At 58.8% G+C, this 110,017-nt stretch carries 125 protein-coding genes (1 of these 125 cut by a window edge); 52 read left to right on the top strand and 73 right to left on the bottom strand.

The genetic code is table 11. The features are described 5' to 3' along the window. The 3 genes from V8J84_RS02815 to V8J84_RS02805 all read right to left on the bottom strand — a co-directional run. On the bottom strand, positions 1-83 hold the beginning of the coding sequence (locus V8J84_RS02815; protein WP_339928082.1) for a C40 family peptidase. The gene continues 742 nt to the left of window position 1, outside the view; 83 of the gene's 825 nt are visible here — the first part of the coding sequence; it begins with the start codon at positions 81-83; the stop codon falls past the left edge of the window. After that, a complete protein-coding gene (locus tag V8J84_RS02810) occupies positions 80-1,462 on the bottom strand; it encodes a leucyl aminopeptidase family protein (protein ID WP_339928081.1) in 1,383 nt (460 codons plus the stop codon). The genes V8J84_RS02815 and V8J84_RS02810 overlap by 4 nt, the downstream gene beginning before the upstream one ends. A gap of 65 nt (positions 1,463-1,527) precedes the next feature. Then, a complete protein-coding gene (locus tag V8J84_RS02805; RefSeq protein ID WP_339928080.1) occupies positions 1,528-1,872 on the bottom strand; it encodes a hypothetical protein in 345 nt (114 codons plus the stop codon). 196 nt (positions 1,873-2,068) lie between these two features. Here V8J84_RS02805 and V8J84_RS02800 point away from each other — a divergent pair, with 196 nt between their 5' ends. Continuing rightward, positions 2,069-2,716 (top strand): carbonic anhydrase, encoded by a 648-nt coding sequence (locus V8J84_RS02800; protein WP_339928079.1) that lies wholly within the window; start codon positions 2,069-2,071, stop codon positions 2,714-2,716. On the opposite strand, the gene V8J84_RS02795 is transcribed toward V8J84_RS02800, so the two are convergent. After that, complete coding sequence (locus V8J84_RS02795; protein WP_339928078.1) at positions 2,713-3,744, bottom strand: NADP-dependent oxidoreductase; 1,032 nt, start codon at positions 3,742-3,744, stop codon at positions 2,713-2,715. The two genes, V8J84_RS02800 and V8J84_RS02795, sit on opposite strands and share 4 nt — an antisense overlap. A gap of 148 nt (positions 3,745-3,892) precedes the next feature. Here V8J84_RS02795 and V8J84_RS02790 point away from each other — a divergent pair, with 148 nt between their 5' ends. The 3 genes from V8J84_RS02790 to V8J84_RS02780 are packed head-to-tail and all read left to right on the top strand — an operon-like array spanning position 3,893 to position 5,692. Beyond that, a complete protein-coding gene (locus V8J84_RS02790) occupies positions 3,893-4,870 on the top strand; it encodes a sodium-dependent bicarbonate transport family permease (RefSeq protein ID WP_339928077.1) in 978 nt (325 codons plus the stop codon). A gap of 4 nt (positions 4,871-4,874) precedes the next feature. Further along, positions 4,875-5,183: a P-II family nitrogen regulator gene (locus V8J84_RS02785; protein ID WP_339928076.1), complete on the top strand. Its 309-nt coding sequence runs from the start codon at positions 4,875-4,877 to the stop codon at positions 5,181-5,183. Between the two features lie 35 nt (positions 5,184-5,218). Then, a complete protein-coding gene (locus V8J84_RS02780; RefSeq protein ID WP_339928075.1) occupies positions 5,219-5,692 on the top strand; it encodes a hypothetical protein in 474 nt (157 codons plus the stop codon). On the opposite strand, the gene V8J84_RS02775 is transcribed toward V8J84_RS02780, so the two are convergent. The 3 genes from V8J84_RS02775 to V8J84_RS02765 all read right to left on the bottom strand — a co-directional run bounded on the left by V8J84_RS02775 (position 5,693) and on the right by V8J84_RS02765 (position 7,643). Beyond that, positions 5,693-5,839 carry a hypothetical protein gene (locus V8J84_RS02775; RefSeq protein WP_339928074.1) on the bottom strand — a complete coding sequence of 49 codons (147 nt, stop codon included), beginning with the start codon at positions 5,837-5,839 and terminating at the stop codon, positions 5,693-5,695. It lies immediately after the preceding gene. A gap of 133 nt (positions 5,840-5,972) precedes the next feature. Beyond that, the gene (locus tag V8J84_RS02770) at positions 5,973-6,995 is read right to left on the bottom strand and encodes an aspartate-semialdehyde dehydrogenase (RefSeq protein ID WP_339928073.1); all 1,023 of its coding nucleotides are present in this window, start codon (positions 6,993-6,995) and stop codon (positions 5,973-5,975) included. A 108-nt stretch (positions 6,996-7,103) separates the two neighbouring features. Then, entirely contained in the window at positions 7,104-7,643 is a 540-nt protein-coding gene (locus V8J84_RS02765; RefSeq protein WP_339928072.1) for a CBS domain-containing protein, read from the bottom strand. A gap of 116 nt (positions 7,644-7,759) precedes the next feature. On the opposite strand from V8J84_RS02765, the gene V8J84_RS02760 reads away from it, so the two are divergent. Then, positions 7,760-8,959, top strand: coding sequence for a Coenzyme F420 hydrogenase/dehydrogenase, beta subunit C-terminal domain (locus V8J84_RS02760; RefSeq protein WP_339928071.1), 1,200 nt, complete (start codon positions 7,760-7,762; stop codon positions 8,957-8,959). Here V8J84_RS02760 and V8J84_RS02755 read toward each other — a convergent pair. After that, complete coding sequence (locus V8J84_RS02755) at positions 8,956-9,414, bottom strand: Lrp/AsnC family transcriptional regulator (protein WP_339928070.1); 459 nt, start codon at positions 9,412-9,414, stop codon at positions 8,956-8,958. The two genes, V8J84_RS02760 and V8J84_RS02755, sit on opposite strands and share 4 nt — an antisense overlap. A 139-nt stretch (positions 9,415-9,553) precedes the next feature. Here V8J84_RS02755 and ald point away from each other — a divergent pair, with 139 nt between their 5' ends. After that, positions 9,554-10,672: an alanine dehydrogenase gene (gene ald / locus V8J84_RS02750; protein ID WP_339928069.1), complete on the top strand. Its 1,119-nt coding sequence runs from the start codon at positions 9,554-9,556 to the stop codon at positions 10,670-10,672. A gap of 60 nt (positions 10,673-10,732) precedes the next feature. Here ald and mscL read toward each other — a convergent pair whose 3' ends face one another. Beyond that, a complete protein-coding gene (mscL, locus tag V8J84_RS02745) occupies positions 10,733-11,164 on the bottom strand; it encodes a large conductance mechanosensitive channel protein MscL (RefSeq protein WP_339928068.1) in 432 nt (143 codons plus the stop codon). 161 nt (positions 11,165-11,325) lie between these two features. Here mscL and V8J84_RS02740 point away from each other — a divergent pair, with 161 nt between their 5' ends. Further along, complete coding sequence (locus V8J84_RS02740; protein ID WP_339928067.1) at positions 11,326-12,024, top strand: glutathione S-transferase family protein; 699 nt, start codon at positions 11,326-11,328, stop codon at positions 12,022-12,024. A 7-nt stretch (positions 12,025-12,031) separates the two neighbouring features. Here V8J84_RS02740 and V8J84_RS02735 read toward each other — a convergent pair whose 3' ends face one another. The 7 genes from V8J84_RS02735 to V8J84_RS02705 form a co-directional block, all read right to left on the bottom strand. Next, complete coding sequence (locus V8J84_RS02735; protein ID WP_339929064.1) at positions 12,032-12,475, bottom strand: YtoQ family protein; 444 nt, start codon at positions 12,473-12,475, stop codon at positions 12,032-12,034. A 46-nt stretch (positions 12,476-12,521) separates the two neighbouring features. Next, complete coding sequence (gene pheT / locus V8J84_RS02730) at positions 12,522-14,915, bottom strand: phenylalanine--tRNA ligase subunit beta (protein ID WP_339928066.1); 2,394 nt, start codon at positions 14,913-14,915, stop codon at positions 12,522-12,524. 63 nt (positions 14,916-14,978) lie between these two features. Further along, entirely contained in the window at positions 14,979-15,794 is an 816-nt protein-coding gene (locus tag V8J84_RS02725) for an alpha/beta hydrolase family esterase (RefSeq protein WP_339928065.1), read from the bottom strand. Positions 15,795-15,845: 51 nt separating this feature from the next. After that, entirely contained in the window at positions 15,846-16,274 is a 429-nt protein-coding gene (locus V8J84_RS02720) for an ASCH domain-containing protein (RefSeq protein WP_339928064.1), read from the bottom strand. Positions 16,275-16,342: 68 nt separating this feature from the next. After that, positions 16,343-17,416 carry a phenylalanine--tRNA ligase subunit alpha gene (gene pheS / locus V8J84_RS02715; protein ID WP_339928063.1) on the bottom strand — a complete coding sequence of 358 codons (1,074 nt, stop codon included), beginning with the start codon at positions 17,414-17,416 and terminating at the stop codon, positions 16,343-16,345. A gap of 120 nt (positions 17,417-17,536) precedes the next feature. Further along, a complete protein-coding gene (locus tag V8J84_RS02710) occupies positions 17,537-18,448 on the bottom strand; it encodes a mechanosensitive ion channel family protein (protein WP_339928062.1) in 912 nt (303 codons plus the stop codon). 67 nt (positions 18,449-18,515) lie between these two features. Further along, positions 18,516-19,646 carry an aromatic ring-hydroxylating oxygenase subunit alpha gene (locus V8J84_RS02705; RefSeq protein ID WP_339928061.1) on the bottom strand — a complete coding sequence of 377 codons (1,131 nt, stop codon included), beginning with the start codon at positions 19,644-19,646 and terminating at the stop codon, positions 18,516-18,518. A gap of 170 nt (positions 19,647-19,816) precedes the next feature. Here V8J84_RS02705 and V8J84_RS02700 point away from each other — a divergent pair, with 170 nt between their 5' ends. Next, complete coding sequence (locus V8J84_RS02700) at positions 19,817-20,620, top strand: hypothetical protein (protein ID WP_339928060.1); 804 nt, start codon at positions 19,817-19,819, stop codon at positions 20,618-20,620. A gap of 77 nt (positions 20,621-20,697) precedes the next feature. Here the strand turns inward: V8J84_RS02700 and rplT are convergent, their stop codons facing one another. The 4 genes from rplT to pyk form a co-directional block, all read right to left on the bottom strand. Then, positions 20,698-21,063 carry a 50S ribosomal protein L20 gene (gene rplT, locus V8J84_RS02695; RefSeq protein WP_339928059.1) on the bottom strand — a complete coding sequence of 122 codons (366 nt, stop codon included), beginning with the start codon at positions 21,061-21,063 and terminating at the stop codon, positions 20,698-20,700. A 12-nt stretch (positions 21,064-21,075) separates the two neighbouring features. Continuing rightward, positions 21,076-21,276 (bottom strand): 50S ribosomal protein L35, encoded by a 201-nt coding sequence (rpmI, locus tag V8J84_RS02690; protein ID WP_339928058.1) that lies wholly within the window; start codon positions 21,274-21,276, stop codon positions 21,076-21,078. Between the two features lie 114 nt (positions 21,277-21,390). After that, complete coding sequence (locus tag V8J84_RS02685) at positions 21,391-21,612, bottom strand: hypothetical protein (RefSeq protein ID WP_339928057.1); 222 nt, start codon at positions 21,610-21,612, stop codon at positions 21,391-21,393. A gap of 38 nt (positions 21,613-21,650) precedes the next feature. Then, on the bottom strand, positions 21,651-23,099 hold the full coding sequence (pyk, locus tag V8J84_RS02680) for a pyruvate kinase (RefSeq protein WP_339928056.1): 1,449 nt from the start codon (positions 23,097-23,099) through the stop codon (positions 21,651-21,653). 126 nt (positions 23,100-23,225) lie between these two features. On the opposite strand from pyk, the gene V8J84_RS02675 reads away from it, so the two are divergent. The 3 genes from V8J84_RS02675 to V8J84_RS02665 all read left to right on the top strand — a co-directional run bounded on the left by V8J84_RS02675 (position 23,226) and on the right by V8J84_RS02665 (position 26,056). Next, a complete protein-coding gene (locus tag V8J84_RS02675) occupies positions 23,226-23,963 on the top strand; it encodes an N-formylglutamate amidohydrolase (RefSeq protein WP_339928055.1) in 738 nt (245 codons plus the stop codon). A gap of 27 nt (positions 23,964-23,990) precedes the next feature. Continuing rightward, a complete protein-coding gene (locus V8J84_RS02670) occupies positions 23,991-24,299 on the top strand; it encodes a DUF1244 domain-containing protein (protein ID WP_339928054.1) in 309 nt (102 codons plus the stop codon). A gap of 179 nt (positions 24,300-24,478) precedes the next feature. Beyond that, positions 24,479-26,056 carry a calcium-binding protein gene (locus V8J84_RS02665; protein ID WP_339928053.1) on the top strand — a complete coding sequence of 526 codons (1,578 nt, stop codon included), beginning with the start codon at positions 24,479-24,481 and terminating at the stop codon, positions 26,054-26,056. Between the two features lie 68 nt (positions 26,057-26,124). Here V8J84_RS02665 and V8J84_RS02660 read toward each other — a convergent pair whose 3' ends face one another. From V8J84_RS02660 to V8J84_RS02640, 5 genes are all read right to left on the bottom strand, one after another. Then, positions 26,125-26,985: a D-amino-acid transaminase gene (locus V8J84_RS02660; RefSeq protein WP_339929062.1), complete on the bottom strand. Its 861-nt coding sequence runs from the start codon at positions 26,983-26,985 to the stop codon at positions 26,125-26,127. A 5-nt stretch (positions 26,986-26,990) separates the two neighbouring features. Continuing rightward, complete coding sequence (gene dgcA, locus V8J84_RS02655; protein WP_339928052.1) at positions 26,991-27,956, bottom strand: N-acetyl-D-Glu racemase DgcA; 966 nt, start codon at positions 27,954-27,956, stop codon at positions 26,991-26,993. A 59-nt stretch (positions 27,957-28,015) separates the two neighbouring features. Beyond that, a complete protein-coding gene (dgcN, locus tag V8J84_RS02650) occupies positions 28,016-29,017 on the bottom strand; it encodes an N-acetyltransferase DgcN (protein WP_339928051.1) in 1,002 nt (333 codons plus the stop codon). Positions 29,018-29,257: 240 nt separating this feature from the next. After that, entirely contained in the window at positions 29,258-30,577 is a 1,320-nt protein-coding gene (locus V8J84_RS02645) for an ammonium transporter (protein ID WP_339928050.1), read from the bottom strand. A gap of 22 nt (positions 30,578-30,599) precedes the next feature. Beyond that, positions 30,600-30,938, bottom strand: a complete 339-nt coding sequence (locus V8J84_RS02640; protein ID WP_339928049.1) for a P-II family nitrogen regulator — start codon at positions 30,936-30,938, stop codon at positions 30,600-30,602. 270 nt (positions 30,939-31,208) lie between these two features. Between V8J84_RS02640 and V8J84_RS02635 the strand changes: the two genes are divergently transcribed. Both V8J84_RS02635 and V8J84_RS02630 read left to right on the top strand, forming a co-directional pair. Next, positions 31,209-33,329 (top strand): transglycosylase domain-containing protein, encoded by a 2,121-nt coding sequence (locus V8J84_RS02635; RefSeq protein WP_339928048.1) that lies wholly within the window; start codon positions 31,209-31,211, stop codon positions 33,327-33,329. Between the two features lie 110 nt (positions 33,330-33,439). Next, positions 33,440-33,994 carry a chemotaxis protein CheB gene (locus tag V8J84_RS02630; protein WP_339928047.1) on the top strand — a complete coding sequence of 185 codons (555 nt, stop codon included), beginning with the start codon at positions 33,440-33,442 and terminating at the stop codon, positions 33,992-33,994. Positions 33,995-34,010: 16 nt separating this feature from the next. On the opposite strand, the gene V8J84_RS02625 is transcribed toward V8J84_RS02630, so the two are convergent. The 3 genes from V8J84_RS02625 to V8J84_RS02615 are packed head-to-tail and all read right to left on the bottom strand — an operon-like array spanning position 34,011 to position 35,690. Further along, the gene (locus V8J84_RS02625; protein WP_339928046.1) at positions 34,011-34,367 is read right to left on the bottom strand and encodes a hypothetical protein; all 357 of its coding nucleotides are present in this window, start codon (positions 34,365-34,367) and stop codon (positions 34,011-34,013) included. A gap of 3 nt (positions 34,368-34,370) precedes the next feature. Continuing rightward, entirely contained in the window at positions 34,371-34,955 is a 585-nt protein-coding gene (locus tag V8J84_RS02620) for an MlaC/ttg2D family ABC transporter substrate-binding protein (RefSeq protein ID WP_339928045.1), read from the bottom strand. Then, complete coding sequence (locus tag V8J84_RS02615; protein ID WP_339928044.1) at positions 34,956-35,690, bottom strand: MlaA family lipoprotein; 735 nt, start codon at positions 35,688-35,690, stop codon at positions 34,956-34,958. Between the two features lie 170 nt (positions 35,691-35,860). Here V8J84_RS02615 and V8J84_RS02610 point away from each other — a divergent pair, with 170 nt between their 5' ends. Genes V8J84_RS02610 through V8J84_RS02580 form a run of 7 tightly spaced genes read left to right on the top strand, consistent with a single transcriptional unit; the run spans position 35,861 to position 42,515 of the window. Then, the gene (locus tag V8J84_RS02610) at positions 35,861-37,600 is read left to right on the top strand and encodes a type I secretion system permease/ATPase (RefSeq protein WP_339928043.1); all 1,740 of its coding nucleotides are present in this window, start codon (positions 35,861-35,863) and stop codon (positions 37,598-37,600) included. Continuing rightward, the gene (locus V8J84_RS02605) at positions 37,597-38,904 is read left to right on the top strand and encodes an HlyD family type I secretion periplasmic adaptor subunit (protein ID WP_339928042.1); all 1,308 of its coding nucleotides are present in this window, start codon (positions 37,597-37,599) and stop codon (positions 38,902-38,904) included. Before V8J84_RS02610 ends, V8J84_RS02605 begins: the two co-directional genes overlap by 4 nt. 41 nt (positions 38,905-38,945) lie before the next feature. Then, positions 38,946-39,410, top strand: a complete 465-nt coding sequence (locus V8J84_RS02600) for a RidA family protein (RefSeq protein ID WP_339928041.1) — start codon at positions 38,946-38,948, stop codon at positions 39,408-39,410. After that, on the top strand, positions 39,407-40,165 hold the full coding sequence (locus V8J84_RS02595; RefSeq protein WP_339928040.1) for a glycerophosphodiester phosphodiesterase family protein: 759 nt from the start codon (positions 39,407-39,409) through the stop codon (positions 40,163-40,165). The genes V8J84_RS02600 and V8J84_RS02595 overlap by 4 nt, the downstream gene beginning before the upstream one ends. A 31-nt stretch (positions 40,166-40,196) precedes the next feature. Next, positions 40,197-41,378 (top strand): GNAT family N-acetyltransferase, encoded by a 1,182-nt coding sequence (locus V8J84_RS02590; RefSeq protein WP_339928039.1) that lies wholly within the window; start codon positions 40,197-40,199, stop codon positions 41,376-41,378. Beyond that, positions 41,375-41,674, top strand: coding sequence for a 4a-hydroxytetrahydrobiopterin dehydratase (locus tag V8J84_RS02585; protein WP_339928038.1), 300 nt, complete (start codon positions 41,375-41,377; stop codon positions 41,672-41,674). Before V8J84_RS02590 ends, V8J84_RS02585 begins: the two co-directional genes overlap by 4 nt. A gap of 1 nt (position 41,675) precedes the next feature. Then, the gene (locus V8J84_RS02580; protein WP_339928037.1) at positions 41,676-42,515 is read left to right on the top strand and encodes a mechanosensitive ion channel family protein; all 840 of its coding nucleotides are present in this window, start codon (positions 41,676-41,678) and stop codon (positions 42,513-42,515) included. A gap of 76 nt (positions 42,516-42,591) precedes the next feature. On the opposite strand, the gene V8J84_RS02575 is transcribed toward V8J84_RS02580, so the two are convergent. After that, a complete protein-coding gene (locus V8J84_RS02575) occupies positions 42,592-43,080 on the bottom strand; it encodes a peroxiredoxin (protein WP_339928036.1) in 489 nt (162 codons plus the stop codon). 92 nt (positions 43,081-43,172) lie between these two features. On the opposite strand from V8J84_RS02575, the gene V8J84_RS02570 reads away from it, so the two are divergent. From V8J84_RS02570 to V8J84_RS02555, 4 genes are read left to right on the top strand one after another with little or no spacing between them, the layout of a single operon-like run. Then, positions 43,173-44,387, top strand: a complete 1,215-nt coding sequence (locus V8J84_RS02570; protein WP_339928035.1) for an NAD(P)/FAD-dependent oxidoreductase — start codon at positions 43,173-43,175, stop codon at positions 44,385-44,387. Beyond that, positions 44,384-44,941, top strand: coding sequence for a 16S rRNA (guanine(966)-N(2))-methyltransferase RsmD (gene rsmD, locus V8J84_RS02565; RefSeq protein WP_339928034.1), 558 nt, complete (start codon positions 44,384-44,386; stop codon positions 44,939-44,941). The genes V8J84_RS02570 and rsmD overlap by 4 nt, the downstream gene beginning before the upstream one ends. After that, positions 44,914-45,606 (top strand): HAD family hydrolase, encoded by a 693-nt coding sequence (locus tag V8J84_RS02560; RefSeq protein ID WP_339928033.1) that lies wholly within the window; start codon positions 44,914-44,916, stop codon positions 45,604-45,606. The genes rsmD and V8J84_RS02560 overlap by 28 nt, the downstream gene beginning before the upstream one ends. Before the next feature lie 9 nt (positions 45,607-45,615). Beyond that, a complete protein-coding gene (locus tag V8J84_RS02555) occupies positions 45,616-46,002 on the top strand; it encodes a hypothetical protein (RefSeq protein ID WP_339928032.1) in 387 nt (128 codons plus the stop codon). On the opposite strand, the gene map is transcribed toward V8J84_RS02555, so the two are convergent. Together map and sfsA are read right to left on the bottom strand one after the other, a co-directional pair. Beyond that, positions 45,993-46,805 carry a type I methionyl aminopeptidase gene (gene map, locus V8J84_RS02550; RefSeq protein ID WP_339928031.1) on the bottom strand — a complete coding sequence of 271 codons (813 nt, stop codon included), beginning with the start codon at positions 46,803-46,805 and terminating at the stop codon, positions 45,993-45,995. The two genes, V8J84_RS02555 and map, sit on opposite strands and share 10 nt — an antisense overlap. A gap of 63 nt (positions 46,806-46,868) precedes the next feature. Next, complete coding sequence (sfsA, locus tag V8J84_RS02545) at positions 46,869-47,570, bottom strand: DNA/RNA nuclease SfsA (RefSeq protein ID WP_339928030.1); 702 nt, start codon at positions 47,568-47,570, stop codon at positions 46,869-46,871. Between the two features lie 42 nt (positions 47,571-47,612). Here sfsA and V8J84_RS02540 point away from each other — a divergent pair, with 42 nt between their 5' ends. From V8J84_RS02540 to V8J84_RS02525, 4 genes are read left to right on the top strand one after another with little or no spacing between them, the layout of a single operon-like run. Then, complete coding sequence (locus V8J84_RS02540; protein WP_339928029.1) at positions 47,613-48,341, top strand: competence/damage-inducible protein A; 729 nt, start codon at positions 47,613-47,615, stop codon at positions 48,339-48,341. Next, positions 48,338-49,066, top strand: a complete 729-nt coding sequence (locus V8J84_RS02535) for a GNAT family N-acetyltransferase (protein WP_339928028.1) — start codon at positions 48,338-48,340, stop codon at positions 49,064-49,066. Before V8J84_RS02540 ends, V8J84_RS02535 begins: the two co-directional genes overlap by 4 nt. Then, on the top strand, positions 49,059-49,634 hold the full coding sequence (locus tag V8J84_RS02530) for a peroxidase-related enzyme (RefSeq protein WP_339928027.1): 576 nt from the start codon (positions 49,059-49,061) through the stop codon (positions 49,632-49,634). Before V8J84_RS02535 ends, V8J84_RS02530 begins: the two co-directional genes overlap by 8 nt. Continuing rightward, on the top strand, positions 49,631-50,578 hold the full coding sequence (locus tag V8J84_RS02525) for an OmpA family protein (protein ID WP_339928026.1): 948 nt from the start codon (positions 49,631-49,633) through the stop codon (positions 50,576-50,578). Before V8J84_RS02530 ends, V8J84_RS02525 begins: the two co-directional genes overlap by 4 nt. 9 nt (positions 50,579-50,587) lie before the next feature. Here V8J84_RS02525 and V8J84_RS02520 read toward each other — a convergent pair whose 3' ends face one another. From V8J84_RS02520 to V8J84_RS02500, 5 genes are all read right to left on the bottom strand, one after another. After that, positions 50,588-51,319, bottom strand: a complete 732-nt coding sequence (locus V8J84_RS02520; protein WP_339928025.1) for a GGDEF domain-containing protein — start codon at positions 51,317-51,319, stop codon at positions 50,588-50,590. A gap of 148 nt (positions 51,320-51,467) precedes the next feature. Next, complete coding sequence (locus tag V8J84_RS02515; RefSeq protein WP_339928024.1) at positions 51,468-52,373, bottom strand: LysR family transcriptional regulator; 906 nt, start codon at positions 52,371-52,373, stop codon at positions 51,468-51,470. Positions 52,374-52,518: 145 nt separating this feature from the next. Then, entirely contained in the window at positions 52,519-52,860 is a 342-nt protein-coding gene (locus V8J84_RS02510) for a hypothetical protein (RefSeq protein WP_339928023.1), read from the bottom strand. Positions 52,861-52,890: 30 nt separating this feature from the next. Continuing rightward, positions 52,891-53,223 (bottom strand): hypothetical protein, encoded by a 333-nt coding sequence (locus V8J84_RS02505; RefSeq protein WP_339928022.1) that lies wholly within the window; start codon positions 53,221-53,223, stop codon positions 52,891-52,893. 54 nt (positions 53,224-53,277) lie between these two features. Beyond that, a complete protein-coding gene (locus V8J84_RS02500) occupies positions 53,278-55,302 on the bottom strand; it encodes an NADPH-dependent 2,4-dienoyl-CoA reductase (protein WP_339928021.1) in 2,025 nt (674 codons plus the stop codon). A 220-nt stretch (positions 55,303-55,522) separates the two neighbouring features. Between V8J84_RS02500 and V8J84_RS02495 the strand changes: the two genes are divergently transcribed. After that, positions 55,523-56,419 carry a sulfotransferase domain-containing protein gene (locus tag V8J84_RS02495; RefSeq protein WP_339928020.1) on the top strand — a complete coding sequence of 299 codons (897 nt, stop codon included), beginning with the start codon at positions 55,523-55,525 and terminating at the stop codon, positions 56,417-56,419. On the opposite strand, the gene V8J84_RS02490 is transcribed toward V8J84_RS02495, so the two are convergent. The 4 genes from V8J84_RS02490 to ilvD form a co-directional block, all read right to left on the bottom strand. Further along, positions 56,416-56,805: a hypothetical protein gene (locus V8J84_RS02490; protein ID WP_339928019.1), complete on the bottom strand. Its 390-nt coding sequence runs from the start codon at positions 56,803-56,805 to the stop codon at positions 56,416-56,418. The two genes, V8J84_RS02495 and V8J84_RS02490, sit on opposite strands and share 4 nt — an antisense overlap. Further along, positions 56,802-57,575 (bottom strand): DUF6478 family protein, encoded by a 774-nt coding sequence (locus V8J84_RS02485; protein WP_339928018.1) that lies wholly within the window; start codon positions 57,573-57,575, stop codon positions 56,802-56,804. The genes V8J84_RS02490 and V8J84_RS02485 overlap by 4 nt, the downstream gene beginning before the upstream one ends. 83 nt (positions 57,576-57,658) lie before the next feature. Then, the gene (locus V8J84_RS02480) at positions 57,659-58,303 is read right to left on the bottom strand and encodes a dihydroxy-acid dehydratase (RefSeq protein ID WP_339928017.1); all 645 of its coding nucleotides are present in this window, start codon (positions 58,301-58,303) and stop codon (positions 57,659-57,661) included. A gap of 7 nt (positions 58,304-58,310) precedes the next feature. Further along, positions 58,311-60,068: a dihydroxy-acid dehydratase gene (gene ilvD, locus V8J84_RS02475; protein ID WP_339928016.1), complete on the bottom strand. Its 1,758-nt coding sequence runs from the start codon at positions 60,066-60,068 to the stop codon at positions 58,311-58,313. 172 nt (positions 60,069-60,240) lie between these two features. Between ilvD and V8J84_RS02470 the strand changes: the two genes are divergently transcribed. The 7 genes from V8J84_RS02470 (at position 60,241) to V8J84_RS02440 (ending at position 66,169) form a co-directional block, all read left to right on the top strand. After that, positions 60,241-60,465 (top strand): hypothetical protein, encoded by a 225-nt coding sequence (locus V8J84_RS02470; RefSeq protein ID WP_339928015.1) that lies wholly within the window; start codon positions 60,241-60,243, stop codon positions 60,463-60,465. Positions 60,466-60,627: 162 nt separating this feature from the next. Then, positions 60,628-61,608 (top strand): acetyl-CoA carboxylase, carboxyltransferase subunit beta, encoded by a 981-nt coding sequence (accD, locus tag V8J84_RS02465; RefSeq protein WP_339928014.1) that lies wholly within the window; start codon positions 60,628-60,630, stop codon positions 61,606-61,608. Between the two features lie 52 nt (positions 61,609-61,660). After that, complete coding sequence (locus V8J84_RS02460) at positions 61,661-62,941, top strand: bifunctional folylpolyglutamate synthase/dihydrofolate synthase (protein ID WP_339928013.1); 1,281 nt, start codon at positions 61,661-61,663, stop codon at positions 62,939-62,941. Between the two features lie 131 nt (positions 62,942-63,072). Next, entirely contained in the window at positions 63,073-63,696 is a 624-nt protein-coding gene (locus tag V8J84_RS02455; protein ID WP_339928012.1) for a rhodanese-like domain-containing protein, read from the top strand. Next, positions 63,693-64,613 (top strand): LysM peptidoglycan-binding domain-containing protein, encoded by a 921-nt coding sequence (locus V8J84_RS02450; RefSeq protein WP_339928011.1) that lies wholly within the window; start codon positions 63,693-63,695, stop codon positions 64,611-64,613. Before V8J84_RS02455 ends, V8J84_RS02450 begins: the two co-directional genes overlap by 4 nt. Then, entirely contained in the window at positions 64,610-65,161 is a 552-nt protein-coding gene (locus V8J84_RS02445; RefSeq protein ID WP_339928010.1) for a hypothetical protein, read from the top strand. Before V8J84_RS02450 ends, V8J84_RS02445 begins: the two co-directional genes overlap by 4 nt. Before the next feature lie 282 nt (positions 65,162-65,443). Continuing rightward, a complete protein-coding gene (locus V8J84_RS02440) occupies positions 65,444-66,169 on the top strand; it encodes a LysM peptidoglycan-binding domain-containing protein (RefSeq protein WP_339928009.1) in 726 nt (241 codons plus the stop codon). Here the strand turns inward: V8J84_RS02440 and zapE are convergent. Then, positions 66,166-67,230, bottom strand: a complete 1,065-nt coding sequence (zapE, locus tag V8J84_RS02435; RefSeq protein ID WP_339928008.1) for a cell division protein ZapE — start codon at positions 67,228-67,230, stop codon at positions 66,166-66,168. The two genes, V8J84_RS02440 and zapE, sit on opposite strands and share 4 nt — an antisense overlap. 76 nt (positions 67,231-67,306) lie before the next feature. On the opposite strand from zapE, the gene V8J84_RS02430 reads away from it, so the two are divergent. From V8J84_RS02430 to V8J84_RS02420, 3 genes are all read left to right on the top strand, one after another. Beyond that, positions 67,307-67,816: a GNAT family N-acetyltransferase gene (locus tag V8J84_RS02430; protein ID WP_339928007.1), complete on the top strand. Its 510-nt coding sequence runs from the start codon at positions 67,307-67,309 to the stop codon at positions 67,814-67,816. 11 nt (positions 67,817-67,827) lie between these two features. Further along, positions 67,828-69,069 (top strand): MFS transporter, encoded by a 1,242-nt coding sequence (locus tag V8J84_RS02425; RefSeq protein WP_339928006.1) that lies wholly within the window; start codon positions 67,828-67,830, stop codon positions 69,067-69,069. 132 nt (positions 69,070-69,201) lie between these two features. Then, entirely contained in the window at positions 69,202-70,305 is a 1,104-nt protein-coding gene (locus tag V8J84_RS02420) for a GGDEF domain-containing protein (RefSeq protein WP_339928005.1), read from the top strand. 12 nt (positions 70,306-70,317) lie between these two features. Here V8J84_RS02420 and V8J84_RS02415 read toward each other — a convergent pair whose 3' ends face one another. Genes V8J84_RS02415 through greA form a run of 10 tightly spaced genes read right to left on the bottom strand, consistent with a single transcriptional unit; the run spans position 70,318 to position 78,284 of the window. Then, positions 70,318-71,235, bottom strand: coding sequence for an alpha/beta fold hydrolase (locus V8J84_RS02415; protein WP_339928004.1), 918 nt, complete (start codon positions 71,233-71,235; stop codon positions 70,318-70,320). Further along, positions 71,235-72,035: a phytanoyl-CoA dioxygenase family protein gene (locus tag V8J84_RS02410; protein ID WP_339928003.1), complete on the bottom strand. Its 801-nt coding sequence runs from the start codon at positions 72,033-72,035 to the stop codon at positions 71,235-71,237. Before V8J84_RS02410 ends, V8J84_RS02415 begins: the two co-directional genes overlap by 1 nt. Beyond that, positions 72,020-72,931 (bottom strand): ornithine cyclodeaminase family protein, encoded by a 912-nt coding sequence (locus tag V8J84_RS02405; protein WP_339928002.1) that lies wholly within the window; start codon positions 72,929-72,931, stop codon positions 72,020-72,022. The genes V8J84_RS02410 and V8J84_RS02405 overlap by 16 nt, the downstream gene beginning before the upstream one ends. Further along, positions 72,928-73,551, bottom strand: coding sequence for an HAD family hydrolase (locus tag V8J84_RS02400; RefSeq protein ID WP_339928001.1), 624 nt, complete (start codon positions 73,549-73,551; stop codon positions 72,928-72,930). The genes V8J84_RS02405 and V8J84_RS02400 overlap by 4 nt, the downstream gene beginning before the upstream one ends. A gap of 56 nt (positions 73,552-73,607) precedes the next feature. Further along, complete coding sequence (locus V8J84_RS02395; protein ID WP_339928000.1) at positions 73,608-74,552, bottom strand: DMT family transporter; 945 nt, start codon at positions 74,550-74,552, stop codon at positions 73,608-73,610. Positions 74,553-74,566: 14 nt separating this feature from the next. Continuing rightward, entirely contained in the window at positions 74,567-75,010 is a 444-nt protein-coding gene (locus V8J84_RS02390) for a YaiI/YqxD family protein (protein ID WP_339927999.1), read from the bottom strand. Continuing rightward, positions 75,007-75,834, bottom strand: coding sequence for an S-formylglutathione hydrolase (fghA, locus tag V8J84_RS02385; RefSeq protein ID WP_339927998.1), 828 nt, complete (start codon positions 75,832-75,834; stop codon positions 75,007-75,009). The genes V8J84_RS02390 and fghA overlap by 4 nt, the downstream gene beginning before the upstream one ends. 43 nt (positions 75,835-75,877) lie before the next feature. Continuing rightward, positions 75,878-76,807, bottom strand: coding sequence for an AEC family transporter (locus V8J84_RS02380; RefSeq protein ID WP_339927997.1), 930 nt, complete (start codon positions 76,805-76,807; stop codon positions 75,878-75,880). 5 nt (positions 76,808-76,812) lie between these two features. Further along, the gene (locus V8J84_RS02375; RefSeq protein WP_339927996.1) at positions 76,813-77,796 is read right to left on the bottom strand and encodes a hypothetical protein; all 984 of its coding nucleotides are present in this window, start codon (positions 77,794-77,796) and stop codon (positions 76,813-76,815) included. A gap of 17 nt (positions 77,797-77,813) precedes the next feature. After that, positions 77,814-78,284, bottom strand: coding sequence for a transcription elongation factor GreA (gene greA, locus V8J84_RS02370; protein WP_339927995.1), 471 nt, complete (start codon positions 78,282-78,284; stop codon positions 77,814-77,816). 215 nt (positions 78,285-78,499) lie between these two features. Here greA and V8J84_RS02365 point away from each other — a divergent pair, with 215 nt between their 5' ends. The 3 genes from V8J84_RS02365 (at position 78,500) to V8J84_RS02355 (ending at position 82,844) form a co-directional block, all read left to right on the top strand. Next, positions 78,500-80,149 carry an electron transfer flavoprotein-ubiquinone oxidoreductase gene (locus V8J84_RS02365; protein ID WP_339927994.1) on the top strand — a complete coding sequence of 550 codons (1,650 nt, stop codon included), beginning with the start codon at positions 78,500-78,502 and terminating at the stop codon, positions 80,147-80,149. Between the two features lie 155 nt (positions 80,150-80,304). Continuing rightward, the gene (locus tag V8J84_RS02360; protein WP_339927993.1) at positions 80,305-81,993 is read left to right on the top strand and encodes a tetratricopeptide repeat protein; all 1,689 of its coding nucleotides are present in this window, start codon (positions 80,305-80,307) and stop codon (positions 81,991-81,993) included. Next, the gene (locus V8J84_RS02355; RefSeq protein ID WP_339927992.1) at positions 81,993-82,844 is read left to right on the top strand and encodes a 4-(cytidine 5'-diphospho)-2-C-methyl-D-erythritol kinase; all 852 of its coding nucleotides are present in this window, start codon (positions 81,993-81,995) and stop codon (positions 82,842-82,844) included. The genes V8J84_RS02360 and V8J84_RS02355 overlap by 1 nt, the downstream gene beginning before the upstream one ends. Here the strand turns inward: V8J84_RS02355 and V8J84_RS02350 are convergent. Further along, entirely contained in the window at positions 82,837-83,835 is a 999-nt protein-coding gene (locus V8J84_RS02350) for a polyprenyl synthetase family protein (RefSeq protein ID WP_339927991.1), read from the bottom strand. The two genes, V8J84_RS02355 and V8J84_RS02350, sit on opposite strands and share 8 nt — an antisense overlap. A gap of 56 nt (positions 83,836-83,891) precedes the next feature. Between V8J84_RS02350 and V8J84_RS02345 the strand changes: the two genes are divergently transcribed. The 3 genes from V8J84_RS02345 to V8J84_RS02335 all read left to right on the top strand — a co-directional run bounded on the left by V8J84_RS02345 (position 83,892) and on the right by V8J84_RS02335 (position 85,130). Continuing rightward, entirely contained in the window at positions 83,892-84,107 is a 216-nt protein-coding gene (locus V8J84_RS02345) for a putative signal transducing protein (protein WP_339929060.1), read from the top strand. Then, the gene (locus tag V8J84_RS02340) at positions 84,097-84,840 is read left to right on the top strand and encodes a tRNA1(Val) (adenine(37)-N6)-methyltransferase (protein ID WP_339927990.1); all 744 of its coding nucleotides are present in this window, start codon (positions 84,097-84,099) and stop codon (positions 84,838-84,840) included. Before V8J84_RS02345 ends, V8J84_RS02340 begins: the two co-directional genes overlap by 11 nt. 122 nt (positions 84,841-84,962) lie before the next feature. Continuing rightward, positions 84,963-85,130 (top strand): YdcH family protein, encoded by a 168-nt coding sequence (locus tag V8J84_RS02335; RefSeq protein WP_339927989.1) that lies wholly within the window; start codon positions 84,963-84,965, stop codon positions 85,128-85,130. A 40-nt stretch (positions 85,131-85,170) separates the two neighbouring features. Here the strand turns inward: V8J84_RS02335 and V8J84_RS02330 are convergent, their stop codons facing one another. The 4 genes from V8J84_RS02330 to V8J84_RS02315 form a co-directional block, all read right to left on the bottom strand. Then, positions 85,171-86,121, bottom strand: coding sequence for a transcriptional regulator GcvA (locus V8J84_RS02330; RefSeq protein WP_339927988.1), 951 nt, complete (start codon positions 86,119-86,121; stop codon positions 85,171-85,173). A gap of 312 nt (positions 86,122-86,433) precedes the next feature. Further along, a complete protein-coding gene (phbB, locus tag V8J84_RS02325) occupies positions 86,434-87,159 on the bottom strand; it encodes an acetoacetyl-CoA reductase (RefSeq protein ID WP_339927987.1) in 726 nt (241 codons plus the stop codon). A gap of 89 nt (positions 87,160-87,248) precedes the next feature. Continuing rightward, on the bottom strand, positions 87,249-88,424 hold the full coding sequence (locus tag V8J84_RS02320) for an acetyl-CoA C-acetyltransferase (RefSeq protein WP_339927986.1): 1,176 nt from the start codon (positions 88,422-88,424) through the stop codon (positions 87,249-87,251). A 179-nt stretch (positions 88,425-88,603) separates the two neighbouring features. After that, complete coding sequence (locus V8J84_RS02315; protein ID WP_339927985.1) at positions 88,604-89,410, bottom strand: EAL domain-containing protein; 807 nt, start codon at positions 89,408-89,410, stop codon at positions 88,604-88,606. Positions 89,411-89,491: 81 nt separating this feature from the next. On the opposite strand from V8J84_RS02315, the gene V8J84_RS02310 reads away from it, so the two are divergent. Then, on the top strand, positions 89,492-90,046 hold the full coding sequence (locus V8J84_RS02310; protein ID WP_339927984.1) for a DNA-3-methyladenine glycosylase I: 555 nt from the start codon (positions 89,492-89,494) through the stop codon (positions 90,044-90,046). A gap of 1 nt (position 90,047) precedes the next feature. Here V8J84_RS02310 and V8J84_RS02305 read toward each other — a convergent pair whose 3' ends face one another. The 11 genes from V8J84_RS02305 to V8J84_RS02255 all read right to left on the bottom strand — a co-directional run bounded on the left by V8J84_RS02305 (position 90,048) and on the right by V8J84_RS02255 (position 100,436). Then, on the bottom strand, positions 90,048-90,491 hold the full coding sequence (locus V8J84_RS02305; RefSeq protein WP_339927983.1) for a molybdenum cofactor biosynthesis protein MoaE: 444 nt from the start codon (positions 90,489-90,491) through the stop codon (positions 90,048-90,050). A gap of 1 nt (position 90,492) precedes the next feature. After that, positions 90,493-90,738: a molybdopterin converting factor subunit 1 gene (gene moaD, locus V8J84_RS02300; protein WP_339929058.1), complete on the bottom strand. Its 246-nt coding sequence runs from the start codon at positions 90,736-90,738 to the stop codon at positions 90,493-90,495. Then, complete coding sequence (pgsA, locus tag V8J84_RS02295) at positions 90,738-91,403, bottom strand: CDP-diacylglycerol--glycerol-3-phosphate 3-phosphatidyltransferase (RefSeq protein WP_339927982.1); 666 nt, start codon at positions 91,401-91,403, stop codon at positions 90,738-90,740. Before pgsA ends, moaD begins: the two co-directional genes overlap by 1 nt. Before the next feature lie 50 nt (positions 91,404-91,453). Next, entirely contained in the window at positions 91,454-92,650 is a 1,197-nt protein-coding gene (locus tag V8J84_RS02290; RefSeq protein ID WP_339927981.1) for a hypothetical protein, read from the bottom strand. A gap of 153 nt (positions 92,651-92,803) precedes the next feature. Beyond that, entirely contained in the window at positions 92,804-94,672 is a 1,869-nt protein-coding gene (uvrC, locus tag V8J84_RS02285) for an excinuclease ABC subunit UvrC (protein WP_339927980.1), read from the bottom strand. Between the two features lie 307 nt (positions 94,673-94,979). Further along, positions 94,980-95,759, bottom strand: a complete 780-nt coding sequence (locus V8J84_RS02280; protein ID WP_339927979.1) for an SDR family oxidoreductase — start codon at positions 95,757-95,759, stop codon at positions 94,980-94,982. Beyond that, positions 95,759-96,724, bottom strand: a complete 966-nt coding sequence (locus V8J84_RS02275) for a calcium/sodium antiporter (RefSeq protein WP_339927978.1) — start codon at positions 96,722-96,724, stop codon at positions 95,759-95,761. The genes V8J84_RS02280 and V8J84_RS02275 overlap by 1 nt, the downstream gene beginning before the upstream one ends. Positions 96,725-96,894: 170 nt before the next feature. Next, on the bottom strand, positions 96,895-97,689 hold the full coding sequence (locus V8J84_RS02270; protein ID WP_339927977.1) for a S49 family peptidase: 795 nt from the start codon (positions 97,687-97,689) through the stop codon (positions 96,895-96,897). Between the two features lie 42 nt (positions 97,690-97,731). Then, positions 97,732-98,493, bottom strand: coding sequence for an ABC transporter permease (locus tag V8J84_RS02265; RefSeq protein ID WP_339927976.1), 762 nt, complete (start codon positions 98,491-98,493; stop codon positions 97,732-97,734). Further along, complete coding sequence (locus V8J84_RS02260) at positions 98,490-99,410, bottom strand: ABC transporter ATP-binding protein (RefSeq protein WP_339927975.1); 921 nt, start codon at positions 99,408-99,410, stop codon at positions 98,490-98,492. Before V8J84_RS02260 ends, V8J84_RS02265 begins: the two co-directional genes overlap by 4 nt. 57 nt (positions 99,411-99,467) lie before the next feature. Beyond that, on the bottom strand, positions 99,468-100,436 hold the full coding sequence (locus tag V8J84_RS02255; protein WP_339927974.1) for a type I glyceraldehyde-3-phosphate dehydrogenase: 969 nt from the start codon (positions 100,434-100,436) through the stop codon (positions 99,468-99,470). A gap of 139 nt (positions 100,437-100,575) precedes the next feature. Here V8J84_RS02255 and V8J84_RS02250 point away from each other — a divergent pair, with 139 nt between their 5' ends. After that, positions 100,576-101,811, top strand: a complete 1,236-nt coding sequence (locus tag V8J84_RS02250) for a putative DNA modification/repair radical SAM protein (RefSeq protein ID WP_339927973.1) — start codon at positions 100,576-100,578, stop codon at positions 101,809-101,811. Further along, a complete protein-coding gene (locus V8J84_RS02245) occupies positions 101,808-103,274 on the top strand; it encodes a UdgX family uracil-DNA binding protein (RefSeq protein ID WP_339927972.1) in 1,467 nt (488 codons plus the stop codon). The genes V8J84_RS02250 and V8J84_RS02245 overlap by 4 nt, the downstream gene beginning before the upstream one ends. A gap of 73 nt (positions 103,275-103,347) precedes the next feature. Here V8J84_RS02245 and V8J84_RS02240 read toward each other — a convergent pair whose 3' ends face one another. Further along, a complete protein-coding gene (locus V8J84_RS02240) occupies positions 103,348-103,545 on the bottom strand; it encodes a hypothetical protein (RefSeq protein WP_339927971.1) in 198 nt (65 codons plus the stop codon). 108 nt (positions 103,546-103,653) lie between these two features. Here V8J84_RS02240 and V8J84_RS02235 point away from each other — a divergent pair, with 108 nt between their 5' ends. Further along, positions 103,654-104,709: an AI-2E family transporter gene (locus V8J84_RS02235; RefSeq protein WP_339927970.1), complete on the top strand. Its 1,056-nt coding sequence runs from the start codon at positions 103,654-103,656 to the stop codon at positions 104,707-104,709. On the opposite strand, the gene V8J84_RS02230 is transcribed toward V8J84_RS02235, so the two are convergent. Continuing rightward, complete coding sequence (locus V8J84_RS02230) at positions 104,706-106,409, bottom strand: sensor histidine kinase (RefSeq protein ID WP_339927969.1); 1,704 nt, start codon at positions 106,407-106,409, stop codon at positions 104,706-104,708. The two genes, V8J84_RS02235 and V8J84_RS02230, sit on opposite strands and share 4 nt — an antisense overlap. After that, on the bottom strand, positions 106,409-106,963 hold the full coding sequence (locus tag V8J84_RS02225; RefSeq protein WP_339927968.1) for an RNA polymerase sigma factor: 555 nt from the start codon (positions 106,961-106,963) through the stop codon (positions 106,409-106,411). The genes V8J84_RS02230 and V8J84_RS02225 overlap by 1 nt, the downstream gene beginning before the upstream one ends. Positions 106,964-107,229: 266 nt before the next feature. Between V8J84_RS02225 and V8J84_RS02220 the strand changes: the two genes are divergently transcribed. Continuing rightward, complete coding sequence (locus V8J84_RS02220; protein WP_339927967.1) at positions 107,230-108,039, top strand: response regulator; 810 nt, start codon at positions 107,230-107,232, stop codon at positions 108,037-108,039. Positions 108,040-108,112: 73 nt separating this feature from the next. On the opposite strand, the gene V8J84_RS02215 is transcribed toward V8J84_RS02220, so the two are convergent. Continuing rightward, positions 108,113-108,607 carry a Dps family protein gene (locus V8J84_RS02215; protein WP_339927966.1) on the bottom strand — a complete coding sequence of 165 codons (495 nt, stop codon included), beginning with the start codon at positions 108,605-108,607 and terminating at the stop codon, positions 108,113-108,115. Positions 108,608-108,625: 18 nt separating this feature from the next. Further along, entirely contained in the window at positions 108,626-108,787 is a 162-nt protein-coding gene (locus tag V8J84_RS02210; RefSeq protein ID WP_339927965.1) for a DUF1328 domain-containing protein, read from the bottom strand. A 167-nt stretch (positions 108,788-108,954) separates the two neighbouring features. On the opposite strand from V8J84_RS02210, the gene V8J84_RS02205 reads away from it, so the two are divergent. Both V8J84_RS02205 and V8J84_RS02200 read left to right on the top strand, forming a co-directional pair. Continuing rightward, positions 108,955-109,290: a DUF883 family protein gene (locus tag V8J84_RS02205; protein WP_339927964.1), complete on the top strand. Its 336-nt coding sequence runs from the start codon at positions 108,955-108,957 to the stop codon at positions 109,288-109,290. 2 nt (positions 109,291-109,292) lie between these two features. Further along, positions 109,293-109,670 carry a hypothetical protein gene (locus tag V8J84_RS02200; protein WP_339927963.1) on the top strand — a complete coding sequence of 126 codons (378 nt, stop codon included), beginning with the start codon at positions 109,293-109,295 and terminating at the stop codon, positions 109,668-109,670. On the opposite strand, the gene V8J84_RS02195 is transcribed toward V8J84_RS02200, so the two are convergent. Further along, complete coding sequence (locus tag V8J84_RS02195) at positions 109,621-109,863, bottom strand: hypothetical protein (RefSeq protein WP_339927962.1); 243 nt, start codon at positions 109,861-109,863, stop codon at positions 109,621-109,623. The genes V8J84_RS02200 and V8J84_RS02195 overlap by 50 nt on opposite strands. Positions 109,864-110,017: the final 154 nt, after the last annotated feature.

Below are 110,017 nucleotides of genomic sequence, written 5' to 3'. Positions count from 1 at the left end.
ACAAAGGCGTCAGCCGCCACATGCCCTTGCAGATGCAAAGCCGCGACGCGCCCGTTTGCGGGGGTCAGGCGCCTGTCGCTCATAGGTCAAGCAGGTCCGGCAAGGCCGCAAGCACCGCACGTGCGCCCATGCCGACACCCCCCTTGGGTCGTGCAGGCTTGGCACTGGGTTGCCAGCCGTAAATGTCAAAATGCATGTAGGGTGCTTTATCGACAAACCGCCGCAAGAACAGCGCGGCGGTAATGCTTCCGGCCATGCCACCGGATGGCGCGTTATCCAGATCAGCGACATCAGGTTCGATCATGCCTTCGTAAGGATCGTGAAACGGCATCCGCCAGACCGGATCAGCAACGTCAGCGGCGGCAGTCGTCAGGGCTGCGGCGTGGCTGTCATAGTCAGTATAAAACGGGGCAAGGTCCGGTCCAACGGCGACACGCGCGGCTCCTGTCAGCGTTGCCATCGAAATGATCAGGGCCGGTTCTCCCTCATCAGCAAGGGCAAGCGCATCAGCCAGAACCAGCCGCCCTTCGGCGTCGGTATTGTTGATCTCGACCGTCAGCCCCTTGCGGCTGGTCAGCACGTCTTGCGGGCGGAAAGCGTTGCCATCGATGCTGTTTTCAACCGCAGGCACCAGAATACGAAGCCGCAGCGGCACGTTCAGCCCCATAATCATATGTGCAAGGCCAAGCACCGTTGCCGCGCCGCCCATATCCTTTTTCATCAGCCCCATGGAGCCACCGGGTTTGATATTCAGGCCGCCAGTATCAAAGCACACGCCTTTGCCCACCAGCGTCAACAACGGGCCGCTATCGCCCCACGTCATATCAATCAGGCGCGGCGCACGCTGCGATGCCCGACCAACGGTGTGGATCATCGGGTAGTTCAGATCGAGAAGATCGTCACCGGAGATGACCGAGATTGCCGCGCCATGCTGCTGCGCCAGATCGCGTGCGGCGTCTTCCAGTTCTTGCGGGCCCATGTCGGATGCAGGGGTGTTGATCAGGTTGCGTGTCAGCGCCTCACCATCGGCAATTGTTTCCAGCCGTCGGGCGTCGATCCCGTCAGGGGCGACAAGCAGCGCCTTTTGCGCGCTTGCCGCCTTGTAGCGATCAAACCGGTAGCTTGCCAAAAGCCAGCCCAGCGCAGCCTCTTCCAGTTCCTCGGCGTCCAAACCACCGGCAATCCGGTAGGTCCCGGCAGGCAGCTTTGCCGCAGCCATCGCAAGGTGAAAACGCCCGCGTTTGCGCGCGTCAGCGGTGCCATATCCTGCCAATGCAATGGCGATGCCACCTGCGTCATCGGGCACCGTCACAACCTGACCCAGACCGGCCTGAAACCCTTGCGCCCTGATCCAGCTTTGCGCCTTGTCATCCAGATCACCCAAATCAGCCTCAAGCGTGTCGGGCGTCACGACGTGCAGCGCGATGGTGGTGTCGGTCTGTTCTGCAAATTTCAGCGCCATCAGATTGGTTCCTTTCAACGGAGTTGCGACGCAGACTAGCGCCACAATCGCCCGTCGCAAGGCACCTAGCCGCCGATGTACTGTCGAAAGCTCCAAACTTCGCTGACGGCTGCATCAAATGCCCGTTCAAGACGTGCCAGCGTTGCCCCCAACGCCACCCCGCTTTGCAAGTTCGCTGCGTTCGCCACGTGATCCGCGGCCGTCATGATAGATGTCAGACCGATCTGTCCGGCAATGGCCGCGATCCGGTGCGCAGTCTTCGGCACGCTGCCGAACTGGCCGGACGCGCGACTGTCCTGCAATTTGTCCAGCCGCTGGGCGATATCCTCAAGCGCGCGGCAGACGATCGCCTCGGCCTCGGGTTCTGACATGTCGTCAAACAGCGTAATCAGCGGTGCAGGGTCCAGCATAAATGTGTCCTGACAACGCAGAACAGCGATGGACGCGGAGGGCGGAGGCGCAAAGGCCGTTTGGGGGCTATGATAAGTCATGCCCAAACACTACCCAACGATGGTATCCAGATCGTTGATGCGACGGGCATAAATGTCTCGAAATCGCGGCAAATCCAGCCTATTGGAACTTAAGACAAAATAATGAGAAATGCCCATGGAACGCGCACGCCCCCTGCCGGAATACCTGATCAAGAGATTTCACGGTTGGAAAGCAACGACATACGCCGAAAATCAGGGCTGGTATCGCCGTCTTGCCGAGGACGGTCAGCGCCCCCGCGCGATGGTCATTTCCTGCTGTGACAGTCGCGTACACGTCACCGCAATTTTTGGGGCCGATCAGGGCGAATTCTTTATTCACCGCAATATCGCCAATCTTGTCCCGCCGTTTAACCCCGATGGCGAATACCACGGCACGTCTGCTGCCGTGGAATATGCCGTGAACGCATTGAAGGTGTCGCACCTGATTGTGCTGGGCCATTCCGGCTGTGGCGGCGTTGAGGGGTGCTATAACATGTGCTCAGGCAACGCGCCGGAGCTGGAAGAGAAATCAAGTTTTGTGGGTCGCTGGATGGACATCCTGCGCCCCGGCTTCAATCGCCTGCCAAATGGCGAGGACGCCGTGCGCAAAACCGCGCTTGAAAAAGAGGCCGTTCTGGTCAGCCTTGAAAACCTGATGACCTTCCCCTTCGTGGCCAAGGCCGTGGACGAGGACCGCTTGTCGCTGCACGGGGTCTGGAACCAGATCGCGGACGGCAGCATCGAGGCCTATGACCCCGAGACCGCCAGCTTTGTGGTTGTCTAGTCCAGCTTGACCACCACCTTGCCGAACGACTTGCCCAGCAGAACATCGTTCAGAGCACTTGGCGCGTTTTCCAAACCGTCGACCATCTGCTCGGTGTAGGTGATCTTGCCCTCTGCAAGCCATCCGTCCATGTCGCTGCGGAACGCCTTGTAATCTTGCGGGCCGAAATTGTCGAAAATGATAAAGCCCTGCATTTTAACTTTCATCCGCAGGATCGCGCCCATGATGGCTGGCCCCATGTCAGGTGCGTCGGGCAGACCCGCCAGATTGTACCACGCCGCGACACCGCACACAGGGATGCGTGCGAAGGCATTCAAAAGCGGCAGAACGGCATAAAGCACTTTGCCGCCCACATTTTCCCAGTAAATATCGATGCCATCGGGACAGGCCGCTTTCAGCTGTTTGGCGAAGTCATCCGCATTATGATCAAGGCAAGCATCAAAACCCAGATTGTCGACCACGTGTTTGCATTTGTCGGCACCTCCAGCGACGCCGATCACGCGACATCCCTTGATCTTGGCGATCTGCCCCACCGTGGCCCCAACCGGGCCGGATGCAGCGGCGACGACCAAGGTTTCCCCCGCTTTGGGCTCACCGATATTCATCAGGCCCGCATGGGCCGTAAAGCCGGGCATGCCGAGAACACCAAGCGCCCATGACGGACGTTCGGCGTCCGGCCCAAGATTTAGCACCTGCGTGCCGTCAGACACCGCATAGTCCTGCCAACCGCTTCCGGCGACAACCAGATCACCCGCCGAGAAGCCGTCGCAGTCGCTTTGCATCACTTCCGCAACCACCTGACCGGTCATCACTTCACCAATCTTGACCGGCTCTGCATAAGATTTCGCATCGTTCATCCGCCCGCGCATATAAGGGTCCAGCGACAAAAAGCGTGACCGCAACAGCATTTCACCGGATTTCGGCTCGGGGATCGCATTGGTTTCCATGCGCAACGTGTTTTTGTCAGGCAATCCGTTCGGCCTTTCCGCCAGAACAATGCGTCGGTTGCTGTCGGATGATTGTGCCATGGGAATGCCTTTTGCTTTTCATGTGGGGATGCCAATACCTACTGCGGCCACTCACGATGCGAAAGGGCAGCGCGGCAGACAATGGCATCGGACTTGCGTTACGGGCAGGTGCCGTTAAGTAAGGCGCCACCTTGTGAGTGGGAAAACGATGTCTGAAATCATTGCCCTTGCCGGATCCAATCTGGTTTCCCCGATTATCCTGAGCTTTGCGCTTGGCCTCGCAGCAGCCTTGGCGCGCTCCGATCTGACAATCCCCGAGGCAGTCGCCAAGGGCATGTCGATCTATCTACTGTTTGCCATCGGCTTTAAGGGCGGGGCCAGTGTGGCGGCTCACGGCGTTGATGGCACCCTGCTGGCCGCTGTGGCCGCGGGAATCGTGCTTTCGTTTGGCCTGCCGTTTCTGGCCTTTGCCCTGCTGCGGATCATGACGCGGCTTGATCACGTCGATGCGGCGGCCGTGGCCGCGCACTACGGATCAATTTCGATTGTGACGTTCGTGGCCGGCACATCCGTGCTGGAAGGGCGCGGCATTGATGCCGAAGGCTATATGGTCGCCGTGGCTGCCGCGATGGAAGCACCCGCGATCCTGTCAGCCCTTTGGCTGGTGGCCCGCAGCGGGACAGGTGGCAAAATGGCACCCGGACTGATGCGCGAGATCATGCTGAACGGCTCCATCGTGCTGTTGGTCGGGTCCTTTGCGATTGGCGCAATCACTGGCGAAAAAGGGTTGGCCGAAATTTCGTCCTTCATCGTCAATCCGTTCAAGGGCGTGCTGTGCCTGTTCCTGCTGGACATGGGTCTGATTGCCGGACGCGGGTTGCGTCAAGCCCGTGGCATCGTCAGCTTGCCGATGGTGGCCTTTGCTATTGTCATGCCGCTGGCGGGTAGCGTTGCGGGGCTTTTGCTGGGGATGCTGATCGGGCTGAGTACAGGCGGCATTGTTCTGATGATGATCCTTGCTGCATCAGCTTCTTACATCGCTGTTCCCGCCGCCATGCGTGTGGCCTTGCCGCAAGCCAATCCGGCTGTTTATCTAACGCTATCGCTTGGCGTCACATTCCCTTTCAATCTGACGCTGGGCATTCCGATCTATCTCGCGCTGGCGCAATTCATGACAGGAGCCTGACCCGATGCAGACCCACACCGCAAAGCGCGTTGAGATTGTCATCGAAGCCCCGTTGGAAAGCAGGCTGACCTCTGCCCTGACCGAAGCCGGCGTAACAGGGTTTACGATCCTGCCAGTGTTGGGCGGATCAGGCCGGTCCGGTCATTGGAGCCGTGAAGGACAGTTGGGGCGCGCAGGCATGGTGAACGTAATCTGTATCATCGCGCCAGAACGGCTGGACAGCTTGCTAGAGGCTGCCTTTGCAGTCGTGGAGCCGCATATTGGCGTGGTGTCCATCACCGACTGTCAGGTGCTTCGGGCCGAACGGTTTTAAGAGGACATTAACCGGTTTCTGCGTTTGATGGGGTCATGGAAAGTGATCGCGTTGAAATCAGACTTGGTAAGCCTTTGCGCGACATGGCTGTGCAAATGGCGGCAGAGCGTGATGTCAGTGTCGGCCAGATCATGCGCGATGCGCTATCACGTGAAATTGCACGCCGCCGCACCGCGAGGCCGCCTGTCAGGACGGATGAGCGGCTCGTCGCGCCCTTACGTGCCCGCCTCGCTGATGATCTCGCACACAGCACTGATTGGGGCGATTTGCAGGACCGACTGCAGCTTCGCGGATACCGATTGCATGCCGCAGGTGGCGGACTTGCGTTGCATGAACATCCATCTGGGCGGCGCATTTGCAAAGCGTCCGAGCTTGGCTTCAGCTATAGCCGCTTAATGCGCCGTTTCGCAGCACCCTTTCCCGGACATGCCCACACGTGGCTGGCGGAGCGGATGCTGACACCTGAAACAAACGATGACGACGACATCGATGTGATCGAACGCTTCTGATTATCCGGCGCGACAATAGCCCAGCTCGCGGGCAAAAAGGGCCGATACTTCAGCACGTGTCAGACGTTCATCTTTTGGTGGACGTGGTGCCTCGGTCTGAAATGGCGGTTTGCGTGTAAAGCGAAACAATTCTATCGCATGGGTCATGGCAACTATCTTTCTTCTGTGCGCCCCCACACACATCAAGCCACGCGATTGCCGCAAAAGAGTTTCATTCACGCCATAAAAAACGGCGCAGACCCGAAGGCCGCGCCGCTTTCAACTCAAAATTTTTGGCCGATCAGCCCTTTTTCAAGCACTCGCGCCCCAACAGCTCTGCAATCTGAACCGCGTTCAGGGCCGCGCCTTTGCGTAGGTTGTCCGACACACACCACAGGTTCAGCCCGTTTTCGACAGTGCTGTCCTGTCGGATGCGGCTGATGAAGGTCGCATAGTCGCCAACACATTCAATCGGCGTGACGTAGCCACCGTCTTCGCGCTTATCGATCACCATGATGCCCGGTGCCTCGCGCAGAATGTCGCGGGCCTCGTCTTCATCAAGGAAATCTTCAAATTCGATGTTCACAGCCTCGGAGTGACCGACGAAAACAGGCACGCGCACGCATGTCGCTGTGACTTTGATGTTCTTGTCGACGATCTTTTTCGTCTCCACGACCATCTTCCACTCTTCTTTGGTGGTGCCGTCTTCCATGAACTTGTCGATGTGCGGGATCACGTTGAACGCGATCTGCTTGGTGAATACGTCCTGAGCTGTGTTGTCGGTCGGGTTGTAGATCGACTTGGTCTCGTCCCACAGCGCATCAATCGCAGCTTTGCCACCACCCGATACGGATTGGTAAGTCGACACAACAACGCGCTTGATCTTCGCACGATCGTGCAGCGGCTTGAGCGCCACAACCATTTGCGCGGTCGAACAGTTCGGGTTCGCGATGATCATCTTGTTCTTGTAATCATGCACCGCCTCGGGGTTCACTTCTGGCACGATCAACGGGATTTCGCTGTCGTAGCGGTAGAGTGACGAGTTATCGATGACCACACAGCCTGCCTTGGCAGCGATGGGCGCATACTTTTTCGTGGCCTCGGACCCGACAGCAAACAGCGCCATGTCCCAGCCGGTGAAATCAAAGGTATCAAGGTCCGTGCATTTCAGGGTTTTGTCGCCAAACGATACTTCCGTGCCGATGGATTTCCGGCTGGCAAGTGCTGCGATTTCATCCACGGGGAACTGACGCTCCGCGAGGATATTCAGCATTTCGTGGCCCACATTGCCTGTGGCCCCAACGATGGCGATTCTATATCCCATAGGTCCTATCCTTGTTAACGTGCCGCCCCTTTACCGTGCAGGCGCAGCAAAAGAAAGAGGGGCCGCATTTGGCCCCTCAATCGTGATATTCATGTGTGCCGCACGGCCCTAGCGGGAGCCCAGCACGACAATCATCAAAAGCGAATACAGTGCGATCCCGCCACCGATGATCCAGTAGTGGAAGTTGTTGGAGATCGACGCCTTTGCCATCGCCCCCATCTGACCGATCAGGTCGGGCCACGTGTAGCTGACAAAATCGCCTTGCGTGAACACGGCCTTGATCCGGTTATCGCCATCCACCACCGGTAGGCGGCGGAAACGCTCGTTCGACATCATGCGCAGCCAAGACAGCATGTCGTCAGTTTCGCGCGCCATACGCGGTTCGCGTGTCATGATGTCTTCCAGTTTGGTCGTGGTGGCATCCAGTCCCTTGCCGACCAGCTTGTTCATAATGTCACGCTCGGTCACAACGCCGATGACCTTTTGATCAACATCAACCACGATCACACAGCCATAATTTTTATCCGACATTGCGGCGACCGCATCCGCCACGGTTGTTTCGGGCGGGCGTGTCAGCGGCTTGGGCTTACTAGCGTATTCCGGGCGGTCCATGAGGCGGCCACCGGGGCGATCGGACTGGTTTTGCATGTTTTTCACTCCTACGTGTGTTGTCTACGATGGTAGTGCGGCATCTGACCGCGTCAAAAAACGAAACACCTGTCAATCGGGCTGGACACGTTGCTGTCGCGGAATAGTCTGCGCTCATGTCACCCAGCACTCCCGTCTTTGCCGAACCCGCCCCGCGCACGTTGTGTACCGATTGTGGCGTGTCACGCATGCGCGACCCAAGCGCGTGCGGGTCCGCCTGTCAGTTTATCAAACCTGACTACATAAGTGCCGAAACCCAAGTGCATGGCCGAGCGGCTGGTGGGGGCGATGAAACATTTTTCGGCGTCACGGACAAAATGTACAAAGCGGCCCTGAAACCCGCCCTTGAAGGCGCACAATGGACCGGCCTGACAACACGGCTGGCAGAATGCCTGCTTGAAACGGGCGCGGTCGATGCCGTGCTGACAATGGTGCCTGACCCCAATGATCGCTGGAAACCAATGCCTGCCATCATCACAGATGCCGCAGATATGGCGCAGGCACGCGGGATGCGGATGGGATACGCTCCGCTTCTTGCCTTGCTTGAACCGGCCAAGGCGGCTGGCCACAAACGCATCGCCGTCATCGGTATCCCCTGCCAGATTTATGCCCTGCGCGCGCTTGAAGCGTCGCTTGGGTTTGAGCGGATCTACGTGATCGGCACGCCCTGTTCCGACAATACAACCACCGAGAACTTCCACGGATTTCTGGGGCGTCTGACTGACGACCCGGAAACGGTGACCTATTTGGAGTTCCGCGCCGATTATCATGTTGAGTTACGGTTTCAGGATGGCAGCAAGCGGCTGATCCCGTTCTTGCAACTGCCTCTATCGGACCTGCCCCGCGATTTCTTTCCGCTGACCTGCCAGACCTGCGTTGATTACACCAATCGCCTGTCGGATATCACTGTGGGCTACATGGCCGGCGAAGGCGAACAGTGGCTGATCGTGCGCAATGCACGCGGGGCGGAAATGCTGGCCGCCTTGGGGGATGAGGTGGCGTTGGCCCCTGTCGGCAGCAAGGGTAAGCGTGCATCTTCGGTCAAAGGGTTCATCGCCAATACCGAACGATCCGCCGGTGGCTTGCCACTGCGCCGCATGCCCGACTGGCTTCGTCCAATTATGGGTTTCCTGATGCCGCGCATCGGGCCGAAGGGGCTGGAATTCGCGAAGGCCCGGCTTGAGATGAAGGCCGCCGAAACGATCCTGCACCTGCGTCGCGAAGAACCCGCAAAAATGAAAAACATGGTGCCCGATCATGTCTGGGACATTGCCGCACCTTACGATCTGACACCCGCACCGGACGAAAAACGCTAGACCGGAAGCGCCGTCGTTTGGCGCACCGTGCGCAGCGCGAATGATGATTGCATCTGCGCGACACCCGGAAGCGTGGCCAGATGCCTGCGGTGGATACGTGCAAAGTCCTCCGTGTCGCCAGCCACGACCTTGAGAAGATAGTCCGCTGTTCCGGCCATCAGATGACACTCCAGAACATCGGGCACCCGTGCGACGGCCTTTTCAAAGGCATCCAGCACTTCGTCCGCTTGCCCCGAGAGCGTGATCTCGACAAAGACAGTCGTCGGGCGACCCACTTTGCGCGGGTTCAGCAAGGCAACGTAATCGCGGATGTATCCATCCTTTTCCAGCCGCTGCACGCGCCGGTGGCAGGCCGATGCGGACAGGTGCACCTTGTCCGAGAGATCGGCGTTGGACATGCGGCCTTGCTTTTGGAGCACCTCAAGGATTCGGCGGTCGATGCTATCAATGTCCATCTGGTGCAGGTTCCTTCGAATAAATGCGCGCTAGGCGCACGATCATGCGAATGATTACGCTAACGGGGCCGGAAGTGACACCACCAATTGCGCGGCCAACAGCGGACTATTCCTTGCAAGACGCACAGGAGGACCCCCAATGCACATCGGCTGCCCGAAAGAGATCAAACCACAGGAATTTCGCGTTGGCATGACGCCCAATGCCGCCCGCGAGGCGATAGCGCACGGTCACAGCGTCACGATCGAAACCCAAGCGGGTATCGGCGCGGGCTTTCCGGATGAGAACTACATCGCCGCGGGCGCGCAGATCGCGGGCGCGGCTTCGGACATCTTTGCGAACGCCGACATGATCGTGAAGGTCAAGGAACCGCAGTCTGTTGAGCGCAAGATGCTGCGTGAGGGTCAGATCCTTTTCACCTATCTCCACCTTGCCCCCGATCCCGACCAGACCCATGACCTGATCGCATCAGGCGCGACCTGCATCGCCTATGAAACTGTGACCGATGATCGCGGCGGTCTGCCACTACTGGCCCCCATGTCGGAAGTCGCAGGTCGCCTTGCCCCGCAAGTTGGCGCATGGACATTGCAAAAGGCAAACGGCGGGCGGGGCGTCCTCATGGGCGGCGTGCCGGGGGTTGGCCCCGCGCGCGTTGTCGTGATCGGCGGTGGCGTTGTCGGTACGCATGCCGCCAAAATCGCGGCAGGCATGGGCGCGGATGTGACCGTGCTGGACCGGTCCCTGCCCCGCCTGCGCTACCTTGATGACGTTTTCGGCGGGCAGTTCAAAACATCTTATGCAAGCGCAGGTAACACGGCCGAACTTGCCGCTGCCGCTGATCTGATCATTGGCGCCGTGCTGATCCCCGGTGCCGCAGCACCGAAGCTGATCAGCCGTGCGCAATTGTCCGACCTGAAACCGGGTGCGGCTCTAGTTGATGTGGCGATTGATCAAGGCGGATGCTTCGAGACGTCTAAAGCCACCACACACGAAAACCCGATCTACGACGTGGACGGGATCATGCATTACTGCGTGGCCAACATGCCTGGCGCTGTTGCACGGACATCGACCATTGCACTCGGAAACGCCACGATGCCGTTCATGTTGTCGCTTGCCGATAAGGGCTGGAAACAGGCGTGCGAGGATGATCCACACCTGCTGAACGGGCTGAATGTCCATGCAGGTCAGCTGACCTACTACGCCGTGGGCAAGGCACTTGGCATTGATGTGCTGTCGCCGCAAAAGGCATTGCGCGCCTAATCCCGCACGAAAAAGGCCCGCCGATCAAAGCGGGCCTTTCCCAATTCAGAACAGTCAGTCTTAGGCTTTCTTCAGCTCGACCAGAATCTGCTGGAGAAGTTCTTCCTGTGTTGGGCCGGAAGGCTCTTCTGCCTTTTCCTCTTCCTTCTTCTCGGAAGCCTCTTTCACACGGTTCACCATCTTGACCAGCAGGAAGACAACAAACGCGATGATCAGGAAGTTGATGACCGCCATCACAAAGCGGCCAATTGCGAAGACCGCAACGCCAGCTTCGGTGGCAGCTTCGATTGATGCATATTCGGATGCGTCACCACCGATGACATAGAACCAGCCAGAGAAGTCCATGCCGCCCGTAAACAGCGCAATAATCGGGTTGATCAGGTCACCGACCAGCGAAGTCACGATAGCCGTGAAAGCCGCGCCGATGATGATACCAACGGCCATGTCCATGACATTGCCCTTGGCGATGAAATCCTTGAATTCTTGAATCACGTGTGTCCCCTTTATTATGTGACATGCGCCCCAAATCTGGTGCCGGGTGCGCGTATGCGCAGAGCCTTACCGCTTTTGCAGCACAGAACCATGGCTTTTATTCACCAAAGTTCCCCCTACGTTAATATTGTTGCACATAATCGCCAAAACAGGAGCCATTTATGGCCGATCTTTCCCAATTTCCGATCACATCCCGCTGGCCCGCCAAGGACCCGTCCGTCATTCAGCTTTATGCCTTTCCGACGCCAAACGGGGTCAAAGCCTCAATCGCGCTTGAGGAAATGGGTCTGGATTACGAGCCGCACTTGGTGACGTTGTCCGATGACGATGTGAAAAGCGATGCGTTTCTGTCGCTGAACCCGAACAATAAAATCCCTGCTATCATCGATCCCAACGGTCCTGACGGCCCTGTCGGCATCTGGGAAAGCGGCGCAATCCTGCTCTATCTGGCCGAAAAATCCGGCAAGTTCGGCGGCGCGAATGGGACCGATAAGGCGCATATCACGCAGTGGCTGATGTGGCAGATGGGTGGCCTTGGACCGATGCTGGGCCAGCTTGGTTTCTTCACCAAGTTCGCTGGTAAAGACATCGAAGACCCCCGCCCGCGCCAGCGATATCTTGATGAAGCCAAGCGCCTCTTGAGCGTGCTGGACGGCGCGCTTGAAGGTCGCGACTGGATCGTAAACGACTATTCCATCGCCGATATGGCGATTGCGCCATGGCTGAACGCGCTCAATTTCTACGGCGTCAAAGACGACGTGGGCTTTGACGATCTCAAGAACGTCCCGGCCTACCTTGACCGTTTCTACGCACGCCCTGCCGTGGACAAGGCCAAGAACATTCCTGCGCGCCCGGAATAAATACCGCTTATGCAGGCAGCGTGCCGTCCCGTACATAGCGCAAAATCTCGACAACCTGCTGCGGCGTTTCCACAACGGCAAGCGCCGCGGCATCAACCTCTTTCAGCGGATGCTGGTGCTCGGCCCCGTGCATCACGATCAGTGACTTGCCAAGTGCAGCCGCGAAGCCTGCATCAAAGGCGGCGTTCCACTGTTTGTACTTCTCGCCAAAGCGCACAACGACAATATCCGCATCCGTGATCGCCTTGCGCGTGCGGATAGCGTTCAGCTTGGCGCCCTTGTGGTCATGCCAGAACTTGCTGTCCTCGGCCCCCATGATCGCCACGCCGCAATCATCCGACGCGTCATGATCCGTCACAGGCGCGGAGAACGTCACATCAAGCCCCGCCGCATCCTCGACAATCTGGTCGCGCCAATCGGTATGAATCTCACCTGACAGATAGACTTTCATCGCGGAACGCTCCTCATCACTTTGCGCAAAATACTCAAATCCCAAATCAGCCACGTAGCACGCCGCCGGTCGCTTTGCTGACCTTCTCAACGATCTTGGCGGCGACGGCCTCAATCTCTTTGTCTTTGAGCGTGGCATCCTTGGGCTGCAGGCGTACCGTCACGGCAAGCGATTTCTTACCCTCGCCCAGACTGCCGCCAATGAACTCGTCAAACACGCGCACATCCGCAATCAGCGCCTTGTCGGCACCGGCGGCGGCATTGACCAGCGTCAGCGCCTCCACATCAGCATCCACGACAAAGGCAAAGTCACGCTCCACCGCTTGCAGGTCGGTCGCTTGCAGCGCGGGGCGGGTCGCGGTTTTGTTCTTGGGCAGCGGCACTTCAGCAGGGAAGATCGTGAAGGCCACGACTGGCCCCTTTACATCCATCTCGCGCAGGATCTTGGGGTGGATTTCACCAAACACGCCAAGCGTCTTTTTCGGCCCCAGACAGATACGCCCATGCCGCCCCGGATGCCACCAATCGGCCCCGCCGCGCATGATCTGCACTTTTGCAGGGGCACCGATGGCTGCAAGCACAGCTTCGGCATCAGCCTTGGCGTCGAACACATCCACAGGACGGCTTTCACCCAGAATATCCTTCGGCCCTGTCCGCCCGACCAGAATACCCGCAACCTGCATGTGCTGCTCACCCGGCTCACCGCCTTGGAACGCATCGCCCGCTTCAAATAGCGCCATATCCGCAAAGCCGCGCGCCTGATTGCGAGACGCGGCTCGCAAGAGCCCGGCGAGCAGATCGGGACGCATATGCGACATATCCTGCGAAATCGGATTCTCCAGCATCGTCGCGTCATCGCCGCCGCCAAACAATGTTGCGGCCTCTGCATCAATGAAACTGTAGGTCACACACTCGTTATAGCCCAGCGCCGCCGCTGTCCGTTTGGCGGCACGGGTGCGCAACTGCATCGGCGTCAACACGGGTTTCGGCACACCAGGCACACGCGGCAGCGGCTTGCCCTCCAGCTTGGTCAGCGACGCAATCCGCGCCACCTCTTCCACCAGATCAGCCTCGCCTTGCACATCAGGCCGCCACGACGGCACATGCGCCATATCTCCCTCAAGCCGGAAGCCAAGCGCCGTCAGCGTCTCGCGCTGCGTCTCGGCCGGAATTTCCATACCGACAAGCGACACCACGCGATCCGTGTCCAGCTTGTAGGCGCGATCCATGTCCGGCACGGCCCCTTCCACGATCATCTCGGACGCTTCACCGCCTGCGTGATCCACGATCATCCGCACCGCATGCTCCAGCCCTTCAGGCGTAAACGCAGGGTCCACCCCACGCTCGAAACGGTAGCGAGCGTCGGAATTGATCTTCAACGCGCGGCCCGCGTAGGCGATCTGCACAGGGTCCCAATAGGCACTTTCGACAAACACATTCACCGTATCGGCGGTGCAGCTCGTCTCAAGCCCGCCCATGATACCGGCGATACTCTCTGGTCCGTTATCATCGGAAATGACCATTTGACCCGCTTGCAAAGCGTAGGATTTATCGTCCAGCGCGGTAATCGTTTCACCACCTTCGACACGATGAACGCGCAGGTTACCCGCCACTTTATCCGCGTCAAACACGTGCAGCGGGCGGTTCAGATCGTAGGTGAACCAGTTCGTCACATCGACTAGGAACGAGATCGGACGCAGGCCAATCGCGCGCAACTGCGCCTGTAGCCAGTCAGGGCTTGGCCCGTTTTTCACACCTTTGATCAAACGACCCGTGAACAGCGGGCAGCCATCCAGCGTGTCATCCGCAATCGTGACGGACATATCTGCAGCAAAGCTGGCAGGCACCGGATCAACATCGCAGAGCTTCAACGTCCCCAGCCCGCGTGCGGCCAGATCACGTGCCACACCGCGCACGCCCAGCGCATCGGGGCGGTTGGGGGTGATTGCGATCTCGATCACAGTATCCACCTTGGACGGATCGTTTTCAGCCAACCAATCGGTGAACGACTGACCCACTTCGCCCGATGGCAATTCGATGATGCCGTCGTGTTCCTCGGACAGCTCCATCTCGCGCTCGGAGCACATCATGCCATAGCTTTCGATGCCACGGATTTTGCCCACGCCGATGGTGGTGTCGATACCGGGCACGTAGGTGCCGGGGGACGCGATGACCACGGTGATGCCCGCACGCGCGTTCGGCGCGCCGCAGATGATCTGCGTGGGGCCGTTGGCCGTGTTCACCTGACAGACCTTCAGCTTATCCGCGTCAGGGTGCTTTTCCGCGCTTTCGACGTAGCCGATGGTAAAGGCGGCCAGCTTTTCGGTCGGGTTTTCGATCCCTTCCACCTCAAGGCCAAGATCGGTGAGCGCATCCGCGATCTCGTCAACGCTGGCGTCGGTCTCAAGGTGCTTTTTCAGCCAGGAAAGCGTGAATTTCATGGGTCAGGTCCGTCCGTGCAATCAGTTGCGCACGTCCTACCCCATCCGCAAGCGAGGGGAAAGCTATGGATAACTGTTGGGCAGCCCCAGCAACTCGTCCAACTGCCGCGCGATCCAACCGCGCGGTATCAAGTGACCGCCGGGGTGCAGATCAAGCGTGACACCGCGCGCGCCGCAGTCCCAGTGATACCGCGTGAAGACGCGCACGTCTGTCGCCTGCCACTCGGTCAGCGGGTCCGGTTCTGCGCAGTCAAACATTTCGCGCCACAGCCGCACAGGCTCGGTCACATCGCCATCCGGTCCCATCGGGAAATCCAGCACGTTGTCGCGCAGGCCGTAAACGCTGCGCACCTGCGTCGGGGCCTGATCGCAGGACAGACTGTTGTAAGCGGCGCTGATGCTCAGCATCGCCGCCACGCTATCCCCGCTGTCGCATGCATAGCGCCACGCCATGAGCGCCCCGTAGGAATAACCACTGATGTAAATCCGGATTTCATCAATCGGGTAACGGTCAGCAAGGTCGGCCATGACCGCGTTGGCAAATTCCACGTCATAGCTGCCGTTCTGCCGGAAATTCCACGTTTTGTTCAGCCCCGTCGGTGCTACCAAAAGCACCCCGCGCCTGCGCGTCGCGCCAGAAATTCGTCCGTGATAAACCGGCACCGCACCCGTCCGCGCCCAGCCGTGAAAGTGGAGCAGCACAGGCAGCGGGCTCACCCCATCCCAGCCGTCAGGTTCTTTCACATGATATTCACGCCCATCCAACTGGCACGGATCATCGCGGCCGTGGCACGGCGCATCGGGCAAGACCGAATTGGGGTTTGTCTGGGCAAAGGCGGGACTGGCGATAAGGGCCAGGAGGCATAAGAGGCGTTTCATGCGGCCAAGTTATCCGCTCTGGCGATGGTGTCACATGACATTTGCGTGCGGCTAGAGTTCACGCCCCGCCAAATCCTCAACCAACTCAAAGTGTTCAAAAATCAGCAGCATTTCGGGGTCGTATTCACCGTTGCGTTTGAAGAATGCCTTGTGATCCTTGCGCCAACCGACCAGCGCGTCATTCTCGCCCTCGGCCAGCGCCATCTCTTCGGTGACGTCGCAAAAGCGAACGGTTTCGACCTTTGTGGTGCGGATCACAAGCGCGGGCGTCCCGTCCCAGTTCGCCGCGATGTCGCAGCGGCCCACGACAGGCATCGCTTCGGGCTCGTCGTCAAAGTCCGACGCCGCGCCACAAGTCGCTGTCTTTTTGCCCTGCCGAACGAGTGCGATGAGCCGCTGGCAAAGTTCGGCGGAGTCACCAAACCTGAACGTCCCCGCGCCGGGGTATGTCTCTTGCAGGTCCTCGATGTCGTTGGTCATTTGGGTCTCCTTAAAGGGCCAGCTATCCAGACCTCGGAAAGGTCAAAACGATGGGTGCGAACCAGCAATTAGGCAGACAACCCACCAGCCAACTCAGGCACATTCAGGCTGCGGAAGCCGTAGTGCCGCAGCCAGCGCAGGTCGCTGTCGAAGAAGGCGCGCAGGTCGGGGATGCCGTATTTCAGCATGGCGATGCGGTCGATGCCGACGCCGAAGGCGAAGCCTTGGTATTTCGCGGAATCCACGCCAGCGGCAGCGAGGACTTTGGGGTGGACCATGCCGGAGCCAAGAATTTCCAGCCAATCGTCGCCTTCGCCTACTTTCAACGTGCCGCCTTCCCATGAGCAACGGATGTCGACCTCGGCAGAGGGTTCCGTGAACGGGAAGTGGGAGGCGCGGAAGCGGAGTTCTACGTTGTCGACTTCAAAGAACGCCTTCACAAATTCCTCAAGGCACCATTTCAGGTTCGCCATGGAGATGTCGGTGTCGATGGCCAAGCCTTCGACTTGGTGGAACATCGGCGTATGTGTTTGGTCGTAATCTGCACGATAAACGCGGCCCGGGCAGATGATGCGGATCGGCGCGCCGTTGGCTTCGAGTGACCGGATTTGCACCGGCGACGTGTGGGTGCGCAAGACGTGCGGCGGGCGGTTATCGCCCTCGGCGCGGTGGGTGTAGAACGTATCCATCTCGGCCCGCGCGGGGTGGTGACCGGGGATGTTCAGCGCGTCGAAGTTATACCAGTCGCTTTCGATCTGCGGGCCCTCGGCAACGGCAAAGCCCATGTCGGCAAAGATCGCTGTCACCTCGTCCGTCACCTGTGAAATCGGGTGGATCGTACCGGCGGGCCGCGAGCGGGACGGCAACGTCACGTCGAGCCATTCGCTCCGCAACCGTTCATCAAGCGCAGCGTCAGCCAGCGCGGCTTTCTTGGCCATCAGCGCAGAGTTAATCTCGCCCTTAAGCGCGTTCAGCGCAGGACCAGCGGTCTGGCGTTCCTCTGCCGACATCTTGCCCAACTCGCGCATTTGCAAGCTGATCTCACCCTTTTTGCCCAAGGCCTGAACGCGCAGGTCTTCCAGCGTGTTTTCATCGCCCGCATCGGCAATCAGGGTCAGGTATTTCGCTTTGAGATCGGTCATCGGATGCACCCTTTGCATGTGTCCCAGCGGAGTTATCGCGAGGATGCAAAGGTTGCAAGTTTTGCGCAAACCGGGCGTGTGTTTTGCGTGCACCGGACGTGCACAGCGCGTGCACCGGAATTAGCTGTCGTCGCCCGTTGGATTGCCCGACTTTTCATCGCGGCTTTGCTCGCTTTCGATCTGGCGCATCGGGAGAGCCTCTTTGAAGGTGAGCGTCCGATACGGGAACGGGATTTCGATACCGGCATCATCCAGCGCGCGCTTCACGGCGGCCACCACCTGATCGCGCGATTTTCGCACCTCAACTGGCTTGGAGCCGGTCCACCATGTCACCTCGAAATTGATGGAAGACGATGCAAATTCCTGCGCAAAAATCTGGATCGGTTTGCCGTCCTGAATGACGGTGTCGCATCCTGCAACCGCCTTGCTGATGACGTCGCGCGATGCGTCCACATCCTCGTCATAGGCCACGCCACAGATCACCGTCACGCGGCGTTTGTCCTGATCGGTGCGAATGACCACGGGGTTTTTGAACAGGATCGAATTGGGCGTGATCACCAGTTGGCCGTCGGTCTGTCGAATATGGCTTTCGCGGATCGCGATATGGGTCACCTCGCCCTCGATCCCTTCGCACTCGATGTGGTCACCGATCCGCATCTCGCGGCGGAACAGGATGATGATGCCCGCCAGAAAGTTCTCAAACACATCCTTGAACGCAAAACCAATCGCGACAGAGCCGATACCAAGGCCCGCCAGCATGCTGGACGGTGTCAGGCCGGGGAACACGATGATCGCGGCGATCATCAGGCCCAGCACCCAGACAAGGATCGACAGCAAAAGTTGGAACAGTTCTTTGAGGCTTTGGCGCATATTGCTGCGGCCCAATGCGCCGGACAGCAGATAGGACAGGCCCTTTTTGATCAGCCACGTCATGAAGATGACGATAATCGCCACGACAAGCTGCGGCACCATCTCAATGGCGGCGCGCCCGATCTCATCAAGTTGTTCCAGCAGAATTTTAACCGGTTCCATGATGCGGGCCCCTTATGCGTTATCGAGGCAAACGCGTCAGACCCGCATATGGTTCATTGCGATCCGTCTATCCGGTGCGACCCTTCTGGATTTGGTCGTTCAGATAGGTCGCAAATTCATAGATCGGCCGCTCCAGATGCGACAGATGCCCGGGCTTTGCCAGTGATGACGTCAGGCCGCGATAGACGCCTTCGGTACAGGAGCGATCCTCGTCGTTCACACGGTCCAGCAGGTCTTTGAGGTCTGCAAAATGCTGCTGCGCGTCGGCGTCGTTCACGTAGTCCGGCGACAGGCCACCGCCGTAAATGATATCCACGCGGTCCGGTCCATCGGGAGTGAGGCACAGATACCAGAAATAACCCGGCGTCAGCGTAATCAGCAGCGCCGGATAGATTGTCAGCAGAACGGTTTGCCGCCGCAGATCACCCTTGAGCGTTGTATTCGACGGATGCGCGTTGGTCAGCGGCGCGTCAGGGTCTTTCAGGATCGCATGGTAGTTATAGGCGGGTCCACCGGGCGGGCAGTCCATTTCCTCAAGGTTCACAAACCCGCCGATGGTGTCTGCGTGGCAAACCGGCAGGTGGTAGCTTTCCATGAAGTTTTCGGCCAGCACCTTCCAATTTGTGTTCCAGTTCAGACGTTCCTGAAAGGTCTGCGTGTAGTTCTGCATTTCATAAGGCGCGACCAGCTTCGTCACATCGGCCAGATGGGCATGCAGATCGGGGGCACCGGGGTTCAGCGTAACCATAACCCACCCTTCCCAGACCTCGCAGCGGATTTGTGGCAGGCAATAGCCATCGCGCGAAAAGCCTTCGTTGCGGGTCATTGCGGGCGCGCCGCGCAGCTGGCCATCAAGGTTGTAGGTCCACGCGTGATAGGGGCAGACGATGGATTTGGTATTGCCCTGCCCATTCAAGAGCGGCGACATGCGGTGCAGACAGACGTTGGATTGCGCGCGCAGGGTGCCGTCCCCGTCGCGGATCACCATGATCGGGCGGCCAGCAATGTCGGCAGTGACATAGTCGCCCTTGTTCTGGAATTGCCCGATCCGGCCCACGCAGACCCATTCGCGGGCAAAGACGTGCTCCAGCTCCTCGCCCAGAAAATCATCGCTCATGTAAACGCTGCGCGGCATCGCGTGCGCCTGCTCGAACGGAGCGGCGACAGTTTCGGCAAGTTCGTCGACAGCGTCTTTCATTGGGCTTTTCCTGATATCGTCGGCAGCCATAGCCGACCCCTTTGTTGCCATTGAGATAGGTAAGAACCTGTCGAAAGCCAAGTGACTGACCACTTTGGTTCGATTGACAGGGTGAGTATCGCAGACGCAAGCTTGCCCGATATTGTTTTATTTATTCAGGAGACGGCATGATGAGACATGGATTTGTGTATCTTGGCCTACTGGCAGCGGTCAGCGCGTGCAGCAGTAGTGGTGGCGGAACAGAGATCAGGCGCAGCGTGACCGCCGACACCGGCCAGACGGGGCCTGCCCCGGTCACGGTGACCGAAGAGACTGGAACAGACCGGCTTTTAGTGCAAACGGACGGCGTCTTGTTCGAATTTAGCGAAGTGGCTGCATACAACAACGGCACGTTTGTCGCCGCGCGTAATCCGACAGCGCGCGAAATGGCTGTTTTTGAAAGCGAGAGCGACGCATCTTCTGTGGTCTTGTTCCGGCCCAATCCTGCGCCCGGAAATGCACCATCCATCACGTATAGCAGACTGGGCATGACCGATATTCCCGCGGCGGGCAGCGCCACGCTTACCGGCGACTATCAGGCGTTTTTTCAAAGCGGCACTCTTGCCCCACTGTCGTATCTGGCGAGCGGTGATGCCGCGATGGTCGTGAATTTTACTGATGAAAGCGTTGCAGGTTCCATCACGAACCGCCAACTGCGCGACCTAAGTGACAATAGTGTTTTACCGACGGGCGGTTTGGCCGATCTTACCCTTGATATGGCGACACTTGACGACGCTGGTGGGTTTTCGGGAACTACGACTGGCGGCGCGCTGACACTTCCCGGCTTTCCCGATCCTGCATTCGAGGTGCTAGGCACCTATTCAGGACTGCTTGCCGGTGAAACAGCAGACGAGGCTGTGGCAGGTGTGACGCTGACGCATAATTTCGGTTTTGGCGGCATGACCGAATACGGGGCCATCGCCGCGGGTCACTAGCGGCTCTCTAGCCATCACAAACGAAAACGGGCCGCGCTGTTCTTAGCACGGCCCGTTCAATCTGTCAGAAACGCGGCTTAGGCAGCCAGCGCGTCTTTTGCTTTGCCAACGATTGTCGCAAACGCATCAGGTTCGTTCACGGCCAGATCGGCCAGAACCTTACGGTCAACTTCGATGCCAGCCAGCGTCAGGCCGTTGATGAACTTGGAATAGTTCAGTGTTTCGTCAACCGAACGCACACCTGCGTTGATCCGCTGGATCCACAGGGCGCGGAAGTTGCGCTTGCGGTTGTGACGGTCACGGGTTGCATACTGGTTCGCTTTGTCGACGGCCTGCTTTGCGACCTTGAAGGTCTTGGAGCGGCGATCGTAGTAACCTTTGGCCGCGTCAAGAACCTTCTTGTGACGGCGATGTGCAACGGTTCCACCTTTGGTACGGGACATATCAGATTCTCCTTAGCGCGCGTATGGCATCATTGGCTTGATGATCTGCTCATCAGCCTTGGTGAGAACTGTCGTGCCGCGGGCGTCACGGATGAATTTCTTGGAACGCTTGATCATGCCGTGGCGTTTGCCGGCCTGACCTGCTTTGATCCGGCCAGAGGCCGTGATCTTGAACCGCTTTTTGCAGCTCGATTTCGTCTTCATCTTCGGCATTTCCGTCTCCTTCAAAAGTCGGTCGAAAAGCGCGACTCGGCATGCCATATCGGCCGGACGCGCGGTTAGAGAGCGCCGTATAGGCGCGTATCCTCAAACTGGCAAGCTGATTCCCTAAAGATATTGCCCAACAACACGCACAAAGACATCCGGCAGCGTGTCGAAGTTGTAGGCACCGGGGCGCTGGTTGATCGCATAGCCGATCATCACAGCACCGATCAGAACGATCACGGCGGGCACACGCGGGGTGCGCCCGTCCAGAAATGCACTAATCACAGCCGGAATGGCAAAAACTGCAATAATCGCGCCAAGCACGAACATCGTGTCCGTATCCATACCGCTAATCCCTCAAACAATTATTATTGCCTGAGACGCTACTCTGGATCGGCTGCGTAAATCAATCTTTCCGCGCAAGGGGCCACACGCAGGATGTTTGTTGATCCTGGCGTGTTGAAAGGCACACCTGCTGTCACGACGATCATATCGTCTTCGGTGGCCAGCTCCTCTTTCAAGGCGGCGCGCACGGCGGCGATCACGGCGGTCTTGAACCGGTCCACGGCACCCGTCACCACGCAGTTCATTCCCCACGACAGGCACAAACGCCGCGCGGTCGATTTGTGGCTGGTCAGCGCGATGATCGGCACACGCGGGCGTTCGCGCGACACCAACAGGGCTGTTGTGCCCGATTGAGAGAAACAGCAGATCGCTTTGACGTCGGTGGTTTCCGCAATCTCGCGGGCTGCGGCAACAATGCCGTCGGCCACAGTTGTGCGGTTGGCCTTGCGCGACGCTTCGATGATCTCGGTATAGGTCGGATCGGCCTCAACCTCGGCTGCGACGTTGTTCATCGTGGTCACGGCCTCAACCGGATAGGATCCGGCGGCAGATTCAGCGGACAGCATGATCGCGTCGGCACCTTCGTAAATCGCGGTGGCGACGTCGGACACTTCCGCGCGGGTCGGCATGGGCGATTCAATCATCGACTCCAGCATCTGTGTCGCCACGATCACCGGCTTGGCTGCGGCGCGACACTTGCGCACCAGCTGCTTCTGGATCGGTGGCACGTTCTGCACGGGCAGCTCAACACCCAGATCACCACGGGCGACCATGATGCCGTCGGATACCTTCAGGATTTCGTCAAACGACGTCACGGCTGTCGGCTTCTCGATTTTGGACAGTAGGGCAGCACGGCCTTTGGCCAGTGCGCGCGCCTCTTCCACGTCGGCGGGGCGCTGCACAAACGACAGGGCCAGCCAGTCGACGCCGAGATCACACACAAAATCGAGGTCTTTGCGGTCTTTATCGGACAGCGCGGCCAGCGGCAGCACCACGTCAGGCACGTTCACGCCTTTGCGGTTGGAAATTGTGCCACCCACGATGACTTCGCAATCAGCGTAAGTCGCACCACAGTCCTTCACCCGCAGTTTGATCTTGCCGTCGTTGACCAGCAGGTGCGCGCCAGGCTCGAGTGCGTCGAAAATCTCTTTGTGAGGCAGTTGCACGCGGGTCGCATCGCCAGCTGCATCATCCAGATCAAGACGGAAGCTGGCACCGGGGACCAGTTCTTCACCGTCGTCATTAGCAAACACGCCAACGCGCAGCTTTGGCCCCTGCAAGTCGGCCAGAATACCGATGGGTGTATCCAGATCTTTTTCGACCTTGCGGATAATCTCGTGGCGGACCTTGATCTCGGCATGATCGCCGTGGCTCATGTTCAGGCGGAAAACGTCTGCGCCCGCTTCGACGAGGCTGCGGATCATATCATAATCGTTTGAAGCCGGGCCAAGCGTGGCAACGATTTTTACATTACGGTGACGTCTCATGGGACAAGTCCTTCCAAGAGAAAACTGGGGCGCGTTAGCGGTAACAAAATGGGTTGCGCCCTTATTGCGCAATTCCAATCCGGTCACAACTGGCCTAGTGACACTCTGCAAAAGAATGATGACGCCATGACCACAGACCCGTTTCACATCCATAACAAAGCCAGTCGCGGCCGTTGGCTTGTGACCTGCGATCACGCCAGCAACCGCGTGCCGGACTGGATTGGCGGCGGTGATCTGGGTTTGCCTGCCGAAGACATGGCGCGGCACATTGCTTACGATATAGGGGCCGCCGGTGTGACGCGCCATATGGCCGATCTACTGGACGCACCCGCGATCCTGTCGGATTTTTCCCGCCTCGTGATTGATCCCAACCGCGGCGAGGATGATCCAACCCTGATGATGCGCCTTTATGACGGCACCATCATCCCCGCTAATCGCCACGCCACCGACGATCATATCACGGAGCGTCTGGACCGGTTGCACCGCCCCTACCACGATGCCTACGCCGATATGGCGGCCGCGCGTGATGACACGGTGATTTGCGCGATCCACAGCTTTACCCCGCAGTTGCGCGGTCGTAGCCCGCGTCCGTGGGAGGTGGGTATCCTTTATGCACACGACGACCGCCTTGCCCGTCCGTTTCTTGACGCCTGTCATGCACAAGGCTGGTGCGTGGGCGACAATGAGCCTTATGTCGGTCACCTGCCCGGCGATGCGATTGACCGCCACGGCTTGCAACAGGGGCGGCCCAATATCCTGATCGAAGTGCGCAACGATTTGATCGCTGATGAGGCAGGTCAGGCCTTGTGGGCGCAGCGACTGACCCCACTTCTAGAGCAAGTGCTGGCCGACACAGGCCTTTGACACCATAATCCGACAACGGAGACACCGATGCCCGATATTGATGCCCAGACCCAGATCGAACTGGAAGCCGCTGCATTTCGCACGCTGCAAGACCACCTGATGAACAAGCGCCCCGATGCGCAGAATATCGACATGATGAACCTTGCCGGGTTCTGCCGGAATTGCCTGTCACGCTGGTATCAGGAAGCTGCGAACGCACGCGGCATCGACATGACCAAGGATGAAGCCCGCGAAGCGTTCTACGGGATGCCGTTTTCGGACTGGAAAGCCAAGCACCAGACCGAGGCAAGCGCCGACGCGCAAGCTGCGTTCAAGGAAACGCACCCCGACCATTGATCGCGATATGGAAACAATACCTATGTCATTGATCACCATAGCCTTTCCTGCGCAACGACCCCTGCCGCAATCTTGACTTTTGTGTGGCACGCGCGTCTTATTTTACAGGCGCGCCAGGGCCAGACGGCTGCCATTTTATCAAGGCCCCACGGCGTGATTTGCTTTGAGGGGATTTGAAAATGGAATTTGTGCTGCCTGTACTGCTGCTTGTCGGACTGGGATTTCTGCTGTTCGACGACTCCTCAGACACTGACGACAGCGATAGCAACGAAGGAACCGCCGGAGACGGCGGCGGCGGTGAGACGCCAAACGAACCCGTTGCCGAGTTGGGCGAATTTTTTGACCTGACCGAAGGTCCCGGGGCAGTGGTCGGCACTGATGGCGACGATGAGATTGGCGGATCATTCGGTGACGATATCCTCGTCGCAGGTGATGGCGACGATACGATTTGGGCGAATGGCGGCAACGATACCGTAGCCGGTGAGGCTGGCGATGATATCATCAATCTCGGCGCTGGTGACGACACCTCGACGAACGATCAGGATTTCCGCAATCTTGCGGTGAAACCATCGGGATCACCCGCGGCGGGCAATGATCTGATCCGTGGCGGTGACGGCAATGACCGGATTATCGACATTCTGGGCGCCAACACGCTCTTTGGCGATGATGGTGACGATATTTTGTCCACCCGCGATGCCGAGTTTGATCAGGGCAGCGGTGACACCATTTTCGGCGGTGATGGCGATGATACCATTCGCGCAAACGATGGCGATGAACTGACCGGCGGTGATGGTATCGATCTGTTTGATATTGAAGTCAGCGGCAGCGCTGGCCCTGCGATGATTACAGACTTTGAAGACGGCGAAACGCTTTTGATCCGCATGCCGAACGAAGGTCCGGTGGACATGGCACGGATCAGCACAGGTTTGGCCGACAATGGCGAAGACACGAACGTGCTGCTGGACGACCAGATTGTTGCGGTGCTCAAGGGTTTGACAGAGGTCCCCGACGGCGCATTTGACCGGATGGCAAGCGGAACAGCCGGTGCTGCTGGCGGGACTGGCGGCGGCACCTTCTCCGACCCGTTGTTTGGCACAGACGAGGCCGACACACTGACCGCCAGCGACGGGCAAGACGCCATTTTCGCGGGTGACGGTGATGACCGGATCTCGGTCGCGCCAGCCCCTGACTTCACCTATAGCGCTGACGATCAGGACGTGCGCGTGCAGGCGGGCGATGGCGATGACATTATCGTCTCAGGCGGCGGTGATGACGTACTGCTGGGCAGCCTTGGTGCTGACATCATCTTTGGCAACGGCGGTGAAGACAGCCTTAGCGGCGGCTTTGGCAGGGACCTGCTTGTGACGGTTGACCTGAACGACGACAGCCCCGACACGAGCGATGGCGGGCGCGGAAATGACGTGTTGGCGGGCGATGATGGTGACGTGCTGACCGGCGGGGGTGAGCGCGACGGGTTTTCCAACACCTTTGTTGACGTCAGCAGCGATCCGGTGATCGTGACGGATTTTGACCCCGAGAATGAACAGCTTGAAATCGTGATCCCGCCAATCCAGCCACCTGCGGCTGATGCGCCTGTGCTGGCACCGGCCCTGCCCGTGATTTCGGTCACAGATGGCGCAGACGGACGTGGCGCTGAAATCACCTACGGCGAAACGGTTGTGTTTGTTCTGCAAGGCGTCGCGGCGGCAGACGTGAATGTGGGCGACATCCGCGTCACAGTGAATAACACGCTGTAATTTGCGCAGCTCTTACACAACAAAGGCCGCGCACAGTGCGCGGCCTTTTGCGTTTCGAGGGCTGTGGATCAGATCGCAGCTTTGCGCATTTCATCCAGATAAATCTCGCGCAGGCGGGCGACCACCGGACCCGGTGCGCCTTCGCCCACGGCCACGTCGTCAATCTCGACCACTGGCATCACAAAGGTCGAGGCCGAGGTGACAAACGCCTCGTCCGCGTCCTGCGCTTCGGCGATGGTAAAGCTGCGCTCTTCCACTTTCATCTGCGCCTCTTTGGCGAACCGCAGCACAGCGGCGCGCGTGATGCCGTGCAGGATTTCGTTGCCCAGGTGGCGGGTAATGATGGTGTTGCCTTTGACGATATAGGCATTATTGGATGACCCTTCGGTCACAGCACCATCCTCGACCATCCACGCGTCATCTTTGCCCTGCGCCTTGGCCGCCATCTTGGCCATCGACGGGTAGAGCAGTTGCACAGTTTTGATGTCGCGCCGCGCCCAGCGCTGATCTTCAATCGAGATCACTTTCATGCCCTTTTTCGCCATCGGGCTGTTGGCCAGACCCGGCTTGTTCTGAGTGAACAGGACGATGGTAGGCTCTGTCGTGTCTGGGTCGGGAAAAACAAAATCGCGGTCATCGGGGGCGCCGCGTGTGATCTGAAGATAGATCATGCCCTCGTCGATCTCGTTCTTGCGGACCAGTTCGCGATGCACCTCAAGCAGGTCGTCCATCGCAATCGGGCTGCGCATATCCAACTCGTCCATAGAGCGTTGCAGGCGTTTCGCGTGACCATCGAAATCAATCAGCTTACCGTCCAGCACCGATGTCACCTCATAGATGCCATCAGCCATCAGAAAGCCGCGATCAAAGATCGACACCTTGGCTTCGTTCTCGGGAAGGTAGTCGCCGTTGAGATAAACAGTCCGCATCAGGTTCAGCCCCATAGGTTGGCAGCGGGCGCGTGCACGCCGCTTGCGTCAAATTGCAAAGGTTCGTCACGGTCTTCGGCCAGAAGCAGCGGTCCGTCAAGGTCGGTAAACGCCACACCCTGCGCAAGGATGGTCGCGGGGGCCATCGCGAGCGACGATCCCACCATGCAACCGACCATGACGTCGTAGCCTTCTTTAATGGCCTGCGCCTTCAGCGCGAGCGCCTCTGTCAGGCCGCCTGTCTTGTCCAGCTTGATGTTCACCATGTCGTACTTGCCCTTTAGTTTGGGCAGCGACGTGCGGTCATGGCAGGATTCGTCGGCGCAGACCGGTAAAGGCCGCGCAATTTCGGCCAGCATATCGTCATCGCCTGCGGGCAAAGGTTGCTCCACCATCGCCACGCCGAGCCGCAGCAGGTGCGGCGCCAGATCGGCGTAAATCTCAGCGGTCCAACCTTCATTTGCATCGACGATAATGGTGGCATCAGGCGCGCCTCGGCGCACGGCTTCAAGCCGCGCCATGTCGTCGGCCGTGCCCAGCTTGATCTTCAGCAGCGGGCGGTGCGCATTCTCAGCGGCCTGCGCCTGCATCTTTTCGGGTGTATCAAGCGATAAGGTATAAGCCGTGATCTCCGGCTTCGGCACAGGCAAACCCAACAGATCCCAAACGCGTTTACCCGCATGCTTGGCTTCCAGATCCCAGAGGGCACAGTCCACCGCATTGCGCGCAGCACCCGCTGGCAGCAAGCCTTGCAGGCTGTCCCGCGTCAGATCATCCGGCAACCCAGCGATCTGGTCTGTCACGCTGTCCAGCGTCTCGTCGTAGCGGGCATAGGGCACGCATTCGCCCCAACCGGCGGCACCGTCATCGCTCAGCTTAACGGTCAGCACCTTCGCCTCGGTCCGCGACCCGCGACTGATCGTGAATACCTGCGCAAGTGCAAATACGTCCCGCGTTACATTAATGCGCATCGCCTGTCCTTCATTTGGCCGAAACAACTCCCGCCGGAGGCATCTGATTTTCTAGAAAATCAGATCTGCTCCAAGGCGTCCACCAGAACACCGGCCCCATAGCGGAAAGGATCGGTTGTCGGCAGACCCATGCGGTCTTCGACCTCGGCCAGATAGGCGCGCGCATCATCATCCGTCATATGCTGCGTGTTCACCGAAACGCCAGCTATCTGACATGCTGGGTTCGCAACCTGCGCGATGGGCAGGACCATGTCGCGCAGCGCCTCAAGCGATGGCAGCTTGTAATCTGGCAGACCGCGCATGTGTGTCCGTGTCGGCTCGTGCGCGAGGATTAGCGCGTCGGGCTGGCCGCCGTGGATCAGCGCCATCGTCACACCGGAATAGCTGACGTGGAACAGGCTGCCCTGCCCTTCGATATGGTCCCAGTGATCGGGGTCATTGTCGGGCGTCAGATATTCGACAGCACCTGCCATGAAGTCCGCAATGACAGCGTCCAGCGGCACACCGCCGCCCGTGATCAGGATACCTGTCTGGCCTGTGGGGCGGAAGGTCGTTTTCATGCCACGCTTTTGCATCTCGGCATCCATGCAAAGGCCCGTATACATCTTGCCAACCGAACAGTCGGTGCCAACAGCCAGACACCGCTTGCCTGTCCGCTTTACACCGTTGGCAATCGGATAAGCCACTGACGGAATACGCACGTCAAACAGCGTCTGGCCGTTTACACGGGCAGCTGACATCAGCTCGTTTTCGTCGCGCAGCAGGTTATGCAGGCCAGAGGCAATGTCGTAGCCCATCTGCAACGCTTGGACGAGCACCTCTTTCCACGCCTCGGAGATCACGCCGCCACGGTTGGCCACGCCAATGACCAGCGTTTTGGCACCTGCCGCGATGCCCTCTTCCAGCGTCATGTCCGGCAGATCAACCGTTGTGCCGCAGCCTTCCATACGGAACTGTCCAACGGCATTTTCGGGGCGCCAGTCCTTGATGCCCTGCGCCACTTTTGCAGCCAGTTTGTCGGGCGCGTCACCAAGGAACAGCAGGTAAGGTGTCTGGATCATGGCGCGGGTCCTTTCGGGATCAGATGCGAGGGAATCAATTGTCACCGCTGTTATGACGCAGGATTTGTGCAAACTGCTCTCAAAATGCGTCGCCAAATGCCCTCATTTGCGCAGAATCTTCGAATATGGAAGCGATTGACCAGCTGACCATCTGCGGAACGGATCAATCGCGCACGATCCTTGCACAAAAAAGGCCCGGACATTGCTGCCCGGGCCTTCTCTTGGGAGGGAGGGAAGAAATTATCCCTTCGAGAACTCCGGATAGGCTTCCATGCCAAGTTCGGAGGTATCAAGACCGTTGATCTCGGCCTCTTCGCTGACGCGGATACCCACGACACCTTTGAGAATGACCCAGAGCACGAGGCTACCGACGAAGGTGAACACACCGTAAGCCGCGATGCCTGTCAGCTGGTTCATCAGCGTGGCGTCACCGTTGTAGAAGATGACCGCGATGGTGCCCCAGATACCGGCAAACAGGTGCACGGGGATCGCACCGACAACATCGTCGATCTTCATCTTGTCAAGGAACGGCACGGCCAGCACGACGATCACACCACCAATGGCACCGATCCACAGCGACCCGAAGAGTGTCGGCGCAAGAGGTTCAGCCGTGATGGAGACCAAACCGGCAAGCGCACCGTTCAGAACCATCGTCAGGTCGACCTTCTTGTACATGATCTGCGTCAGGATCAGGGCAGCAACGGCACCCGAAGCGGCAGCCATGTTGGTGTTGGCAAAGATGCGACCCACGTCTGTGATGTCGCCCACTGTACCCGCAGCCAGCTGCGAACCACCGTTAAAGCCGAACCAACCCAGCCACAGGATGAACGTACCCAGTGTTGCAAGCGCAAGGTTCGAACCGGGCATCGGGTTGACGCGACCGTTCTTATACTTGCCCAGACGCGGCCCGAGAATGATCGCACCAGCCAAAGCAGCCCAGCCACCGACAGAGTGCACAACAGTCGAACCGGCGAAGTCAGAGAAGCCCATCTCGGACAACCAGCCGCCGCCCCACTGCCAGGACCCGGAGATCGGATACATCACGCCAGTCAGCACGACGACAAAGGCAAGGAATGGCCACAGCTTGATCCGCTCGGCCAGTGCACCCGATACGATAGATGCGGTGGCAGCGACAAACATCAGCTGAAAGAAGAAGTCGGAGGCAACAGAAGCGTAATCAAGCGATGCGTCAGCAGCGGCAAGGCCCACGGGCTCAAGCTCTGTCACGCTAAAGAACGGACCCAACCAGCCTGCAATCGACCAGTCGGCCGGATACATCAGGTTAAAGCCGATCAGCCAGTAGGCGATGGACGCCAGCGAGAACAGCGCGATGTTCTTGGTAAGCTGCATCGCCACGTTCTTGCCGCGTACCAGACCCGCTTCCAGCATGGCGAAACCGGCAGCCATGAAGAACACCAGAAAGCCCGCCATCAGGAACAGCAGCGTTGTCATGATGTAAGGGCCAACCTCGTCGAACGACGGGGCAGCGTCTTGGGCAAAGGCCAGTGTTGGCAACAATGCCAGCCCTGCGCCGAGTGTATATTTATTCATCAGTTTCATGTCTTAACTTCCCCTTGGCGCTTTACAGTGCGTCGTCGTTCATTTCGCCGGTGCGAACGCGCAATGCGCTTTCCACATCCAGCACGAAAATTTTGCCGTCACCGATCTTGTCGGTCTTGGCGGTGGTGGCGATGGTGCTGACAACCTGCTCGGCCATCGTGGCGGGCACGACGATCTCCAGCTTGACCTTCGGCACGAAATTCACGGCGTACTCTGCGCCGCGATAGATTTCTGTGTGACCGGACTGCGAACCAAAGCCCTTGATCTCGGATACCATCATGCCGCGCACCCCGATGGTGGTGAGAGCTTCGCGCACCTCTTCAAGCTTGAATGGTTTGATTGTTGCGATAATGAGTTTCACTGATTTCCCCTTGCACGTCATGCAGGCCGTCCAGTGAGCGGGCGACCGTTCTGGGCTACAAGAGGGGGCATGCTGCACTTGCGAACAAGGATTCGGCGGCAACTACCCGCGCAAAAAACTTATCGTATTGCACAATTTTTGCACAAATTCACATCTTTGCCTAAATTTTAGACGTTTCAATTACCGCGCATCGCCTGCGCATCCCTCTCGTTTTCTGGGACAGGGATGGATAAGGTATCGCAAAACAAAACGATCGAGCGGGTCATCAGCATGAGTGGAAACGGCAAAAAACGCGCGCCATTGGTCGCCGAACGGCGTCACAGCGGCGGCAAGCCTGCAACCAAACGCAAAGCGCCCGCACGTCGCAAAGCGCGCCCCCAGAAAAGACGCGGGCCGCTTGGATGGATTGCCGCAGTGATCGGCGGCATACTGAAGTTTATCTGGCGGCTGACGTGGCGGTTGGGTGCTGTGGTCGCGATCTTGCTGGCTATCGGCGTCTATTACTTTGCTTCGCAGCTTCCTCCGGCATCAGAGCTTGTGGACGGGCGCGCCCGTGGATCGGTCACGCTGACAGACCGGTCCGGTGACATCTTTGCATGGCGCGGCGATCAGTTTGGCGGGATGATTACGGTCGATAGCGTTTCACCGCATATGGTGAACGCTGTTGTGGCCTCCGAGGACAAACGGTTCTATCGCCATTTCGGCATCTCACCGCGCGGCATTGCATCGGCCATCCGGATCAACCTGCGTGCTGGCCGTGGACCACTGTCCGGCAACGGCGGTTCGACAATCACACAGCAGGTCGCCAAGCTCTTGTGTCTTGGGGAGCCGTTCGACCCGCAGGAATGGGACTCTGAAGCTGCGTATGAGGCCGACTGCCGCCGCACGACGCTGTGGCGCAAGGCCAAAGAGGCTGTGTTCGCGCTGGCCTTGGAAACTGCCTACACCAAGGACGAAATCCTCACGATCTATCTGAACCGTGCCTATCTGGGCGCGGGCGCACGCGGGTTCGAGGCTGCGTCTGAACGGTATTTTGGCGTGTCCGCCCGCGAGGTGGTACCAGCACAGGCGGCGATGTTGTCCAGCCTGCTCCCCGCCCCGTCATCCCGCGCACCCACACGCGATCTGCAACGGGCGCAAGAGCGGGCAAATGTCGTGATCGGCTTGATGGAGGTGCAAGGCTTGTTGTCGGCCTCTGCCGCGCAAGAGGCTCGCGAAAATCCTGCGACCCTGTCACCGAATGCGCGGCAAGAGGTCGGCGGCTACTTTGCCGATTGGGTCATGGCATCGGGACCGGAGTTCTTTACCCGCGACACGACCGAAGATGTTGTCATCCGCACCACGCTTGACCCCGCCATCCAGCTTGCCGCCGAAGATGCGCTTGCATGGGTGTTTGAAAACAAGGTTCGCGCAGGGTCAGAGGCCGAGGCCGCCATCGTTGTCATGTCGGCAGACGGTGCCGTGCGGGCGATGGTCGGGGGACGCGACAACACCGTCGTGCAGGGCTTTAACCGCGCAACAATGGCCGTGCGCCAAACGGGATCGGCTTTCAAACCGTTCATCTTTGCAGCCGCGCTCGAATTGGACTTTTCGCCTCTTGATCTGGTGAATGATGTGGAAACCTGCTGGAACACGCCCGGATCGGGGCAGTGGTGCCCGCAGAACTATGACCGCCAATACAAAGGCACGATTGATCTGGTGCAGGCGCTGGCCGAAAGCCGCAACGTGCCAGCCGTGGTGCTGTCAGAGGATGTGGGCCGCGAGGTCGTGCGCACCGTTGCCACAGGCTTTGGCATCGAAAGCGATCTGGCCGCTGGTCCCGCGCTGGCCTTGGGCGTGTCGGAAAGCACCTTGCTTGAGATGACAGGCGCATATGCCGGTATCCTGAACGGCGGATCGTCGGTGACGCCCTACGGCCTGGTTGAACTGCGTCTGCAGGGCGATAATGAGCCGCTGATGACCCAAGGCGGCGGTATCGGCGAACGTGTGATCCGCGAGCGTGCCGCACGGCAGCTAACCTATATGATGCACCAAGTCGTTCAAAGCGGCACTGGCGTGCGCGCGCAGATCGACGGCTGGCAGATCGCTGGAAAATCCGGCACCACGCAGGCCGCCCGCGATGCATGGTTCATCGGTTTTACCGGCGATTACGTGACCGGCGTCTGGATGGGGTATGATGACAACAGCCCGCTGACAGGTGTGACAGGTGGCGGGTTGCCCGCGGATATCTGGCGTGAAACGATGACGCGCGTCCTTGCAGGCCGTGCGCCCACACCTTTGCCAATGCAGACGCCAACAGGCGGCGGCACGACGGTCAGCGGTCCCACAAACCTTGAGGCCCCCAATCAGGAAATCCTCAATGTACTTGAGGGGATCCTAAGCGGGGGGTAGTGCAGCCGCCCAAAACGGCATTGCTAGCAGGGCCGAAGTCACTTTGAAGATGGACACCGCTGCGTTAGATTATCGCGGAAAATACGAACAGTGATATGCGAGGCATCATCGTGAGCAAAGTTGTCGTTATCGGTTGCTCTTCTGGCGGGTTGGCGCCTTTGGTCGATCTGTTGTCTGAGCTTCCCGCGACCTATCCGCACCCGATTATCGTTGCATCCCACAGCGGGCCAGAGTCCCACCTGCTGCCAGCGCTCAAACTGAAGTCCAAAATCCAGATCGCTATCAAAAAGGCCGAGGATGGTGAGGAACTCGTCGGGCAAACTGTCTATGTCCTGCCGGGGGCCACGCATGGTCTGGTCACGGGAAACACCCTGCGGCTGTCAGAGCTTGTGCGCGAAAGCGGCTTCAGGCCATCCATTGATGCGTTATTTATGACCGCCGCTGCAGAGTATCAGGAAAATACCATCGGCGTTGTTCTGTCCGGCACGATGAGCGACGGGATGCGAGGTGCGCAGGTGATCTATGACATGGGCGGCGTCACGATTGTGCAGGACCCCGACGAGGCCAAGCAGGCCTCTATGCCGCAAAGCGTGATCAAGGCCGACCATCCGCAAGAAGTGCTTGAGGCCAGCGCGCTGGGGCAATGGCTGGTCAAGGCGCAATAACGGCTGTCAAAAGGTGCTAGTTCTCGCCTTCTTCGCAACGGTCATACGCAAACACATAGCCGTCCCACATCATGATGATGCCATCATCTTCGGCAGCATTCATTAACAGGGCGCGTTCGGTCCAGATCTGATCCTCGCCCGAGCACTGCATCGTATAGAGCGTCGCATCCATATCGACGACATTCACCGGACGGGTCATGCGGCATTCCACCTCGACCCCGTAAAAGATGCCATCTTCGATACGCAATGCGCCACCTTCGGCCCCCACATTCGCACATTCAGCGTTGGCCGTTTGTTTAAACACACCATCGTAAGGTGTCGCGGCGGCAATGGTTGGCAGCAGCGCCAAGGCGAAAGCGATTGTATTGCGCATGGATTATCCTCCGAGTTGGGCGATCAGGGCATCCAGATCGCGGCCCTGACGGTCCAGCATCGCGCCAATCTCGGCGCGTTCTGTCAAAAGCATGTTCACGCCTTCGATGATGAAGTTGAAAAACTTGTGGCTGCCCGACCGGTCGGACACATGGAAATCCATCCGCAGTGGCGCGCGGCCCCGCAGCAGCACGGTGGTTTCCACCTCGATCCAGCTTTTCACCGGCTGCGCGCCCTGCACCGTGATCTCTCCGCCGATAAACTCGCGGAACCGGCGGCCATATTTCGTGGCGATGTAGTTGCGGAAGACAGCGGTCCAGCGTTGTAGCTGTGCAGGGGTCGCGGTGCGGGCATCTGCACCCAGACAATAGCGGGCAATGGTGGGCACGTCCGAGTAGCGGTCAAAGATCGTCGCGAAATCCGCAATCATCGCGTTCTCGGATTTGCCCGATGCAATCACGGCATTCACTTCGGCCACCAGCCCTGTGACAAGCTGTTGTGACGCATCAACAGACAGCGCCCGTGCGGGCAAAGGCATGACAAGTGCAGCGGTGGTGGCCAGAAACATCTGGCGGCGGGTCAGGAACATTTACTGGTCTCCGAAAAGATCGTCATAAGGGTCAACATCTTCTGCCGCCTCGACACCCAGTTCAAAGCGGCGATTCTGCAGATAGATCAGACGTGTTTGCGCATAACTGTCGGCGCTATCATATAACACGCTGTCAATCGTGTCGCCAAACTGGTCCCGTTTCAGTGCACGACCCGCAAACCGCGCAATGGTGCCATAGTCCTGCTGCACGGGCGCACCAAACTGATCCAGTGGATCAATGATGCTGTCCACGATGCGGCCTGCCAGATCACGCTCTGTTGACGGGCCAAGAACGGGCAGTTCCAGATAAGCGCCTTCCTGCACGCCCCAGATGGCAAGTGTCTGGGCAAAATCGGTTTCGACCTCTGGCAGCCCAATCGCATCGGCGGGATCAAAAATACCAAAGACGCCAACGGTCGTATTCAGCACAAAACGGAATGTATTGGTTGCCGCACTGGCCACATTGCCTTGCAGCAATCCGTTCAGCACCATGCCCGGCCCACCTGCGTTATCCGCAAAATTGATGACCGCACCGCTGATGTCAGGGTGCAGCAAAGGTGCGGCATCATCATCGCCACCTGCAAATACGGCATTATCCAGCGCCTTGTTAAAGGCATGGACCTGCCGGTTTGTCGCCTCGTATGGGTCGTTCACAGCGTTCCCCGCAGGGGCCGTGCTGCACGCACCAAGGATCGCCAGAACAATCAGGGTCGACAAATACTTGGTCAGGGTCATGTTATTCAATTCGGTTCACGTGAAAACTGTAATGGGAAAACCTGTTGCAATGTGACATTTGCCATAGAAAAGGCTGGTGAGACAGGTATTCTCTGCCAATTACATGCGTTCTGGCCCATTTCACAGGCCAAGAACAGGCAGAGCACAAGTATTAGGGCGGAAAAACGCGCATGGCGGACGAATTCGAAGCAAAAGGCAGGGCGGAACTGCGCGAGGCGCGGCGCGAAAGCCGGAGCTTATACTGGATGGTCGCCATCTTCAGCTTTTTCGTGAACATGCTGATGCTGACCGGCCCGCTTTATATGCTGAACGTCTATGACCGCGTGCTGGGCTCGCGCAGCCTTGAGACACTGATCGCGCTGTCGGTGCTGGTCGGCTTTCTTTACGGCATGATGGGTATTCTGGACTATGTTCGCGGGCGGGTCATGGGCCGCGTCGGCGCACGGTTTCAGGCCAGCATGGACCGCAGAGTATTTTCCGCCGTTCTGAAAGCCACGGCAATGAACCGCGCCTTGAAAGAGGCCGCAACCGGATTGCGCGATCTTGAGGCGGTGCAACGGCTGATCACTTCACCTGCGCTGATGGCGGTGTTTGACCTGCCGTGGACACCGCTGTTCTTCCTTGGCATCTTTATCTTCCACCCGCTGATGGGTCTGCTTGGTCTTGTGGGCGGTGCCCTGCTGATCGCGATTGCGATTTTTAACCAGCTTTCCACCCGCAAGCCTTTGGCCGAAGCAAACGCCGCGACATTCCAGTCAGAGGCGCTTGGCACCCAGATTCGCAACGAATCCGAGATGGTCCAATCTTTGGGCATGCGCGATGCCGCTTTCGGGCGGTGGCAGATTGCGCGTGGCAAATCGCTTGATGCGACCATCGGTGCTGCTGACAGCTCTGGCACATATAACGCGCTGACCAAATCCTTCCGCCTGTTCCTGCAATCGGCGATGCTGGGTCTGGGTGCTTATCTGGTGTTGCAGGGCGAACTGACACCCGGCGCGATGATCGCCGGTTCGATCCTGCTGGGCCGCGCCTTGGCCCCGATTGAATTGCTGGTGGGTCAGTGGGCCGTGGTGCAGCGTGGTCGTGAAGGCTGGCGCAACGTGGCCATTCTGCTGGGCAATGTGCCGCCCGATGATATGCGCACCAACCTGCCCGCCCCCAAGGCACGCCTTGTCGCAGATCAGGTGACTGTGGTGCCGCCGGGCGAACAGGCAGCAGCCCTGCGTATGATTTCGTTCGCCGTGGCCCCCGGTCAGGCGATTGGCGTGATCGGCACGTCGGGCGCGGGCAAATCCACGCTGGCACGCGCGCTTACGGGTGTCTGGCGTCCGGCTGGCGGGAAGATCAGGCTCGATGGTGCGGCGCTGGACCAGTATGATCCGGACGTGCTGGGCAAATACGTGGGATACCTGCCGCAACGCGTGTCCCTGTTTGATGGCACGATCAAGGAAAACATCGCCCGCATGTCGATGGACCCCAACGACGCCGAGGTCGTGAAGGCTGCGCAAAAGGCTGATGCCCACGATATGATCCTCAAGCTGCCGGATGGCTATGACACGCGCGTGTCGGCCAATGGTGGCAGGCTGTCCGGCGGACAGATCCAGCGGATCGGTCTTGCGCGCGCGCTTTATGGCAATCCTGTCGTGCTGGTACTGGACGAACCCAATTCCAACCTCGATAACGATGGATCTGTCGCGCTCAATAACGCGATCAAAGGGGCCAAAGCGGACGGTCAGTGTATCTTTATCATGGCCCACCGCCCTGCCGCGATTGAACAATGTGATCTGCTACTAGTGATCGAAAACGGCGCACGCCGCGCCTTTGGTCCCAAGGACGAAGTGTTGCGCGACCTGGTCAAGAACGCCGACCAGATTAAAAAAGGTGTTGGCGCCGGTGGAGGTGTATCATGAATTCCGAAGACCCGAAAAAACGCTGGTCTACGCGACCACAGATGATTGTCGGCCTGCTGGCCTTGCTGGTGCTGGTCGGCGGCTTTGGTTCATGGGCCGTTCTGGCGCAGATCAACGGCGCGGTCATTGCGTCCGGCCAGATTGAGGTCGACCGCAACAGGCAGGTGATCCAGCATCCCGACGGTGGTGTGGTCGCCGAGATTATCGCCGAAGAAGGCGTGCTGGTGGCTGAAGGTGATCTGCTGATCAAGCTGGACCCCGACGTGCTGCAATCCGAACTGTCGATTGTCGAAGGTCAACTGTTCGAGATTATGGCCCGCCGTGGACGGCTTGAGGCCGAGCGGGACGACACCACCGAGATCACCTTCCCTGCCACGCTGTTGGAAGAGGCTGAAAACGGCGCGCAAACGCTGATCGACGGCCAAACCCGTCTGTTTGTTGCCCGCAAAGATTCAATGGCGCGCGCGCAAGAGCAACTGACTCAGCGCCGTGCGCAGATTCAAAGCCAGATATCGGGCATTGATGCGCAGCAGGCCGCTTTGCAAACACAGGTCGCCCTGATCACCGAAGAACTTGCCGATCAGCAAACGCTGCTGGACCGTGGTCTGGCGCAGGCCAGCCGCGTGCTTGCATTGCAACGCGAGGCCGCCAACCTGCAAGGCCGCATCGGTGAACTGACCGCCGCCGCGGCACAGGCCGCCGAGCAGATCACCGAGATCGAGATCGAAATGCTGGGGCTGGAAACAAATCGCCGCGAGGAGGCGATCACCCGCCTGCGCGACATCCAGTATAACGAACTGGAACTGTCCGAACGCCGCCGCACGCTGACCACACAGCTTGACCGGCTTGATATTCGCGCCCCTGTGTCGGGCGTGGTTTACGGCTTGCAAGTGTTTGCGCCACGCTCGGTGATCCGTCCTGCTGATCCGGTGATGTTCCTGATCCCGCAGGACCGCCCGCTTGTCATTGCCGCACAGGTGCAACTGACCGATGTGGACCAGATTCATCTGGGGCAAGAGGCGACGCTCCGCTTTTCCGCGTTTGACCAGCGCCGCACGCCCGAATTGATGGGCTCTGTCACGCTGGTCTCGGCTGACGCGTTTCAGGACGAAGGAACGCTGCAATCGTTCTACCGCGTCGAACTGCGCCTAAATGAGGGCGAGATAGAAAAACTGCCCGTTGATATGACCCTGATCCCCGGCATGCCGGTTGAGGCGTTTGTGCGCACGGCAGACCGCAGCCCGATGGACTATCTGATCAAACCACTTAGTGATTATTTCGTAAAAGCATTCCGCGAATCCTAAATCCCGATCATGTCGCCAAGCGACTTTACAGGAGACGACTGATGACATCAGCGATCGACACCAAGCTGGAAGAGCTTGGCATCACACTCCCCGAGGCGGCAGCCGCCGCTGGCAACTACGTGCCGTATGTTGTTGTGGGTGACATGGTCTATATCTCTGGCCAGCTGCCAACGGGGCCGGACGGTCTTATCAAGGGAAAGCTGGGCGACGATACTGACGTTGATGCGGGCGCGGAAGCAGCCAAGTATTGCGCCATAGCCCTGCTAAGCCAGTTGAAAGCCGCTTGCGACGGTGATCTTTCGCGGGTCGCGCGTGTGGTCAAGCTGGGAGGTTTCGTAAACTCCACACCCGACTTTGGTGACCAGCCGAAGGTGATCAACGGCGCGTCTGACCTGATGGTCGCCGTGTTTGGTGATGCGGGTCGCCATGCCCGCGCGGCTGTCAGCGCCGCCAGCCTGCCATTTGGTGTGGCCGTTGAAATCGAAGGCACGTTCCAGATTAAATGAAACTTGATCCTGCTTTCACCGACAAACCTATCACCCATCGCGGACTGCATGATCGCGATGATGGCCGCCCTGAAAACAGCATGGCGGCGTTTGAAGCCGCGATCGAGCATGGCTACGGGATCGAGATGGACCTGCAACTGTCAGCGGACAGTCAGGCCATGGTGTTCCACGACTACGATCTTGGCCGTTTGACCGATCAGAAAGGCCCCGTTGCCCAACTGACGTCGGACGAGCTTGAGATGATCACGCTGACGGGCGGGGATAGCGATGCGCATATCCCGAAACTTGAAGACGTACTGGCCTTGGTTGCGGGTCAGGTGCCACTTTTGATCGAATTGAAAGATCAGGACGGCGGCATGGGGCCGAACATCGGCAGGCTGGAACAGGCGACCATCGCAGCACTGGAAAGCTATGACGGGCCTGTGGCCTTGATGTCGTTCAACCCGCATGTCGTGGCCAAACTGCAAGAGATTGCGCCAAATATCCCTCGCGGGTTGATCACGGCGGCGTTCAATCCCGATGGCTGGGCTTATCTGCCCGAAAAGACACGCAGCCGTCTGCGCGACATTCCCGATTACGACGCGACTGGCGCCTGCTTTATCAGCCACGACAAAAGCGATCTGGACCGTCCCCGCGTGCACGAGTTGAAAGCACAAGGCGCTACGATCCTGTGCTGGACGATCAAAAGCGCCGAACAGGAACGCAAGGCCCGCAAAGTGGTCGATAACGTGACTTTCGAAGGCTATCTTGCTTGACCTGATGCAAGTCACAGCCAGTTAACATCCCATGACGGATACCATTGAAATCAACGTGCATCCCGACCTGTCAGGGATCGCGCAAACCGATTGGGATGCTTGCGCCTGCCCCGAGGGGGCGGACGGACGACCCATCGATCCGTTCACAACCTACCGGTTTTTGCGCGCGCTTGAGACGTCGGGGTCTGTCGGACCCGGGACCGGCTGGCAGCCACGGTATCTGACCGCGCATCAAGACGGGCAAATGATTGCCGTCGCCCCGCTTTATGCCAAGGGGCATTCTCAGGGCGAATATATCTTTGATCACAACTGGGCGCACGCCTATGAAAACGCGGGCGGGCGCTATTACCCAAAGCTGCAAATGGCCGTGCCGTTTACCCCCGCCACTGGCCGCCGTTTTCTGACACGCGCCGGCTTTGAGATGGCTGGCATGTCCGCCATCATGCAGGGCGCGGTGCAAATCGCCGCCGACAACGATCTGTCATCGCTGCACGTTACGTTCTGCACCGAGGCCGAGGCGATTGCCGGTGCTGAAATGGGGCTACTGTCGCGGATCGGGCAGCAGTTTCACTGGGTGAACGACGCCTATGAGGATTTTGGCGGTTTTCTGGCGCAGCTTGCCAGCCGCAAACGCAAGAACATTCGCCGCGAACGCGCGCAGGCGCAAAACTTTGGCGGCGAGATCGTCAGCCTGACAGGGGACGCGATCCAACCCGAACATTGGGATGCCTTCTGGCGGTTCTATCAGGATACGGGCAACCGCAAATGGGGCACGCCCTATCTGACCCGCGCCTTTTTTGATGCCGCACAGGAATGCCTGCGCGACGATATGCTGCTGGTGCTGGCCATGCGTGACGGTCACGCGGTGGCTGGTGCGCTCAATATGATCGGGCGCGATACGCTTTATGGTCGCTATTGGGGCTGCACCGAACACCATCCCTGCCTGCATTTCGAACTGTGCTATTATCAGGCCATCGACTTTGCCATCGCAAACGGCATGAGCCGCGTCGAGGCAGGCGCGCAGGGTGAACACAAACTTGCCCGCGGCTATCTGCCTGTTGCCACACATTCGTTGCACTGGTTCCGCGACCAAGGCTTCAAGGATGCCGTGGCCCGCTATCTTGAGGCCGAACGCGAGGCGGTGGACGAAGAAATAGAAATTCTGACGACCTACGGCCCCTTCCGAAACGAACCCCGAGAGGAACAGCAATGACCGGCAAACTGACAGACGACGTGCGCGCAATCGACCTTCCACCGCTGCTGGAAAGCGGCTGGCAAGCGACGCCCGACCGCGACGCGATCACCAAGACATTCAACTTTGGGAACTTTGTCGAAGCCTTCGGGTTCATGACCAAGGCAGCGATCTGGGCCGAGAAATACAACCACCATCCCGAATGGTCCAATGTCTACAAGACGGTCAACGTGACCTTGACCACACATGACGTAGATGGCCTAAGCCCGCTGGACATCAAACTTGCAAATAAGCTCGATGAATTGGGCAAAGGATAATATGGAAGACCTACTGAATACCGAAATTTTGAATGGCCAGACGCTTGGCGATTTTCTGACACTTGATTTTCTGGCCGGGATTCTTGGGTCGGTGCTGTCCGCCATCCTGATCCTGATCGTGGGTTATATGATTGCCGGATGGGTGCGCCGCCGGATCGTGGGCCTTAGCGACCGGTATGAACATCTCGATAACACGCTGTTCAATTTTCTGGGCAATATCGCCAAATACATCATTGTCGGCTTTGCCGTCTTGTTTGTTCTCAATACCTTTGGCGTGCAGACAACGTCTGTGGTGGCGATTATCGGTGCCGCAGGTTTGGCCATCGGTCTGGCGTTGCAAGGCACGCTGTCGAACGTCGCTGCCGGTGTGATGCTGATCTTCTTTCGTCCGATCAAACAGGGCGATTTCGTTGAGGTGAACGGCCAGATGGGCACGGTGAAAGACATTTCGCTGAACTTCACCGAACTGGCCAGCCTGAGCAACGTGCAGATCATCATCCCCAACTCTGAAGTGTGGGGCAACACGATCACCAACTATTCCATCTACAACACCCGCCGCGCGGAGTGGACGTTTGGTGTGGGCTACGGCGTTGATCTTTATCAGGCCGAAAGGATCATCCGTGACACGATCACATCGGACGAACGCGCCCATGTTGAGCCGGAGCCGTTTGTTCAGGTGAATAACCTTGGCGGCAGCTCTGTCGATTTTCTGGTGCGGGTCTGGTGTGACAGCGATGTGTTTTTCCAATTTCAGGCCGACATGAAACGCAAGGTGAAAGAGGCGCTTGATGATGGCGGGATCAACATCCCGTTCCCCACGCGGACCATCATTCAGGAATAAACCGACTGCATTTCGCAAACAAAAAACGGCGGATCATCACGATCCGCCGTTTTTCGTCTTGTCGCGTTGGAAAAGACTACATCGCATCCAGCAGGGTTTCACCCGCGGAAATCTCGCACTCACCGGGGCTGCCTTCTTCGTTCAGCACAGTCACCGTTCCATTGTCCACCAGCATGGAATACCGCTTGGACCGCCCGATCAAACCGGCTGGCGGTGCAGTGAAGTCCATACCGATTGCCTTTGTAAACGCGCCATCCGCATCGCCCAACAGCGTGATACCAGCCTTGTCAGCGCCCGTGGCCTTGCCCCAAGCATCCATCACAAACGGGTCGTTGACGGAGACACAGATAATCTCGTCCACGCCGTTGGCCTCAAAATCATCCTTAGTGCGGATAAAGCTGGGCAGATGCGCCGTGGTGCAAACGCCGGTATAGGCGCCTGGCAGGCCAAAGATCACGACCTTGCGGTCTTTCAGTTTGTCGGCCAGCGATACCGCCTCTGGCCCGTTTTCGCCCAGTTGCAGTAATGATGCGTCGGGCAGCGTCGCGCCTTTTGAAATAGTCATGTGTGTTGTGTCCCCGTGTTGGATTGCGTCTGTCGTTGTGTCGCATATAGGGTCGCGATGCGAAATGGACCAGCAAACAGGACAAATTCACCATGCAGCATGTGGTCGTGATCGGTGCAGGACAGGCGGGCGCGTCGCTTGTCGCCAAGCTGCGCAGCGAAGGGTTTGACGGTGCAATCACGCTGATCGGCGGTGAGAGCGTGCCACCTTATCAACGCCCGCCCCTTTCCAAGGCGTATCTGTTGGGCGACATGGCAGAGGACCGGCTTTATCTGCGCCCTGCCGCGTTTTACGCCGACCAGAACATTGCGCTGCGACTAGGCACCCGTGTTAAGGCTGTTGATACAGTCACGCGCACCGTGACTTTGGATACGGATGAGGCGATCACCTACGACGCACTTGCCCTGACCACAGGTTCACAACCCAACCGCCTGCCTACCAGCATTGGCGGGGACCTTGCGAATGTCTTTACCGTCCGCGATTTGCAGGATGCGGATGCGATGGCCCCGCATTTCGCTGCGGGCAAACGCGCGTTGATTATTGGTGGCGGCTACATCGGGCTTGAGGCGGCGGCTGTCGCGGCAAAGCGCGGCGTGCAGGTGACGCTTGTTGAAATGGCAGATCGTATTTTGCAGCGCGTCGCGGCCCCTGAAACCTCCGACTATTTCCGCGCGCTGCATTCCGCACACGGCGTCGATATCCGCGAAGGCGTTGGGCTGAAGGCGCTGACGGGTGATGGGTCTGTGACAGGCGCGGAACTGACGGATGGCACTACGCTTGATCTGGATTTTGCGATTGTTGGCGTGGGGATCACGCCGGATATGGCGCTGGCAGAAAGCGCAGGTGTTACGTTGGACAACGGGATTGCAACTGACGCCCACGGGCGCACCTCCGACCCGCATATCTGGGCAGCAGGCGATTGCGCATCGCTGGTGTTCAAAGGCCAGCGGATCAGGCTGGAAAGCGTTGGCAACGCGATTGATCAGGCCGAGGTGGTGGCGCAGAACATCATGGGCAAGGATTTGGATTACGTGCCAAAGCCATGGTTCTGGTCGGACCAATACGACTGCAAATTGCAGATCGCGGGGCTGAACATGGGCTATGACAGCGTGATTGTCCGCAAAGGCGACGCGGACGGCGTGCAATCGCATTGGTATTACGCAGGCGACGAACTGCTGGCCGTGGACGCGATGAACGACCCGCGCAACTACATGATCGGCAAGCGCCTGATCGAGGCGGGGCGTTCACCCGACAAAGCGGCGATTGCGGACCCCGCCACCGACATGAAAGCGCTGCTCAAGGCATGAGGATTATCGCAGGCACCCATCGCGGCACAGCGCTTGCGGCTGTGGGCAAAGGCGATGCCGCGGCCCACCTGCGCCCCACGTCGGACCGCGTGCGCGAAAGCCTGTTCAACGTGCTGGGCGGCGGGCGCTATGGCGATCCGGTGAGAGACGCCCGCGTGCTGGATCTTTGCGCAGGCACAGGCGCGCTGGGGCTTGAGGCGCTGTCACGTGGGGCATCGCATGTGACGTTCGTGGATAGCGGGCGCGCGGCCTTGGGATTGATCCGCGCCAACATCAAAAAGTTGCGCCGCGAAAGTGACTGCACCGTCATCAACACCGATGTCACCCGCCTGCCGGAAGCGCCTGCGCCTTGCGGCCTGATCTTTCTTGATCCGCCCTACTGCAAGGGCATCGGGACAAAGGCGCTCGCAGCGGCCAGCGTCGCGGGCTGGATTGCGCCGGATGCCCTGATCGTCTGGGAAGAAAGCACCGCACAAGTCGCCCCGCCCGGATTTCAAGCACACGACCAACGCCGCTATGGCGATACGTGGATCACATTGATGAGCGCCGTATGACCCCCTGCCCGATCCCTGCCCCGCCCAAGCTGGTGATTTTCGATTGCGACGGTGTTCTGGTCGATAGTGAACCTGTCACCGACGGAGTAATTGCCCGCAATCTGGCCCGCCACGGCATGACCATTTCCGAAGAGCGGGTTCACGCGCTGTTTGTCGGCGGCACGATGCAAGGGGTGATGGACACCGTCCGCGCACAAGGCACGCCGCTGCCGAATACGTGGCTGGACGAAATCTACAGCGAGATGTTTGCAGCGCTTGCGAAAGGCGTGCCGGTCTATGACGGCGTTATGGCTTTGCTTGACGGGTTGGACCGTGCGGACATTCCCTTCGCCATCGCGTCAAACGGGCCGATGCGAAAAATGGAAACGACGCTGAAACCGTCGGGCCTTTGGGATCGCTTTGCCGGACGCATCTATTCGGGTCACGACTACACGCCCAAACCGTCGCCCGACATGCTTCACCATGCCTGTCAGGTGGCGGGTGTGGCGGTGCTGGACGCCGTGTTCATCGACGACAGCCCCACAGGATGTAAAGCAGCGCAAAACGCCGGCATGGGCTGTTTGGGCTTCAGGCCGGAAGGTGAGACAGACGTTCTGGCGGCCACCGGGGCCGCACCCGTCCGGTCGATGGACGCGGTCATGGATTTGCTGGCAATCGCGCGCTAGGCTGCCGCCATGTCAGACTGGCCCGATCATTTCTGTGCCGCTTGCGGTGCGCCGCAGAAGCCGTTCCCGCGTTATGCGTGGTTTCTTTGCCGTGATTGCACCCGCAGTGCCGTGGCGTGGGACGGGCGCAAGCTGGAGTTTTTCAACACCCACCCCAGCGGTGGATTTGGTTGGGCGTTTGAGGGCGACGATGTGTATTACGATCAGCACTATGGTGCGATTGCACTGGTCGCAAAGCGCCCCGCCCTGATCACAGAGGCCCGCTTTGGCGGGATCGTCGGGCAACCGTTACCAGACCTCATCCCGTTGGGTGCGCAATTCGATAAATACGTGGACCTGCGGCGCAGGCTTCAGTCGAAAGAGCCGCTGAAACCGGTGCCGCGCCGTCAGACCTGATAGGTCGGATGGAACATGCCGCCTGGCGACAGCGTAAAGATGTCCGCGCCATCGGGTCCGATCCCGATGGAGTGTTCAAACTGCGCTGACAGGGATTTGTCGCGTGTGACGGCAGTCCAATCATCAGCCAGCACTTTGGTTTCGGGGCGGCCAAGATTGATCATCGGCTCAATGGTAAAGAACATGCCCTCTTCCAGCATGGCCCCACTGCCCGCGCGCCCGTAGTGCAGGACATTCGGGGCCGCGTGAAACACACGCCCCAGCCCGTGACCGCAGAAGTCGCGCACAACCGACATACGGTTGCTTTCGGCATAGGTCTGGATCGCGTGGCCGATGTCACCGAAGGTATTGCCGGGCTTTGCCGCCTCGATCCCCTTCATCAGCGCGTCATGCGTGACCTGCATTAGACGCTCTGCCTTGCGGTTTGGCTTGCCCGCGACATACATGCGCGACGTATCACCGAACCAGCCATCCACGATGACCGTAACGTCGATGTTCAGGATGTCACCGTCTTTCAGCACCTTGTCACCGGGGATGCCGTGGCAGACCACGTGGTTCACCGAAATGCAGCTGGCGTGCTGATAGCCTTTGTAGCCAATGGTGGCAGACGTCGCGCCTGCGGCGTTGACCGCATCCGTGATCTTCTGGTCGATCACGCCTGTCGTTTGGCCGGGAAATACATCCACCGCGATTTCGTCGAGGATTTGCGCGGCCAATTGGCCGGCCTTACGCATGCCGTCAAAATCGGCGGGCTCATAAATGCGGATGCCATCTTTAGTCAGGCGACCTTGGTTGGTGCTCACGGCGCTGGTCCTTTTTCGTAACTTATTCGCCACATAGGCGATCTTGTCGCGCAAAACCAGTGCTCAGCCCTCCGCAAAGGGCAGAGGGTTTCGCGGGCGCACGCCCTGCGGACTGATCGCACAATCCATAACCATGACTTCCACACCTGCTGCGCGGGCATCCGCAAAAGCCCGCGCATATGTAGGATCAATATCAGAGGCCAAAGTCATCGCGGTGCAATCGGTGCGCTGGACAAGGTAAAGCATCACGGCGCGGTGCCCGGCGCGGACCATTTCGCTTAGCTCTGCCAGATGTTTGGCACCCCGCGCCGTCACGCTGTCGGGAAATTCAGCAAGGCCGTATTGGCGGGAGAGCGTGACGCTTTTCACCTCCAGATATGTATCCGGCCCCTGCCCCGAGAGCAGGAAATCAATGCGGGAGTTTTCGCCGTATTTCACCTCTGGCCGGACCAGATCATAGTCAAGCGCCGCGACCTCATGCGCCATCAGTGCAGCCTTCAGCGCGCGGTTCGGCACCGCAGTATCCACCCCCGTGAAATGCCCATTCTCATGATCCACCAACCGCCAGCCGTATTTCAGCTTTTTCTTGGGATCGTCGTTAGGTTCCAGCCAGATTTTTGTTCCTTCATCCGCCAGCCCCATCATCGATCCGGGGTTCGCGCAATGGGCTGTCACCTCCCGCCCGTCGTCCAGCCGCACATCGGCCAGAAACCGTTTGTAGCGACGGATCAGGCGGGCGGGGATAAGGGGCGTGGCAAAGTCCATGGGCCGCTCTATAACAACCCTAACCCCAGCGGAGTAGCCCATATGTCAGACGCCAAAAACCCCACCGCCGCGATGCTTGTGATCGGTGACGAAATCCTGTCGGGGCGCACACGTGACGGCAATACGCATTACCTTGCGGGGCAGTTGACCGAAGCGGGTATTGATCTGGAAGAGGTGCGCGTGGTGTCGGACAAACACGACGCGATCGTGGGCGCGGTCAAAGCGCTCTCTGCCGCCTATGACTACGTTTTCACCAGCGGCGGCATCGGCCCCACGCATGATGATATTACCGCCGATTGCATCGCTGCGGCCTTTGATGACCACATCGATATCCGCGATGATGCCCGTGCGCTGTTGCAGGCGCACTACGACAAATCGGGGCAGGAATTGAACGCCGCCCGCCTGCGCATGGCCCGCATCCCCGACCGCGCCAGCCTGATCGACAATCCGGTTAGCACGGCACCGGGGTTCAAGCTGGAAAATGTGCATGTGATGGCGGGTGTGCCATCGGTGTTTCAGGCCATGGTCGCATCTGTGTTGCCAACGTTGACGGGCGGTGCGCCTTTGCTGTCCCGCTCGCTGAAAGTCGTGCGCGGCGAAGGCGACATCGCTGGGCCGTTGGCCGACTTTGCCCAAGGTCACGCGGACTTGTCGGTGGGCAGCTATCCGTTCCAGAAAGACGGCGTTTACGGCGCGAATATCGTGGTGCGCGGCACCAATGCGGCGCGGTTGGATGATGCAATGAAAACGCTTGCCGCGATATTTGCATGATCTTACCGCCCGCCTCTGTCGTCTTTGACGTCATCGCGGCCACATGGCCTGCCGCGCAGACAACGCAGGTCGGCCCGTGGACAATCCGTGAAGGGCGCGGCGGCGGTAGCCGTGTCAGTGCTGCATCAACAACGCGCGCCGTAGCCGAGACGGACCTGAAAGGGGCCGAAGAGGCGATGGTCAAACTCGGCCAACCCAAACTCTTCTCTGTCCGCAGCGATCAGACCGATCTCGATAAGTTGCTCGCCGCCCAAGGCTACATCACGCGCGATGCCTCGGTCCTTTACGCAGCACCCACCGCGCAAATCGCCACCGAGCGCCCACCCCCCGTCACCAGTTTTGAGGTCTGGCCACCACTGCAAGTGCAGCGCGATGTCTGGGCCGAAGGCGGTATCGGTGAAGACCGCATCGCAGTGATGGAGCGCGCGCCGCATCCCAAAACTACGCTTTTGGGGCGCGTCAATGACCGCCCCGCTGGCACAGCATTTGTTGGTATCGCGCACGGTTGTGCGATGATCCACGCGCTTGAGGTGGCGACCCATGCCCGCCGTCATGGCCACGCGCGGCACCTGACCCGCGCTGCTGCATTCTGGGCGGCAAAACATGGCGCGGATTACCTCACGCTGGTCACCACGCAAGCGAATGTCGCGGCCAACGCGCTCTATACTTCACTTGGGATGCAGGTTGTGGGACAGTATCACTACCGCATCAAAGAGGATGACTGACGTGACCGACCGCCCCACCGCCCTTGATCTGCCAATGGTCGATCCGCTCCCTGCCGATACGCAAAAATACTTCGATATCTGTCAGGATAGACTGGGCATGGTGCCCAATGTCCTGCAAGCCTATGCGTTCGACATCGATAAATTGAACGCCTTCACGGCGATGTATAACGACATCATGCTGGGGCCATCAGGGCTGTCCAAACTGGAGCGCGAGATGATCGCGGTCGTCGTGTCCTCCATCAACAAATGTTTTTACTGCCTTACCGCCCACGGGGCCGCCGTTCGCGCGCTGTCGGGTGATCCGATGCTGGGCGAGATGCTGGTGATGAACTGGCGCGTGGCCGATCTGGATACACGTCAGACCGCGATGCTGACCTTCGCCGAAAACATCACAATCGCCAGCGCGAAAACGACCGAAGCCGACCGCGATGCGCTGCGGCAGGTCGGGTTCAGCGACCGCGACATCTGGGATATTGCGTCGCTTGTCGGGTTCTACAACATGACCAACCGCGTGGCGTCGGCGACGGATATGCGCCCCAACGACGGTTACCATAGTCAGGCCAGATGATCCGACACGGGGCTGTCTTGCTGGCGTATTTGTATGCCGGATCTGCCGCCGCGCAGGATATCCGCCTGCCCGGGAATGCCGTGGAACAGGCGAGTGAAATCGCGTCTCCCGATAGTCACGTGATCGCAACCGGACCGTGGGATCAGCGCCTGCCACACATGATGATCGAAGGCACCGTGTCGCAGACCGTTTGGCGTATTCCCGGTGCGGGGCTTACGACGCTTCAAGTCATCCGCCCGCTTGAGGCGCAGATCAAGGACGCGGGATACGAGGTGGTTTACGCCTGCGATACGGCGGCGTGTGGTGGTTTTGATTTCCGGTTTGCGATCCCTGTTCTACCGCCGCCTGCCATGCAGGTCGATCTGGGTGATTTTCGGTATCTTTCTGCCCAACGGATCACGGATGACGGTCTTTTTGGATTAAGCGTGCTGGTCAGCGGTACGGCGCAAGCGGCTTTTGTGCAGATCACGCAGGTCAACCCTGAACAGGCCGCAGCACCGCGTATCGCGAGCGAAGGGCAAAGCATGCGCCCCGTGTCGGAACCTGTTGCGACAGGCACGCCGCCGGAAAGCCTGACCGCATCGCTTGACCAGATCGGGCGGGCGGTGCTGGATGACCTGACCTTTGCAACGGGCGCCGCGCAGCTGACCGATGCACCCTCGCGCAGTCTCAGAGAGCTTGCTGATTATCTGCTGGCCCAACCTGATCTGACGGTAGCACTGGTCGGTCATACAGATGCGTCTGGATCGCTTGATGCCAATATCGCCCTGTCCAAGCGGCGGGCGGGTGCTGTGCTGGACCGGCTTGCCACGCAATACAATGTCCCGCGTCGCCAGCTTGAGGCCGAGGGCATGGGTTATCTGTCGCCGGTCGCCAATAACCGCAGCGAAGCGGGCCGCGAGGCGAACCGCAGGGTCGAGGTGATCATCACGTCGACCCAATAGGAAGCGCGACTAGGCCGCCATTTCATCTTCATCCCACGCCATCATGCGCGCGCGTCCGGCTTGTTTGGCCGCATACAGCGCCTCGTCCGCGCGGATCAGCAGTCGGTCGAGCGACACATCTGGTGACACAGCGGCTGCACCAACCGATAGTGTAATGCTCAGATAAGGATGCTCCGCCCCGCCGCTAAACGGGATGGGCCGCACCATGCGTTCCCCGATCGCCCGCCCCTGTGCAAGCGTGACCCCAGCAATCAAGACGGCAAATTCTTCACCCCCGATACGGCCAGCCACATCATCGGGTCGCAGGTTCCATTTCAGATGGCGGGCAATCGCCTCAAGACACATATCACCCACAGCATGACCGTAGGTATCATTCACATCCTTAAAGTGGTCCGCATCCAGCAACAGCAGCACGCCGCGCTGTTGTGCGGACAATCTGCGGCTGGCCAGTTCCAGAAATGTGCGACGGTTGTTCAGCCCGGTCAAACCGTCCTTGCGCGACCGCAGCGACAGGTCGCGCAAGATGCCCAGCTGGTGATCCGTGATAACAAAAAACCCGATCACAAACGGACCACCCGCGAACAGCGCGTGTAAGACAATCATTCCGAACGGCCAGCCAGTTTGGATCAGGACCCAGTGGAAAAGGATGTTCATCAGGACAATCAGGATCAGCGTCACGCACATACCGGTCAGAATGTGGCGGCGTGTCTGCGGAGTCACGAAATTCAGATAGCGACGCATCACAGCCTTCCCTGCAGAGTTGCCCTATCCTTCGCGAAACTTCCTAAAAAATGATTGAGACAACAAAAAAGCGCAGCCAACGAGGGCTGCGCAAGTCAGGTGCCAGCCTTCAGGAAACGGCACCTTCGGGGGAAATTGTGGTAGCGTCTTACCAGACGTCGGGGCCCTTTTCGGCCAGCTCGTTCACCAAATAGTCGATGAAGGCGCGGACCTTGGGCTGGGTAAAGCGACCCGGCGGATAGACCGCATAGATGCCTTGGGTTTCAACCGGCAGATCGGGGATTGCCTCTTCCACAAGGCCGGCTTTCATGGCGTCAGCGTACAAAAAGCTGGGTAGATAAGCGATGCCAAGGCCACCGATGCAGGCATTCAGCAGGGATTGACCGTCGTTCACCGTAAGCCAACCAGCGGTGCGCACCTGACGCTTTTCACCTGATGGCGCTGTCAGCTTCCAAACGGCGGAGTTGGCTTGGTTGGAATAATGCAGCAGTTTGTGTTCATTCAGATCGTCGATCTTTTCAGGGCGACCGTATTGTTCGAAATAGCCGGGGCTGGCGATCATGCGCTTGGTTGTTTCAGTCAGCTTGCGGGCCCGCAGGGTGCTGTCTTCCAGCTCACCAATGCGGACGGCCATGTCAAAGCCTTCTGAGATCAGTTCAACGTAACGGTTGTTCAGCACCATGTTGACGGTAATGTCGGGGAATTCGCCCAGAAAATCGCCAAGGATCGGGGAGAGGTGGTTCACGCCAAAATCGGTGGCAACCGAGATCCGCAACAGGCCGGAGGGGGCCGATTGCATGGATGTGACCAGCGCGTCAGCCTCGCCTGCATCGTTCAGAACGCGGCGGGCGCGGTCATAATAGGCAAGACCAATTTCGGTCGGACTGACACGGCGGGTTGTGCGGTTCAACAGACGGGCGCCCAGTCGCGCCTCAAGCGATGACACGTGCTTGGAGACAGCGGATTTGGAGATCCCCATCTTCTTGGCCGCGTCGGTAAAACCGCCTTGATCCACCACGGTGGCAAAGGCTTCCATTTCAGTCAGGCGATCCATTCGCGTTCCTCAACAATACTGCTCTCGTTGGGGCACTGTCTGGCGGTCAAATCGGACACGAATGGGGCAAGCGCCTGACAATTGCAGGGTAATGCAGCGGGTTGTTGAAGGCACGGAAACAGCGGGCACCATGTCAATGGCGTTATTATAGAGGAAACTCGCCCGATTGCGCCGTAGTAGTTAACGCTTCATTAACGCCAGCTTGGCCGCCATGCGCTTCCATCCAAGCCGAGACCGCACAGGCCGACTTGGCATAGATCTCGAAATCGGGCGGCTCTATCGCTTGTGACCAGTCTCGCCATGTAACGGGCAGGTTATCATAGCTGTTTGCGCAGACGGCGTCACCGCCCGGTGGCGGCAGAAAACGGGAATCCTGACTGATGATTACCGCTAACCCTTCGTTGAACCACGTCAGCACTCCTCCGGTGCTGGTTGCATACAGTCCAGCGATCTGCGTCACCGCGATATGGCTGAATTCGTGGGTCAAGATCGTTTCGTTCGCCCCGTCAGGACTGACTTAGATGAACTGCGCCCCGTAGCCGGCCGCCAACCGGCCGGTGTTGTCAACCTCTGTGTGACATGGCTCTGTCAGACAAACGATCACATCGGGCAATACCAAGTCGGACAGATCAAAGCGATCTTCCACCAACATTTTGGCCGCCGCCAGATCAGATCGCAGCTGCGCGATCTGCGCGGGCGTGGCGGCGGGATCGACGTAGAGCCGGTCTGCCACCTTCCCTAGACCATAGCACGATGGGCAAAGACCGGCCTTGATCGTTGGCGGCAAGATCGCAGCACATCCGGCAAGAGCGCCAAGCAAGGCCAGTGCCAGCACATATCGTTTACGCATCGGGAGCCTCCCTTTCGATAGAAATGGGGAGGCCCGTAGCTTTTTGCAATCCGCTTAAAGCGTCGCGGCCAGCCGTGTGCCTTGATCAATCGCGCGCTTGGCGTCCAGTTCGGCAGCCACATCCGCACCACCGATCACATGAGGGGTGCGCCCCTTTGCAATCAGGTCGTCGGCCAGTGACCGTTCGGGCACCTGACCCGCGCAGAGGATCACGTTGTCCACGGCGATCAGCGTTGGATTTTCGCGCGCCTCGCCAAATGACACGTGCAGACCGTCAGCGTCGATCCGTTCGTAGTTCACGCCGCCTTTCATCTGCACATTCTTCATCTGAAGGCCCGCGCGATGTATCCAGCCTGTTGTTTTGCCCAAACCCTTGCCCAGTTTTTGCGCCTTGCGCTGGAGCAGCGTGACCTCGCGCACAGGCGCGTCGGGCTGCGGGCCTTCGGGGGCGAGACCAGAGCGATGCTCCTCAGGGTCAGCGACGCCCCATTCCTCAAGCCAAGCCTGCAAGTCCTCGGTCGGGCTATCGTCCGTCACAAGGAATTCGGCCACGTCAAAACCGATGCCGCCAGCGCCGATAATCGCGACCTTCTTGCCGACCTCGGCCTTACCGCGCAGCACGTCTATATAAGAGAGAACATTGTCACCGTCCTGACCAGGGATCGCCGGATCGCGAGGGGACACACCGGTTGCGATGATGACCTCATCAAAGCTCGCGAGATTTTCTGCATCCGCGACCTCGCCCAGACGCAGCGTGATGCCAGCATCAGCAACGGCGGTGACGTAGTAATCCACCAGCCCCCAAAATTCTTCTTTGCCCGGCACCTGCTTGGCCATGTTCAACTGCCCGCCCAGCGCATCGGCCTTGTCAAAGATCGTGACGGTATGACCGCGCTCAGCGGCGGTGAGTGCGGCGGACAGGCCAGCAGGCCCTGCGCCGACAACGGCAATTGTTTTTGCCGTAGCAGCCTTCTCAACGACCAGCTCTGTCTCGTAGCACGCACGCGGGTTCACCAGACAGGACGACAGCTTGCCGCCAAAGGTGTGATCCAGACAGGCTTGGTTACAAGCGATACAGGGCGCGATCCGGTCGGCCTTGCCTGCCATTGCCTTGGCCACGAATTCGGGATCGGCAAGGAACGGGCGCGCCATGCTGACCATGTCGGCGCAGCCATCGACCAGCACATCCTCGCCCACCTGCGGGGTGTTGATGCGGTTGGAGGTGATGACGGGAATGCCCACCTCGCCCATCAGTTTCTTGGTCACCCACGTAAAGGCGCGGCGTGGGACGGAGGTGGCAATCGTCGGGATGCGCGCCTCGTGCCAGCCGATGCCTGTGTTCAGGATTGTGGCGCCTGCCGCTTCAATTGCTTTGGCAAGCTGCACGACTTCAGCCCAAGTGGACCCGTTTGGCACAAGGTCGATCATGGACAGGCGGTAGATCACGATGAAATCGGTGCCGACAGCCTCGCGGACGCGGCGGACTACTTCGACGGGCAGACGCATGCGGTTCTCATACGACCCGCCCCAGTCGTCCTCGCGCTTGTTCGTGTGGGTGACAAGGAACTGGTTGAGGAAATACCCCTCGGACCCCATCACCTCGACCCCGTCATAGCCTGCTTCTTTCGCACGCACCGCAGCGGTGACCATATCGGCGATCTGCTTTTCGATCCCTTCCGCGTCTAGTTCCTTGGGCCGGAACGGCGAGATCGGGGATTTCACGGCAGAAGCCGAGACACATTCAGGCGAATAGGCATAGCGACCCGCGTGCAAAATCTGCATCGCGATCTTGCCGCCAGCGTCATGCACGCGGTCAGTGACGATCTTGTGGTTGGCAATATCCTGATCGTTAAACAGGCCAGCCGCCCCCGGAAACACGCCGCCCTCTTTATTGGGCGCCATGCCACCCGTCACCATCAACGCGACACCGCCGCGTGCGCGGGTGGCGTAAAACTCGGCCACGCGGTTCCAGTCTTTCGTTTCCTCAAGCCCCGTGTGCATCGACCCCATCAGCACGCGGTTCTTCAGCGTAGTAAAGCCCAGATCAAGCGGGGCAAGCAGGTGCGGGTAAGTGGACATGGGGCAGGTCTCCGACAATACGTTTGCGCCAGACTGCCGCAAGTTGACGCGCACGTCACCATGAACGCGGCGTCAGGCTTTGGCACCATCGCTGGCTGTTATCAGGATAGGACCATCAACGCGCCGCTTTGTCACGAAGAGCATCCCCGCCCGCAACTTTACCGTTGCTTTCACACCCAGAGCCGCCTTTGCTTGCCCCAACTCTCAGGGGAGCATCACCATGACCGCTCGCAATCTTTACCTTGGACCGCTGACTGATAGCCGCCGTTGGGACAGGATCGCCATCCGCCCCGACGATGTGATCGTGGTGACGCCGCCCAAATGCGGGACCACTTGGATGCAAACCATTGTCGCGCTTTTGCTATCGGGTGATCCGCAGGTCGACACGGAACTGTCCATCAAAATGCCGTGGATCGATATCCGCCTGCGCGAGATTGACGATGTGGCCGCGCGGGTCGAGGCCATGACCCACAGACGCAGCATGAAAAGTCACACACCGATGGACGGGCTGCCCATTGACGATAGTGCGCATTATTTCTGCGTGTTCCGTCACCCGCTGGATGCGCATTTTTCCTTTCGCAAACATCTTCGTAATTTACCGCTAAGATGGTTCGATCACTGGTTTCCCGAGGATGACCCTGACGGTGTGACCGTCCGCCGGTTTCTGGATGGCGGTGCAGAGGGGTTTGATACCGATGCGATGCCGCTTGCTCATATCATCCGGCACTATCAAGCCGCCAGCGCCTTGGCCGACAGGTCAAACGTGACGCTTTTCCACTACGCCGATATGACCCGCGATTTGCGTGGCACTTTCGTAAAGGTCGCCAAGCTGATGGGTATTAAGCATTCACCGGATACTATGGACAGCCTCGTCCAAGCCGCGACGTTTGATAATATGCGCGCCCACGCAGACCGCTTTGCGCCAGCGGGTGGTAAGGGCTTTATGAAATCCGACACGGCGTTTTTCGACAGTGGCACCAGCGGCAAATGGGTCGGGCAGCTTACCGATGCCGAAATCGCGGCGTATGATCAGCAGATGGACGCGGCACTGTCACCGGATGACCGTGCATGGCTGGAATATGGCGCGTCGGGGTCAGACGCGGGTAGCGCGGCCTAGTCTTGCGCCGCGTCAGCGCTGTGCCGCCGGAACGCCCGCTTGAGCATATCAAGCTCTGCGCGCAGCAGGCTTACCTCGGCACGGATATCCTCGGCCAACCCGTCACCCGCCAGTAACGCAAAGCTGGCCAGCGTCTCGCCACTATCCTCGTGCAGGATCACGAAGGTCTGCACCCCATCGGCGACCAGTTCCGTTGGCACCGGCACCTGCACGACCCATGTGCCGTCTGTATCGCTGGGCGTCAGCGCAATGCCCGGCACGATGGTATCCTGATGGCGCACGGTCAGCACAGGCTCCGTCTTGCCACCGCCTGACAGCACACCTTCCCAGACCCCTGCGTGAAGGCGCGTTTTCGTCAGCGTCAATGCGGGTGTGGATTTTGTCATAGCTCGGCCCTTGGGTAGCGGCAGAAGGTCAAATCGCGCAGCGTGATCTGGTTCATCGCCGGTCCTTCAAAAATCAGGTCCAGCCACATGCGTTCGACACGCTGTTCGTTGATATCGGCATAGGCCAGATCAAACTCGACCATCAGATCTTCGCGATCGGTGGGGATTTCGACGGTCATCTGTTCGGTATTGGGGCCGTGTTTGATGTTCAGTCGCGCAAAAATCTCGATCCGCGATTCGACTGCCAGCAGCGCATTAAGCCGGATCACATGCCGCCGCGACACGCCAGCCGCAGCATCCAGCGGCAGATCAAGCACCAGCGACAGAAAACCGCCATCAAACCCCAGCACATCCATACGCAGGGCAAACGGGGCCAAGTCTTCTTCGCGCGTGTTGCGCAGTTGGCGCAGGGTAATTTCGCTGTTTTTACAGTCGTGGAAGATCGTGACTTCCTGCCCGAACTTCGCCTTCGTCTCGACCGCCGTGATGCCCGGTTCGGCCAAGGGGCCGCGCCATGTATTGGGTCGCCAGCTCCAATGGGTGCCGGGCGGGCGCGGGAATGCGTTGGACCCGACACGCGGCAAGGCAAGCCTGCTGTCGGCCACGTGGATCACCTCGTTCAGGCGCCCCCGCAACTGGCGTGCATTCTGGCGCTGTGTGCGCAGTGTCTCAAGCTCGGCCATGGGCGCAGATTTCGCCGCCGCGGTCCAACGGGACAGCGCGCGACTGTGAAACAGCCTGTCCAACAGTTTGGAGCTTTGCTTGGCCAAGACGTGCCTTTGGGTTGTATTACACCGGATCGAACAGTTTCGACCGTCACCTAACTGCCAAACTGTTCACAAAAAGGAAACAACTAACCCGCATCATCCGCGACGACGACCACCGCCGATGCGTCATTTGCAGCACGGATCGCGCCCAGCGCCTGCCCCAGCAAAGCATTGCCTGCGCCATCAAACAGCGGCGCACCGGCAAGGCCGCGCACGGTGACGGTCACAAGCCGCCCGTTCACATCCACAAACCCGCGCCACTGGGTTGGCTGGAAACCGGCGATGGTGTCAGGGGCAGTATCGGCAAAGGTCACGCTGACCCGCCCGTCGCGGCTGGTCGCACTTTTCACGTCAACTGTCGCGGCATCACCTGCACGGCTTAGCACCGCCTGTCCCGCATCCGTCTCCAGAAAGGCAGCAAAGGTCGCCTCGTTGCCTGCGACTGCTGCGGTATCAGCAGCGCCCGCTTGCACCGTAATCACGGCGTTGACGCTGGGTCTCTCGGGGCCACCCGCGATCAGATCACACCCTGCCATCACAGCAAATCCCGCGCGGGCATTGCTGGCGGCGGGCGATACGCAATACCCGTCTGGTCCGGTGACAATCACGTCACCACCCAAAAGCTGGAGGACCGGCAAGGGGGCCGATGTGAAGCCCGGAAAGCTAAACCCGCTTCCCGCACAGCCCGACAGCGCCATCGAGGACAGCGCCGCCAGAAATGTCAGCCGCATCCGCAACCTAGAGGTCCATGTAGACGTGGCGTTCTTCTTTAGCGCCGGGATGGGTCACGGCCCCTAGTCGGGTTGACCCGACAAGCTGGGCGTATTTCCACAACGCGCCCGATGCGTAAATCGTGGGCTTCATGCCGGTCCAAGCGTCCTTGCGCGCGGCCATGTCCTCGTCATCGATATCAACGCTGATGGTGCCATTGACCGCATCCAGCGTGATGATGTCGCCATTCTTGATCATCGCGATCGGTCCGCCGTGTGCGGCCTCTGGCCCGACGTGGCCCACGCAGAAGCCGCGCGTCGCCCCCGAGAAGCGGCCATCTGTGATCAGTGCCACCTTCTTGCCCATGCCCTGACCGGACAGCGCGGCAGTGGTCGCCAGCATCTCGCGCATCCCCGGACCGCCTGCGGGGCCTTCGTTGCGGATGACGATGACTTCGCCTTCTTCGTATTCACGGGCCTTCACGGCCGCAAATGCGTCTTCCTCACATTCAAAGACGCGAGCGGGGCCTTGGAAATACTGTTCTTGCGTGGCCATACCCGCGACCTTCACAATCGCGCCTTCTGGGGCAAGATTACCCTTAAGGCCCACAACACCGCCGGTTTTCGTCAGCGGGCTGTCGATGTGATAGATCACCTTGTCGTCGGGCTGCCCTTTGATGCGATCCATCTCTTCGCCAACGGTACGACCGGATGCGGTGATACATTCGTCATGGATCAGACCTGCCTTGTGCAGTTCCTTCATCACAACAGGCACGCCGCCTGCCTCGTAAAGGTCTTTGGCCACATACTGACCACCGGGTTTCAGATCGACGAAGTAAGGCGTGTCTTTGAAAATCTCGCAAACATCGGACAGGTCAAAGTCGATGCCAGCCTCATGCGCGATGGCAGGCAGGTGCAGACCGGCGTTGGTCGAGCCGCCGGTGCAGGCCACGATGCGGGCCGCGTTCTCAAGCGACTTGCGGGTGACAATATCGCGCGCACGGATGTTCTTGGCGATGAGGTTCATCACCGCCTCGCCGGAGGCCACGCCATACTGGTCACGGCTTTCATAAGGCGCAGGCGCACCGGATGAGTTGAAGAGCGCAAGGCCAATCGCCTCGGACACACAAGCCATGGTGTTGGCGGTAAACTGACCACCGCAAGCACCGGCAGAGGGGCAAGCCACCCGCTCAAGAATTTCAAGCGCACCGTCGGACAAATCACCCGCCTGATGGCGGCCGACGGCCTCGAACATATCCTGCACTGTCAGGTCACGGCTGGCAAAGTCCGCTGGCACGTCAGCGCCCGTTGGCACCTTACCCGGCAGGATCGAACCGCCATACATAAAGACAGAGGGCGTGTTCAGCCGCACCATCGCCATCATCATACCCGGCAGGGATTTGTCGCACCCTGCCAGACCCACAATCGCGTCATAGCAGTGGCCGCGCATCGTCAGCTCCACGGTGTCGGCAATCGCCTCGCGCGATGCCAAAGAAGACCGCATGCCTTCGTGGCCCATCGCAATACCGTCGGTCACGGTGATGGTCGTAAATTCACGTGGTGTGCCAAGACCCTTTTTCACGCCCAGCTTTACCGACTGCGCCTGACGGTTGAGGGCGATGTTACAAGGTGCCGCCTCGTTCCAGCAGGTGGCCACACCAACCCATGGCTGGGCAATCGCCTCTTCGTCCAATCCCATGGCATAGAAATATGACCGGTGTGGCGCGCGCGCGGGCCCCTCGGTCACATGGCGGCTTGGCAGGTTGGATTTGTCAACTTTGGTCATGGGGTCAGTCCTCCCGAAATAGGTTGAACATGGTCTAATTAAGCTGGTCTGGCGTGACAAGCGATTTGGTCAATCAGGCAACAGCGCGGAACTTCGCGCTGACCACGGCGTTCATCTGGTGACGCTGGGCGCGCGATATGCCGCTGGCTGACTTAATTGAAGGACCAGGACCATGACAAATACCGACCCGAACCAGCCGACCAATACGACGCGTGAAACAACCGTTGTCCACACCAATGGCGGTGGTGGCGGCGCAAGCTGGCTTTTGATCGGGATCCTGCTGGTGATCGTTATTGGCGGTATCTACGCCTTTAGCACTGGTATGATCGGTGGCGGCGAAGGGGCGACGATTGATGTCGACGTCTCACTGCCTGCCGCAGAGGGCGCGAGCGAATAAATCCGCACCGCCCTAAGCTGCCAGAAAGATACGCACCCGCCCGTCCCCGACGCGGCGGGTGTTTTTATGCCGACAAGAAGCTGGGCCGCCCACAACACGACGGAATTGCAATCCTGTCGCGCGGGGCATATCTCTGATCCAACGCCAAACAAGGGTGCGCGCATGAACTGGATCACCAACTACGTCCGTCCGACGATCAATTCGCTTTTCTCGCGCCGTGAGACGCCAGAGAACCTGTGGAGCAAATGTGACGATTGCGGCACGATGCTGTTCCACCGCGAACTGAGCGAAAACCAGAATGTCTGCACCAACTGCGGCCACCACATGCCGATTGGTGCGCGTGAACGCCTAACCGCCCTGTTCGACAACGGCGTCTTCAAGGAAGTGACGGTGCCCGATCCCGTCACCGACCCGCTGCATTTCCGTGACCAGAAGAAATACACCGACCGCATCCGCGACGCCCGCAAGAAAACGGGCGAAAAGGATGCGATGCTGGTGGCCGAGGGTGAAATTGGCCGCACCCCGATGGTCGTGGCCGTGCAGGACTTTTCGTTCATGGGCGGGTCCATGTCGATGTATGTGGGCAATGCCATCATCGCCGCTGCCGAACGCGCGATTGAGCTCAAGCGTCCGTTGATCCTGTTTTCTGCCGCCGGTGGCGCACGGATGCAGGAGGGTATTCTGGGCCTGATGCAAATGCCGCGCACAACGATTGCGGTGCAGATGCTGAAAGAAGCGGGTCTGCCCTACATCGTGGTCCTCACGCACCCGACCACAGGCGGCGTGACTGCATCCTATGCGATGTTGGGCGACGTGCAGATCGCCGAACCCAATGCGCTGATCGGCTTTGCCGGGGCGCGGGTGATTGAACAGACCATCGGTGAAAAGCTGCCCGAGGGCTTCCAGCGGGCGGAATACCTGCTGGATCACGGCATGCTGGACCGCGTGACTGCGCGCACCGATTTGCGGGATGAACTGGTGCTGATCGTGCGTATGCTGATGGGGCTGGAGGCACCGGTGATGGGTGATCTGCCATCGCCTGAAACCACACCTGACGCACCAGAGGTGCCGGAAGAGGCCATCGTCGACGCCGCGAATTCTGATGCAGCAGCCTCAGACGGCGGAACCGCCGCCAAATCGTAGGCTACCATCCGCATAACAAGACCCCGACGGCCCGATAGAAAGGTTGCATCCGATGTCGCAGCAATCGTCTGATGTAATCCTTGAGCGCATGATGGCGCTGCATCCCAAGATCATTGATCTGACGCTCGACAGGGTCTGGCGCTTGCTGGCGGCACTGGACAACCCGCAGGACAAACTGCCGCCTGTGATCCATATCGCTGGCACCAATGGCAAAGGGTCGACCCAAGCGATGATCCGCGCGGGGCTAGAGGCATCAGGTGCCACGGTGCACGCCTATACATCACCCCATCTGGCGCGTTTTCACGAACGCATCCGTTTGGCCGGTGACCTGATCAGCGAAGATCATCTGACGGACGTGCTGGACCGCTGCTATAGCGCCAACGGATCAGAGCCGATCACCTATTTCGAGATCACAACTGTCGCCGCGATCCTTGCTTTTGCCGAAACACCCGCCGATTTCACCTTGCTTGAAGTCGGGCTAGGCGGGCGGCTTGATGCGACGAATGTGATAGCGAAGCCTGCCCTGACGGTCATCACGCCCGTTGATCTGGATCACCAAAGTTTTCTGGGCGAAACGCTGACGGCCATCGCTGGCGAAAAGGCCGGAATTATCAAACGCGGGGTGCCGTGTATTGTCGGCCCGCAGCACGACGAAAGCATGGACGTCATCGAGCGGGTCGCCGCCCGCAACGCCGCGCCTTTGCTGGCCCACGGACAGCACTGGCATGTCACCACCGAGAGGGACCGGCTGGTCTATCAGGATGAAACCGGCCTGCTGGACCTGCCCTTGCCCGCCCTGCCCGGCCCACACCAGATCAGCAATGCAGGGGCCGCGATCACAGCACTGCGCGCGTTGGGGCGTGACGAGGCCGCGTGCGAGGCTGCCCTGACCAAAACCTACTGGCCCGCGCGGATGGAACATTTGACCGTTGGCAAACTGGTCGATCTGGCAAAACCGGCAGAGCTATGGCTGGATGGCGGGCACAACCCTGCGGCTGGCGCGGCCCTTGCCGCAACGCTGCGACAGCAGTCACCGCGCCCGACACACCTGATCTGCGGTATGCTGAATACCAAAGACGTCACAGGCTACATGCGCCCCTTGGCCGACGTGGCAGAGAGCCTGACCGCCGTGTCGATCCCTGGCGAGGCGGCAACGCTGACGGCTGAACAGACAGCAGAGGCGGCTCAATCCGCAGGCTTGCCGGTAACCATAGCGCCGGATGTGACGACAGCCATTAAAACGCTGACAGCAGAACACCCGCATGCCCGCATCTTAATCTGCGGGTCGCTTTATCTGGCAGGACACGTAATCCGCGAGAACACAGCCAACTAATCCCGCAGACCGATTCGTTTTTGCTTTGACGAGCGAATCACCCTTCGTCTATATCTAGCGATGAATACAAAAAGCACAGGGCCTGCCAGCCTATCTGTCAAGATATTGTACTTGTGAAGTGGGGGATCGGCATGAAGTCGCGCGCAATAACCGCAGCGGCGATGATCGGGGCATATCTGGCGACTGCATCAGTCGCGCAAGATACCAGCCAGCTATACACCGCATCGTTCAACTATAACGGCGAGCAGCTTGTGATCTCGCAGACGCCGCAGATCAACGGCGATGCCGTCGCGGCCCTGTACCGGTTGCCGGAAAACTGTGGCGCAATCTGTGTTGTGCCCCATACCGCAGCCGAGGGGGTCGAAACGGTCAGCGAACGTGATGTTCTGGCCTTCATGACCGAGCAGGTTGCATCCGGCGACGGGCTGTTGATCGACAGCCGCCTGCCCGCTGATCGCGCTGTGGCGTTTCTGCCCGCGTCGATCAATGTGCCACATTCCCTGATCACGCCAGACAATCCGCTGCTGAACGACATTCTGGTGGCGATGGGCACACGCAGTCTGAGCGGATCGCTGAACTTTACGGATGCGTTGCCGATTATGGTGTTCGACGACGGGCCAACAACAACCGACGCGCCCGCGTTCATCGCGGCCATGCTCGAGGCCGGTTATCCGGCTGCGAAAATCAAATACTACCGTGGCGGCATGCAAGTCTGGACCGCCATGGGTCTGAAAACAGAAGGAACACAATCATGAATGCCGCAGGACCGATTACCGAGACACGTAAAGGCGCGGCACTTCCCTGGATTATTGCTGTCGGGGCCATGACCTTTGCCGTTGGCATGACTGGGGCGATGTTCGTGATGCAAAACAGACAGGCATCCCAGACCGAAATGATGGCCGCGATGATGATGCAGATGCAGCAGCAACAGCAGGACGCCACCGTCACGCGCAACGCCTCCGCCGCTCTTCTGACTGTGCCCACCGCCCCCGCGGCAGCGCCCGCACCTGCGCCGGTTCCGGTGGCAGCGCCGGTTGTCGCCACGGCTGCAATTCCAAGCGCGTCGGCCGCCATTGCCAATCGCGCTGATCCCGCAGTTGCGCTAACTGACACGCGCACGCAGGAAGAAAAGGTGGCCGAGGCTGTTGCCGCCGCCAATGCCAACAAGGTGCGGATGCTGACCGAAGGCATCGTGGCAGGGCTTTATGATGTGACAAACGAACAGGACGCCAGCGGATCAGGCACACGTATCGCGCTAGCCTCGCGCAATGCGCCATCTGCCGTTGTCGCGCTTGAAGAGCTACTGACCGAAGCGATCGCCAGCGGTGAGATCGAGCTGCCGGATTCTGTGGCCAACGCGGACGGCGTTGTTGATACGCAGACCATGCTTTTCGATCTGGTCCAACGGTCGCTTGAAGGCGGATCGGACGCAGAGATCGCCGCCGCCGCAGAATTGCGCCGCCGTGCATTTGAAGCATCCACCGCCCAGTCCGAAGTTGTCGGCGGAGAGCGGTATTATACCGTCGAAAGCGGTGACAGCCTCGCCTACATCGCGCTGCAATTTTACGGCAGCACCAATGCATATGGCCGCATCTACGAGGCCAACCGCGAGATTATTCCGGCGCCTGACAAAATCCAGATCGGTCAGCGTCTTTTGATCCCCAACGTATGATCTGCACCCGCGCAGGTTTGCCCGCGATCTTGTTGGGCATCTGCGTAACGGGCGCGCCGGTCGCTGCCGCCGACCTGAACCTGTGCTGGACGGGCGCTGGCGGTTATACGATGACGGGCCGCATGACTGTTCCCGATGCGGCCATGCGCCAATCCGTTGTGACACAGGATGATGTCACCCGCTTCAAGATCGCGGGGTATCTAAACGGGCGGTTGGTCGGCACTTGGAACCTGCAAGACGCGGGACCCGACACCACATGGTTCCTGCGCTTTGACCCGTCCACATTCACGTTCTTGACCGGAGGCGACTTTGGCAGCCGGGATAGTCAGGGATGGAACGCAGACGGTGCCGTGCGTAACTGCGGCAACCCCGGTTTCGGGTTCAACTCCGGTAACTACGCGCAAGATGTTTGCGTCAACGGCAACTATATCACCGAAAGCTCGATCGCGCCGGAAACACCGCTTATGGCGACCACCGATCCGGTCACGCCGGACTGCCGTAGCGTGGCCCCGCTGAGTAAATCGCAAAACGGGCCTCAAAGCGATTGACGGCGAATCCCTTTGCACCCTAGATTCGGTGCAACGGATCAGGGCAGACAGCCGCCCGGATCCAACGCTCTTGGCAGGGCGAGGGGGCAGGCCTTGGGCCTGTCTTCTTGTATCAGGGCCACAGGTGTCGCAGTTGCAGGGAATGAGGTTTTGCTTTCTGAGGCAAATGACACTAAATCTTGACACGCATACTGCTGACAGGTGTGGCGCTAGGCCAATTACCTATATTTTGTGGCAGCATGGCGCGGCTTTGGCCGGATTGGGGACAGGAATTTCGACGTTATGATCCGCTTTGTTATCGGGCTTTTTGTTTTTGCCGTGGCCTTGTGCGCCTATATCGTGAACCTGCCTGATGGCCGTGGTTCTGTCCGCGCGACCCCTGTGCAACAGGCCGATGTGACGCGCGCTGGAACCGATGCAACCGCGCCGCTGCCAACCGCGATTGCGTTGGCTGACTTTGCCCCCACAACGCCCGATCTGGATTTTGCCACAACCTCTGATCCGCTTGCCCTGACACTGGCCAATGTTCTGGCGGGGCTTGGGCTGGACGCTGATCATCTTGGTGCTATCGCCGCGCGGGCGAGCGGGCCGCAGACGCAACTGGAATATGCCGTTCTACAGGCGCTTCAGGCCCGCACGCCTGATGCGGAAATTGCAGGTCAGATCACGCTGATGGCGATGGACGGGCGGGTGTCCGTGCCTGATGTGCTGGTGCGTGCTGATGGTCTGGTTGATGTGCAAACGCTGTTGCAGTCGGTTGTGGATCAGGCACTTATCGCTGCGGGCGAGGCTGCACCTGTTACCGATATGCAAACTGATCCGGCTTTGATCTGGTCGGGCAGTCAGGCCAGCTATGTCGTGCAAGCCGGTGACAGTCTTGCCGCGCTATCCAAGCGGTTCTACGGAGATGTGACACGCACCGATATCCTTCTGGTCGCCAATCCCGCCATTCTGCCCAGTGCCGAGCGTATCGCGCCCGGACAGGTGTTGGTGATCCCGCAGCTTTAGGCGGCTCCGCGCGGCCAGTCCGCTGCCTGCATTTCGCGCAAACGGCTGGCGGTACGCTCGAATTCGAATGTGCCTTCGCCTTCGACATAAAGCATTTCTGGCGCCGCTGCAGCCGAGCAGATCAGCCGCACCTTACCTTCGTAAAGCGCGTCGATCAGCGTCACGAAACGTTTGGCTTCGTTGAAGTTCGAACGCCCCAGCGTTGGAATATCCGTCAGGATAAGCACACGCACCGCTTCAGCCAGCGCAAGATAGTCCGCAGCGCCCAGCGCCTTGCCGCACAGGTCAAAAAACGGGGCGCGCGCCACGCCGTTCTGGAAACCGGGCAAGACCACTTCGCGACGTTGCACATGCAGCACCAACGGCTCTGACACACCGCCCGTCAAATCGTCCCAGATCGCATCAATCGCGGCGCGGGCCTCGGCATTATTCGGGGTAAAATAGGTCGGACTACCGGCAAGCCGCCCTTGTCGATAATCGGTGTCACTGGTCAGTTCATGCACGACCATGTGGTCCTTAATCAGCGCGATAAACGGCGTGAAAAGCTGCCTGTTCAAACCGTTTTTGTATAGATCATCCGGCACGCGGTTGGATGTGGTCACAACCGTCACGCCCGCCTTGAACAAAGCCTCAAACAAGCGGCCAACAATCATCGCGTCCGTGATGTCGGTAATCTGCATTTCATCGAACGCCAGAAAGCGGACATCATCCGCCAGCGTTTTGGCCACCGGTGCAATCGCGTCATCCACCCCGCGCTTGCGGGCCTTGGTCATTTCGGCGTGGACCCATTGCATGAAGGCGTGAAAATGGCGGCGTTGCTTTGGCGCGTCGACCGCGTCAAACAGCAAATCCATCAACATGGATTTTCCCCGCCCGACACCGCCCCACATGTAAAGACCCCTCACAGGGTCGGGGGCCTTGCGGAAAAAGCCCTGTTTTTTCGTAGGTTCGGCCAGCCCTGCCCGCACACGCTCAAGCTCTGGCAGCACGGCCAGTTGCGCGTCATCAGCTGTCAGGCGACCAGCGGCCACTTCGGCCTGATAGATGTCTTGTATCGTCATGCCTATGACCTACCGCGCAAATGCCGCATTGAAAACGGGCTTGCGGAAAGTGTCTGCCGCGATACCACTTGGCGTCATGAGACCCCGTTTTGCAAATCAGGCCGATGTTGCAGCACTTGCGCAGATGCACGTGCAGGCATGGGACGAGACGTATCGCGGACATTTACCCGACGCGGCGATTGCGGAACGTGGTCTGGAATACAGGCTGGCCCTCTATGACAGGATCATCCGCGAAGGCGCGAGGATCAGCATGATCTCTCATGTCGGTTTTGCCCAGTTCGGAAACCAGCGCGACGACGCACATGCCGCGGCCTATCCGTGCGAGCTATTCAGCTTTTACGTCTTAAAGAAACATCATGGCACCGGGGCCGCGCAAGAATTGCTGCGCCACGCGCTTGGCCAAACGCCTGCCCCGTTCACGGCATCGGTTTTGCAAGGCAACGGGCGTGCCAACCGGTTCTACGAAAAGATCGGCGGGCAGGTGATCGGCACCGACCAATATGTCATCGCGGGCGAAGGCCATGCCGACATCATTATGGGTTTCATGCCTGAAACCACCTTGCCAAAGCTACGGCCTGTCGGTTGAGTGTCTCCAGCATGGAACACAAAGCCCCCCTGATCACGCCGGTCCTGATTGCCGGCTGCATTATCATCATGACCGGCTTTGCCATCAGGGCGTCATTTGGCGTGTTCCAGATCCCCATTGCGACCGAATTCAACTGGCTGCGGTCGGAGTTTTCGCTGGCTATCGCGATCCAGAATCTGGCTTGGGGGATCGGGCAACCGATCTTCGGCGCGATCGCTGAAAAGGTGGGTGACCGGAAGGCTATCGTGCTGGGTGCATTGTCGTATGCGGCAGGTCTTTTGCTATCCGCTGGCGCCACGACACCCGTGGCCCACCAGATGTACGAGATCCTTGTCGGGTTTGGCATCGCGGGCACAGGCTTTGGCGTCATTCTTGCTGTCGTCGGGCGGGCCGCGTCGGATGAAAACAGATCAATGGCGCTGGCCATCGCGACGGCAGCCGGTTCAGCAGGGCAGGTTTTTGGCGCGCCGCTGGCGGAATATCTGCTCACGCTGATGACATGGCAAATGGTGTTTGTTGCGTTTGCCGGTCTGATCCTGTCGGTCCTGATGGTGCTGCCGATGATGCGCAGCCCGTCGATGGCGTCCAAGGCAGAGCTTGATGAAAGCATGGGCACGATCCTGATCCGCGCCTTCAAGGACCCGTCCTATACGTTGATCTTTCTGGGGTTCTTTTCCTGCGGCTATCAGCTTGCCTTTATCACCGCGCACTTTCCTGCCTTCGTGACCGAGATGTGCGGCCCGATCATGGCGGGCGGGATGCTGGATAATATGGGCGTGAGCACGACCAGCGCCCTTGGCGCGGTCGCCATTTCTCTGATCGGGCTGGCCAATATCGGTGGCACGTTGCTGGCGGGACATCTGGGCAAAACCTATTCCAAGAAATACCTGCTGGCCGCGATTTATACGGGCCGCACGATCATTGCGGCGGCTTTCATCATGATGCCGATTACGCCGACCACCGTGATCCTGTTCTCGATCGGCATGGGCACACTGTGGTTGGCCACTGTGCCTTTGACATCCGGTCTGGTCGCGCATCTTTATGGTCTGCGCTATATGGGCACGCTTTATGGCATTGTCTTTTTCTCGCACCAGCTTGGGTCGTTCATGGGTGTCTGGCTGGGCGGGCGGCTTTACGATATCTATGGCACCTACACCCATGTCTGGTGGGTTGGCGTCGCTGTTGGTGCCTTTAGCGCCATCGTGCATCTGCCCATCAAGGAACGCCGCGCGCCACTGGCAGCCGCCACCTGAAGCGACTGGTTTTCCAAAAATTCCGCTAAAATTTGCGCATTTTTGTAGCGTTCTTAATCATCCGTCCACTTCTGATGCGTAGCTTGCCTCCTAACTTCAGGAGCGGAAATGTCTTCAGCTTTGACAAACATCATGTTGATCTTCGAACCGGCGATGTTCGCAGTATTTCTAGCCTACAGCTATGGAATGATCGCAAAATGGTGCCGCACACTGCGCACCAAGCAGATCGCGATGGGCGTGGTCATGGGCGCCGCCGCAGCACTTGCCATGGTTTCACCCATCGAATTTGCGCCGGGCGTCATTGTCGATCTTCGCACCCTCATGGTCGCCCTATCGGGGGCGTTTTTCGGCATCATCGGGGCTGCAATTGCCGCGATCATGGCGGCCACGGTGCGCTTCAGTATCGGTGGTCTAGGCATGCTCGCCGGTGTATCCGGTATTTTCCTGTCGGCGATCCTGTCGCTGGTATGGGCCCGCTATGTCCGACCACGGATCAAATCAAACGCACTGGCTCATGCGGTCTTGGGGCTGATGATTAATTTCAACCTTGTGTCGGTGGTATTTATGCCGACGGACATCGCCTTGGGCTTTTTGTCCTCGGTCGGGCATTGGATTGTTGTTTTCAATATCATCGGCGCTATCGGTTTTGGCGCATTGATCCGGCACGCGGAAAACGAAATATCAATTAAAACCGATCTGATTTCGGCTGCGGCAACGGACCCGCTCACCAATCTGCTGAACAGGCGCAGTGTGATCGACCTGTTTGAAAATCTGTCCACTCCCAGCAAACCGGATCGTGGCACAGCCATGCTGTGTTTCGACATTGATCACTTCAAGCAGATCAACGACACGCAAGGGCACCTGTCCGGTGATCTGGTATTGCTGGAACTGAAAGACCGGATCGCCGCCTGCCTGCGCCCCAGCGATTTGTTCTCGCGCATCGGCGGTGACGAATTCCTGATCGTGTTGCCCAATGTGAACCACGAGGAAATGCAGATCATATCGGAAAGATGTCGTGACGCCGTCGATGCCACCCCGATGATGTGTGACGGCGAACCGGTTGATGTAACCATCAGCATGGGCGCGAAATGGACACGGCAAGCAGGCGATTTCCAAAGCATGTTCGCCGAAACGGACCGCGTGCTTTACGAGGCAAAGGCGCTTGGCCGGAATTGCGTCGCGATTTCAGGCATGCATAACCAGGCTGCGATGTCGCAGCAAGCAGGGCTGCGCTAGCGCTTTCCTACTTTAGTCATCACGAAATGCGGATCGCAAGATCGTCAAAATCTCGGCGCTATGTGTAAACGGCAATCCATGCGCCGCGCTGCGCTCTTCATCCTGACGGGCGCTACGGTTCCATTGAGCCAGACGCCCCATCGCCGCCAAAGGGATCACCTGATCCTGCCCGCCCCAGATCGCAACGACAGGCACATCCTCGCGCCCTAACAAACGGTGTTCGGCCTCAAGCTGGTCGTTCAGCATGCCCCGCCTGCTGGCCAGTACCGCTGGCAGAAAACCGCTGCGGTCAAGCTCGGCTTTCTGGGCGGCAAGCACTGCACCCTCAGCCTCTGGCGTGTCGCGCAGGGCGCGCTTCATCCGTTCAGCCCCGATGCTGTGATGTATCCAATCACCTAAAAGCGGCACGCGCCTGCAAAAAGATGAAAACGCGCTTTCCTGCGTCAGCACACCCGCCGTGGCCAATAAGATCACGCGTTTGATCCGATGTGGTTTTTGCGCGGCAAAGACCGTCGCGATGGACCCACCCATTGAATATCCAAATAGCGTCACATCATCCGTGATGTGTTGGTCGCGCAATAGATCATCCAGCTGCGTGACAAAAAACGCGCTGTCCTGTTTGCCCGATGGCGCATCGGACAACCCGCGCCCGTAAAGATCGTAGACAAGCACCCGATAGCCCAACTGGCCGACCCCCTCGGCCAGATCGGCAAAAGCAATCGACGGGGTGGTCAAACCGTGGATCATGACCGCAACCGGCCCGCGCGTTGGCCCGACCCAGCGATAGGCCGTCACACCCTGCGACAGGTCGGCAAATTTCATGCCAGAGCCTGCACGCGCGCGGTCGTTTATCGTTTTACGTCTGCTATCCAGATAGAAGGGTGCGACGGTTATGATGACAATCAAAGCCAGAAGGATGATCCAACCCATCACGTCACATCCCTTGCGATCATCGGAAACCAGTCTTCGCGCAGGCGTTCACCACCTTGCATCCCGTGACCGGGGAATGGCGGCGACGTGCGCCCGGGCCGTTCCACATAGCGGGCATCATCGCCAACCCAGCGCAAGGATAGCGCACGCCTGCGGGCCTGCGCCGTGTTCCCTCGCGCCCCATGAACAGTCCGGAAATCGAATAGGACCGCATCGCCTGGCTCCATCTCCCATTCCAGAACGCGCATATCATCGGGATGCGCATCCGGATCAGGCACAGGGGTCCAGTCACCTTTGTCGTAAAAATCGCTATCGTCAGCCCAGCTTACTGGGCGCACCATCTTGTCCCACTTGTGCGACCCTGCGATCAATCGCAGCGACGCATCGCGCACCGGATCAAGCGGCATCCAAATACTTGCGGTCTGCTCTCCGGTGACGAAATAATAGGGCGCATCCTGATGCCACGGCGTTGGCTTGGGCGTTCCGGGTTCCTTAACCAGCACGTGATCGTGGAAAAACTGGGCCGAGCGCGACTGCATCGCACGCGCCACAAGCTCTGCTGCAGGGCTTTCGCGAACGATCTTTTCAAAAGCGGGGATGCGAGTCCAGTTGCAGTAATCATCAAAGAACCGCCCTTGGGTCACCGCGTTTTCAGACGCGTATTCCCCCGGCTCTGCCATGTTCTGCGCGACGCCTTCTTCCATCAATGGCAGCCATTCCTTGAACAGGCCACGCACGACGATCGCCCCGTCGCGCTGGTAGTCCGCGATTTGTGTTTGCGTAATCATGCAGCGTTCCATGCATCCAGAATGTAGCGGCATGTCATCAGATCAAGATGCGCACCACCGCCGTTCTTAAACAGGGTAATTTCGTCATCACTGTGACGTTCAAACGCGGTGAGGTCATAAAAATCCGCGACAATATCATCTTGCGCGATGACGCCAGCGGCAATCGGGATTTTCAGCTCTCCGATATGGCCTGCGGTCGTGTGGATGTTGTCGACGAAGATGCGCGCACGGGTCAGCGCCGTATCATCCGCCTCGCGCATATCGGGGCGATAGGCGCCGATCAGGTCAACATGCTGACCCGGTTGCAGCCAGTCACCGCGCAACACAGGTTCGGTGGACATCGTCGCACAGGTGATAATATCCGCCGCCCGCACAGCCGTTTCAAGATCATCGGCAATGGCCACATCGGGGTGCTGGTCCTTAAACGCTTGCGCACCTGCAGGTGAGCGGTTCCAGATCGTGAATTTTGCGTCAGGAAACGCAGCACCGTAGGCCTGCCGCAGGGAATGACCAACGGTGCCCGCCCCGACAATCAGGATGTTGCGGCTGTCTGCCCGCGCGAGTCGTGTCGCAGCCAAAAGACTGTCGCCCGCGGTTTTCCATTTCGTCACGAGATGAAAATCAAGGATCGCCTCAAGCGTGCCGTCTTGACCGGAAAACAGGTTCACCGCGCCGCCAATGGCAGGCTGTCCCTTGTCTTTGTTGGCAGGAAAGATCGTGGCGCATTTCACGGCCAGACCCATGCCTTCGATCCATGCAGAGCGGTTCAGAAGCGTATTGTCACCTTGATACAGGAACACATCCTCAACCGCGGCTTTGGGGAAATCGTGCCCAGCAGCCAACGCCTTGGTCAGGGCCAGCCATTCCATCCGCGCCTCGCCTTCGGCAAAGGGAATCATCACGGTCATTGCGCGTCCTCCATGGTCAACAGGCCCTCGGCGACAAGACGGTCGGCAAAGCCGCGTGCATGCGTGAACCGGTGCGCGTGCCAGCCGCGTGACAGCGCCATGTCGATGTTGTCCTGACGGTCATCGGTGAACAAAAGATCAGACGGTGCAAGGCCGCAGTCCGCCTCAACCATCTGATAAATCTGCGGGTCCGGCTTGATGCATTTCATATGGCCCGAGATATAGCGCCGGTCAAATTCGGTCAGAAACGGATACACCGGTTCTGCCATTTCAAAGGTATCGCGGCCAAAATTGGACAGCGCAAAAACCGTCACATCATTGGCCCGCAACGCCCGCAAAAGCCTGACGGAATGATCAATCACAGGACCCGTCAAATCGATCCAGTGATCGCCCCACATCCGTATTTCATCAGCGTAGGCGGGATACTGCGGCGCGGTTTCAGCCACCACATCCATCAGGTTCTCGCCCCGATCAACACGGTCATTCATGGCATGCAGGTCAACTGCTTCGAACATCGCGCGGCGCCGCTCTTCGCCGATGATCCGGTCAAAATACTGTTCCGGCTGCCAGCCGATCAGGACATTTCCGATATCGAATACGACAGCTTTGATCTGCGACATGAAAAGGGCCCTATTGTTTGACGATTACCTTAGCCACTTCGCCCCGCAGGTCCAGTTCAGCGACGCAATGCCGGGTCTGTGCGCGCTGCACTCGCCCTGTTTTCGCGCCACAGCGTGATCAGCCCTGATCCGACGATCAGCGCGATACCGGCATAGGTGACTGCGTCCGGCCATTCGTCAAACACCACGATGCCAAAGATCACGGCAAGCGGCATGGCCAGATATTCAAATGGTGCCACGAGTGCTGCCTCGGCCACGCGGTAGGCCTGACTGATGAAAAAGCCCGCGAAGGCGATGCCGACACCCAAGCCCAGAAACAGCGGATAGTCAGCAGGGTCCGGCCACACCCATGCGCGGAAAAGGAAGGTGAGCGACGGGTCGTCAAACGTGTCGAACCTGCCGTCGCCCATCAGCAAACCGGCGCATATCCCGACAATGACAAACGTCGCCTGAATGTAGATCGCCATCGTTGTGGCGCTTTCGGTTGCGCCGATTTTGCGCGTCAGCATGTGCAGCGCCGCATAGCAAAACGCGGCCCCCAGCGGGAGAAGTGATGCCATCTGAAAAGCCCCTGTGCCGGGCCGCATCACCACCAGCACACCGACAAACCCCACCGCGATGGCAGCCCAGCGCCATGGTCCGACGGTTTCCTGCAAAAAGATGACCGAGAAGACGGTGATGATGAGCGGACTTATGAAAAAAATCGCCACCGCATCGGCGAATGGCATCGCCGCGAGCCCCAGAAAAAACAGCATGTTGGCGAATACGACGAATAGGCCACGCATCAGATGGGCGCGCAACCGCTTGGTGCGAAACGCACGCACGCCGCCTGTGAGCGGCATGACGATCCCAACGATGATACAAAACCCGATCATCGAGCGGATCATGACAACCTGATGCAGCGGGTAGTCGCCGCTGACAAATTTGATGATCGTGTCGTTAAACGAGAAAAAGCACACCGCCAACAGCGCGGACAAACAGCCCAGCTGAGATGGCGTCAAAGTGCGGAACCAGTTCACCGCGCAGCTTTGCGCAATGTGGTTTCCAGCGCATCCAGAAAACGGGACCGGTCTGCCTTCGAGAACGGTTTGCCGCCACCCTGCCGGAACGGATCAGCGGCGCGCATGTCGGCCATCAGGTCGCGCGTGGCAAGGACATTGCCGATATTGGCCTCGGTCAATGGTTCGCCATTGTGCTTGAGAACCAGGGCACCGTTTTCAACGCAGTGCGACGCCAACGGAATGTCCCCTGTAATGACCACATCGCCCTTGGTTGCCCGATCCGCGATCCACATATCGGCCACATCAGGGCCATCGGGCACGACAACAGTTTCCACATAAGGGTTCTGCGACGGGCGGATACCGCCATTAGACACCACGAAAATCTTCACCTTATGCCGTGTGCCCACACGTTCAATCTCGGCCTTCACGGGGCAGGCATCGGCATCAACGTAGATCATGCGTAAAGCGCCTCTGCGTGGAACGCGACGTGGTCTTCCATGAAGGTCGAGACAAAGAAATACGAATGGTCGTAGCCCTTTTGCAGGCGGATCGCGCCCTCTTGTCGCTTTGCGGCAAAGGCAGCGGCGAAGGCTTCGGTGCCCAGCAGATCACCGAACTGATCGTCGGTGCCTGTATCGATCAACATCGGCCCGTTAAATCCGCCGCCCTGCATCAGCAGCGTGGCATCATGCGGACCCCAGTTTTCTTCGTCGCCCCAATAGGCGCTGAACTGCTTGCGCCCCCAGTCGGATTTCGTCGGGTTGCAGATAGGCGCGAATGCCGACACCGACCGGAAGCGGTCAGGCAAGGCCATCGCCATCGTCAGCGCGCCGTGACCGCCCATCGAATGACCGGTGATCGACTGACGGTCCATATCCAGCGCAAAGTTTTCGGCCACAAGCGCGGGCAATTCTTCGGCCACATAGGTCCACATTTTGAAATGTTGGTCCCAAGGCGCCTGCGTTGCATCAATGTAGAAACCGGCCCCCTGACCAAGATCATAAGCCTCATCATCCGGCACGCCTTCACCGCGGGGCGATGTATCGGGAAAGATCAGCGCAATCCCCTGCTCTGCCGCCCATTGCTGTGCGCCCGCCTTGTCCATTGCGTTGGCGTGGGTGCAGGTCAGGCCGGACAAATACCATAGCACCGGCACGGGACCGAACGCCGCCTCTTCCGGCATAAAGATCGCAAAGGTCATGTCGGTGCCGGTTGCGGTGGATGCGTGCGTGTAAACACCTTGCGTGCCGCCAAAGCTGCGGTTTTCGGATACGGTTTTCATGTGGTGCCCCCTCGCGTGCTGTTTCCCCACGGCTAGCGCAGGACTACAGCGTTGTCACCCATGCGATCACGCCCGACAGCGTCAGGATACTGATTGACGTCGACACCAGAATGGCCGCTGACACGCGCGTTGGGGCCACGCCATAATGCTGCGCAATCATATAGACATTGCCCGCCACAGGGAGCGCTGCTGCAGCGATCATCACGCCAGCCGCGTAGGGTTCGACCTTGAAGATATAGAGCGCTGCCAATGCCACAAACAGCGGATGCAAGCCCAGCTTGCAAAATGACAACCAGCCCGCGACAGCAAGTCGTTCCGCCGATTTGCCAGCGAGGGACGCGCCAATTGCAAAGAGCGCACCCGGCGTGGCCGCCCCACCAAGGATCGCCAGAAATTCGTTGGCCGGGGCAGGGATTGGCAGGGCAAAGCCGGATACCATCAGGCCCAGCACGATCGACACGATCATCGGGTTTTTGATCAGCCCCAGTCCGACGGTTTTCAGAATACCCCAATGCACCTGACCGTCCCGCGATCCGGTGATCAGGATCACGGTCAGGCTGCCGAAAAAGATCAGATCAACCGCCAGCACCATCATCACGGGGCCAACCGCACCGTCGCCCAGCAAAAGCACCAACATCGGGATGCCCAGAAAGCCGACGTTGCCAATCACGGCGACCTGCGCCTCGACCGCGCCCTCTGCGATGCTTAAGCCCCTGAACAGCGACACAAACGTAGCAATCAGATAGACAAAAAGCGTGCCCCAGAAATAGGCCATGACAAAGCGCAGATCAAAGATCTCGGACAGCGACAGGTTCGCGGCAAAGCGGAAGATCATCGCGGATAGCGCGAAGTAGAAGACGAACTTCGTCAGATAGGCCGTCGCCTCTGGCGTGAAAAACTTGGTGCGGGCGGCCACATAGCCCAGCGCGATCAGCGCGAAAAACGGAACAGTTTTCAGGAAAATGTCCCACATGCGCGCTAGTCAAACGCCCCTGTCACGCGGCCCATCAGCATAAACGCGCGGGCCGTTCGGGTTTCCGACAGTGCGGCGATTTCCTCGTCGCTGGCCACTTGTTCGAACGATTGCAGCATCTGGTCAAACTTGCGCAAAAAGTGGTGGGCCGCATCGCGGAAGATTGTATCTTCGCGCATCCGGCCAGAGGCAAGTGCCAGCGATGAACGGTCACGCACGCCGCCGAGTGCTGCCATCGGCCTGCCCCGCTCACCCCGTGCAAAGCGTCGCCACAGTTCAGGCCGTGCACGATCAGGGCGCAGGTCATCCATATAGATACCGTCCTGCGACAGCAGCGTGAGAAGGTCCTGACTGGCCTGCACAAGCTGGCGCGCGTTGCGATCTTTCAGTGCACGGCGCAGTGCGGCAAACCCGCGCGTGTCCTGTTCAGTGTCGGGAAAATTCAGCGCGCGGATCAGGTCGGAGTTGATCAGCGCAGGCGCAATATCATCGGCTGATGTGCCCAGCGCCAGCGTTGGCTGGTCGTCCACAGGGGCGACCTTGCGTTCGGTCAGCAGTTTTTGCGCCTCACGCGATGATGTGAACGTGGCCAGCGCCGTTTCGGTCTTGCGCGTGGCCTGCGCAATTTCGGTCAGCTTCTTTTCAACCGTAGGCTCAAGCGAAGCACCCGCAGGTTTGCCTTGCCGTTCGGCCATATAGGTGTGGCGCATGCCGTCGATGGCCGCGTGCAGGCGGGCCGCCTCTTCGCGCATCACACGGGCGGATCGGGCAGCCGCAACGGCAACCCAGATCATCGCCACCGGCATGAAAACCGCCATCAGCGTCAGCACAAAGCGCAGGCTATCGAACGATGCAGCATCACCGGACGGCGGCAGCACAATAAAGAAAATCGCAACGGCCACCATCCATCCAACGGACAGCGCAAGCGCAATCACTTCGATCCGCGAGGGACCGGGCTTGGGTGTTTGGGGCTGGGGCACGTTCGCCATATCAGGGCCTTGGCCGCTTACTTATATACGATCGACAGGATTTCGTAGGATTTCTGTCCGCCAGGTGTGCGCACTTCCACGCTGTCGCCCTCGTCCTTGCCGATCAATGCGCGGGCCAGCGGGGATTTGATGTTCAGACGCCCGCCTTCGATGTCGGCTTCGTATTCACCGACGATCTGGTAGGTTTTCTCTTCGTCGGTGTCTTCGTCCACCAGTTCGACCAGCGCACCAAACTTGATACTGCCAGACAGTTTGGCAGGGTTGATCACGTCAGCCAGCGAAATCACGCCTTCAAGTTCCTTCACGCGGCCCTCGATGAACGACTGTTTTTCCTTGGCGGAATGGTATTCGGCGTTCTCGGACAGATCGCCATGCTCGCGCGCTTCGGCAATGGCGCGAATGATCGCGGGCCGCTCCACCGACTTGAGGTGTTTCAGCTCTGCGTCCAGTTTATTAAAACCGGCCTGTGTCAAAGGTATCTTGTCCATAATCGCGCATCCCCTTTGGGGCAAAAGAAGTCATCGCATGTTCATAGCTTAGTTTGACAGGTGAAAGTCAAGCCAAACCACGCCCGACGCGCCGTAATCGGCGGTTTTGTCGTCGCGTCTTGATTGCCCCGCAATGCGGCTTGCGATAGGTCAGGACGCAACAATATTTCAAGTGTGTTTCGGGGCGCGCCCCGCCTGACAAAAGGGAAGTCACAATGGCTGAAATTGAACGCGAAGCAATGGATTATGATGTGGTCATCGTGGGCGCTGGTCCTGCTGGTCTGTCCGCTGCGATCCGCCTGAAACAGCTTGATGCCGACATCAATGTCGTCGTGCTGGAAAAAGGATCAGAGGTGGGTGCGCACATCCTGTCCGGTGCCGTGCTTGATCCGTCCGGCCTGAACAAGCTGATCCCCGACTGGAAAGAAAAGGGCGCACCGCTGAACGTGCCGGTCAAGACCGACAACTTTTATATGCTGGGCGAGGCAGGCAAGATCCGCGTGCCGAACATGGCGATGCCACCGCTGATGAACAACCACGGCAACTACATCGTGTCGATGGGCAACGTCTGCCGCTGGATGGCGGAACAGGCCGAAGAACTGGGCGTCGAAATTTTCCCCGGAATGGCCTGTTCCGAGCTGGTGTTCGGTGACGACGGCGAAGTCAAAGGCGTTGTGGCTGGCGAGTTTGGCAAAGAGGCTGACGGCTCCATGGGTGCGAACTACGAACCCGGCATGGTGCTGAACGGCAAATACGTGTTCCTGTCCGAAGGCGTGCGCGGATCGCTGTCCAAGCAGGTGATCGAGAAATACGATCTGGGCAAAGGCAAGCAGGTCCAGAAATACGGCCTTGGCATGAAAGAAATCTGGGAGATTGACCCCGCCAAGCACAAGGAAGGCACTGTCACTCACACGATGGGCTGGCCGCTGTCTGAGTCCGGTGCCGGTGGTGGATCGTTCATCTACCACCTTGAGAACAATCAGGTTTACGTGGGCTTCGTTGTCCACCTTGGCTACAAGAACCCGCATACATTCCCCTACATGGAATTCCAGCGGTTCAAGCATCACCCCATGGTGGCAGAGCTGCTTGAAGGCGGCAAACGTGTGGCTTACGGCGCGCGTGCCATTACCGAAGGCGGCTATCAGTCGATGCCGAAGCTGACGTTCCCCGGCGGTGCGCTGCTGGGGTGTTCCGCGGGCATGGTCAACGTGCCGCGTATCAAGGGCAACCATAACGCCATGCTGTCGGGCATTGCCGCAGCCGAGGCAGCCCACGCCGCCATCGCAGAAGGCCGCGAGAGCGATGAGCTGACCGTCTATGAAACCGACGTCCGTGAAGGACCGATTGGTCAGGACCTGTTCAAGGTGCGCAACGTGAAACCGCTGTGGTCCAAGTATGGCCTGATGGCCTCGCTCACCGTGGGTGGTCTTGATATGTGGACAAACACATTCGGCTTTTCCTTCCTTGGCACCGTGCCACATGGCAAATCGGATGCGGACGTGACCGAGCCTGCGGATAAGCACAAGGTCATCAACTACCCCAAGCCAGACGGCAAACTGTCGTTTGATCGCCTGACCAATGTGGCGTTCAGCTTTACCAACCACGAAGAAAGCCAGCCGGCGCATTTGCATCTGAAAGACCCGTCTATTCCAGTTGATGTGAACCTGCCCAAATATGCAGGTCCATCGGCGCGCTATTGCCCCGCTGGCGTTTATGAGTTTGTGGGCACCGGTGAAGACACGAAGTTCCAGATCAACTTCCAGAACTGCGTGCATTGCAAAACCTGCGATATCAAAGACCCGAGCCAGAACATCGCGTGGACTGTGCCGCAGGGTGGTGACGGGCCGAACTACCCGAACATGTAAACGACTTTGCTGGTCGAATAACGGGCCTCGCGGACACGCGGGGCCTTTTTCGTGTCGGCGGATGTCTGCGGCTTTTTGCATCACCAATCAGCGGGCGATTGCGCCTGCATGACCGCTCCCCTAGGTTCGCTTGCGAAACACAAAGGGGCGATGGCGTGTTCAAATCCATTCTATTGGCGACAGCTTTGACAACAACGCTTGCGGGCGCGGCATTTGCACAGGCCGATCCGGGGTCATATCTGGCCGCGCGTCAGGCTGATTTCGGCAACGATTACGAGGCGGCAGCGCGGTATTACCAGCAGGCCGTGCTGGCTGATCCATCCAATCCGATGCTTCTTGAAGGCACGATGGCCGCCAATCTGTCGCTGGGCAATCTGGATGCCGCCGCACCCATCGCCGATGCCATGATCAGCCTCGGGATCGAAAGTCAGGTCGCCAATATCGTGCGCTCTGTTCAGGCGGGTCGCACGGGTAATTGGGTACAGATTTTTGAAGCGCTTGAGCAGGATCACTCTGTCGGGCCACTGGTTGATGGTCTGTCGCAGGCGTGGGCGCACATGGGTCTGGGCGAGGTGAACAAAGCCCTGATGACCTTTGACGAGGTGATCGAGGCACCGGGCCTGCGCGCCTACGGGCTATTCCACAAGGCAATGGCGCTGGCATCGGTTGGCGACTACGAGGGCGCCGAAGAAATACTGTCGCTGTCCCCAGAAGGTGGCGTGCGCCACAACCGCCGCAGCGCGATTGCCTTGGCTCAAATCCTGAGCCAGCTTGACCGCAACAGCGATGCGGTGGCCCTGATTGATGCGGTATTTGGCGATCGGCTTGATACCCGCCTGATCCAGATGCGTGCCGCGCTTGAGGCAGGCGACACCTTGCCCTACGACACCGTCCGCTCTGCCGCTGATGGACTGGCCGAAGTGTACTTCATGGTCGGCGGTGCCCTGCGCGGCGAGACGCCTGATGGCTACACCTTGCTTTATGTGCGCGCCGCTCAGGCCTTGCGCCCCAACGACACCGAGATCCTGCTGACAGCCGCCAACCTGCTGGACGATCTGGGCCGCTACGAGATGTCGAACGCCGCCTACGCGCAGGTGTCCCCTGATGATCCCGCCTATATGGAGGCCGAGATTGGCCGCGCCGATGCCCTGCGCAAAGCCGACCGTCTGGAAGCGTCAATTGAGGTGTTGCAGGCCCTATCGCGCCTGTTCCCGGAAGAGGCACGCATCTACGCCACCAAAGGCGATGTGTTGCGCCGCATGGACAAAGAGGCGGAGGCCAACGCCGCCTACACAACCGCCCTTGATCTTTACGCGCCCGACGATCCCGCGATCTGGTTCGTGCGCTATACACGCGCGATCACGTATTTCATGCTGGACCAATGGCCCGAGGCCGAGGCAGATTTCCGCGCCGCGCTGGCAATTCGCCCCGAACAGCCGCAGGTGCTGAACTTTCTTGGGTATTCGCTTGTCGAACGCGGCGAGAAACTTCCAGAAGCGCTGGATATGATCGAACGCGCTGTTGCCGCTCAGCCTGACAATGGCGCGATTGTGGACAGCCTTGGCTGGGTCTATTTCCAGCTGGGCCGTTATCAGGATGCTGTGGCGCCCATGGAACGCGCCGCGTCGCTGGAACCGGTTGATCCGGTTATCAACGATCACCTTGGCGATGTTTACTGGGCCGTTGGCCGCGAGATCGAAGCGCAGTTCCAGTGGAATCGTGCACTGTCATTTGATCCAGAAGAGGAAGAGGCGATCCGCATCCGCCGCAAGCTTGAGGTTGGCCTCGATGCTGTCCTGATCGAAGAAGGCGAAGACCCGATCCGCGTCGCCAGCGACGACTGATGCTCACCGCCCTTGCCCCAGCAAAACTGAACCTGACGCTGCATGTGACAGGCCAACGCGATGACGGTTATCACCTTCTTGATAGCCTTGTGGTCTTTGCAGACGCCAGCGACACGCTGACCTTTCGCCCGGCACCTGATCTACGCCTGACCGTGACCGGCCCCTTTGCCGAAGGCGTCCCAACAGATCACACGAACCTGATTATTCGTGCCGCCGATCTGTTGCGCCGGATGCGTGGCGTCACGGCGGGCGCTGACATCACGCTGGAAAAGCAACTGCCACACGCGGCAGGTATCGGCAGCGGATCATCGGACGCGGCAACTACGCTGAAAGCGCTGGCGCAGATGTGGGATGTGCCACCACTGCCCTTTACCGCGCCCGAGGTCGCCTTGCTTGGTGCGGATGTGCCGGTTTGTGTCGCTGGTCCCGCGCCCCAGCGTATGCGCGGCATCGGGGAGGATCTGTCTACACTGCCCACTCTGCCCACGTGTGCCGCCGTGCTGGTGAACCCGCGCGTTGCCGTGCCAACGATGGCCGCGTTTGACAGGTTGTCGACCAAGACCAACGCTGCGATGGATCAGGTGCCTGCCGGTCTTGATTTTTCAGGCTTTGCCGCTTGGCTGTCGCAGCAGCGCAATGATTTACAAGCAGCCGCCGCTGATCTGGTGCCCGAAATCGCGCGGGCAACCGAAAGGTTGGACAAGCAGCCCGCCGTGGCTTGGACGGGCATGTCGGGATCAGGGGCAACCTGCGTGGCGCTCGTGACGGATATGGCCGCAGCGCGTCAGGTCGCGCGGGTCATTCAGGTGGCCGAGATGGGCTGGTGGGTCACACCCGCCAATATCATGTGATGCGGGCGACCACGTAGTCAGCCAAATCGATCAGCATCTTGCGCAACGCATGGTCCGGCACGGCACCAAGCGAGGCTTTAGCCTTTTCCGACCATTCCAGCGCTGTATCCCGCGTCGTCGCCATCGTGCCATGCTTGGCAAACAGCGCCTGTGCATGTTCCAGATCGCCATCCTCTTGGCGGCCCTTCCCGATGGTGCGTGTCCAGAAGTCACGCTCCTCTGCATCAGCCGCCGCAATCGCGCGGATCACTGGTAGCGTCAGTTTCCGCTCACGGAAGTCATCGCCGGTATTTTTGCCAATCGCGTCCGTGCCGCCATAATCGAGAAGGTCATCTACGATCTGGAACGAAATACCCAGCGCGTCGCCGTAGTCAAACAGCGCCCGCTTGATCGCATCGTCCTGCCCCGCAATTTCTCCACCGACTTCCATCGCCGCAGAAAACAGCGCCGCTGTCTTGCCGCGCACCACCTTCAGATACGTGTCCTCGGTCGTCGCAATGTCAGCCTGCGCGGTCAGTTGCAGCACCTCGCCTTCCGCGATTGTCGCGGCAGCATTGGCCAGAATATCCAGCACCCGCAGTGATCCGGTTTCGACCATCAGCTGGAAAGACCGCGCGAACAAATAATCTCCGACCAGCACCGAAGAAGAGTTGTCCCAGAGCAGATTTGCCGTAGGCCGCCCGCGCCGCTGGTTACTTTCGTCGACCACGTCGTCGTGCAGCAGCGTCGCGGTATGAATAAACTCTACCGTCGCGGCCAGATGCACGTGATACGGCCCGTCGTAGCCACACATCCGCGCAGCCGCCAAAGTCAGCATCGGGCGCAGGCGTTTCCCGCCTGCCTCAACCAGATGCGCCGTCACCTCGGGGATGCGCGGAGCGTGTTCGGACGCCATCCGCGCGCGGATCATATCGTTCACCGCAGACAAATCATCGGCCAAGGCCTCGGCCAGTTGTTCGTGCGGTTTGGTGGCGGCGACGTCGAGGCTCATCAATCTGTCCGGTGCGTTTGATAGACAAAGGCAGCGCGCCACCTTACGTCATGGATATGAAAGAACTTTTGCGCACCAACGACCCGACAGTCATCGCATTCGCCAGCGCGCTGCTGGATGGCGAGGGTATAACCTTCTTTGAATTTGACGTAAACATGAGCGTCCTTGAAGGCAGCATAGGCATTTTGCCGCGCCGGATCATGGTCGCAGACCGTGATCTGTTCATCGCAGAGGCGGTGATGCGCGACAACGAGATCGACCTTGGCAGATGATCTGACACACGATGCCTTTCTGGGCGGTCAGGTCATGGCGTGGCAACCCGCGCGCGGTTTCCGCTCTGGCATTGATGCGGTGCTGTTGGCCGCCGCCGTGCCCGCAACCAAGGGACAGACCGTGCTGGAATTGGGCTGCGGTGTCGGGGTCGCGTCCCTGTGTCTGAATGCCCGTGTGGGTGACCTGTCGATGACAGGCGTTGAAGTACAGCCGGAGTATGCCACGCTGGCCCGCCGCAACTGTCCCGATATGCAGGTTGTAAACGCCGACCTCCGTAATCTGCCCGCCGATCTGCGGCAAAAACAGTTTCATCATGTGATGATGAACCCGCCCTATTACGACCGCACCCAAGGCACCGCCGCGCAAGACAAGGGTCGCGACATGGCGCTGTCCGGTGACACGCCGCTGGCCGATTGGATCGACGTCGCTGTCCGGCGCCTGGCTCCCAAAGGCCACCTGACGCTGATACAGCATATGACACGCCTGCCCGACGTTCTGGTGACCCTGCACGGGCGGCTGGGATCGATCACCGTCATGCCGATTATGCCGCGACCGAACCGCGCACCTGATTTGTTTTTGCTGCAAGCGCGGCATAGCGGACGCGCCCCGTTTGTGATGCGCCCACCCCTGCTCATGCACGCCAATCCAACCCATGATGGCGATAAAGAAAGCTATACAAAGCAGTTGCAGGGTATTTTGCGGGATGGCGCGAAATTGGACATCACCGCTTAACCTTTTGGCAATCGTTCTGGCACAGGCTTGCCTAAGGTCCGGCTATGCTGCCCTGCGGCGTGACTTGGCCGAAAAACTGTGGTGCTATTAATCTACGACACACCTATCAGAGGAGGACGACCATGAGCTTGAGTTCGCATTTGCAGGAACTGAAGAAGAAACACGAAAACCTCTCTATCTCGGTTGAACAGCTGCAACGCAGCCCCGCGACCGATGACCTCGAAATTGCGAAGCTGAAAAAGCAAAAGCTGATGCTCAAAGAAGAAATTTCACGGCTGACGACGCACTAGCCCACCTTTCGGGCGCTGGCGCAGAATGTCAGCGCCCCTTTCACGACGATGCAGCAAGATCGGTTGCCAAGATAAACCGGCGGCCATCTTCGAACGCGGCAGAAGCTGCGATTTCTGAAAACACCCAATCCTTAAACGCCGCGACCTGCGGGCGCGTCTCGGTCCCTTTGGGACAGACAAAGCGGAACTGCGCCTCTGTCACAACGCCCAGCGCGAAGGGCGCGACAAGCCGACCCGCCTGAAGTGCCCGCGTGGCCAAAGACACCCGCCCCAACACAACGCCCGCCCCAGCCATAGCCGCATCAAGCGCGTGATCGGCCTGCGAAAACCGTGGCCCATGACTTGTATCCAGCGACAGGCCCGCCCCCTTCAACCAGATCGGCCAGTCCGATGGCGTGCGGAAAGCGGCCAGCGATTCATCATGAATCAGCGGCACGCTTGCCAGATCATCCGGCGACTTAACGTGTTCGGCCAAGGTAGGCGTCATCATCGGCGTGATCCATTCCTTGATTAGCGGCGCGGTGAAAAGCGCAGGATCGGCATCCACACCAAAGCGGATCGCTACATCTACCTCGTCGCGGTCAAAATCCGCGATGCGCAGGCCCGCGGCAAACCGCAGCTCAATCTCGGGGTGGGCTTGGGCAAAATCATACATGCGCGGGGCAAGCCATTTTGACGTGAACGCAGGGCCCGCTGTCACGGTCAGGACACCTGTGTCATTCAACCGCCGCGCCTGACGCCATGCCATGGCCAACGCGGCAAACCCGTCTGCCGTGCCCGGCGCCAGCGTGCGCCCAGCCTCTGTCAATTCAACGGCGCGGTTGAGCCTGCGGAACAGCGGCTGCCCCAAATCCGTCTCAAGCGATTTGATCTGATAGGACAGCGCGGCAGGCGTGACGAACAATTCTGCGGCAGCTTGGGCGAATGACATATGGCGTGCGGCAGCTTCAAAGGCGCGCAACGCGGTGAGTGAAGGAAGACGATCAGACATGTTCAGTTAAATACAGCTTAACTGAAGCAAGGGAAAGACTCGTTTGTCGCTGCGTGTTTCAAAGCCCATATTGGGATCAGAACACGAAACAAGACCCAAAGGAATTGACCCATGATCGAGACAGCACGCAACATCCAGATGAGCGCCGCATACCGTAAAGCACACCAGGAACGTGGCGAGGCCCTGCGCAATGTATTCGCCTGGATGACCGGCCGCCGTTAAGGAATTCGCTCCGGTGGTTTTCGGATCGCCGAACGAAAAAGGGCCGCGCCTGATCAGCGCGGCCCTTTACTTTTGATCAAGCCAAGCGGCTTAGGTCATGTACTGACCGCCGTTTGCGGAGATTGTCGAACCGGTGATGAAGCCCGCATCGTCGGACGCAAGGAACGCCACAGTGCGCGCGATCTCGGACGCCTCGCCCAAGCGGCCCACTGGGATTTGTGGCAGGATCACTTCGTTCATCACTTTTTCAGGGATCGTGCTCATCATCTCGGTGTTGATGTAGCCGGGTGCAACCACGTTTACGGTGATGCCAGCGCGCGCGCCTTCTTGGGCCAGCGCCTTGGTAAAGCCGATGTCGCCTGCCTTGGCGGCGGCATAGTTGGCTTGGGCGAACTGGCCCTTCTGGCCGTTGATCGAAGAGATCGTGATGATGCGGCCGAACTTACGCTCGCGCATACCGGGCCAGACGGGGTGGGTCATGTTGAACACGCCGGACAGGTTGGTGGAGATAACTTCGTTCCACTGCTCTGGCTTCATCTTGTGGAACGGCGCGTCGCGGGTGATGCCCGCGTTGTTGACCAGAATATCGATCGGACCCAGATCACCCTCGACCTTGGCGATGCCTTCGGCGCAAGCCTCGTAATTGCCAACGTCCCATTTGTAGGTCTTGATGCCGGTTTCTTCGGTGAAGGCGGCAGCCTTTTCATCGTTGCCAGCGTATGTGGCCGCAACTTCGCAGCCCGCCTCTTTCAGTGCTTTCGAGATAGCGGCGCCGATACCGCGGGAACCGCCGGTGACAAGAGCAACACGGGACATAGGATTCTCCTTCTTGGGAATTTCGTTCGTAATGTAATTATACGGATGCAACCGCCTGCGCAACATTATTGCGCAGGCGTGACACGCAGTTAGTCGCGCTCAACACACAGGGCAACGCCCATGCCGCCACCGATACACAGCGTGGCGATGCCTTTTTTCGCGTCGCGGCGCTGCATTTCAAACAGCAGCGTGTTCAGCACACGGCAGCCGGATGCGCCGATGGGGTGACCGATGGCAATCGCGCCGCCGTTGACGTTCACGATCTCCGGATCCCAGCCCATTTCCTTGTTCACTGCACAGGCTTGGGCGGCAAACGCTTCGTTCGCTTCGACCAGATCAAGATCGTCCACAGACCAGCCTGCCTTTTCCAGCGCCTTGCGCGACGCCATCACGGGGCCAACGCCCATGATCGACGGATCAAGACCGGCAGTTGCGTAAGATGCGATACGCGCAAGTGGCTGGATGCCACGCTTTTCTGCATTTTCTGCGGACATCAGCAGTGTCGCGGCGGCACCATCGTTCAGGCCGGATGCGTTGGCGGCTGTGACCGACCCGTCTTTGGTGAAAGCGGGGCGCAATTTCTGCATCGCTTCCATGGTCGCGCCATGACGGATGTATTCATCCTGATCCACAACGATATCGCCCTTGCGGGTTTTTACGGTGAATGCGCTGATCTCGTCTGCGAACTTGCCAGCCTTCTGCGCGGCCTCGGCCTTATTCTGCGATGCGACAGCAAATTCGTCCTGCTGGTCGCGGGTGATCTGCCATTTGTCGGCGACGTTTTCAGCCGTCTGACCCATGTGATAGCCGTTGAACGCATCCCACAGACCATCGCGGATCATGGTGTCGATATATTTCATGTCGCCCATCTTCTGACCGGCGCGCAGATGTGCGGCGTGGGGTGACAGTGTCATGTTTTCCTGACCGCCAGCGGCAACGATATCGGCGTCACCCAGCTGGATGTGCTGTGCACCAAGCGCCACGGCACGCAGGCCGGACCCGCAAACCTGATTGATGCTCCATGCAGCGGATTCAATTGGCAGACCGGCGTTTACGTGCGCCTGACGGGCGGGGTTCTGGCCTTGGGCGGCTGTCAGAACCTGACCCAGAATTGTCTCGGACACTTCGGCTTTGTCGATGCCAGCGCGTTCAACAACCGCTTCCAGTACAGACGATCCCAGATCGTGGGCTGGCGTGTTGGCAAAAGCCCCGCAAAAGCTGCCTACGGCTGTGCGTGCGGCGGATGCGATAACGACATTGGTCATGTTTTGTCCCTCTCAAAGGTTGATTCCTTTGGCGGAACAGGGCCTAACGGCGCAAAACGACAGCAGGCCCCAACCCGCCACTTGCATGCGTGTTTATGGTGAAAAAACAGGCAGAGCAACGCGATTCCCTTACGTCATGGCGAGTTTGCGCTAACCGCATAGCGGGCAGTCGGCCCACATCAAAAGCCGAATTTCGGCACGCCAAAGTGGTAGCCTTGCAAACAGTCAGCACCCATTTTCCTGAGAAATGCCGCCTCTGCCGCGCTTTCCACGCCGTCGGCAACCACGAACATTTCGAACTGGTGCGCGACCATCATCAGCGCTTCTGTCAGGATTTGGTTATCAGGATCGCCGCCAATCCCACGGATGAAGCTTTTGTCGATTTTCACCAGATCAAAGAAGAAGTCCTTGAGATGCCGGAAAGCGATCAATCCCGCACCGAATCCGTCCAACGCAAAGGCAAGCCCGCGCGGCTGCATCTCGGCCATGAACCGGATGACCACCTCGTGCAGGATCATGGCCGAGGATTCGCTGATTTCAAAGATCAACCGTTCGCCCAGATGCGGCTGCATCAAGAGACCCTGATCCAGGGTCCGGCGCCATTTGCCATCACCAAACGATCGCGCCGAGACATTGATCGACAGACGCACGTTGGGCGTGTCGCGCAACAGCTTCAGCGCCAGATCAAGCATCACGCAGTCAATCTCGCGCCCCAGCGCGGTTTCAGCGACCACATCCATGAAATGCGCCGCCGGAATGATCCGCCCCGCATCGTCGGACACGCGGATCAGGCCCTCGTAAAACGCGACGCGGGACGGATCGCTTGCCATCACAATCGGCTGCAATGCAATCCGCGCACGTCCGGCGGCCAAGGCATCGGTCACCAATGACAGCACATCGGCGTCACGGCTGGCCATCGCCGCCTGAAACGGATCAAGCGAGGCATCATCGGCAAAATCAGGTCTGGTGGCAGCAGGGTGAAGCATGTGGCCTTTCCGCAGGTTTTCCCTATCCTGCCGCGTGGGCGCTAATGCGACGTTAAGAACAATCAAAAATCGGGGGATGTGATGGTCGAAAGATGCGGTTGGGCGGGTGATGACCCGATCTATCAGGCCTATCACGACACCGAATGGGGTGTGCCGGAATACGACAGCCGCGCGCTTTGGGAAAAGCTGATCCTTGACGGGTTTCAGGCGGGTCTGTCGTGGATCACGATCCTGAAAAAGCGCGACAATTTCCGCGCGGCTTTTGCGGGGTTCGACCCCAACATCGTGGCGACATGGGGCGAGGATGAGGTGCAGCGCCTATTGCAGGACAAAGGTATCATCCGCCACCGCGGCAAGATCGAGGCGACGATCACCAACGCCCGCGCTTGGCAGCGGATCGAACAGCAGCAGGGGTTTGATAAGTTCCTGTGGGGTTATGTGGGAGGCAAGCCGCTGGTGAACCACTTTGCCACGCAGGCCGATGTGCCCACGCAGACGCCGCTTTCGGTGCAGGTGTCAAAGGACTTAAAAAAAGAGGGCTTCAAATATTGCGGCCCCACAATCGTCTATGCGTTCATGGAAGCGACGGGGTTGGTGAACGATCATATCGTAACCTGCCACCGGCACGGGAAATGACTTAGGTCCAGCGGTCCAGTGCCGCCTCGTCCTCATCCTTGGAGGCGACCCAGTTTGTGCCCTTGCCAGTCGTTTCCTTCTTCCAGAACGGCGCGCGGGATTTAAGGTAGTCCATCAGAAAGTCCGCCGCCTCAAACGCAGCGGCACGGTGAGCGGAAGCAGTGGCCACCATCATGATCTGATCCCCAGCAGTCAGCGTGCCATAGCGGTGAATGACCAGCACGTCAGACAGCGCCCAACGATCCTGCGCCTCCTGCGCAATCTTGGTAATCGCTGCTTGGGTCATGCCGGGATAATGCTCAATCTCCATCGCGCGCAGGCCATCGGCGACGTCGCGCACCACACCTGTAAAGCTGACAACCGCGCCGATATCCGTGCGCCCTTTGCCAAATGCGTTCAGTTCGGCACCGGCGTCAAAGGCATCCTCTTGCACGCGGACGTCCATGTCAGCCGCCCGTCATCGGTGGAAAAAACGCGACTTCCCTGACACCTGCCAGCGGCGCATCAAAACCGGCCAGTTCCTGATCCACGGCAACGCGCAGCGCGGTCACATCGGCAAAGGCTGCGGCGTAACGCTCTTCGCGCGCGCGCAACTCATCAACCAGTTCAGCCACGGTGGCCGCTTGGGTGTCCACGGTTTCCTTTGGCAGGCCGATCCGTTCGCGGACCCATGCGAAATACATCACGTCCATCACTTGGCCCCCCGCAGATATGGCATTGCCTTACGCAGATAATCCGCGCCGGTGATGAAGGTCAGCACCGCCGCAACCCACAGAAGGATGATTCCGCCATACCACGTGATAGACCAGCCCAGCTCTTTCCAACGCAGACCAACAAAGTCCTCAATCGAGCCATCCATGATGCCGTCAATCGTCGCCTGATCCATTCCGATGGTCTGTTCGATGATGAAATGCTCAAACGCGCCCTTGGCGAAGAGAACCGCAATCGCGACCATCTGTGCGGTAGTTTTCCACTTGGCAAGGTTTGTCACCTTCAGCGTGCCAGCCGTATCGCCCAAAAACTCACGCAGGCCGGAAACGAACACCTCGCGGAACATGATGATCGTCGCGGGCAGCAGGATCCACGGGTTCATGCCGGAAAAACCGGTGATGACCAGCAGCGCAATAATGACCATCGCCTTGTCGGCAATCGGGTCCATCATCGCACCGAACTTGCTTTCCTGTTTCCACGCACGCGCCAGATAGCCGTCAACGAAATCGGTGACGGCAGCCACGATGAACAGGACCAGCGCAAACCAGTCGGCATAGGGGCGCGAGAAATAGAGGAACATCACCACCACACCGGGGGCCGCGAGCAGACGCAGAAGCGTCAGGATATTTGGGATGTTCCACTTCATGCCAGCAGAGTTAATCGCTCTGCCGGACAGATACCAGAACCCAGTTCAAATTATGGCGTGAGGTCTTCGCAATCGCTGGGGAAATAAATCTGCATGCACAGATCAAATCCAGCGCCTTTGGTCACGGTGACATCAGCTATGGTGCCCAGATCGCCAGCAGGCACCTCGGCCATGCCGTTGATGCCCGATGGCCCCCAGACGGTCACGGCAAAGGGGATATCGGCGCGGTCCTGCTCCATCGGCGCGAACGGCAGGCTGATTGCGTCCGACCCTTCGGTCAGGCCCAGCGCGTAGGGTTCGCCTTTGGACAGGGCTTCGACGACATAGATCTCGAGCGTGTTCAGGTCTTCCGCCTCATAACCTGCCAACGTGATATCGGCCTGACGGAATGCCAACGGCACGTCGATCCGGTCGCTTGCCGCGGTCACTGTGATCGTGTCGGTCGCGGTCAGCTTGGACATGCGACCACCCGCGCTTTCAAACCGCAGAGCCACGTCATAATCGCCGGGGAATAGCCCGTTCGCCTGTGCGATACCGTCTTCACCCGCCATGACCCAGAAACCGTCGCGCCCGTCCTGTGGCCGTAGTTCAAACACAGGCGTGGCAAAGCTGTCCTGCCATGCCAGATCGCCTGCCACGCCAAGCGCGACATCACGCTGGCGCATGTCAAAATCCATCGCGACTTCATCCCCGACAGATACGGTCAGCGGGCGGCGCAGGGTCAGGCCGTTATCATCAGTCACTTCGATGAAGTGTTCGCCGGATGGTAAAAGCACGCTTTTCTCGCCGTCTTCCACCGGACCCAGATTATTGCTGGCAAAGCCATCAGACAGCCAGAGGTTCATCGGATCGTTGCTATCGCTTTGGACGTTGACGGTCAGCAGGGCCGCATCCAGCACGAACTCTACGGTCTGTGTTTCGCCGCGACCCACGGTGATAAACTGCTCCTCGGGTTCCAGATTGGGCAGGAAGGCCCTGACATAGACCTCTTCACCGGGCGGGACGTTAAATGCGTTGGCTTGGTTGGGGTTGGACATGATGCTCATTACGTCGGTCAACGTGCCGCCGTCGCCTTCTGTCACGTCCAGAATGACACCTGCGCTCCAACGGGCGAGGTCGGTAACGTCTTTGCCACCGTCCGTCAGCACGGCTTGCCCGACGACTTGAGCGGGCTGCACATAAAAATACGCGCCAGCGCCCACGATGGCTGCTGCTGCGACTGCACCGAAAATAATGGCCTTGCTCATTTAAATGTCTCCTCGTCGTGAATGCACCTAAGGATGCAAAGGCATGGGGGCGACCGCAAGGTCAGGATTTCATTCCCTTGCTGCAAAGCGGCCCAATCGGTGCGAGACGGTTAACATACTGTTAACATTATAAAACCTTCCCCACGGAGAAGGTCAGCCGTTCTCGTGAAAGAAATCGTAGATCGTCTGCGCCATGTTACCCGACACACCCGGCACGGCCTTGAGGTCTGCCAGATTGGCCCGCGCAACGGCCTTGGCCGAACCGAAATGCGCCAGCAGCGCCCGCTTACGGCCTGCGCCGACGCCAGCGATATCATCCAAGGGGTTTTTGCTGATCGCTTTGGCGCGTTTAGCACGGTGGGTGCCGATGGCAAAGCGGTGCACCTCGTCGCGCATCCGCTGGATGAAATAGAGCACCGGATCGTTGTGGCGCAACGCCTTCACCGGCTTTCCGGTGCGATAAAACACCTCTTTGCCCGCGTCGCGGTCCTCGCCCTTCGCCACACCAATCATGGGCACGTCACCAACGCCCAGCTTCTCCATGATCTCGCGCACAGAGCTGACTTGCCCAGCACCGCCGTCGATCAACAGCAACTCGGGCCAGACGCCCGATTTGCGTTCGGGGTCCTCTTTCAGCAGGCGTTGGAAGCGGCGGGTCATCACCTCTTTCATCATGCCAAAGTCATCCCCGGGGGTAAGGTCTTCGCCCTTGATGTTATATTTGCGATACTGGCTTTTCTCGAACCCCTCCGGCCCCGCGACAATCATTGCACCCACGGCAAAGGCGCCCTGAATGTGGGAGTTGTCGTACACCTCGATCCGTTGCGGGACGCTCTCTAATTCGAACGCCTCGGCCACGCCCTTGAGCAGTTTGGCCTGTGTGGCGGTTTCCGACATCTTGCGGGCGAGACTTTCCTTGGCGTTGCGCAGCGCGCCCTGCACAAGTTCCGCCTTTTCGCCCCGTTGCGGCACCGTAATCTCGACCTTGCGGCCCGCCTTTTCGCACAACGCCTCTGCCATCAGATCTTCGTTATCGAGGCCATGCGACAGCAGCAGCATCTTGGGTGGCTCGCGGTCCGAGTAGAATTGCCCGACGAAGGCTTCCATGACGACCGACGCATCCTCTTCGCCGCTGATGCGAGGATAGTAGTCGTGGTTGCCCCAGTTCTGGTTGGCGCGGATGAAAAACACCTGCACGCAGGCTTGTCCGCCGTTGATGTGCAACCCGATCACGTCAGCCTCTGCCGTGGACTGCGGGTTGATGCCTTGGGCCGTCTGCACCTGCGTCAGCGCCTTGATCCGGTCGCGCAGGGCGGCGGCGCGTTCGAACTCCATCTCGGCGCTGGCGGCGTTCATCTCTGCGGCGAGCGCTTCTTGAATGCCCTTCGTGCGGCCGGACAGGAATTTTTCGGCGTTAGCGACGCTACGTGCATAATCTTGCGGTGTGATTAAGTCACAGCACGGTCCAGAGCACCGCTTGATCTGGTATTGCAGGCACGGCCGCGTGCGGGTCTCAAAATCGCTGTCGGAACAGTTGCGTAGCAGGAATACGCGCTGCAATTGGTTCAACGTCCGGTTCACGGCACCCGCGCTGGCGAAGGGGCCAAAATAGTTGCCTTTTTCCTTCTTCGCGCCGCGGTGCTTTTTAATCTGCGGATAGGCATGGGATTTCGAGACGAGGATATTGGGAAACGATTTATCGTCGCGCAGCAACACGTTGTATTTCGGTTTCAGCTGCTTGATGAGGTTTTGTTCCAGCAACAACGCCTCAGTTTCCGTCCGCGTCGTCAGGAACATCATCGATGCGGTTTCGGAGATCATCCGCATGATCCGGCCCGAATGCTGGCCGGGGCGGCTATAGCTGCTGACCCGTGCTTTCAGATTGCGGGCCTTACCGACATACAAAACACGGCTGTCCGCATCCAACATCCGGTAGACACCGGGCGACGCATCAAGCGTGCGCAGATAGGACGCGATCAAGTCATATCCGGTCAGTGTCTTGGTTGACGCAGGGTCGCTCATGCGGGCCTCATGATTCTTGGTGTTGCTGCAATGGTAACGTGGTTGGGGCAAGAGGAAAGGCATCCACGGAACTTGTGGATAACTCCGTGGGCAAAACACTCTAAGCTACAATTTTCCGTTGAAAACAGGAGGCTTCAGCAATGTGCCTATTTTTTCAGCGATTTTTCAACCCCTTGATATTTCAATATATTTATATGAACAAATGATAAAATATTGAAAACACTAAGGAAAAGTAAACCGTTCGTGATCTTGACAGGGCTTAGTGCACAACTTTTTCAAAGCGCTTTGGATTCGGTAGCCGATTCTGCTATTCGACACCCAGAACATCCGGCGTTTGCCATGCCAGATGCTGGCCGCCATCAACGCTGATCATTTGCCCTGTCACCGCCTTGGCATCAAGGAAATAGCCTAGCGCCGCGGTGATGTCGTCGGGGTTCGCGCCGCGCCCCAGCGCCGTTGCGGCACGTTGCCGTTCAAAGTGTGATGCGCTTTGCCTGTGGCCCTGTAGCGTTGGACCGGGGCCGATCCCGTTCACGCGCACATGCGGCGCAAGACCCTGAGCAGCAGTGCGGGTCAAAGCCCATAGGCCCATCTTGGCGACGGTGTAGCTTGTAAACTCTGGCGTCAGCTTGTGGACACGCTGGTCCAGCATGTTGATGACAAGCGCTTGCGCGACAGGTTCGCCATTGTCGTCATCGACAGCCTTGGGCGCTTGCGCGGCAAGGGCTTGGGTCAGCACAAAGGGCGCGCGCAGATTGCTTTCGATATGGCGGTCCCAACTGGTGCGGGTCGCGGAATCGATATTATCGTATTCAAAGATAGAGGCGTTGTTGATTAGGCAGGTGATCGGCTGGCCCAGTTTCTTGGCTGCGGCGGGTAGCAGCGCTTGGGTCGCATCTTCGTCCAATAGGTCTGCCTGAAGGGTGACGGCCTTTCGGCCCTGTGCAGTGATCTGCGCGGCTGTTTTGTCAGCGCCATCGGCAGAGGACGCATAATGCACAGCTACGTCATAGCCGCGACCCGCCAGATAAAGCGCCATTGCACGCCCCAGACGCGCACCGGCCCCTGTCACAAGTGCGGCAGGCATCAGGCCAGCACCACGAGGATATAAGCCACGTAAAGTGCCGACAGGATCACGCCCCACAGGCGGCTGATGTTCACCTTCATGAAGACAAACGGGATCAACAGCAGGGACGCGGCCAGCATCACCCAAAGATCAAACGTCAGGAACTGGGGATCAACGGGGATCGGGCCGACAAGGCTGGCCACGCCCATGATGCCCAGCAGGTTGAACATGTTCGATCCGATGACGTTGCCCAGCGCCACATCCGCCTGTTTGCGCAGCGCAGCCATGACGGTGGTTGCCAGCTCGGGCAGTGATGTTCCGACAGCGACAAGGGTCAGACCGATCACCGTTTCGGAGATGCCGAACTCTGTGGCAATGTTCACAGCGCCATCCACCAGCAATGACGCACCCAGCGGCAGACCAACAAGTCCAAGGATCAGATAGAACGCGATCTGGCTGCCCTTCATATCGGGGTCGGCGCCTTCGACATCTTCAATGTCTCCCGCCAATACGTCGGCGGCATCTGCCTTCGCCTCGGCGCGGTGGGCGCGAGCGGACATGGCAGCGTGGGTCAGCATGGCCGCCAAAGCGGCCAAAAGGATCAGGCCACTGATCCATGTGAACGGGCCAAAGAAGCAAAGGACGATGAACAAAACCGTCGCCGCGATCATCTGGAGAAAGCTGTCGCGCGTATCGCAATCGGCGGTGTGCATCGTCGCCAGCAAGGCGGGAATACCCAGTACCAGCAGAATGTTGGCGGTGTTTGACCCCACGACGTTGCCCAGCGCAAGACCCGCGACGCCATCGAGAATGGCATTGATCGAGATTAGCAGTTCCGGCGCGGATGTGCCGAAGGCCACAATCGTCAGCGACACTATCAGCGCAGGCACACCTAGGCGGAGTGACAGATTGACCGCCCCTTTGACCAGAAAGTCACCTGCCAAAAGCAGGATCACCAGCCCGAGCGCGACATAAAGCCAATCCATATTTATCCTAACCTTTGCCGCAACGGCATGTACCCTTGCCTATCTTATATCGCCCACACCGTTTGCATTTGGCCGCAGCCAAACGCGCCTGCCCGGGAAAGCGCACTTTCCCAAAGATAGCGAGCACGGCGATAAAGGCCAGAAACAGTGAGACGATTTTGATAATCACGTCAGAGGCCGAACCGTGCAAAAGCGGCGCGATCTTCAACCGACGCGATGGTGTCATTCACCACAGCCGCGCCGAAACGCTGGAAGATCGATTTCTTCTGGCCATAGCGACGGAACTGCGTCTTATCGCCAAAGCGGCGTTTCATTTCAGGCACAAGATGGGCGATGCCATCGGCCAGACCCTGCTGAACGCCCTTGTCACCGATGAAGACTTCGCCGGTGAACAGATCGGGATTATCGGCCAGCTTTGCGCCACGGCGCGACTTGACCCACCCGATAAATGTCTCGTGCAGATCGTCCAGCCAACCCTTGAGGCGGGCGACATCCTCGGGTTTTTCCTCGCGGAAGGGGTCGAGCATGGATTTGGATGTGCCAGCGGTATAGACGCGGCGTTCGACGCCGTAGCGTTCGATTGCGTCTTGCAGGCCAAAGCCCGCGCTGATCACGCCAATTGATCCGGTCAGTGAGCAAGCGTCGACAAATATCTCGTCGGCGGCACAGGCCAGCCAGTAACCGCCTGATGCGGCCACATCCTCAACAAAGGCAAAGACCGGCACGTCGGTTTCTTGTGACAGGCGGCGGATGCGCGCGGCGATGAGCGACGATTGCACGGGTGAGCCGCCGGGACAATTGATTTCAAGTGCGACAGCAGCAGGCTTGCCCCGCTTGAAGGCCTTGTGCAGCACAGGCGCCAGACCGGTGTCATCCAGCCCGCGCCCGCCGGTTGTGATCGCCCCTTGCAGGCGCACCACGGCGACAAAGGGATCGGATTTGATAAAGGGGATATAGCGTTTCATCTTCGTCACCTATGCAGCGTCATCGTGGGTCACAAGGCCGCTTTATTGCCTAATCCGCCAGCCCGTGCGGAATATCCACCAGATGACCGTAATGCAGATACCTGTGAACAGTGCGATAGCAAAAAGCGATATGCCAATCGGCACATCTGCCGTGCCAAAGAACGACCAACGGAACCCGCTGATCAGATAGACCACCGGATTGAACATCGTAATCGTCTGCCACACGGGCGGCAGCATCGTGACGGAGTAAAAGCTGCCGCCAAGAAACACGAGCGGCGTGATAATCAGGAGCGGGATCAGTTGGAGCTGTTCAAAGTTGCCCGCCCAGATGCCGATGATGAAACCCAAAAGCGCGAAACTCAGGCAGGTCAGCACAAGGAAGGCGACCATCGCCAAGGGGTGCGCGATTTGCAGATCAACGAAGAAATACGCGGTGCCAAGGATGATGACGCCGATAAACAGCGCCTTGGTCGCCGCCGCACCAACGTAGCCCACGGTGATTTCCAGAAAGTTCACCGGTGCCGACAAAAGCTCGTAGATAGTCCCGATAAACTTTGGGAAATAAATGCCAAAGGATGCGTTTGATGTGGCCTGCGTCATCACGGACAGCATGATCAGGCCGGGAACGATGAACGCGCCATAGCTTACGCCTTCGACGCTTTCGATCCGGCTGCCGATGGCGGTGCCAAAGACCACAAAGTAGAGCGATGTGGACAGCACAGGCGACACAAGCGACTGCGTAATCGTGCGGAAGAACCGGGCCATTTCGAACCGGTAGATGGATGCCATTGCTGTCCAGTTCATGCCTTTTCCTCAACCAATCCGACGAAAATATCCTCAAGGCTGCTTTGATCGGTTTGCAGATCGACCATCTGCAGCCCCGCCTTTTGCAGATCGTTCAGCAGCGTGGTGATCCCCGTGCGATCGCCTTGGGTGTCGTAGGTGTAAATCAGTGTGTTGTCCTGCGCCGTCAGATCGTAGTGCGCCAGTGCTGCGGGAATATCGGTGACGGGGGCAGCCAGTTCGATCTTCAACTGCTTTTTGCCCATCTGGGCCATCATCTCGGCCTTGTCCTGCACCAGCAGAATCTCACCCTTGGAAATGATACCCACGCGGTCGGCAATCGCCTCGGCCTCTTCGATATAGTGCGTGGTCAGAATGATCGTGACGCCGGTTGCTTTCAGATCGGCGACGATTTCCCACATGTCCTTGCGCAGTTCCACGTCCACGCCGGCTGTCGGCTCGTCAAGGAACAGGACGCGCGGTTCATGCGACAGCGCCTTGGCGATCAGCACGCGGCGTTTCATCCCGCCCGACAGCGTCATGATCTTGTTGTCCTTCTTGTCGAGCAAGGACAGTTGCTTGAGGATCGCATCAACCTTTGCATCGTCACGCGGCTTGCCGAACAGACCGCGCGAAAAGCGGACGGAGTTGGCGACCGTTTCAAACGGTTCCAGATTGATCTCTTGTGGGACAAGGCCGATCAGATCGCGGGTCTTGCGATATTCGGTCTGGGTATCGTAACCGCCCACCTTGATGGTGCCGCTGGTGGGCACAGCGATCCCGCAGATTGTTGATATCAGCGTGGTCTTGCCAGCGCCATTGGGACCAAGCAGGGCAAGGATCTCGCCCTCTTCTATATCCAGATCGATGTTCTTGAGCGCCTCGAACCCGCCGTCATAGGCCTTGCGCAAATTCCGCACTGAAACGATGGATGTCATATGGCCCCCTGCCCTTGATCTGCGCGAACGTAGTGCGCCCGTGCGCAAAGGGAAAGGTCACATGCGTTCGGCCAGTTCCAGCATCCTGTGCGAAAAGCCCCACTCGTTGTCATACCAGCCGAAGACCCGCAGCAGGCCCGCCTGCGTGATCCGCGTTTCCGGCAGGGCGATGATCAGGCTTTCGGGACGCGCGCGCAGGTCTGATGAGATAAGCGGCAGGGTGGTGGACCCGATGATGCCAGACTGTTGCAAGAACAGTTCTTGAGCGGCATCCAACGTGGGCGTGTCGCGCAATGTTAGCGTCATATCGACAGCCGATACAGATGCTACTGGCACGCGCACTGCCGCCCCTTCGATCCGGCCCGCGATGTCTGGCAGAACCTGATCCAGCAGGCGCATGGCAGAGGTGGTGGTCGGCACCATCGACAACGCACCGGCACGACTGCGTTGGAAATCGCCGCGCGGCGCGTCGATCATCGGCTGGCTACCGGTATAGCAATGGATCGTTGTCATCCAGCCGGCCTTGATACCCCATGTGTCTTCCAACAAGCGCACCAAGGGGGCCAGCGCATTGGTGGTGCAGGACGCGTTAGACACGATGGGTTGGTCGGCCAGATCGCTTTCATTTGCGCCAAGCACAATCGTCACGTCAGCGGCATCAGACGGGCCGGACACTAGCACGCGGTGCGCACCTGCTTTCAGCCCCCGCTCTGCAAAGGCGCGATCATCGGCCTTGCCCGTGCAGTCCATGACAATATCAACGCCGGACAGGTCCAGCCCGCTGATGTCGGTGGTCGTGTGAATAGGCATACGATGGTCGTCGATCACAAGTGTATCGCCGTCCAGCGTCACCGTGCCGCGATAGGGGCCAAACACGCTGTCATAGGCCACCAGATGCGCGATCAGATCGGCGGCAGCCATATCGTTGACGCCGACAACCTCGATATCCGGCGCGGCACCCTGTGCCCAGGCACGCAAAACCGTGCGACCGATACGGCCCAGTCCGTTGATAAAAATCCGTGTCATTGCGACGTGTCCTTTGTTCTTCGGCACGCTGCACCCCATTGCGCAAAAGGGCAAGGTTTCGCCGCCCTGTTACGTCTTGTCACATAGCAAGACGCCGCTGCGGGTTGATCGAAACAGGTTGAGAACATATGAAGAACACATGGCACAGATGTCTTTACAAAATAAGCTCGCGATTCTTTCCGATGCGGCGAAATACGACGCCTCTTGCGCATCCTCGGGGTCAACCAAGCGGGATTCCAAGGATGGCAAAGGGCTTGGCTCGAACGAAGGGTCAGGGATTTGCCACGCCTATGCGCCTGACGGGCGCTGCATCAGCCTGCTGAAAATCCTGATGACGAATTTCTGCATCTACGATTGCAGTTATTGTGTGAACCGTGTGTCGTCCAACGTGCCGCGCGCGCGGTTTTCGGTGGATGAGGTGGTCAAGCTGACCGTCGATTTCTATCGCCGCAATTACATCGAGGGGCTGTTTTTGTCGTCGGGCATCATCCGGTCGCCCGATGCGACGATGCAGGACATGGTGCAGATCGCGCGCAAACTGCGGGTGGAAGAGAACTTTCGCGGGTATATCCACCTGAAGACGATCCCCGATGCAGCGCCCGAGCTGATTGCCGAGGCGGGGCTACACTCCGACCGTCTGTCGATCAACGTGGAGCTGCCAACCGATACGGCCGTCACGCAATACGCGCCCGAGAAAAGCCCTGAGCAGATCAGACGCGCCATGGCGGATGTGCGTTTGCGCAAGGAAGTGGCGAAGGACAAAACCCACACGGGCCGCCGCCCGCCAAAGTTTGCGCCTGCGGGGCAATCCACGCAGATGATTATCGGCGCGGACGGATCGAATGATGCGACTGTGCTGGGGCAGTCGACGCGGCTTTATTCCGGCTATAAACTCAAGCGCGTCTATTACTCCGCCTTCTCGCCCATTCCCGATGCGACCGCGAAACTGCCGTTGATCAGCCCGCCGTTGCAGCGCGAACACCGGCTTTATCAGGCGGACTGGCTGCTGCGGTTCTACGGGTTTGATCTGGATGAAATCACATCGGTGACGCCCGACGGGAACCTTGATCTGCATATTGATCCTAAGCTGGCGTGGGCGCTGGAAAATCGCGGGCTGTTTCCGATGGATGTAAACACCGCGTCCAAGGAAATGCTGCTGCGCATCCCCGGTTTTGGCGTGAAAACCGTGCAGCGCATCATCACAACGCGACGGCACAGGCACCTGCGCTATGAGGACCTGACGCGTATGGGCGCGTCGTTAAAAAAGGCGCAGGCGTTTATCACAGCGGGCGGTTGGACACCGCGCGCTTTGACCGACAGCGCAAATTTGCGCGCTCGGTTTGCGCCGCCGCCGGAACAACTGTCGCTGCTATGACGCAGGCGATCACCGTCCCTCGCCTGCATGCCGACACCGCGTGGCGCGATGCGGCGCGGGGTTTGCTGATCGCAGGTGTGCCACCGGAACAGGTGACATGGGGCGATGACACGACGCCCAAGGGGCTGTTTGACGATGACCGTCCTGTGCCACCCAGTGGTCAGATCACAGTGCCGCGCAGCTTTATCAGCCTTGCCAACACCGTTGTCTGGCATAGTGATCCTGAACGATTTGCGCGGCTTTATGCGTTGCTGTGGCGACTCCAGAAAGAACCGTGGTTGATGACAGATCGCGGCGACGCGGCGGTGGCAAAACTGCGCACGATGGAAAAGAACGTACGGCGCTGTCAGCACAAGATGAAGGCCTTTGTACGGTTCCGAGAGATCGGCAAACCCACCGACAACCGCAGATCCTTTGCGGCGTGGTTCGAGCCGACACATCACACGGTCGAGCCGACAGCGACATTTTTTCAAAAGCGGTTCGGGGATATGGACTGGCGCATCATCACCCCTGATGTGTCGGTGTTCTGCGAGGCAGGCGACCTGCGGTTCGAACTGGATCATCCTACGCCCGATCTGCCGGATGACGCGGCAGAGGATTTATGGATCACGTATTTCGAGAACATCTTTAACCCTGCCCGCCTGAAGGTGCAGGCGATGCAGTCGGAGATGCCCAAGAAATACTGGAAGAACATGCCAGAGGCGGCGTCAATTCCCAAACTGATCGCAGAGGCCCCTGCCCGCGCCCGCGCGATGGCAGAGGCCGCCCCGACGCTCGCCCCTGCTTTTGCGGCCAACGCACAGGCGCAGCAGGCGCAAAATATCTCGGTCTGGGATGGACCCGCAGACGCCTTGCCCGCAGCGATCAAAGGCTGCACGCGCTGCCCGCTGCATGTATCCGCAACGCAAGCCGTGCCGGGCGAGGGGCCGACAGATGCAGCGTTGATGATTGTCGGCGAACAACCCGGCGATCAGGAGGATCTGAAGGGGCGTCCGTTTGTTGGACCCGCGGGTCAGGTATTTGATCAGGCCGCGCAGCACGTGGGACTGGATCGTCGATCGGCCTACATCACAAACGCTGTGAAGCACTTTAAATTCAAACCCAAGGGCCGCAGGCGCATCCACCAGCGGCCCAATGTGTCCGAGATTGATCACTGCAAATGGTGGCTGGACGCAGAGCTGGCACAGATCAAACCAAAGCTGGTTATTGCAATGGGGGCCACTGCGGCACTGGCGCTGACAGGTCGCAGCGATGGGATTGGGCAGCGGCGTGGGCGGATAGAGCGCGGGATCGACGGAACGCTCGTGTTGATTACCTATCACCCGTCATTTGTGTTGCGCACGCCAGACCAAGGCGCACAGGACGCGGCGATGGCGCACTTGCAAGCCGATCTTGCGATGGCGGTTGCATACACCCGCGATGCGGTGGCGGCGCGTTCAAATGTCGGGGAGGTTAGCCAGTAAACCGGAGGGCGGGCTCATTAGGCTAAACGGACAAAGGCGCGCCAGCTTTGGCGCGCCTTTGTCGTATTGAAGATTAATTGTCTGCCGCAGGCTCTTCGTCGCTCAGAACTTCTGCGGGTGTCGTCGCATCAGGCTCGTCCGAATTGTAGGACAGCCAAGTGATGTAACCGACAAAAAGCAGACCCGCGACGATCAGACCAATCATGATCCCCGCCAAGGGACCTTTGTGGCGTTTGGCTTGCTTTTCGACGTCTGTTTGTGGTGCTGACATGTCCACCCTCCTTGATGTGTTGTCTTTATAACGTGATTTGGCCGTTTTTGTTCCGTGTTTGCGGAACTTTTTTGCATGTGCGCGGTTTGTCAAAAAGGGGAGGCCATTATGCCAAAGCAATCCATCATGTCGGTCTGCCTCGTTGTACTGGCAGTTCTCGCTGTCTTTACGATCCTTTCGCAAACCAAAAGTATCTTTGCGCCGGTGGTGTCGTCTTTGCTGTTGGGCGTCGTTCTGACGCCTTTATCAGATTTTTGGGACCGGATCGGTTTGCCGCCCGCTTTGGCAGCTTTCGTATCGGTGTCGCTGGCGATCCTGACGATCCTTGTGCTGATCCTTTTGATCGAACCCTATGTGACGCAGGCCATCAATCAGGCCCCTGTCATCTGGTCGGAATTGCGCGGCACCATCGAGGAATTCAAACGGATGCTGCGCGGACTTGAGGAAATCTCGGAGGATGTGGCAGAGGCGATCGGCGACAACGATGGCGCAGATGCATCAGCCGAAGACGGTGAAAGTGCGGCACCCGTGGTTCTGCCCTCACTGACAGATGCGTTGTTCCTTGCCCCGCATTTTGCGGCGCAATTCCTGATCTTTTCGGGCACGCTGTATTTCTTCCTCATGACCCGCAACAGCATTTACGACTGGGTCACGCAGACCTTCTCGCGCTTTGGCGAGGACGAGTTGCGTGACGCAGCCAAGCAGGTGGCCAAGTATGTTCTGACCATCAGCGCCATCAACTTTGTCTTTGGTTTCTGCGTCGCCATCGCGATGCAGCTGATCGGAATGCCGTCGCCCATGCTGTGGGGCATCCTTGCCTTTGCCCTGAACTTTATCCTGTATCTTGGGCCTATTTCGCTGATCGGCATGCTGCTGATCACCGGGATCGTGGTCTTTGATGGTGTGGCCAGCTTCCTGCCCGCCGCGATGTATATGGCGATGAACGCGGTTGAGGCGCAGTTTGTAACGCCGACGCTTGTCGGGAAAAGCCTGTCGGTGAACCCGCTGCTGGTATTCTTGTCACTCGTGTTCTGGCTGTGGCTGTGGGGGCCGATTGGCGGCATCATCGCGATCCCGCTTCTGATCTGGTCGATGACAGTGCTGGAAAGTCTGCTGAGCCATCCAGCCGAAGATCATGTCTTGGACGAAAGGGAAGCGGCCTAGAAGTCCGGCGTGTCCGGAACGAACTCGGCTGCTTTGAACTGCACCACCATTTCATAGAATTCTTCGGTGTGATGGACGTCGATCTTGGCGCCAAGCTGGATGACAAAAGCGTTGATCAGTTGCGCGCCAAGTCCGGTGCTTTCCGATATTGGCGCATCACCGATAGAGTTCACCAACGTCAGCGTACAGTTTGATCCGTCACGCTTGAGCGATGCGCGGACCCACAGTTTACCTTCGGGGTCACGGCCCAGATACTTCATCGCATTTGTCATGCCTTCGGCGGACAGCAGCGACAGCGGCACGGCCTGATCGGGGAACAGGAGCACCGGATCAATGTCTTTCGTTACGACAAGATCAGTGTCCGTTTCCGTTGCCACCTCAACCGATTTCTCGACAATTTCCCGCAGCAACGCGCCCACATCAACCCGTCCGCCGTTTTGCGACTGGTACAGATCGCGGTGGATAGTTGCGAGGCTTAGAATACGGTCCTGCAAGCGCGCCAAAACCTGCTTTGTCTCGTTCTCCTGCGCGGCGCGGATCTGCATGTTCATGATCGACGAGATCAGTTGCAAATTGTTTTTGGTGCGGTGGTGCACCTCTTTGATCAGCACGTTCTTTTCGCGCACCGAATTTTCCAGTTTCGCCTCGTCACGCAAAATATCGTCGGTCATGCGTTCGAAATTTTCGTTCAAAGAAACAAACTCGTTGGGCATGGAAATAGGTTTGTTACTGGTCGACACCGTGCGGTGGGTCGCGAAATTGTCCATGTCTTTGCGCAGCCGCGCGATATGGCGTAGCACGAACGTGTAGATCGACATCAACGCCACCAGCATGCTGGCAATCCACATCAGGATCGGGAACACCGCCGGTTTGATGATATCGGTGGCGCGGCTGGCGACGCCGCCTGCCGTGCTCCAGGATGCGAGGATCGACGCGGGGCTGCCTTTGATAGCGACCACAGTGTAGGTCCGCTCCTCTCCGCTTTCGTTCAGGCCACGAAACGATGTGTCAGGTCCGCTGGCCAAATCAATCAGGAAACGGTTTGCAGGCAGTTCTTCGGCGGCAGCCTCAAGGCCGTTTTTCGCTGTGAGAATGACGCCATCGTCGGAGAAGATCACCAATTCCATTAGGCCCAGATCAGCGAATTTACCGTTGATCTGCGGCACCGTGTTATGCGGGATCGAGAATGACACCAGACCGGCAAACTGCCCGTCGATGTTATAGGGCTCGGACAGCACAAACACGGGCTGCATACTGGCTGGCCCTTGGGTGTTAACGACAATGGTCTGTTCGCCCGCTTCCATCAGTGGTCCGAAATTGGGCCAACCGCTGAAATCGTAGGTTTTACCGTCAGAGGCGCAGGTCACGACACCGTCCCGCGGCAGGAACGCGACAAAGCTATATTCGCTGTCACCGGTTGTGTAGGTGCTGAGGTAGTCGACGCAGGCGTCCTCGGACGCTGTAAGTTCAGACGCAAGCCCAGCAAGACCGCGCGCCGCACCAATGGCGCGTGCGATGATCAGCTCTTCGGCCTTGGCCGCACGTTCGGTCAGCGCCAGCAATGCAAGCTCTGCCTTGATCTCGGCCTCGCTTGCCACACGGTTGGTCTGATAGATCGCAATGGTGCCCAGCGGCAAAAGCGCAAGCGTCAACAGACACACGACCTGAACCCGCAGGCTGTTGTACCACTTTGGGCCCATTAAGACGGGATACCGCGATTTCCGACGACGGCCATTGTCGCGCTATCAGTCAATTCCAACGCTTCGTCGTCGTTCAGCTTGAGCATTTCGGCCAGTTTATTGCGTGCGCGGTTCACGCGGCTTTTAATCGTGCCTGTCGCCACGCCACACATTTTGCCTGCATCTTCGTAGGAAAACCCGTTGGCTCCTACAAGGATCAGCGCCTCGCGATGTTCATCGGGAAGCTGGTCAAAGGCGCGTTTGAAATCGTGCATTTGCAGGCGGCCATCGTGGTCTGGTTTGACCGACAAGCTTTCTGAAAATACGTTGTCCACGTCAGCCACTTCGCGGTTCAGCTTGCGGCGGCTGGTGTAAAAATTGTTGCGCAAAATGGTGAAAAGCCACGCCCGCATGTTGGTGCCGGGCTGGAATTTCTCCATGTTGGTCCACGCTTTCAGCACGGTGTCCTGCATCATATCATCCGCCGTCGCGCGGTTGCGCGTCAGGCTTAGCGCAAAGGCGCGAAGAGCCGGCAGATGCGTAATCAGCTCGTCCTTTGGGTCAAGATCACTCACTTGGTTTCTTTTCCCTGTTTGTCTTGCGCACGCAAAACGGAAAGCAAATCAACGATTTGGCTGGGCATGTCGTCAGACTCAAGCTCCGAAAAGACGGATTTGAGGTTCTGGTCGATAAATTCGGCTATACGCGCCTCTTTTGGGTCTTTATCGCTTGTCATTACACAACCATGCCTAACTAATTTGATACTAGGGTAGCCAACTAAGGGAACCAACTGTAGCGTATAACGTTCGGTTCCGTGAATATTCTTTAAAAAGGTCGACAAATGAACAACAGTGCATCCGAGGCGGGATTTTCCGATCTGATCGCCAGCGAACTGCCATATCTTCGGCGTTACTCACGTGCTTTGACCGGATCACAGTCGCGCGGGGACAAGTACACTGTCGCCACGCTTGAGATGCTCCTGAAGGACCGCTCACCTTTCGATAACGAAGACCCGGTGAAGGTCAATTTGTTCAAGTGTTTCCACGCCATCTGGACGACGACGGGCCAGCAATTCAGCGAGCCTGACGACAGCCTGCGTGGCCGCGCCGAAGGCCTGCTTGCCAAGTTGACTGCCAACTCCCGAGAGGCGCTTTTGCTGCGCACCATCGAAGAGTTCAGCCTCGACCAGATTGCCAAGATCATGCAGATCGATGTTGAAGAGGCGCGCCGGTTGATCACCGCCGCCAATACCGAACTGGCCGAAAGTGTCAAAGGCCGCGTAATGATCATCGAGGACGAGCCGATCATCGCAGCTGACCTCACCGCGATTGTGTCAGACCTTGGCCACGAAGTGACCGGCGTTGCGCGCACACACAAAGAAGCAATCGAACTTGCCGATGAAGCGACAGCCGACCTGATCCTCGCCGATATCCAGCTTGCGGATAACTCTTCCGGTATCGAGGCGGTGAACGAACTTTTGCAGAAGATGGACGTGCCGGTGATCTTCATCACAGCCTTCCCAGAGCGTTTGCTGACAGGCGACCGGCCAGAGCCTGCGTTCCTGATCTCAAAGCCGTTCCAGGAAGCTCAGGTTCAATCAGCGGTCAGTCAGGCGATGTTCTTTGCGTCCACAGCAACGCTGAAAAACTAAACCGAACCAATTCTACGAAAAAAGCCCGCGCTTGTCACAAGCGCGGGCTTTTTTGTGCGATGAGCGGATGCGGTCAGGCGGAAATCGCCTTGAGCATCCATGCTGCCTGTTCGTGAAATGCAGATCGGGCCGTGGCCAGATCAGCGGTCACCGGATCGTTGTGTTCTTCGGCGATCTTGATGAGCGCGTGCAAGCGATGGGCCACACGTTCATGATCATCGGCCAGAATGGTGCACATTTCACCAGCCGCCGGATTTGGGTTGTTGTCTTCAATCACCGATTTGCTGATGACCTCGGCCATGGTGTTCGGTGCCAGTTGCCCAACGGCGCGGATACGCTCTGCCAACTCGTCTGCAGCTTTGAACATATTGCTGTATTGTTCATCCGTCAGATTGTGGATCGCAAAAAACAGCGGACCTTCCACGTTCCAGTGATAGGCGTGTGTCTTGAACGTCAACCGGTAGGTATCAGCCAAAACATTGGTCAGCCCTTCCGCGATGGTTTTGGGCTCTCTGACGCCAGAGGAAATGTCCTTTGGCTCTGATACGACATTAAGTGCGTGTGTCATTGCAAACTCTCCTTTCGGTTATCCGCGCACGGCGCGGACGATCAACGTGCCGACAAAAAGCAGCAAGAAGAAGAAGAACAGAATTTGCGCGATCCCCGCAGATGCCGATGCAATTCCGCCGAAGCCGAACAACGCGGCGATCAAGGCGACAGCAAGGAATGTAAGTGCATAACCTAACATAATTTTACTCCGTTTTGTCTCATTGGGGTGCAGTCTCGTGCTGCGATTTCTGCAGAACCAACGGCGCTTGGCGGTCTAGGTTCCGACTCTTTTCCAAAACTCTATCGGGAACCCAAAAGGTGTTGCTGCGTTAGGAGGGCAAGACCATTTTAAAGGAGGAGACAAATATGAGTTCTTCGACACAGAACGTGAACGGCAAAACGAACGCACCAAACAGCGACGATCTTGCCGAACAGATTAAGATTCTGCGCGACGATCTTGGGTCGCTGACCCAGACCATCGCCGACATGGGCCGAGCAACCGGAGAGAACGCTGTGAACGCTGCAAAAAGCAAAGTGAACGACGTGCGCGATGCCGCAATGGACCGCGCCGAAACTGCCCAACTGCATGCAATGGAAGTGAAAAACCAGGCAGATGACTTTATCCGCACGCAGCCGGCAACGGCCCTTGGCGTAGCAGCAGGTCTTGGCTTTCTCGTCGGCTTTATGAGCTCGCGGAGATAAGCATGTTTGGTATTCGCAAGAAAGTCGCGGGTACTGCAAAAAAAGCGGGTCTCCTGACAGGGGGCCTGCTTCTTTGCATGGTTGGGGCAGCGTTCCTGACAGTCGCCGGATGGATCACATTGGTTCCGATGATCGGCCTTGAAACGACAGCGTTTGTCATCTCGGCGATCTATTTCGGGCTGGGTCTTATCCTGTTGGGCGTGGCATCGTCATCCGATGACAGCAGCACGTCTGAAAGCGTGTCACCCAGCGTGAAGGCCAGCGCCACATCTTCCGCGCCGAAGCCTGACTCGCCCACCTCACCAGAGGCGCCACCGCTGATGCAGGCGTTTATGTATGGTCTGCAGGCGGGCTCTCAGGCCGAGAAGGCACGGCATTAGCGATCGACCGGACAATCATATCGGTCGTGAACGGCGTATGCACAATCGCGGCGGGGTAAGGCGTTTCGACGTGGCCACCCACAAAGATGAACCGGCATCCGTAGACTGCCATGTCTTCCAGCACCGTCGCACCATCGCCCGCGGCAAGCTGGCTGTTGATGATCAAGACGTGATCTGAATCGGGGCGCGGCATAATGCGTGACAGTTCTGCAATGGTGCCTGCTGAAATGAGGTCGCAGTCAGGAAAAGCCTGACGGACGGTATCCACCAAGTCCAAACTGACCAAAGGGTCAGGTTCAACTATCACAAACAAATATTTCACGAAGCGTCCCTTGCTACGCCCTCTG

It is taken from the genome of Yoonia sp. 208BN28-4 (genome assembly GCF_037543925.1).
Taxonomy (GTDB): domain Bacteria; phylum Pseudomonadota; class Alphaproteobacteria; order Rhodobacterales; family Rhodobacteraceae; genus Yoonia.
Note: the sequence above shows the minus strand (reverse complement) of the source record. Positions and strands in the feature narration are given on the sequence as shown.

Bases quoted from the DNA above. Each gene is read 5' to 3' on its own strand.
- V8J84_RS02245 (WP_339927972.1), top strand. From the start codon at position 101,808: ATGACGCAGGCGATCACCGTCCCTCGCCTGCATGCCGACACCGCGTGG.
- V8J84_RS02665 (WP_339928053.1), top strand. From the start codon at position 24,479: ATGGAATTTGTGCTGCCTGTACTGCTGCTTGTCGGACTGGGATTTCTG.
- V8J84_RS02345 (WP_339929060.1), top strand. From the start codon at position 83,892: ATGAAAGAACTTTTGCGCACCAACGACCCGACAGTCATCGCATTCGCC.
- V8J84_RS02410 (WP_339928003.1), bottom strand. From the start codon at position 72,035: ATGGAACGCTGCATGATTACGCAAACACAAATCGCGGACTACCAGCGC.
- V8J84_RS02635 (WP_339928048.1), top strand. From the start codon at position 31,209: ATGAGTGGAAACGGCAAAAAACGCGCGCCATTGGTCGCCGAACGGCGT.
- V8J84_RS02205 (WP_339927964.1), top strand. From the start codon at position 108,955: ATGAGTTCTTCGACACAGAACGTGAACGGCAAAACGAACGCACCAAAC.
- fghA (WP_339927998.1), bottom strand. From the start codon at position 75,834: ATGAAAACCGTATCCGAAAACCGCAGCTTTGGCGGCACGCAAGGTGTT.
- V8J84_RS02505 (WP_339928022.1), bottom strand. From the start codon at position 53,223: ATGCGTAAACGATATGTGCTGGCACTGGCCTTGCTTGGCGCTCTTGCC.
- V8J84_RS02355 (WP_339927992.1), top strand. From the start codon at position 81,993: ATGCTCACCGCCCTTGCCCCAGCAAAACTGAACCTGACGCTGCATGTG.
- V8J84_RS02195 (WP_339927962.1), bottom strand. From the start codon at position 109,863: ATGCCGCGCCCCGATTCAGATCACGTCTTGATCATCAACAGCCAGCTT.
- V8J84_RS02480 (WP_339928017.1), bottom strand. From the start codon at position 58,303: ATGCGGCTGACATTTCTGGCGGCGCTGTCCTCGATGGCGCTGTCGGGC.
- V8J84_RS02580 (WP_339928037.1), top strand. From the start codon at position 41,676: ATGGAAGACCTACTGAATACCGAAATTTTGAATGGCCAGACGCTTGGC.
- V8J84_RS02600 (WP_339928041.1), top strand. From the start codon at position 38,946: ATGACATCAGCGATCGACACCAAGCTGGAAGAGCTTGGCATCACACTC.
- V8J84_RS02255 (WP_339927974.1), bottom strand. From the start codon at position 100,436: ATGACACGGATTTTTATCAACGGACTGGGCCGTATCGGTCGCACGGTT.
- V8J84_RS02460 (WP_339928013.1), top strand. From the start codon at position 61,661: ATGTCGCAGCAATCGTCTGATGTAATCCTTGAGCGCATGATGGCGCTG.
- V8J84_RS02265 (WP_339927976.1), bottom strand. From the start codon at position 98,493: ATGAACTGGACAGCAATGGCATCCATCTACCGGTTCGAAATGGCCCGG.
- V8J84_RS02400 (WP_339928001.1), bottom strand. From the start codon at position 73,551: ATGTCGCAGATCAAAGCTGTCGTATTCGATATCGGAAATGTCCTGATC.
- V8J84_RS02450 (WP_339928011.1), top strand. From the start codon at position 63,693: ATGAATGCCGCAGGACCGATTACCGAGACACGTAAAGGCGCGGCACTT.
- V8J84_RS02770 (WP_339928073.1), bottom strand. From the start codon at position 6,995: ATGGGATATAGAATCGCCATCGTTGGGGCCACAGGCAATGTGGGCCAC.
- V8J84_RS02800 (WP_339928079.1), top strand. From the start codon at position 2,069: ATGGAACGCGCACGCCCCCTGCCGGAATACCTGATCAAGAGATTTCAC.
- V8J84_RS02235 (WP_339927970.1), top strand. From the start codon at position 103,654: ATGCCAAAGCAATCCATCATGTCGGTCTGCCTCGTTGTACTGGCAGTT.
- V8J84_RS02780 (WP_339928075.1), top strand. From the start codon at position 5,219: ATGGAAAGTGATCGCGTTGAAATCAGACTTGGTAAGCCTTTGCGCGAC.
- V8J84_RS02250 (WP_339927973.1), top strand. From the start codon at position 100,576: ATGGCACAGATGTCTTTACAAAATAAGCTCGCGATTCTTTCCGATGCG.
- V8J84_RS02810 (WP_339928081.1), bottom strand. From the start codon at position 1,462: ATGGCGCTGAAATTTGCAGAACAGACCGACACCACCATCGCGCTGCAC.
- V8J84_RS02420 (WP_339928005.1), top strand. From the start codon at position 69,202: ATGTTGATCTTCGAACCGGCGATGTTCGCAGTATTTCTAGCCTACAGC.
- V8J84_RS02675 (WP_339928055.1), top strand. From the start codon at position 23,226: ATGACCACAGACCCGTTTCACATCCATAACAAAGCCAGTCGCGGCCGT.
- zapE (WP_339928008.1), bottom strand. From the start codon at position 67,230: ATGACGATACAAGACATCTATCAGGCCGAAGTGGCCGCTGGTCGCCTG.
- V8J84_RS02790 (WP_339928077.1), top strand. From the start codon at position 3,893: ATGTCTGAAATCATTGCCCTTGCCGGATCCAATCTGGTTTCCCCGATT.
- V8J84_RS02330 (WP_339927988.1), bottom strand. From the start codon at position 86,121: ATGTCTGATCGTCTTCCTTCACTCACCGCGTTGCGCGCCTTTGAAGCT.
- V8J84_RS02405 (WP_339928002.1), bottom strand. From the start codon at position 72,931: ATGACCGTGATGATTCCCTTTGCCGAAGGCGAGGCGCGGATGGAATGG.
- V8J84_RS02685 (WP_339928057.1), bottom strand. From the start codon at position 21,612: ATGGATACGGACACGATGTTCGTGCTTGGCGCGATTATTGCAGTTTTT.
- V8J84_RS02430 (WP_339928007.1), top strand. From the start codon at position 67,307: ATGAGACCCCGTTTTGCAAATCAGGCCGATGTTGCAGCACTTGCGCAG.
- V8J84_RS02570 (WP_339928035.1), top strand. From the start codon at position 43,173: ATGCAGCATGTGGTCGTGATCGGTGCAGGACAGGCGGGCGCGTCGCTT.
- V8J84_RS02585 (WP_339928038.1), top strand. From the start codon at position 41,375: ATGACCGGCAAACTGACAGACGACGTGCGCGCAATCGACCTTCCACCG.
- sfsA (WP_339928030.1), bottom strand. From the start codon at position 47,570: ATGGACTTTGCCACGCCCCTTATCCCCGCCCGCCTGATCCGTCGCTAC.
- V8J84_RS02760 (WP_339928071.1), top strand. From the start codon at position 7,760: ATGTCACCCAGCACTCCCGTCTTTGCCGAACCCGCCCCGCGCACGTTG.
- pgsA (WP_339927982.1), bottom strand. From the start codon at position 91,403: ATGAAGTGGAACATCCCAAATATCCTGACGCTTCTGCGTCTGCTCGCG.
- V8J84_RS02515 (WP_339928024.1), bottom strand. From the start codon at position 52,373: ATGGATCGCCTGACTGAAATGGAAGCCTTTGCCACCGTGGTGGATCAA.
- V8J84_RS02320 (WP_339927986.1), bottom strand. From the start codon at position 88,424: ATGACCAATGTCGTTATCGCATCCGCCGCACGCACAGCCGTAGGCAGC.
- V8J84_RS02215 (WP_339927966.1), bottom strand. From the start codon at position 108,607: ATGACACACGCACTTAATGTCGTATCAGAGCCAAAGGACATTTCCTCT.
- rplT (WP_339928059.1), bottom strand. From the start codon at position 21,063: ATGTCCCGTACCAAAGGTGGAACCGTTGCACATCGCCGTCACAAGAAG.
- V8J84_RS02490 (WP_339928019.1), bottom strand. From the start codon at position 56,805: ATGACAAAATCCACACCCGCATTGACGCTGACGAAAACGCGCCTTCAC.
- V8J84_RS02530 (WP_339928027.1), top strand. From the start codon at position 49,059: ATGACTGACGTGACCGACCGCCCCACCGCCCTTGATCTGCCAATGGTC.
- V8J84_RS02645 (WP_339928050.1), bottom strand. From the start codon at position 30,577: ATGAAACTGATGAATAAATATACACTCGGCGCAGGGCTGGCATTGTTG.
- V8J84_RS02310 (WP_339927984.1), top strand. From the start codon at position 89,492: ATGGTCGAAAGATGCGGTTGGGCGGGTGATGACCCGATCTATCAGGCC.
- V8J84_RS02735 (WP_339929064.1), bottom strand. From the start codon at position 12,475: ATGAAAGTCTATCTGTCAGGTGAGATTCATACCGATTGGCGCGACCAG.
- V8J84_RS02280 (WP_339927979.1), bottom strand. From the start codon at position 95,759: ATGCCTGCCGCACTTGTGACAGGGGCCGGTGCGCGTCTGGGGCGTGCA.
- V8J84_RS02260 (WP_339927975.1), bottom strand. From the start codon at position 99,410: ATGACATCCATCGTTTCAGTGCGGAATTTGCGCAAGGCCTATGACGGC.
- V8J84_RS02605 (WP_339928042.1), top strand. From the start codon at position 37,597: ATGAATTCCGAAGACCCGAAAAAACGCTGGTCTACGCGACCACAGATG.
- rsmD (WP_339928034.1), top strand. From the start codon at position 44,384: ATGAGGATTATCGCAGGCACCCATCGCGGCACAGCGCTTGCGGCTGTG.
- pyk (WP_339928056.1), bottom strand. From the start codon at position 23,099: ATGAGACGTCACCGTAATGTAAAAATCGTTGCCACGCTTGGCCCGGCT.
- V8J84_RS02775 (WP_339928074.1), bottom strand. From the start codon at position 5,839: ATGACCCATGCGATAGAATTGTTTCGCTTTACACGCAAACCGCCATTT.
- V8J84_RS02555 (WP_339928032.1), top strand. From the start codon at position 45,616: ATGTCAGACTGGCCCGATCATTTCTGTGCCGCTTGCGGTGCGCCGCAG.
- V8J84_RS02365 (WP_339927994.1), top strand. From the start codon at position 78,500: ATGGCTGAAATTGAACGCGAAGCAATGGATTATGATGTGGTCATCGTG.
- V8J84_RS02615 (WP_339928044.1), bottom strand. From the start codon at position 35,690: ATGACCCTGACCAAGTATTTGTCGACCCTGATTGTTCTGGCGATCCTT.
- V8J84_RS02575 (WP_339928036.1), bottom strand. From the start codon at position 43,080: ATGACTATTTCAAAAGGCGCGACGCTGCCCGACGCATCATTACTGCAA.
- V8J84_RS02625 (WP_339928046.1), bottom strand. From the start codon at position 34,367: ATGCGCAATACAATCGCTTTCGCCTTGGCGCTGCTGCCAACCATTGCC.
- V8J84_RS02350 (WP_339927991.1), bottom strand. From the start codon at position 83,835: ATGAGCCTCGACGTCGCCGCCACCAAACCGCACGAACAACTGGCCGAG.
- V8J84_RS02785 (WP_339928076.1), top strand. From the start codon at position 4,875: ATGCAGACCCACACCGCAAAGCGCGTTGAGATTGTCATCGAAGCCCCG.
- V8J84_RS02660 (WP_339929062.1), bottom strand. From the start codon at position 26,985: ATGCGGACTGTTTATCTCAACGGCGACTACCTTCCCGAGAACGAAGCC.
- V8J84_RS02200 (WP_339927963.1), top strand. From the start codon at position 109,293: ATGTTTGGTATTCGCAAGAAAGTCGCGGGTACTGCAAAAAAAGCGGGT.
- rpmI (WP_339928058.1), bottom strand. From the start codon at position 21,276: ATGCCGAAGATGAAGACGAAATCGAGCTGCAAAAAGCGGTTCAAGATC.
- V8J84_RS02705 (WP_339928061.1), bottom strand. From the start codon at position 19,646: ATGAAAGACGCTGTCGACGAACTTGCCGAAACTGTCGCCGCTCCGTTC.
- V8J84_RS02425 (WP_339928006.1), top strand. From the start codon at position 67,828: ATGGAACACAAAGCCCCCCTGATCACGCCGGTCCTGATTGCCGGCTGC.
- V8J84_RS02540 (WP_339928029.1), top strand. From the start codon at position 47,613: ATGTCAGACGCCAAAAACCCCACCGCCGCGATGCTTGTGATCGGTGAC.
- V8J84_RS02240 (WP_339927971.1), bottom strand. From the start codon at position 103,545: ATGTCAGCACCACAAACAGACGTCGAAAAGCAAGCCAAACGCCACAAA.
- V8J84_RS02290 (WP_339927981.1), bottom strand. From the start codon at position 92,650: ATGAGCAAGGCCATTATTTTCGGTGCAGTCGCAGCAGCAGCCATCGTG.
- V8J84_RS02500 (WP_339928021.1), bottom strand. From the start codon at position 55,302: ATGTCCACTTACCCGCACCTGCTTGCCCCGCTTGATCTGGGCTTTACT.
- V8J84_RS02535 (WP_339928028.1), top strand. From the start codon at position 48,338: ATGATCTTACCGCCCGCCTCTGTCGTCTTTGACGTCATCGCGGCCACA.
- V8J84_RS02710 (WP_339928062.1), bottom strand. From the start codon at position 18,448: ATGGAACCGGTTAAAATTCTGCTGGAACAACTTGATGAGATCGGGCGC.
- V8J84_RS02275 (WP_339927978.1), bottom strand. From the start codon at position 96,724: ATGGATTGGCTTTATGTCGCGCTCGGGCTGGTGATCCTGCTTTTGGCA.
- V8J84_RS02380 (WP_339927997.1), bottom strand. From the start codon at position 76,807: ATGTGGGACATTTTCCTGAAAACTGTTCCGTTTTTCGCGCTGATCGCG.
- greA (WP_339927995.1), bottom strand. From the start codon at position 78,284: ATGGACAAGATACCTTTGACACAGGCCGGTTTTAATAAACTGGACGCA.
- V8J84_RS02455 (WP_339928012.1), top strand. From the start codon at position 63,073: ATGAAGTCGCGCGCAATAACCGCAGCGGCGATGATCGGGGCATATCTG.
- moaD (WP_339929058.1), bottom strand. From the start codon at position 90,738: ATGGACGTGATGTATTTCGCATGGGTCCGCGAACGGATCGGCCTGCCA.
- V8J84_RS02590 (WP_339928039.1), top strand. From the start codon at position 40,197: ATGACGGATACCATTGAAATCAACGTGCATCCCGACCTGTCAGGGATC.
- V8J84_RS02725 (WP_339928065.1), bottom strand. From the start codon at position 15,794: ATGAAACGCCTCTTATGCCTCCTGGCCCTTATCGCCAGTCCCGCCTTT.
- uvrC (WP_339927980.1), bottom strand. From the start codon at position 94,672: ATGAGCGACCCTGCGTCAACCAAGACACTGACCGGATATGACTTGATC.
- V8J84_RS02610 (WP_339928043.1), top strand. From the start codon at position 35,861: ATGGCGGACGAATTCGAAGCAAAAGGCAGGGCGGAACTGCGCGAGGCG.
- dgcN (WP_339928051.1), bottom strand. From the start codon at position 29,017: ATGATCCAGACACCTTACCTGCTGTTCCTTGGTGACGCGCCCGACAAA.
- V8J84_RS02805 (WP_339928080.1), bottom strand. From the start codon at position 1,872: ATGCTGGACCCTGCACCGCTGATTACGCTGTTTGACGACATGTCAGAA.
- V8J84_RS02270 (WP_339927977.1), bottom strand. From the start codon at position 97,689: ATGAAACGCTATATCCCCTTTATCAAATCCGATCCCTTTGTCGCCGTG.
- V8J84_RS02740 (WP_339928067.1), top strand. From the start codon at position 11,326: ATGGCCGATCTTTCCCAATTTCCGATCACATCCCGCTGGCCCGCCAAG.
- pheT (WP_339928066.1), bottom strand. From the start codon at position 14,915: ATGAAATTCACGCTTTCCTGGCTGAAAAAGCACCTTGAGACCGACGCC.
- V8J84_RS02720 (WP_339928064.1), bottom strand. From the start codon at position 16,274: ATGACCAACGACATCGAGGACCTGCAAGAGACATACCCCGGCGCGGGG.
- accD (WP_339928014.1), top strand. From the start codon at position 60,628: ATGAACTGGATCACCAACTACGTCCGTCCGACGATCAATTCGCTTTTC.
- V8J84_RS02390 (WP_339927999.1), bottom strand. From the start codon at position 75,010: ATGATCTACGTTGATGCCGATGCCTGCCCCGTGAAGGCCGAGATTGAA.
- V8J84_RS02415 (WP_339928004.1), bottom strand. From the start codon at position 71,235: ATGGGTTGGATCATCCTTCTGGCTTTGATTGTCATCATAACCGTCGCA.
- V8J84_RS02375 (WP_339927996.1), bottom strand. From the start codon at position 77,796: ATGGCGAACGTGCCCCAGCCCCAAACACCCAAGCCCGGTCCCTCGCGG.
- V8J84_RS02495 (WP_339928020.1), top strand. From the start codon at position 55,523: ATGACCGCTCGCAATCTTTACCTTGGACCGCTGACTGATAGCCGCCGT.
- dgcA (WP_339928052.1), bottom strand. From the start codon at position 27,956: ATGCGCATTAATGTAACGCGGGACGTATTTGCACTTGCGCAGGTATTC.
- V8J84_RS02305 (WP_339927983.1), bottom strand. From the start codon at position 90,491: ATGGACGTCCGCGTGCAAGAGGATGCCTTTGACGCCGGTGCCGAACTG.
- V8J84_RS02470 (WP_339928015.1), top strand. From the start codon at position 60,241: ATGACAAATACCGACCCGAACCAGCCGACCAATACGACGCGTGAAACA.
- V8J84_RS02230 (WP_339927969.1), bottom strand. From the start codon at position 106,409: ATGGGCCCAAAGTGGTACAACAGCCTGCGGGTTCAGGTCGTGTGTCTG.
- V8J84_RS02210 (WP_339927965.1), bottom strand. From the start codon at position 108,787: ATGTTAGGTTATGCACTTACATTCCTTGCTGTCGCCTTGATCGCCGCG.
- V8J84_RS02670 (WP_339928054.1), top strand. From the start codon at position 23,991: ATGCCCGATATTGATGCCCAGACCCAGATCGAACTGGAAGCCGCTGCA.
- V8J84_RS02795 (WP_339928078.1), bottom strand. From the start codon at position 3,744: ATGGCACAATCATCCGACAGCAACCGACGCATTGTTCTGGCGGAAAGG.
- pheS (WP_339928063.1), bottom strand. From the start codon at position 17,416: ATGACCGATCTCAAAGCGAAATACCTGACCCTGATTGCCGATGCGGGC.
- V8J84_RS02595 (WP_339928040.1), top strand. From the start codon at position 39,407: ATGAAACTTGATCCTGCTTTCACCGACAAACCTATCACCCATCGCGGA.
- V8J84_RS02765 (WP_339928072.1), bottom strand. From the start codon at position 7,643: ATGCAAAACCAGTCCGATCGCCCCGGTGGCCGCCTCATGGACCGCCCG.
- V8J84_RS02315 (WP_339927985.1), bottom strand. From the start codon at position 89,410: ATGCTTCACCCTGCTGCCACCAGACCTGATTTTGCCGATGATGCCTCG.
- V8J84_RS02445 (WP_339928010.1), top strand. From the start codon at position 64,610: ATGATCTGCACCCGCGCAGGTTTGCCCGCGATCTTGTTGGGCATCTGC.
- V8J84_RS02700 (WP_339928060.1), top strand. From the start codon at position 19,817: ATGAGACATGGATTTGTGTATCTTGGCCTACTGGCAGCGGTCAGCGCG.
- phbB (WP_339927987.1), bottom strand. From the start codon at position 87,159: ATGTCCCGTGTTGCTCTTGTCACCGGCGGTTCCCGCGGTATCGGCGCC.
- V8J84_RS02335 (WP_339927989.1), top strand. From the start codon at position 84,963: ATGAGCTTGAGTTCGCATTTGCAGGAACTGAAGAAGAAACACGAAAAC.
- V8J84_RS02220 (WP_339927967.1), top strand. From the start codon at position 107,230: ATGAACAACAGTGCATCCGAGGCGGGATTTTCCGATCTGATCGCCAGC.
- V8J84_RS02620 (WP_339928045.1), bottom strand. From the start codon at position 34,955: ATGTTCCTGACCCGCCGCCAGATGTTTCTGGCCACCACCGCTGCACTT.
- V8J84_RS02755 (WP_339928070.1), bottom strand. From the start codon at position 9,414: ATGGACATTGATAGCATCGACCGCCGAATCCTTGAGGTGCTCCAAAAG.
- V8J84_RS02440 (WP_339928009.1), top strand. From the start codon at position 65,444: ATGATCCGCTTTGTTATCGGGCTTTTTGTTTTTGCCGTGGCCTTGTGC.
- V8J84_RS02525 (WP_339928026.1), top strand. From the start codon at position 49,631: ATGATCCGACACGGGGCTGTCTTGCTGGCGTATTTGTATGCCGGATCT.
- ald (WP_339928069.1), top strand. From the start codon at position 9,554: ATGCACATCGGCTGCCCGAAAGAGATCAAACCACAGGAATTTCGCGTT.
- ilvD (WP_339928016.1), bottom strand. From the start codon at position 60,068: ATGACCAAAGTTGACAAATCCAACCTGCCAAGCCGCCATGTGACCGAG.
- V8J84_RS02520 (WP_339928025.1), bottom strand. From the start codon at position 51,319: ATGCGTCGCTATCTGAATTTCGTGACTCCGCAGACACGCCGCCACATT.